The following is a 113391-nucleotide window of genomic DNA, read 5'->3' on the forward strand; positions in this document are numbered from 1 at the left end:
TTGGGACTTCCCTGACGTTGCGGTCCGGCTACGCGCCGAGCTCCTCCCGGACGACCGCGACGAACCGGTCCACATCGGACTCGGTCGTGTCCCACGCCGTCATCCACCGCACCTCCCCGCGCGCCCGGTCCCAGTCGTAGAACCGCACCCGCTTGCGGATCCGGTCGGCGACCTCGACCGGCAACGTCACGAACAGCGCGTTCGCCGCCGTCTCCTGCGTGAACACGAGCCCGGGAACCTCCTCCAGCGCCGCCCGCAGCCGTGCCGCCATCGCGTTCGCGTGCGCCGCCGACCGCACCCCGAGGTCGCCGTCGAACAGCGCGAGCAGCTGCGCGGACGCGAACCGCATCTTGCTCGGCAGCTGCATCATCAGCTTGCGCAGGTACCGCAGCCCGGTCGCCCGGCCGGGGTCGAGCACGACCACCGCCTCCGCGCCCAGCAACCCCGCCTTCGTGCCACCGAGGCTGATGACGTCCACGCCCGCGTCGGTGGTGAACTCGCGGAACGGCACCCCGAGCGCGGCGGCCGCGTTCCACAGCCGCGCGCCGTCCACGTGCACGGCCATGTCCCGCTCGTGCGCGTAGTCGCAGATCGCCCGCAGCTCATCGGGTGTGTAGAGGGTGCCCATCTCGGTGGTCTGCGAGACGCTCACGGCCAGCGGCTGCGCCCGGTGCTCGTTGCCCCAGCCCCACGCCTCCGCGGCGATCAGCTCCGGCGTGAGCTTGCCGTCCGGCGTGGGCACGGTCAGCACCTTGAGCCCGGTCATCCGCTCCGGCGCACCGCCCTCGTCGACGTTGATGTGCGCGGTGGCCGCCGAGATGACCGCGCCCCACCGGGGCAGGACGCTGGTGAGCGCCATGACGTTCGCACCGGTGCCGTTGAAGACCGGGAACGCCTCCGCGCGCTCCCCGAACCGCTCCCGCACGACCTCCTGCAACCGCGCCGTGTAGACGTCCTCGCCGTACGACACCTGGTGCCCGCCGTTCGCCGCGGCGATGGCGGCGAGCGCCTCCGGCAGCACCCCGGCGTAGTTGTCGCTGGCGAAGGCACGCCAGCCGGTGTCGTGCAACGGCTCGATCGTCATGCCCGCACGGTAGCTGCTCCGATTTCTGTCGCCGGCTCGGTCCAGGTCCTGGATGGACACACCGGGCAGGGGAGCCCGCGTGACCGGTTCGCGGCGCTGTACGCCTTCGAGAGCGGCTTCGACTGCTCGTTCACCCGCTTCCGCGCGGTCCGCGCACCTCATCGGGCTGACCGAGCTCACCGCCCTGCTGATGTTCGCCGCGGCCGGCGAGTTCCTGTCCGGTCTCGCTGAGGCCACGGTGCTGTTCCGGGCGGAGACGGGCGCGAACCTGTGGCCGGCCGACGCGGACGGCTGGCTGTCTGTGCTGTCCGTCGGCGGCGACGGCGCGCGCTTCGTCGCTGCACGCGACCTGACCGCGGTGGTGGAGGGCCTGCGCCCGGCCGAGAGCTGGTCGAACGGCTGGGGGAGGAGGCGGAGGAGTGGGACTGGGACTCCGGTGCGGACTTCGTGACGGAGGTGCCGCGGAACCCGGCGTTCACGGATCTCGCGGTGCTGGCGGCTGCCTTGGACTGAGCTCCTCAGAGCTCGTCGTCGGTCAGCAGCCGCGACCGGACCAGGAACCGCACCCCGAGCGGTGCCTCCAGCGAGAACCCGCTCCCGCGCCCCTTCACCACGTCGATCGTCAGGTGCGTGTGGCTCCAGTACTCGAACTGCGCCGCCGACATCCACACGGGAACGGAGAACGAGTCGGCGTCCGAGTCCACGGCCAGGTCCCCGAGGTGCACGTCCGACGACCCGGTCCGGAACTCCCCTGCCGGGTAGCACATCGGCGCCGACCCGTCGCAGCAGCCGCCGGACTGGTGGAACATCAGCTCGCCGTGCGACGCCCGGAGGCGGCGGAGCAGGTCCGCCGCCTCCGAGGTCAGGTCGACCCGTGCCATCAGAAGAAGCCCTGGGCGTTCTGCGAGTAGCTGACCAGCAGGTTCTTCGTCTGCTGGTAGTGGTCGAGCATCACGCGGTGGTTCTCGCGGCCGATGCCGGACTGCTTGTAACCGCCGAACGCGGCGTGTGCGGGGTAGGAGTGGTAGTTGTTCACCCACACGCGGCCGGCCTGGATGTCGCGGCCCGCGCGGTAGGCGATGGAGCCGTCGCGGGACCAGACGCCGGCGCCGAGGCCGTAGAGGGTGTCGTTGGCGGTCTTCATGGCGTCGTCGTAGTCGGAGAACGACGTCACGGCGACGACCGGGCCGAAGATCTCCTCCTGGAAGACGCGCATCTTGTTGTCGCCCTCGAACACCGTCGGGGTGACGTAGTAGCCGCCGGAGAAGCTCGCCGCCGAGGTCGGCCCGCTCACCGCCGGTCAGGACGCGGGCGCCCTCCTGCTTGCCGATGTCGATGTAGGACAGGATCTTCTCCAGCTGGTCGTTGGAGGCCTGGGCGCCGATCATCGTGTCGGTGTCGAGGGGGTTGCCCTGCTTGATCGCCTTCGTCCGTTCGACGGCGTCGCCGAGGAAGTCCGAGTAGATCGAGTCCTGGATCAGCGCGCGGGACGGGCAGGTGCAGACCTCGCCCTGGTTCAGCGCGAACATCGTGAAGCCCTCGAGGGCCTTGTCGTAGAAGGCGTCGCGGGAGGCCGCCACGTCGGAGAAGAACACGTTGGGCGACTTGCCGCCGAGCTCCAGCGTCACCGGGATGATGTTCTCGCTGGCGTACTGCATGATCAGCCGGCCGGTGGTGGTCTCGCCGGTGAACGCGACCTTCGCGATGCGGCGGGAGGACGCGAGCGGTTTACCGGCCTCGACGCCGAAGCCGTTCACGATGTTGAGGACACCGGGTGGCAGCAGGTCGGCGATGAGCTCCATCAGCACGTGGATGGACGCCGGGGTCTGCTCGGCCGGCTTGAGCACCACCGCGTTGCCGGCCGCGAGGGCCGGTGCGAGCTTCCAGGTGGCCATGAGCAGCGGGAAGTTCCACGGGATGATCTGCGCGACCACGCCCAGCGGCTCCTGGAAGTGGTAGGCGACCAGGTCCTCGTCGATCTGCGAGATGCCGCCCTCCTGGGCGCGGATCACGCCCGCGAAGTAGCGGAAGTGGTCCACGGCCAGCGGCAGGTCGGCGGCCAGCGTCTCGCGGACGGGCTTGCCGTTCTCCCACGACTCGGCCACGGCGAGCGCCTCGAGGTTGTCCTCCATGCGGTCCGCGATCTGGTTGAGCACCTGGGCGCGGGCGGAGGGGGAGGTCTTGCCCCACGCGCGGGCGGCGCCGTGGGCGGCGTCCAGCGCGCGTTCGACGTCCTCCGCGGTGCCGCGGGCGATCTCGGTGAAGTCCTCACCGGTCACCGGGGTCGGGTTGGCGAAGTACTCGCCCTTGGCGGGAGGGACGTACTCCCCGCCGATGAAGTGGTCGTACCGGTCGCGGTACGTCACCACGCTGCCGGGCTGGCCCGGGGCCGCGTACTTCGTCATCGTCTCGCCTCCCGCATCGTTGCGAACCGGTGACGACGCTAGGGAGGGCAACGTTTCATCGACGTTGCATCCGAAAGGAGTAGTCCGGACCGCGCGTGCGGCAGTCATCCTGGTGTGATGCAGCCTCGCGAAGTGGCGCGGCCGGTGATCGCCGAGTCGTGGCAGCGGTCCCTCGCGGCCAGCGTCGACCCCGACCGGCACGAGGCGCCGGTGGTGCTCGCACCGGACGAGGTCGCGCACCTGCGCGGGGACCACCCGCTGGCGGCTGCCCTGCCGGTGCTGCGGCACACCCTCGCGATGGACGAGACGATCATGATCGTCACCGACACCACGGGCACGATCCTGTGGTGCGAAGGCGACAACAAGACCCGGCACACCGCGGAGCGCGTCCACCTGACCGAGGGCTCGCGGTGGAGCGAGGACGCCATCGGCACGAACGCGATGGGCACGGCGCTCGCGACCGGCCGCCCGGTGACCGTGCACTCGAACGAGCACCTGGTGCGCCGGTGCCACACGTGGACGTGCGCGGCGAGCCCCATCCGCGACCCGCGCACCGGCACGTTGCTGGGCGTGGTCGACGTGAGCGGCCCGTTGAAGACGATGCACCCGGCCGTCGCGCCGCTGGTCTCCGCCGCCGCCCAGCTCGCGGAACACCACCTGCGGAGCCACCTGCGGCCGCGCAGGCCGGTGCTGGCGCTCACCTTCCTCGGCGGACTGGCCGCGACCCTCGACGGACGCCCGCTGTCGCTCACGCTGCGCAACGCCGAGGTGCTCACGGCACTGGCGCTGCACCCGCGCGGCCTCACCGCGGAACAACTGGCGTTGCAGCTCTACGGCGAGCGCGGCAACCCGACAACGGTCCGCGCCGAGCTGCACCGGTTGCGCGCCCAGCTCGGCACCGCGCTCCTGACCAGGCCCTACCGCCTCAACGTGGAGCTGAGTGGCGATTTCCTGGACGTGCGCGCCGCGTTGCGCGAGGGCCGCTCCGTCGCCGCCTACCCCGGTGAGCTGCTGGCCCGGTCGGACGCGCCGGTCGTGCGGGAGGAACGCGACGACCTGACCGCGGCGTTGCGCCGGCAGGTGATCGACGCCGGTGACGTCGACGCGCTGGTGTCGTTCGCGGACAACGTGGAGGACGCCGAGGTGCTGGAGCGGCTGCACGGGCGGCTGCCGGCCGCCGACCCGCGCCACGCACTGGTCTCCTCACGGCTGCGCCGAGCGTTGGAATAGGCCTTCCCGCCGGGGGAGGACGACAACGTGAAGCAGTGCACCAACTGCATGACCAGGTTGCCGCGCAAGGAAATTGCTGACGTCGCCTGGTGCCTGCTGTGCACGGCCTGCCGTGGACCGGTTTCCGCTGGCTGACCAAGTCGCACGGCACGTGGGGCCGCAACGACGAGACCGGCGAGGTCGCGTTGCTGCGCAAGCGTTCGCGGCCCGACGAGGCGGGGCTGCTGTACCTGGTGCGCTACGGCAGGGTTCTCAAGTTCGGCCGCGGCCAGGCCGACCGGGTGCACGGGCACGTCAAGCACGGCGCCGTGCCCGTGCTGGTGCTGTCCGGCGGCGAGGACGTCACGGACCGCTTCGCTCCCGGCTGAGCGCCGTCAGTCGGTGCCGAAGTCCCGCCCGCGAACCGGGTGCGGCGACGTGTGCACGTACCGGCCGGAGGGCGTGAGCGAGCGCGCCGCCGGGTGCGTCAGGCCGAGCACGGACGCGAACACCTCCCGCGCACCCAGCACGATCCGCTTGAGAGCGGCGGACTTGCGGGCGTGCAACGAGAACGCCTCGATGCGGTCGACCACCCGGACCTGCGGGAGCATGACCACGACGGCGTAGGACGCCGGGTCCGGCAACTGCGGGCAGAGCCGCGCCGGGGTTCCGTTGTCGGACACGAAGTGCGGCAGCGCGGGCTGGGAGCGCTTCGGCTGCGCGGGCAGCGTGAGGGTGGTGTGCGCGGCTCGGCGTTCGGCCAGGGCGGCGCGGTGGGCGCGGACCTGTTCCTTGAACGCGGCGCGCTCGTGGTCGAGGGTGAAGGCACGGCGGTGCCGCTTCAGGGTCCGCAGCTCGGCGAGGTGTCGCGTCACGAGGCCAGTATGCGAAGGCGCGCAACCGTTATTCGCCGGGTGAATCCGGAGGTCCCGTGCCGCAGGCTGGGTACCCCGGCGCCGTGGACAACATCGTCGTGGTGGGGCAGATAGCGCGTGACCTGGTGCTCGTCGTCGACGAGGTGCCCGGTTCCGGTGGCACGAGCCAGGTGCGGCAGCGCCGGGAGATGCTCGGCGGCAAGGGCGCGAACATCGCCGTCGGCCTGGCCCAGCTCGGTGCGGCGGTCGAGCTGGTCGGCGTGGTCGGGGAGGACGGCGTCGGTGAGCGGCTGGTCGCGCGGGCGGCCGCGGACGGCATCGGCACGGCGGGTGTGGTGCGACGGGGCGTGTCGGCGTTGATCGTCGACCTCGTGGCGGACGGGTGGCGGTACCTGGAGGACCTGCGGGAGCCGGTGCGCGAGGACGACCTCCCGCTCGACGTGATCGCCGCGGCGAAAGCCGTCGTCGTCCAGCTCCAGCTACCGCCCGAGGTGGCGCTCAAGGCGGCCCGGTCGGCACGCGGTGTCGTGGTGCTCGACGGTGCGCCGGAGGAGTTCCGCGACGAGCTGCTGGCCTGCGCTGACGTGCTGCGGGCCGATCACCGGGAGGCCGAGCTGCTGACCGGCCGCAAGATCACCTCCACCGACGACGCCCTGGCCGCGGCCCGTTCGGTCGAAGGGCCGGGGCTCGTGGCGTTCGCGGTCAACGGTGAGGGCAACGTGTTCGTCTGGGACGGAGGCGAGCTGGTGCTGCCGTTGGGTGACGCGGAGGTGGTGGACACGACCGGAGGAGGAGACGCGTTCATCGCGGCGTTGACCTATGCGCTCACGAACGGTTCCACGCCGGAAGAGGCCGCACGGCTCGCCGTGAAGGCATCGGGCGACACGGTGACGCGTCCCGGCGGGCGACCGGATCTGGCCGGGTTGTGACCGGTGGGAACGACGCGAGAATTGTCGGTGCGGCACGCTACCGTTGGCGTGGTCCGGTGAGGGGAGGTCTGCCGTGCGGTTCATCGCCGTTGTGCTGTTGTTGCTGCTGAGCGCCGCGCCGGCGCAGGCTGCCAGTGGCACGTACATCCGCATCGGGCACTTCTCGGTGGACCAGGCGCGGGTGGAGGTGAGCCTGGACGGCACGGCACTCGGCGGCTTCGACTACGCCGCGCTCGACGACTACCGGCGGGTCGCCCCCGGCGAGCACCTCGTCGAGTTCCGCACCGCGGACCCGAACGCGCCGGTGCTGCGCTCGGTGCTCGTGCAGGCCGCCGAGGGCAAGGCGTACACGGTGGTCGACCTGGCGAGCACGATGAAGGTCCTGGAGGACGACATCAGCCTGCCGGTCAACGGTCAGGCGCGGCTGCGCGTGATCAACGCCGGTGACGCCGAGATGGACGTCGTGCGGTCGGGCTCCTTCATCCACCGGGGCGTGCAGGCGAACAGCACGACCGGGTACGTCGTGCTCCTGCCCGACGACGACCCCTTGCAGGTGCTGCCGCGCGGCAAGGACTCGACCCAGCTCGACGTGACGACCGAACCCGGCGCGGTCTACTCGCTGCTGGTCAGCGCACGCCGCATCGAGCTGCGGACCGACGCGAGGAGCGCCGAGGTCGTGCCGAGCGGCGGCCAGGAGACCGGCTTCGGCGGCATGGCGGGCGGCTGGGACTGGCTGACCGCGCTCGTCATCGCGCTCGTCGTCGGCCTCGCCATGTACTCGGTGCGCGACCGCCTGTTCCGGTTCGGCTGATGGGCAAGGGCAAGCTGGTGATGGCCGCGGCGATCGTGGTCACGCTCATCTACATCGTCAAGGGCCCCGGCGCGGACCAGGCACCGGAGCCGGTGACGGTGCGCATCCCGGCGATCGGGGTGGAGACGAAGCTGCAGGCCCTCGCGGTCGACGGCGCGGGCGCACTCGAACCGCCGACCCGCGCCGACCAGGCCGGTTGGTACGCGGAGGGCGTCAAACCGGGCGACGCGGGCCCGGCGGTGATCGCGGGCCACGTCGACTCGAAGACCGGCCCTGGCGTGTTCTACCGATTACCGGAGCTGCAACCGGGCGCCGAGGTGCTGGTCGAACGCGAGGACGGCAGCGCGCTGACGTTCGTGGTGAACCGGTCGTACTCCACGCAGAAGGTGGAGTTCCCGACCGCGGGCGTGTACGGCCCGACACCGTTGTCGGAGCTGCGGCTGGTGACGTGCGGCGGCGAGTTCGACCGTGCGGCGGGCAGCTACCGCGACAACGTCATCGTGGAGGCAGTGCTGAAGGCCTGACCAGACCGTTGTGTGCGTGAGAGGTCACGCGCATGTTCGTGTCCGTCTCGGTCTGGTGGGTGTGGTTCATGCCGACCAACGCCGCGTGCGACGTGCCGCCAAGCGTCGGACAGCTACCGCGACGACGTCACCGTGGAGGCGGTGGTGAACGTCTGATCGGCCCACCGGGCGAGCAGCCGGGAGTCGTGGGAGATCGCGAGCACGCCCGCGTCCGTCTCGGCCTGGTAGGCGTGGATCACGCCGACCAGCGCTGCGGTCGTCGAGGCGTCGAGCATCGTGGTCATCTCGTCGCAGATCAGGTACCGGGGCCGCAGGGCGAGCGCGCGGGCGAGGCAGGCGCGTTGCAGCTGGCCGTCGCTCACCTCGTGCGGGCGGCGGTCGAGCAGGTCCTCGGTGAGCATGACGAGGTCGGCGAGCTCGGCGACGCGGCCGGGGTTGTCGCCGAGCGGTTCGGCGATGGCCCTGCGCAGGGTGAAGCGCGGGTCGACGGACAGGCGCGGCTGCTGGAACAGCACACCGATCTTGGTGCGCTGCGGTGCCCGGAACCGGTAGCCCGTGACCGTGTCGCCGTCGATCTCCACGGTGCCCGCGAACGGCTTGTGCAGCAACGCGAGCACCCGCGCCACAGTGGACTTGCCGGACCCGCTCGGGCCGGCGAGCCCGATCGTCCGTCCGGAGGGGATGGTGAGGCTGAAGTCGGTGATCACCGGGTGCCGGTAGCCCGCGGTGATGCCGTGCGCGCTCAGCACGGGCGGTGGCACGCGACGGCGTGCGGGTCGTCGGTCAGCACGGGCCGCTCCTCGCAGATCGCGACGGCCTGCTCGCACCGAGGGGCGAACGCGCAACCGACCGGCAGGTCGGTCAGCAGCGGCGGCAGGCCGGGGATGGGTGTGAAAGCGCGGTCGGGCAGGGCGTTCGCCAGGCCACGGCTGTAGGGGTGACGCGCGTTGTCGAGCACGTCGTGGGCGGGTCCGAGCTCGACGATCCGCCCCGCGTACATCACCGCGATCCGGTCGGCGATCTTGTGCGCCGCCTCCAGGTCGTGGGTGATGAGCAGGACGGCGTGCCCGTCGTCGACCATGCGCCGGAACTCGTCGAGCAACCCGTCGACCAGGTCGCGGTCCAGGCCGGTGGTCGGTTCGTCGGCGATGAGCAGCCACGGGTCGCCGACCAGCGCCAACGCGTTCGCGACGCGCTGCGCCATGCCGCCGGACAGCTCGTGCGGGTAGCGGTCGAGGTGTTCGGGCAGCAGCCCGGCGCGTTCGGCGGCACTGGCAGCGTCACCGCCGAGCGTGCGCGCGGCTTCTTCGAGCTGCGACCGCGCGGTGCGCACCGGTGTGAGGTGGCTGGCCGGGCTTTGCGGGATGAGCCCGATCTGCCGGCCGCGGACCTTCGTGGCCAGCTCGTGGTCCGTGACCTGGAGCAGGTCGAGCTCGCCGAGCCGTGCCGACCCGCGGGTCTGGGCGTTGCCCGGCAGGAACCCGAGCAGCGCGCTGGCCAGCACCGTCTTGCCACACCCGCTCTCCCCGACGAGCGCGACGCACTCGCCGGGCCGGATGGTCAGCGACACGTCGCTGACCGCGTCGACCGTCGCCCCCGGCAACGCGAACCGCACCGACAGCCGTTCGACCTCGAGGTTCACCACGTCAGCTCCGTGCGCCGCTTGGGGTTCAACCGGTCCCGCCACACCCCGCTGACGCCCGACACGGCGAGCGTCGTGACGACGAGCAGCAACCCCGGCGCCAACGACATCCACCACCCGCCGACCAGCAGCGACCGCTGGGCGTCGTTGATCATGTTGCCGATGCTCGCCGCGTGCGGCGGCAGCCCGAGCCCGAGGAACGACAACGCCGTCTCGTGCCACACCGCGTGCGGCACCATGAGCGTGGTCGCGAGCAAGACCTGCGGCGCCACGTTCGGCAACAGGTGCCGCGTCAGCACCTTCGTCCTGCCGGCACCGCCGACGACGGCCGCGTCGATGAACGGCCGCGACTTCAACGACAGCACCTCCGACCGCACGATCCGCGCGGACGTGAGCCAGTGGGTGAGCGCGATCGAGATGATCACCGCGGTCAGGCTCGGCCGCAGGACCGCGACGATCACGATGCCCAGCAACAGGTGCGGCACCGACGCCATCGCGTCGACCAGCCGCATCAACACCCGGTCGACCCACCCGCCGACCGCCCCGGCCAGCGCACCCACCGCAGTGCCGACAACCGCCGAGATGGTCGCCGCGACAATGCCCACCGTCAGCGACATACGCAGCGCATAGATGCACCGCAGTAGCACGTCACGCCCAAGCTCGTCGGTGCCGAACAGGTGCGCCGCCGACGGCGCCTGGTTGGCCACGGCGAGGTCGACGTACTGCTCGTTGAGGTCGACGACCAGCGGAACGACCATGGTCGCCAGCGCGACGACCACCAGCACGGTCGCCGCCGGAACCAGCCGCAGCCGAGGCGACCGCGGCGGTCCGGCAGCGGTGAGCCGCGACCGCGGCGCACTGCGCCAGGCCAGGTCAGCCATGGTCCGCTCCCGTCTCCGCCCGCCGTACGTCACCCGAACGGGTGGTCGTTGTCCTGATCCGCGCCTGGCCGCGTCTGGTTGATGTCCGGAAGTACCCAACTCGTTCGCCCGCGAAGTGAGGAAGCGCGGATGGGGGCGGACCGCTGCCCAGCCACCCCGGCACTGCCAGCCGGGTCGGGACCGGCAGCTGGATCGGGACCGGCAGCCGGATCGGGGCCGCCAGCCGGGTCGAGGGGCAGCCGGCCGCAGTCAGGAGTCCGTCAGCCATCGACCGCCACCCTCGGGTCGGCGAGCGCGTAGAGGACGTCGGCGAGGAGGTTCCCCACCAGCACCACGGCGGTGGCCATCACGGTCAGGGCACCGAGCAACGCGAAGTCCACGTTCAGCGCCGCCTCCACGGTGGCGCGCGCGATGCCCGGCCACGAGAACACCGTCTCCACCAGCAACGCCCCCGTGATCAGCTCGGGCAGCCGCGCCCCGAGCAGCGTCAGGAACGGCAGGAGCGAGGTGCGCAGCGCGTGCCCCGTGACCACCAGCCGGTCGGGCAGCCCGCGGGCCCGCGCGCCGATCACGTGGTCCTGGGTGAAGGACTCGAGGAGGTTCTGCCGCACGAACAGCACGAACCACGGCGCCTGCGAGATCGCCAGCACCGCCACCGGCAGCACCATGTGCACCGCGACCCCGCCGACGGTGACCGGCTCCGCCCCGCTCGTCACGCCGCCGCCGGGCAGCCAGCGCAGCTGCAGCGCGAACACGTACAGCACCGCCAACCCCACCCAGAACACGGGCGCGGCCTCCAGCGCGTAGCAGCCGCCGGTGACCACGCGGTCCAGCCACGTGCCCTGCCGCCACGCCGCGGCCGTGCCCAGCAGCAGTCCGAGCAGCAGCGCCAGGGTGAAGCCGACCGACACGAGCAGCACCGTCCACCCGAGACGGTCGCCGATGACGGCGGACACGGGTTGCTGCAGGGAGAGCGAGTCGCCGAGGTCGCCGGCCACCGCGTGCCGCAGCCAGGCCCAGTACTGGGCCATCACGGGCTGGTCGACGCCCCAGTTCTCGCGCAGTTGAGCGACGCGTTCCGGGGAGGCGCCGATGATGCGGACGCCGAAGTAGCGCTCGACCGGGTCGAACGGCGAGGCCTTGGCGAGCACGAACAGCGCGAAGCTCACCACGAGCAGGACCGGGGCCGCGAAGGCCAGACGGCGCAACGCCATCATGCCGAGGGCGCGCGACCTGGTCCGGGGACGACCCGAGAAGCGAGGACCGGCCGAGGAACGCGGATCGGCCGAAGAACGGGACCGGGCCGAGGACCCAGGGCGTGCGGAAGAGCCGAGCTGGGCGGAGAGCTCAGGGCGGGCCGAGGAATGCCTGGCGGCGGCCGCTTGCGGATGCACTACTGCCGCGGGCGAGTCGGACCCGCCGCCATCCTTCGCAGCGAGCGCGACAGAGTCGTCGGCGGCTTCCCCGACGGCGGCAGAAATCCCGGCCACCTGACCGCCGACGGCAGAAACCCCGGCCGCCTGACCGCCAACAATCCCCTCAGCGCCCTCCGGCCCACCACCCGAAGCCCGAGTCACGACTTCGGCGTCCAGCGTTCAAGGTTCCACCACACCGCGTGCACGAGCCCGTGGTCGTGCGGCTCGACCTGCGTTTCCTGCCCGTTCCACTTGTCCCGCACCACGTACGTGTGCTCCAGGAACACGAGGAACGCCCACCCAGGGTCGGCGACGTAGGCCTGCTGGAAGTCGGAGTAGGCCTGCTTGCGCACGGCCGGGCCGAGCGACCGGCGGGCCGTGTCGAGTGCGGTGTCCACTGTGGAGTTGCGGTAGTGGCTCATGTTCACGTAGCCGGGCTGGCCGGCGTAGCGGGAGTGCAGCAGGGTGTAGGCGGCGGTGTCGGGGTCGTAGGGGTCGCCGCCGCCCCAGATCGAGGCGGCTTCGCGTTGGCGTTGCAGCATGACGTCGAACGTGGTGGCTTCGGCGGGGGCGTCGATGCCGAGTTTGGCGATGTCGGAGGCGGCTGCCAGGGCGAGCTCTTTGCGCAGCACGTCGGGTGCGGGGTACAGGACGGGTAGGCGGGCTGGCTGGCCGTCCTTGGTGCGCTTGCCGTCGGGGCCTTGGCGCCAGCCTGCCTCGTCGAGCAGGCGGGCGGCTTCCGCTGTGTCGAACGGGAAGGTCGCCGACGGGTCGTGCCACGCGGAGAGGTGCGGGGAGACCGGGGTTGCGGCCGGGGTGCCGGAGCCGGCGAGAACGGTGTCGATCATGGCCTGGCGGTTGATGGCCAGGTTCAGGGCGCGGCGGACGCGGGGGTCGGAGGTGAAGGGGAGCTCCGAGGGCAGGCCGATGCCGCGGTAGTCGGCGGACGGGTTGCGCACCACGCGGTAGCCGGAGCGGTCGGTGTAGGAGCGGGCGAGTTTCGGGGGCAGGACGGTGCCGTCGAACTCGCCGGCGGCCATGCGGGTGGCGCGGGCGTTGTCGTCGGGGACGAACACCACGGTCACGGTCTTGATCGCGGGGGCGCCGGCCCAGTGCTGCTCGTTGGCCTTGAGAACCAGGCGGTCGCCCTTGCGCCACTCCGCCACCGCGTACGGGCCGGTGCCGACGGGGGCTGTGTTGAACGGCGCGGTGTTCACGTCGGCGCCGGCGAACTTCGCCGCGGGCACGATGCCCAGGGTCAGCTGCTGGGCGAACGGGGCGTAGGGGTAGGAGAGCGTGAACCGCACGGTCGCCGGGTCGACGGCCACGACGTCGGCGACGGCGTCGAAGCGGGAGGCGATCGTGGAGTTCACCTTCTTGTCCAGCACGGACTTGTACGTGAACACGACGTCCGAGGCGGTCAGCGGGGTGCCGTCGGAGAACGTGACACCGGTGCGCAGCTCCGCCGTCCACGTGAGGCCGTCGGCCGACGCGGTGGGCAGCTCGGCGGCCAGTGCGGGGACCAGCTTCAGCGCGGCGTCGCGGGCGACCAGGCCGTCGAAGACCTTCGCGGCACCGTCGGGGGCGTAGCCGAGCACCGGGTTCAGGTTCTCCGGTTCGCTGCCGGCGCCGATCACGATGGACGTCGCCGAGCCGGTCACCGCGCCGTCCGGTGACGTGCACGCCGTCGCCGCCAGTGCGGCGGTCAGCAGTGCGAGGACCGTTCGGCGCATGCAGTTCCTCCCGGGGTGTCCGTGTTGCCGGGTGCAGCTAACAGCAATGAAGTTGCAACAGGCAATAGTTGGCAACACCACACCAAGATCGACGGGGAGGACGCTTGCACGCCGGAGAAGGGCGGACGCGCTAGGTTCGGAGCAGTTGGGGGGAGAGGTCGTGCTCAAGATCGCAGTCCGGGTGTTCGCCGTCGTCGCGGTGATCAGCGGTGTGCTGCTGGCCGTGACGGCACTGGTGCCGGGTGCGGGGACGGCGCTCGTCAACGCCGGCCTGCTGGGGGTGCTGGCCGGTCCGGTGGCGCTCGGGACCTACGCGGGCGGCCTGCTGCCCAGACCCGCCGGGGTGCGGGTCCTCACCGGGATCGGCGTGGCGTTCATCGCGTTCAGCATCACGAACAACTTCGCGCAGGTGGTGTCGCTGGCGACGGAGCCGGGGTCGTCGCGCGACCACCTCGAACACGGCGTCTTCGCCGTGCTGTGGCTGCTCCTCGGGCTGTTCCTGGTCTGGGACGCGAAGCGGCTCAGTGCGACTCCCTGCTGACCTCCGACCCGCTGGACCCCAGCAGGAAGTCCAGGTCGGCACCGGTGTCGGCGCCGAGCACGTGGTCGACGTAGAGCCGTTCCCAGCCACGCCGGGGAGCCGCGAACGCGGCGGTCATCCGCGGGCTCGGCGTGCGGTCGAGGAAGTCCGGTGCCTCCACGTCGATGCGCCGGTTCGCCACGTCGAGCACGATCACGTCACCGGTGCGCACCAGGCCGAGCGGCCCGCCTGCCGCGGCCTCGGGGGCCACGTGCAGGACGACCGTGCCGTAGGCGGTGCCGCTCATGCGGCCGTCGCAGATCCGCACCATGTCGCGGACGCCCTGCTCCAGCAGCTTTTTGGGCAACGGCATGTTCGACACCTCCGGCATGCCGGGGTAGCCGCGCGGGCCGCAGCCGCGCAGCACCAGCACGGAGCCGGCGTCCACGTCGAGGTCCGGGTCGTCGATGCGGGCGTGGAAGTCCTCGATGCTGTCGAACACCACGGCCCTTCCCCTGTGCCGCAACAGCTCCGGTGACGCGGCCGCCGGTTTCACCAGCGCGCCCTGCGGGGCGAGGTTGCCGCGCAGCACGGCGATGCCGCCCTCGGCGATGATCGGCTGCGCGCGGCTGCGGATCACCTCGGGGTCCCAGATCGGGGCGTCGTCGAGGTGGTCGACGAGCGGCCGGCCGGTCACCGTCAGACCGGCCGGGTCGAGCAGGTCGCGGACCTCGCGCAGCACCGCGAGCAGGCCGCCCGCGCGGTGGAAGTCCTCCATCAGGAACCGGCCGGCGGGCTGGAGGTCCACCAGCAGCGGCACGCCGGAGCCGATGCGGTCGAAGTCGTCGAGCACCAGGTCGACGCCGAGCCGGCCTGCGATGGCGAGCAGGTGGACCACGGCGTTGGTCGAGCCGCCGATCGCCGCGAGCGCCACGATCGCGTTGTGGAACGACGCCTTCGACAGGAACGTGCTGGGGCGCCGGTCCTCCGCCACGAGCTGAACGGCGAGGCGGCCGGTGCCGTGGGAGGCCTCCAGCAGCCTGCTGTCCGGTGCCGGGGTGCCCGCCACACCGGGGACGACGGTGCCGAGCGCCTCCGCCACCAGCGCCATGGTCGAGGCGGTGCCCATGGTGTTGCAGTGGCCGCGGCTGCGGATCATCGCCGACTCGGAGCGGAGGAACTGCTCCTGCGACAACGTGCCCGCGCGAACCTCCTCCGACAGCCGCCACACGTCCGTGCCGCACCCCAGCGGCACCCCGCGGAACGTGCCCGTCAGCATCGGGCCACCGGGCACCACCACGGCCGGGATGTCGACGGACGCGGCGGCCATCAGCAGCGCGGGGATCGTCTTGTCGCAGCCGCCGAGCAGCACCACGCCGTCGACCGGGTTGGCGCGCAGCATCTCCTCGGCCGCCATCGCGGCCATGTTGCGCCACAGCATCGCGGTGGGGCGGACGTTGGTCTCGCCGAGCGACACCACCGGCAGGTTCAACGGGATGCCACCGGCTTCATACACGCCGTTCGACACCGCGGCGGCGACCTCGCCGAGGTGCGCGTTGCACGGCGTGAGGTCGGAGGCGGTGTTGGCGATGGCGATCTGCGGACGTGAGAACGCGTCGTCGGGGGTGCCGCGGCGCATCCAGGCGCGGTGGATGTAGGCGTTGCGGTCCTGCCCTGCGTACCAGTGCGCGCTGCGGAGGGTCACCCTCCTGTCGTACGGGGCGCAGGCGGTGGCGCGCAAGCCCTGGCGTTCGCGCGGTTGCCTTGCCGCAGAACGGGGTACTCGGCCCCTGCGTCAAGCAGTCGGCGCTGTTGCCCCGTTGGTACGAGAGGCGGTGACGGCATGATGACGCCGGCGTTGGACTACGCGCTCCGCGTCACGCGGGAAGCTCGGCCTCAGCGGAGAGTCCTCCTGTGTGGACAGCGAGAAGCCGTTGAGGCTCTACATCGCGGTGGAGGGGCGGCTGCCCGGCCACCCCGACCACGAGGTGGCGCTGCTGTGGACCGAGTGCCACGGCTGGGCCATCGCGGTCGAGAGACCCGACACGGCCGAGGTGACCGTCGTCGAGCACCTCGGGGGAGCGGTGGAGCCGCCACCGCGCACGGTGGCCAGGTGGGTGCGGCGCATGCTCGCCCGCGCCGACCGGCAGACGGCGGCCACCGAGACGCACACCCACCCCGGACAGGTCGCCTGACCTGCACCGAGACTGGCCTGCAACGACGAACTCGCCCCAGGGCTCCGTCAAGAGCTCTGGGGCGAGTCGCGTGTCGGGGTCAGCTCACCGCGACGGGTTCCTGCGCCTTCTTCGCGGCCGGCAAGTCGTCGAGCGCGGTGCCCTCGACGTCGAGCTCCGGCAGCCAGCGCAGCCACTTCGGCAGCCACCAGGCCCGCTCGCCGAGCAGGGCCAGCGCGGCGGGCACCAGCACCATGCGGACCACGAACGCGTCCACGAAGATGCCGACCGCCAGCGCGAAGGCGATGGACTTCACGGTGGGCTCGCCGGCGGGCACGAAGCCCGCGAACACCGAGAACATGATCAGCGCGGCGGCCACGACGACCGGTGCGGCCTGGCGGAAGCCGGTGGTGATGGCCTCGATCGGCTTCGCACCGCGGTGGTGCGCCTCGTGCATCCGCGACACCAGGAAGATCTGGTAGTCCATGGCGAGCCCGAACAGGATGCCGATCACCAGGATCGGCGTGAGGCTGATCAACGGGCCGGTGCCGTCGAGGTTGACCGCGCCGGACAGCCAGCCCCACTGGAACACCGCCACCGTGGCGCCGAGGGAGGCGCCGATGGTCAGCAGGAAGCCGAGCACACCCACCAGCGGCACGAGCAGCGAGCGGAACACCAGCACGAGCAGCACCAGCGCGAGGCCCACGACGACGGCCAGGTAGATCGGCAGCGCGCGGTCCAGCGAGGTGGCCACGTCGACGCTCACGGCGGTGGCACCGGTGACGTAGGCCTTGCCGCCGTCCAGGTCGGACAGCTCGGTGCGCAGGTCGGCGACGAGCTGCTCGGTCTCCGCGGTGTCCGGGCCGGACTTCGGGATGACGGTGACCATGGCGGACCCGCCGTCGGCGCTGGGCTGGGCCGGCGTCACCAGTGCGACGTCGGACAGCTTCGAGAGCGGCTCGGCGGCCTTGGTCGCGGTCGCGGCGGCGTTGTCGCCCTCGACGAGCACGATGATCGGGCCGTTGAAGCCCTCGCCGAACCCGCGGGCCAGCAGCTGGTCAGCGCGTTCCTGGGTGGAACCGGCCGGCGGCCGCTGGATGAGCGTGGTGTCCATGGACGCGACCGGGATCGAGACGACGCCGAGCGCGACGACCGAGAGCAGCAGCGCGGTGACGCGGCGCTTGGTGACCAGGCCGCCCCAGCCGCGGATGACACCGCGGTCCTTCGGCTCGACCGGCTCGGCCTCGGACGCGGAGCGCTCCTTGCGGGTCAGCACGCGGCGGCCGAGCATGCTCAGCACCGCGGGCACCAGCGTGATGGCGATCAGCACGGCGACGACGATCGTGGCGGCGGCCGCGACACCCATCTGCGTGAGGAACGGGATGCCCGCGATCACCAGGCCGACCAGCGCGATCACCACGGTGAGACCGGCGGTGACGACGGCGGACCCGGCGGTGCCGACCGCGGTGGCGACGGCGTGGCCGACGTCGGCACCCCGGCGCAGCTCCTGCCGGTAGCGGTTGATGATGAACAACGCGTAGTCGATGCCGACCGCGAGACCCAGCATCGAGGCGAGGATCGGCGTGGTCGACTGCAGGTCCATGAACCCGGTGGCGATGGTGATGCCGAGCGTGCCGATGCCGACGCCGATGCCCGCGCTGAGCAGGTTCATGCCGGCGGTCACCAGCGAGCCGTAGGTCAGCGCCAGCACGACCAGGGCGAGCACGACACCGATGGCCTCGGTCGGGCCGCCGACGTGCGGCGTCTCCTGCATCGCGGTGCCGCCGACCTCGATCGTGAGGCCCTGCGCCCGCGCCTTGTCGACGGCGCCGAGCAACGCGGTCCGCTGGTCAGCGGTGACCTCGCCGGGCTTCACGTCGTAGGTGACGGTGCTGTAGCCGGTGTCGACGTCCTTGTTGACGCTCGGCCGGGCCGGGTCCAGCGGGTTCGTCGCGGACGTGACGCCGTCGAGCTTGCCCAGGTCTCCGACCAGCTCGGTCACGGCCTGGGCGTGCGCGGGCAGCTTGTCCTGCGCGTGCACGACGACGCGGGCCTGCGCGGTCTCGCCGGTGCCGAACTTCTGCTGGATGCGCTCCAGCGCCGTCGTCGACTCCTGGCCGGGGATGGACATCGCGTTGGACGTCTCACCGCCGAGCGTGAACGCGCCGACACCGGACCCGACCAGCACGAGCAGCCAGATGAGGACGACCGGGAGGCGGTGCCGGTGGGCACCGAGTCCGAGCCGGTAGAGCAGTTTCGCCATGGTGTTCAGGCCTCCCGGTGCCCGAGTGCGTCATAACAGGTAGCGAGGATCAAGGGGCGCCACGTCGTCTTGTCGCCCTCCTGGTTGGCCAGGAGGGTCAGCACGGCCATGGCGCTGAGCGCGCCGACGATCCGGATCGCGCGGGGCAGTTCCTGCTCGGGCTCGATGACGAACATCTCGTTGAGCAGCAGTTCGTCCTGCGCCTGCTGCGGGTCCTCGCCCGGTGCCGTCATCGACCGGAACAGCAGCGCGACCATGCCCGGCCGGTCGAGCGCGTAGTCGGTGAGCAGCTCCAGCGCGCGCCGTTCACGGCCCGGTCCGGCCGGCAGGTCGCTGACCAGGTCGAGCACGTGCCGGCAGATGACGCGGCTCTGCTCCCACGCGGCCTCGAAGAGGGCTTCCTTGCTGGGGAAGTGGTGCAGCAGCCCCGCCTTGGACAGGCCGGCGGCGTCCGCGAGGGCCTTGAGCGAGGTCTGCTCGAAGCCGTGGCGGGCGAACAACGCCGCAGCGGCGTCGAGGATCGACTCGTCGACTCCGGTCCTGGGCTGGCGTGGCATGAGCCTGACTTTACGGCGTTCACCGACCGATTCGGTAGGTAAACCGACCGATTCGGTCGGTGGCCTTCGTCACCACAACGGGGGAATCATCGAGCGGGTTGAGATGACTGGTGGTCACCTCGTACTGCCGGATGGATGAACCGGGACGGGCTTGATGCCGCTCTGGGGGCAACCACCGACTACGGGACAATGGACCGATGTTCGTCTTCGACGCGGAGCTCTGGCTGTGGGAGGCCCGCCGCCTGGACATCTGGACGTTCGTCACACTGCCCGAGGACGTCTCGGACGAGATCCGCGACCTGGCCACCCCCGGCGCGGGCTTCGGCTCGGTCAAGGTCCGGGCCGGCGTCGGCACCAGCAGCTGGTCGACCTCGGTGTTCCCGGACAAGGCGAGCGGCTGCTACGTCCTGCCGGTCAAGGCCGCCGTCCGGAAGAAGGAACAGGTTGGACCAGGTGACACCATCGAGGTGACGGTGGAGGTCGTGTGAGGGTCCCTACCCGCGCCGCGCGGCTGCCAAACGTTGTTCTTGATCAGTTTCGGGTGAGACACTGGGACACGTGGTCGCGGTCATGAACTGGTTGCGTTCGCCGTGCCCCGCACTCGTCGCCGATGCCGCCGGTGCCGTGCACGGCATGAACGAGGCAGCCAAGAGCATCTTCCCCTCCCAGGTCGCCGAGCTGCAGTGGCAGCACGGCGACTCCGTCAGCGTCTCCGAACGCACCTACGCCGCACACCGGGTGGACAACGAGGACGGCTCGGTCACCTGGTGGCTGCTCGACGAGACCGACCTCAAGCTGGAGCGCGAGCGGACGGCGCTGCTGACGCGGATGTCGAGCGCGTTGATGACCTCGCTCAACCCCGAGCGCTGCATGACCGTCGTCGCCGAGCTCGCCGCCACCCACCTCGCGGACGAGGCGCTGGTCATCGCGCCGCAGTCGGACCACGGGCACCCCGTCACGCGCTGCGTGCGCGGCGGGTCGCCCACGCACGAGCTGCAGCACCTCGACGTCGAGCAGGTCATCGGGCTCGGCGAGGCACTGCGCGGGTTCCCGCCGGTGCCGTCGCGCTGGATCGACCCGGCCGCGGCGCCGGACTGGCTGGCCAAGGACGTCGTGTCGATCGTCGTCACGCCGCTGCCCGGTCACGGGGTGCCGGCCGGTGCGCTGATCCTGGTGCGCCGCGACCAGCCGTTCAGCGAGGACGAGGAGGCGTTCGCGCGGCTCTTCGCCTCACGGGCGGGCGTCGCGATGTCGGCGGCCGGCCTGTTCACCCAGCAGGCGGTCATCACCGAACGGCTCACCAGGGACCTGCTGCCGCCGGTGCTGCGCCGCTACGACAGGGTCGAGCTGGCCGGGCGCTATCGGGCGGCCGCGGACACCGAGCGGGTCGGTGGCGACTTCTACGACGTGCACGAGCTGCCGGACGACGAGCTGTTCGTCGTGCTCGGCGACGTGTGCGGCAAGGGCCTCGACTCGGCCGTGCAGACCGGCAAGGTGCGCACGACGCTGCACGCGCTGCTGCAGGTCGTGGACGACCACGACCGGGTGCTGCGCGCGCTCAACCAGGCGCTGCTCACCACCGACCGGTCGCGGTTCATCACCGTGGTCGTCGGCACCGTCCGTCCGGTCGACGACGGCCTGCGCCTCACCCTCACCTCTGGCGGGCACCCGCCGCCGCTGATCGTGCGCGCGAACGGCCTGGTCGAGGCCGCGAAGACGCGCGGCACGCTGGTCGGCATCCTGCCCGAGATCACGACGACCACCGACGAGGTGCTGCTCGGCCCCGGTGACTCCTGCCTGCTCTACACCGACGGCATCATCGAGGCCGTGGGCGGACCGCTCGGCGACGAGGAGTTCGGCGAGGAACGGCTGCGGCGCGCGCTCGCGTCGTGCGGCGGCATGCCCGCCGAGGCGCTGGTCGAACACGTGCACATGCTCGCGGCGAACTGGGTCGGCGCGGGTGCCCACGACGACATCGCGGTGATGTCGGTCACCGCACCCCGGCGGAGGTCCGCGTGACGGCGCTCGACGCGCTCTGGGAGGCCGTCCTGGACGGTGACGAGCACCGGGCGACCGACCTCGTGCTCGAAGCCGCGGACCGGTACGGGCACGAGTTCGTGCTGCTCGACGTGATCGGCGCCGTGCAGCAGCGGGTCGGCCGCGAGTGGGCGGCGAACCGGATCAGCGTCGCGCAGGAGCACGCGATCACCGCCATCAACGAACGCGCGGTCACGGCGCTCACGATCACCCGGCCGCGGCAGCAGCCCACGCACGGGCGCGTGACCGTGGCCTGCGTGGACGGCGAGTGGCACGCGCTGCCCGCCCGGCTGCTGGCCGAGGTGCTGTCGCTGCGCGGGTTCGCCGTCGACTACCTCGGCGCGCAGGTCCCGACCCCGCACCTGATCACCCACCTGCACCGCACCGGCCCGGACGTGCTGGCGCTGTCCAGCTCCATCGCGACCAGGCTGCCCGTCGCGCACGCCACGATGACGGCGTGCCAGGCGGCGGGTGTGCCGGTGATCGTCGGTGGCGCGGCCTTCGGCCGGGACGGCGAGTACGCGCGCCGGTTCGGTGCCAACGCGTGGGCCGCCGACGCCCGGTCCGCCGCGGACATGCTGCTGTCGCAGAAGCTGCCGGTGCCGACCTCGCCGCACCAGCCGATCGACGACCTGCCGCACCTGGCCGACCAGGAGTACACGCTGGTCAAGCGGACCGCGAACGACCTCGTGCGCGCGGTGTTCCGCGGGTTGGAGGAGCGGGTGCCCGCGATGCGCGCCTACAGCTCCGAGCAGCGCCAGCACACCGCCGAGGACCTGGCGCACATCGTGGACTTCCTCGCGACCGCGTTGTACGTCGACGACGACTCGCTGTTCCACGGCTTCATGGCGTGGACCGGTGACGTGCTCAACGCGCGCGGGGTGCCCGTGCGGGTGCTGGAACCGGCCCTGGACCTGCTTTCCGTGCAGTTGCGGGACTTCTCACGAGCGCAGCGGATGCTGGCCGGGGTCGAGCTGGACCAGTCGATGCCGGCGTAGCTCGCCGGCCGCTCGCCGCGGTGGAGGTCCGGCGTCAGGTGCGGCTCAGCGCGCGACCGCTCTCGATCAGTTCGTCGGTGAACGAGTCGAGCGCCCGCGCGAAGTCCCGGTGGTCGGGTTCGTGCCAGTCCCGCAGCTGGTCGAGCAGCCACCGCCGCCACGCCCGCACGAGCTGCGTGAACACCTCGGCGCCCTGGTCGGTGAAGCGGTAGCCGTCGTCGTGGAACGCCAGGTGGCCCGACCGGACCAGTGCCTGCGCGGTCGGGGCGAAGATCCCGCCGGGCACCTGCGTCATCGCGGCGATCTCGTCCAGCGTCGCGACACCGTCGTCGGCGGAGGCCTTGTAGACCCGGCCGAGCAGCCACGCCTGCTCCAGCGGCAGGCCGACGCCCGAACGCCGCAGCACCGCCGCGCCGGGGTCCTCCCGCGACCTCGCCACCACCGCGGACACCAGCTTGCGCAGCTCGTCGTAGGAGTTCGACGGCGGCGCGGCGAAGCTCTCGCCGACACCGCTGTTGCCGGTCGCGGCGGCGCGGGAGGTGTCCCGCAGCGGCACCTCGGGCAGGAACACGGCGACCAGCAGTGCGACCAGGCCGATCGGGGCGGCGATGAGGAACATCGTCTGCACCGTCTCGGCGTACCCGGCGACGATCGGCGCACGGACGACGTCGGGCAGCGCGTGCACGGCCGCGGGGCTCGCGATGGCCCGCGGGTCCACGCCGTCGGGCACGACGACGTTCTCCGGCAGCCGGTTGGCGTAGATCGTGCCGAAGAGGGCGACGCCGAACGAGCTGCCCATCGTGCGCAGGAAGCTGATGCCCGAGGTGGCCACGCCGAGGTCGCTGTAGCCGGTGGTGCTCTGCACGACGATCACCGGCACCTGCATCACCAGGCCGATGCCCGCGCCCAGCACCACCATGAACGCGCCCATCAGCCAGTAGCTGGTGTCCGTGCCGAGGTTGGACATCAGGAACAGGCCGGCCGTCAGCACCGCGGACCCGATGAGCGGGAACAGCCGGTACTTGCCCGTGCGGCTGATGGTGGTGCCGGTGAGCAGCGCCGTGGCCATCAGCCCCGCGATCAGCGGCAGCATCCACAGCCCGGACGCCGTGGCCGACTCACCGCGCACGTACTGCAGGTAGATCGGCAGGTAGGTGATGCCGCCGAGCATCGCGAACCCGACGACGAAGCTCAGGATGCCCGACACCGTGAACACCCGGCTGCGGAACAACCGCATCGGCAGCATCGGTTCCGCGGCCCGCTGCTCCACGAGCACGAACGCCACGAGCAGCACGACCGAACCCGCCGCCATCCCCAGGATCGTCGGCGAGGTCCACGCGTACTCGGTGCCGCCCCAGCTCGTGACCAGCGTCAACCCGGTCGCGGCGAGCGCGATCAGCGCGATGCCCGCGTAGTCGATCTTCGGCCGCGCGTCCGTCCTGATGGCGGGCAGCGCCGCCACGGCGACCACGATGACCGCGACGCCGAGCGGGATGTTGACGTAGAACGCCCACCGCCAGCTCAGGTGGTCCACGAACAGCCCGCCCAGCAGCGGCCCCGCGACCGTGGCGATGCCGAACACCGCACCGGCGAACCCCTGGAACTTGCCGCGCTCCCGGAGCGGAACGACGTCCGCGATGATCGCCGTGGACGTGACCATCAGTCCGCCGGCGCCCAGCCCCTGCACCGCGCGGAACGCGATCAGCATCCCCATCGACTCCGACCAGCCGGCGAAGAACGAGCCGACCAGGAACAGCACGACGCTGATGAGGAACGTCCGCTTGCGCCCGTAGAGGTCGCCGAACTTGCCGATCAGGACCGTCATGATCGTCTCGGCCAGCAGGTAGGACGTCACCACCCACGACAGGTGCGCGCCACCGCCGAGGTCCGCGACCATCGTCGGCAGCGCGGTGGACACGATGGTCTGGTCGAGCGCCGCCAGCAGCATGGCGAGCAGGACGGCGGCGACGACCAGGTTCCGCCTGCGGGTGTCGATCTCGGGCACGGCGCCGATGGTCGCGCAGGTCGGCGCACTCCGCAGCGCGTGCCGCGCACCGCGGCCGGGTTCCACCGGCCGGGCTGTGGGCCGACCCGGCACCCCCTAGGCTCGGTGGTGATCACCGCAGAAGGAGGCCTCCTTGATCTTCATCACCGCCAAGTTCCCGGTCCTGCCCGAGCACGCCGACGCGTGGCCGGAGCTGTCCCGCTCCTTCACCGAGGCGACCAGGGCCGAGCCGGGCTGCCTGTGGTTCGACTGGTCGCGCAGCCTCGACGACCCCACCGAGTACGTGCTCGTGGAGGCGTTCCGCGACGGTGACGCGGGCGCGGCGCACGTGCAGTCCGACCACTTCAAGGCCGCGCAGGCCGAGCTGCCGCAGTACCTCGCGGAGACGCCGCGGATCGTGAGCCAGGTCGTCGAGCAGGACGACTGGTCGCGCCTCGGCGAGATGGAGGTCGCGCCACGCGGGTGAGGCCCGGGGTGCGCCACCGGGGTCCGGAGCGAGGATGGCGGGCGTGGACGCCTTCGTGGAGATGCCCGCCGGGTTCGCTGGCTCGCTCACCGCGAAGGTGCTGGGGGACAACGGCTTCTACTCGGCCGCGAAGTCCGCGTCGCGCGAGGAGCTCTCGCGCGACGCGGACCTCTGGTGCGGCGCTACTTGCCGGTCGAACCGCCGGCGGCCAGCCGCATCAGGTCGGAGTCGAGGTCGATCGACAGCTCGGTACCGCCCGCGCTGCCGAACTCGTGCTGGTAGCTGCCCCACGACTCCTCGCGCACCTGCTTCTCGAAACCGGAGGCCATGAGCGCCACCAGTTCCAGCGCCGCGCGGTCGATGCGCTTGTTCAGCGCGGGGTCCGTCCAGTCCTCGGTGGCCGCGAACAGCGACGTCGGCACGACCACCGTCCGCAGGTAGGCGAAGAGCCCGCGGATCTGGTCGTCGACCACGAGTGCGTGCCGGGCGGTGCCGGCGGTCGCGGCGAGCACGACCGGCTTCGCGATCAGCAGGTCGTTGTCGAGGACCTGGAAGAACGACGTGAACAGGCCGCTCGCGCCCGCCTTGTAGACCGGCGTCGAGGCGACGACCGCGTCGGCGTGCTGCAACGTGGTGATCGCCTGCTGCAGCCCGGGGCCGACGTGGTTCGACACCAGGGCGTTCGCGATCTCCGTGGCGAGCGTGCGCAGCTCGACCACCTGCGTCCGCACGGTCAGCGACCGCTGCCCGGCCAGTGCGGTGACGCGGCCGGCGACGCGGTCGGCGAGCAGCCGGGTGGACGACGGGTCGCTGGTGCCCGCCGACACGACGGCGAGCTGGAAGGTGGTGCCCATTACTCCTCGCTCTGGCTGAGCTTGCCGCAGATCGCGGCGAGTTGGTCGAGTTCTTGCGGCGTGAGGACGCTCAACGCGCGCGTGACGCTGCGCGCGTGCGGGCGGCCGATCGCCTGCTGGGTCTCCCGGCCGGCCGGAGTGAGCGACAGGCGAACACCCCGCCGGTCGCCGGGATCGGGGCAGCGGTCCACCAGCCCGCGGTCGACCAGCCGGTCGACCATGCGGGACAGGGCGGGCTGGCTGAGCAGCACGTGCCGGTTCAGCTCGCTCATCCGAAGTGGACCGTCGCACTTGGACAGGGTGTAGAGCACGTCGTACTCGCGCATGCTCAGCTCACCCCACACGTCCTCGGCGTTGAACCGCTTCACGAGCACGGCGTAGGAGGTCATCAGCGCCTCCCACGCCTCGTTCGCCCTGGTCACCGCGCTTACCTCACTCGGAGTCCTGGTAGGGCGAGCCACCGGTGACGTTGTCGCCGCGGTTGGCGTTCGGCCGCGGCTGGCGGACCGGTCCGTCGCCGTACTTGGCCTTCAGGCGCACCGCGTGCGTCGGCGGCTTGGCGGTCTCCGGGTCCTGCCGCGCCTCGATCTCCTTGCGCAGCACCGGAACCACCTCCTCGCCCAGCAGGTCGAGCTGGTTCAGCACGGTCTTGAGCGGCAGGCCAGCGTGGTCCATCAGGAACATCTGGCGCTGGTAGTCGCCGAAGTGCTCGCGGAAGGTCAGCGTCTTGTCGATGACCTCCTGCGGGCTGCCGACCGACAGCGGGGTCTGCGCCATGAAGTCCTCCATCCGCGGCCCGTGGCCGTAGACGGGGGCCTCGTTGAAGTACGGGCGGAACTCGTTCAGCGCGTCCTGCGACCGCTTGGCGATGTAGGCCTGCCCGCCGAGACCGACGATGGCCTGCTTCTCCGTTCCGTGGCCGTAGTGCGCGAACCGCTGGCGGTAGAACTTGATGAGCCGCATGTAGTGCTCTTTGGGCCAGAAGATGTTGTTGGCGAAGAAGCCGTCACCGTAGTAGGCGGCCTGCTCCGCGATCTCCGGCGTGCGGATCGACCCGTGCCACACGAACGGCGGCAGGTCGTCCAACGGCCGCGGCGTGGAGGTGAAGCCCTGCAACGGCGTGCGGAACTTGCCCTCCCAGTCCACGACGTCCTCGCGCCACAACCGGTGCAGGAGGTTGTAGTTCTCCAGCGCCAGCGGCAGGCTTTGCCGGATGTCCTGACCGAACCACGGGTAGACCGGCGCGGTGTTGCCGCGGCCCAGCATCAGGTCCATGCGACCCTTCGCCAGGTGCTGCAGCATCGCGTACTCCTCGGCGATGCGCACCGGGTCGTTGGTGGTGATCAGCGTCGTGGCGGTGCTGACGACCAGCTTCCGCGTGGTCGCCGCGATGGCGGCCAGCAGGGTGGTCGGCGCGGACGAGAAGAACGGCGGGTTGTGGTGCTCGCCGATCGCGAAGACGTCGAGCCCGACCTCCTCGGTCTTCTGCGCGATCTGGACGATCGCGTCGATGCGCTCGGCCTCGCTGGGGGTCTCGCCGCTCACCGGATCCCTGGTGATGTCGCTCACCGAGAACACTCCGAACTGCACGGTCCCCGCCTCCTTCTGTCTGAAGTTCTATGCGTTTGCATCTACCTTAACGCGTAGGGCTCCCAGCTATTCCCACTGGTCCTGGGCGCATGCTGGAGGTGTGGGGGATCGGCAAGGCCTGCGGCGGCTGTGACTGTCCGTGCTCGCGGCGGTGGTGGCGGTGTGGTGCCACTTCGGCGTCCTGGGGCCGGTGTCGATCGGGTTGCTGGTGCAGGTGAGCCGGGGGCCGTTGCTGCTGTACCTGCTGGGCGTGGTGCGGCTCCTGCTTCAGACGCTGCGCAGCACCGACACGACAACCCCGAGGATCGTCGCGTTGTCCCCGTCGATGACCTCGTGGGCGGGGTTGCGCGGCTCCAGGAACACGTGCCCGTTGCGGCGCTGGTAGACCTTGACGGTCGCCTCCTCGTCGATCATCGCGGCGACGATCTGTCCGCTGTGCGCCTCGTGCGTCTGCTGGATGACCACCATGTCGCCGTCGCAGATCGCCGCGCCGATCATCGAGTCACCGCGCACGCGCAGCGCGAACACGTTGCCGCCGCGGCCGACCAGTCCGCGCGGCAGGCTGAGCACGTCGTCCACGTGCTCGATCGCCGAGATCGGCGACCCGGCGGCGATGTCACCGACGACCGGCACCGGGACGGAGTCGGCCGAGGAGCGGGCGGTCGCCGGCTCGTGCAGGAAGACCCGCACGTCCATCGGCCGCGTCACCGAGGCGCCCCGCTTGAGGAAACCCTTGTCCTCCAACGCCGCCAGGTGCTTCGACACCGAGGAGGAGGACCGCAGGCCCACCGCCTCGCCGATCTCGCGGGTGCTGGGGGAGTAGCCGTGCTCGACCACCCAGTCGCGGATGGCGACCAGGATCTTCTGCTGGCGCTCCGGCAGCACCGACGTGTCGAGGTGCTCAAGATCGTCGTAGGTGGTCACCGCGGTGATCTTAGTCGTCACTCGTCCGGGTGGCGGTCGCCGCCCTCGCCGGGGGAAACGGGTGCTCGACCGCGTTCCGCAGCCATGCTTGGTGCAACCTGGCAGTTGCACATCGGTCGAATGATGTGCAACCCTGAGGTTGCAAATAAAGCCGGACTGAGGAGCCTGTCGTGAGCGTGGACCGGATCGAACGCGAGACCCTGATCGAGGCGTCGCTGGACCGGGTCTGGCAGCTGGTGACCGAGCCGGGGTTCTGGGTGGCGTCGCAGCCGTCCGGCACGGCGGTCGAGGGGGAGACGACGCTGTGCAGGAACGAGCAGCACGGCGACTACCCGGTGCGGGTGGAGACCGTGACGCCGCAGTCCTACGTCGCGTACCGGTGGGCCAGTGCGTTCGCCGGCGCGGAGCTGACCGCGGACAACACCACCCTGGTCGAGTTCACGCTCACGCCGGAGGGGGCCGGTGTGCGGCTGCGGGTGGTGGAGAGCGGGTTCGCGGCGCTCGCGGCGTCCGAGGAGGTGCGGGTGCGGGCGCACGAGGACAACACCGGTGGGTGGGCCGGGGTGCTCGAAGCGTTCACCAAGAAGGCGGAGAGCTGAGTCAGGTCGACGCCGCCGTCCACGTGTTGGCGATGCGGGCCGGCGAGGTGCGCGAGGGACAGGTCGCGACGCGCCCCGGTGCCGCGATGGACGGTGTCGGCGTGGACCTCGTGCGCGTCGAGGGGGAGCAGGTGGTCGAGGTGTGGCTGTTCACCGCAGACCTCGCCGAGGAGGACGCGTTCTGGGGGCGGGCCGCGAAGTCGTAACGGAGTCGCGCGTCCTGACACCCGTTCGGGCTAGATCACGAGAGACTGACCTCGTGGATCGCAATCGAAGCTGGACGGACAAGGGCGAGGCCATCGGGCACGGCGTGAGCTGGCTCGCGCGGTGGAGTCTGCGGGTGGCGTTGGCCGCGCTCGGCTTCTGGATGCTGACGTGGCTGATCGGCAAGCTGTGGGTGGTGGTGATGCCGGTGTTGCTGGCGTTGCTCATCACGACGGTGCTGTGGCCGCCGGCGCGGTGGCTGATGTCGAAGGGGTGGAACGCCGCGCTGGCCGCGACGACGGTGCTGCTCGGCGGGCTCGTGGTGCTGGGCGGGGTGGTGGCGGCGATCTCGTCGTCGATCGCGTCCGGGGTTCCGGAGATCGCGCGCAGCGCCCAGGACGCGGTGCAGCAGGCGCAGCGGTGGGTGGCCGGGCCGCCGTTCAACCTCAAGGGCACCGACCTCGACCGGTTGATCGACCAGGGCGTGCAGCAGGTCAAGTCGAGCATCGGCTCGATCGCGACCGGGCTGCTCACCGGCGCGGGCGCGGTCACGTCGGGGCTGGTCACGACGGTCGTGGCGTTGCTGCTGGCGTTCTTCTTCGTCAAGGACGGCATGCGGTTCACGCCGTGGCTGCGCGGCATCATCGGGCAGCGGGCCGGTGGGCACGTCACCACGGTGCTGGAGCGGGTGTGGGCCACGCTCGGCAGCTTCATCCGCAGCCAGGCGGCCGTGAGCCTCATCGACGCGGTGCTGATCGGGCTCGGGCTGCTGGTCCTCGGGGTGCCGCTCGCGGTGCCGCTGGCCGCGCTGACGTTCCTGGGCGGGTTCGTCCCGATCGTCGGCGCGTTCGTCGCCGGTGCGCTCGCGGTGCTGGTGGCGCTGGTCAGCAACGGGCCGACGACGGCGATCATCATGCTGGTCATCGTGGTGGTGGTGCAGCAGGTCGAGGGCAACGTGCTGCAACCGATCCTGCAGTCGCGCGGGCTGCGGCTGCACGCGGCGGTCGTCCTGCTCGTCGTCACTGCCGGCACGAGCCTCTACGGCATCGCGGGCGCGTTCTTCAGCGTCCCGGTCGCGGCGGCCGTGGCGGTGGTCGTGCGGTACCTCGGCGAGGTGATCGAGGCGCGCACGGTCGCGGAGGAGCCCGCAGTGGACACGTCACGACCCGTCGGCGACGAACCGGCCAAGCCCGAACGTTCTTCTGAGTGAACGCCGACGAGGGCCGTCCGGTGGACGGCCCTCGTCGATGCGTGCGGCGATCTCTACCGCTCGCCCAGCTGCCACTCCGGCCGGACGTAGTGGCAGGTGTAACCGTTCGGGTAGCGCTCCAGGTAGTCCTGGTGCTCCGGCTCGGCCTCCCAGAAGTCCGACGCCTGCGTGACCTCGGTGACGACCTTGCCCGGCCACTTGCCGGAGGCGTCGACCTCCGCGATGACCTCCTCGGCGACGCGCTTCTGCTCGTCGGTCTCGAAGAAGATCGCCGACCGGTAGCTGGCGCCGATGTCGTTGCCCTGCCGGTTGCGCGTCGACGGGTCGTGGATCTGGAAGAAGAACTCCAGGACCTGCCGGTAGCTCAGCTGCGCCGGGTCGAACACGATCTCGATGGCCTCGGCGTGGTTGCCGTGGCGGCGGTAGGTCGCGTTCGGCGTCTCGGGGTCACCGGTGTAGCCGACGCGCGTGGAGACGACGCCGGGGTGGCGGCGGAACAGGTCCTGCATGCCCCAGAAACAGCCGCCCGCGAGAACTGCCTTCTCCGTCACAGTGTCACTCCTCTGCCTTCGGTTCTCACCCAGGAGAACGTTCGGTGTCGGCCGGTTCATCCCCGCCATGATGTGACGTATCCATTACGGACGCGGCCGAACCGTCCAGCGCTGGTCAGAGGAAGGTGGTCTGTCCGATCGGCACGGCCAGACCGGACAGGCCGTTGAGGAGGCAGTCGAGGTTGGGGTTGGCCGCCCCCACCGTCTGCGAGGTGGTGCCGGTCAGCGGACCGCTGGTCTGCCAGGTCGTCAGCTGCACGGTGCCGTCGAGCACGTTGGTGCGCACGGTGAAGTCGAAAGTGGTCTGCTCGTCTCCCGGGGACCACAGGATGGTCGCCGAGCCGGTGAGGGTGAGCAGCAGGCTGCACGGCACGCCGCCGAGGCTGGTGGCCGTGCCGGTGGCGCTGGTGACCGCACCGCCGGCCAGTTCCGGGTGCGAACCGTTGGGGGACAGGCAGTTCACCAGGTTCGCCACCGCCGTCACCGACGCCGTGGTCTGCACGGCGGTCAGCGCGGGGCTGAAGCTGAGCTGCACGTTGACGTTGCAGGTGAGGTGGGGGACCACGGCGTGAGCCGGCGGCGCGAGTGCTCCGGCCGACCCGAGCACGAGGACCGACACGGCGGCCACGGCCCAGGTCCTGAACCGGCCCCTCGGAACTCTTCGGTGAATCGACACTGACGCCTCCTCCTGCGCGGATGTCCAGCCACGACCACCCGACCACGCGCGATGATCGACGACAATCAGCCGATGGAGTTGCGGCCGACCACCCGAATGGCACGCACACCGTCCGAGGCGGAAATTCCATTCCGGGCGGCAAAAGCGGCAATGCGTCCAACGGACTCACAACAGCAGAGGCGCCTGATAAATGTCTAAGAATTGAATAAGTGACCGGGGGCACCGTGAGCGGTGACACAAAGCGGCGAATTCGGTGACGTTTGCGCAGGTGGGAGCTGTAAAAAAGGAAAGTTTGAACTCTGTTCACTCGAATGGATTATATTCGCGCCCTGTCATGCCGGTCTTATTGTTCGTTGGTCAGAAACAAACAACGAACACGACCGATCAGGAGTGAACCGACATGCGCACCCACCTCCGGACCCGATGGACCGCCCCCGTGCTGGCCGTGACCGCGGTCCTGCTCGCCTCCGCCGCCGTGCCGGCGAGCGCGGCGACCACCACCGCGCTCGGCTCCCCGCAGGTCGTCCCGATCCCGGACAGCCAGGTGCGGTGGTACGCCAACGACTCGACCTTCCCCTACCTGCCCAACGCCACGGGCACGGCGAACCTCACGTTCTGGGTCGACGGCGTGAACTACCGCAGCACCGGGCAGACGCTCGACACGATGAGCCCGGTCAACCCGACGACCGCCGTGCCCAGCGCCGGCCCCAAGGGGAGCTTCGACGGCAACGGCGCGTGGCTGTTCCAGGCGGTGCGCGACCCCGAGGACCCGTCCGGAGCCATCTACGGGTTCTACCACGCCGAGGACCACGTCTTCGCCGACGGCGTGACCGGCTACGAGTACAACTCCACCGGTCTGGCGGTCTCGACCGACGACGGCGTCACGTGGACCAAGGAGGGGCAGATCATCGGCACGCCGCAGCCCCAGACGGCCCAGAACGGCGGCCCCGAGATCAACTCGGTGGTCTACGACCCGATCGACAAGCGGTGGCTGGGCATCGGGCACGGCATCGCCTACGCCTCGACCGACCCCGGTGCCGCGCCGGGTACCTGGAAGGGCTGGGACGGCAGTGCCTTCACCGTGTCCATGCCCTCCACCTCCACCGACGCCGGGAAGACCAAGCCCCTGTCCTCGCTGGGCTCCGACATCTCCGACTGCAACCTCACCTGGAACACGTACCTGGGCAAGTTCGTCCTGGTCTACAAGAACTGGGGCGACAACACCCACGTGTACATGAAGACGAGCGCCGACGGCATCACCTGGGGCGCGGCCACCACGCTGCTCACCGCCGCCGCGGGCAAGACCGTCGGCTACCCGCAGCTCATCGGCACCTCCAGCAGCGAGGCCGGCCAGCAGGCCACGCTGGTCTACGAGCAGTGGCCCTCCACCACCGGTCGCAACCGCGACATGGTGGAGCGCACCGTCCAGTTCACCACCGGCTGACACCGCACCACCACGACCGGCCACCAGCCCTGCCGATTGATCGGCAGGGCTGGTGGCACTGGCGCGGCGGGCGGCCGGGATCAGCGTCGCGCCTCCTTCGAAAGCTCGACGACCTCGTCGTCGCGTTGACGCCACCGCGGCGCGGTGACCTCAGGAGACGATGTGCAGGAAGACGTGGGTGGTCGTCCCTCGCGGGACGGTGTGGACGCGCACGAGGTCAGCGAGCTGGTTGACCAGCAGCAGACCGCGACCGCCCTCCTGGTCGAGAGCCGCGGGACGGCGGCCGGCGAGGGGATCGGCGAGGTGGCCGTCGTCCTGGACGGTGCAGACGAGGTGGTCGCCGGCCTGCCAGATGCTCAGCCGGCAGGCGCCGCCGGCGTGCCGGAGGCTGTTGGAGACGAGTTCCGTGGTCATCAGCGCGAGGTCGGCGGTGCGGGTCTCGGACAGGCCGAGCCGGCTGGCCTGCGCGGTGGCGAAGCGGCGGGCGTCGCGGATGCCGGCGGAGGACGTGACGTCGAGCGTGACAGCGTCCGGGGCGATGTCGAAGGGCTGGTTGTAGCGGTCGACGACGGCGTCGGGGGCGTAGCGGTCACTGCCGTGGCGACCGCCGGTCTCCCACACCAACGGGTGGGTGGCCAGTGCGTCGGCCACGACGTGTTCGTCGAGCGCGGCGGTGTCGTAGGGGCAGGCGATGGTCACGTCACGACCGGCGAAGGCGAGGTTGATCAGGGCTTCGTGCTGGGCGCAGGCCGGGTACTCGACGTCGGTGCGGGCGGCCCAGATGGGTTCACCGATGATGCGGACGTGCTTCCCGGGGTGGCGGTCGGCGAACCGGCGCAGCACCATGGGGATGATCCGGCCCGGGTTGCGGCCCTCCACCTCCATGTCGAGCAGCAGCACGTCGTCGGCGCTCGCACCGAGGCCCTCGCGCAGCAGCCGCAGTTGCCGGGCCGGCACGGAGGCGGCGACCGGGTGGCCCAGCTCCAAGCCCTCCGCGATGAAGGGCACCAACAGGTGCAGGTACTCCTCGTCGGAGGAGTAGAACACGGCGGGGTGGACGAACTCGCCGGGCAGCGGGAGGTCGGTGATCGTCATGCGGCGCTCTCCACTCGGACGTTCGTGAGGTCGAGGAGGTCCACCAGGACGGCCACCCCCGGCCAGGAGGTGCGCAGCACGACGGAGGCGTCCCGATCAGCGGCGTGGTGGGACAGGCGCAGCAGGGCGCGGTGGTCGAGGAAGGTGAGGCCGGTCGCGTCGAACACCAGCCGCCCGTCGCGGGGACGGAGCTCGGCGCGGTGCAGGGCCAGGGCGAACTGGTCCTCGCTCAGCTGGTCCACCTCACCGGCGAAGGCCGTCCTCAGGTCATCGGCGGCGTGCAGCCTGAAACCGGGGGAGGAGGTGTTGGCGTTGGGGTGCATGCAGGCCAGCTGCGCGAACGCGTGGTCGTCCACCTCGTCGGCGGCGTAGGCGCACATCGCCGAGAACGGCCTCTCGACCATGTACCGGTCGATCCGGTGCTCGTAGCGGGCGAACACGTCCAGCTGCGCCGGGGTGCGCACCAGCGAGGTGCAGTCGGCCGCGACGCGGAACCCGGTGAACCCGGCGGCCAGCGCCGCTTCCGTCGCCGCGGCGTAGGTGCGCACCTGCGCCGCGGGCTCGACCACCGCACCCACCGGGTAGGTGCTGTCCAGCGAGGCGACCTGCGCGGTCCCGATCTTCAGCGCCTCGTCGATCCCGTCGATCCCGTCGAGGTCCTCGACCAGGGAGCCGGGGGCACCGGTGCCGATGTAGCAGACCCGGTGACCGAGGGCCAGGCCTTCGGACAGGAACTCGCGGACCCGGTGCCGGAAATCGTGCCTGTCGCGGTATCGCCAGCACACGTGGTCGTGGGGTCCGAACCCCCGTCCGTGCCCGGCGAACCCCGACCTGCGCTTGCGCGTCACCTCAGCCGCCTCTCACCTGCGCCGCGGCGATCGTCGCGACCACCGGCCAGGATCGAGCCGAGGCCGCACGTCGTCGACGCGCCCACCGGTAGAAGGTACTCCCGGCCGCGGGCAGTTCGGAGGGTGCGACCGGCGGTGACCCGGAACGTGGTCACGACCTTCCTCGTGGGGCGCGGGGCTGCGCCGCGGCGATCTCGGCCCAGACGACCTTGCCCTCCTCGGTCGCGCGGGTGCCCCACCGCGTGGCGAAGGCGTCGACCAGCAGCAGCCCGCGGTGCCGGTCGTCCTGCGGACCGGCGTTGAACAGGCGGGGCCCGGAGGTGCCGTGGTCGGCGACGTCGATGAACAGCCGGGAGTTCTCGAGGTGCAGGCGCAGCACGACCGGGCGGTCGGCGTGCTGGACGGCGTTGGCGACCAGTTCGCTGGTCACGGTGAGCGCCGCGTCCCGCACCTCGGCCAGGTCCCACCGGGTCAGCTGCTCGCTGACGAACGCGCGGGCGCGTGCCGCGACGCCCGGCCCGGTGTCCAGCGGCATGGAGGCCACCTGCCGGTCCGCCGCCAGGCGCTGCACGTGCAGCAGGGCGACGTCGTCGTCGTGGCGCCCGGCGGTGAGGCGGTCGATGAGCTTGTCGCAGGCGACCTGGAGGTCCACGTCGGGCGGCAGGGAGCCGATCTCGGCCAGCAGCGCGTTGATGCCGGTGGTGAGGTCGCGGACCCGGCTCTCGACCAGACCGTCGGTGTAGAGGGTCAGCCGTGCGCCCACCGGGAACGACGTCTGCCGCTGCAGGAACGTCTCGCCGACGCCCAACGGCATGCCCAGCCCCTCGCCGATCAGGTCCGTCGTGCCGTCGGGGTGGGTCAGGACCGCCGGGAGGTGACCGGCGTTGGCGAAGGTCAGCGTGTCGTCCGCGGGGTCGTGCACGGCGTAGAAGCAGGTGATGAACGTGGCTTTGGGGGTGACGCCGGCCAGTGCCGTCGCGTGCCGCAGCACGTCGGAGGGCGGGAGGTCCAGCAGCGCGTAGGAACGCACGGCCGTACGCATCTGCCCCATCACGGCCGCCGCCGTCACACCCCGGCCCACGACGTCGCCGACCACGAAAGCGGTGCGTCCGGCGGGCAGTTCGAGCACGTCGAACCAGTCGCCGCCGACCTCGGAGCCGGTGGCCGCGGGCAGGTAGCGGGACGCGATGGCCAGACCGCTCACGTGCGGCACCGCGGGCAGCATGCTGTGGGTGAGCTCCGACGCCGTCGAGCGCTGGCGGTCGAACAGGCGCGCGTTGTCGAGGGCGATCGCCGCGTAGCCCGCGATGCCCTCGGCGAGCTGCTGGTGCCGCTCGGTGAACCGCCCGGCCTCGTGGTGACCGAAGAAGAACCCGCCCAGCACCTCCCGCGACGACGGTGAGACCACCGGGACGGCCAGGTAGCTGCACACCGGCAGGTGCCCCGGTGGCATCCCGTGATGGGGGTCGTTGCGGCCGTACCGCGGGTCCCGGGTGATGTCGTCGGAGCGGACCGTGCCCTCGCCGTTGAAGGTGACGGAGAAGACGTCGGTGTTGCGGGGCATGGGAAAGCGCTCGAACGCCGACTTCGGCACGCCGGACAGCGTGTAGAGGGTGTAGGACTCGCCGTACTGGTCGACGAGGTTGTAGAAGAACGCGCCGAACTCCGCCCCGGTGGCCTTGGTCGCGGCGTCCGTGGCGTCCTGGACCAGCGTGGTGAGGTCGAGCTGCGAGGTCAGCCGGCGACCGACGACCTGGAGGGTGTCGACCAGCTCGGCCTCGGCGCGCAGCCGGTCGACCGTGCTTTCGAGGTCGGTCGCCTGCTCACGGGAGGTGTCCTCCAGCACGCGGAGGTGGTCGAGCAGGGCGTCGCGCTGGGCAGCCACGTCGACCTCGCCGCGACCGGCCAGGGGGTGGGCCAGCAACCCGGTGCGGACGCTGACGGCCACCGCCCGGAACATCTCCGCGGTCTGCGGCGAGATCGGCACACCCACCGACAGCACCACGCAGAACAGGCCACCGTCCGGCAGCGCGCCACCGAACGCCAGCACCGAGCGCACCCCGTGGTCCCGGACGAAGCCCTGGTCCGGAACGTGTTCGCTGCCGTCGGCATCGGCCACGAGGAAGACACCGCACCGCTCGCCCGCGTCCAGCGCCAGCCCGCCCGCGTCCCGCACGCCGAGCGCGGCGGCCAGCGCGAAGGCCATCGGCGCCGCAGCGGCGGCCTCGGCCGAGGTCGGTGCCAGCGCACCGGGTGTGCGGCGCACGACCGGTGCGTTCTGGCCGGGTTCCGCACCGGAGCCGGCCTCCAGCACCAGGCACCACGTGTCCGGACCGGCCTCATCGGGCTCGGATCGGCGCGCGACCTCCCGGAGCGCTTCGGGCAGCTCGGCGAAACGGCGGGTGGAGAACAACCGCGCCGACAGCACGACCGAGCTTCCCGTGCTCGTCCGTGAAGTGGCCGCGCAGCCGTTCCACGACCTCAGCGGCGGCGGAGCCGAAGTCGTCGGCGTCCTCGGCCGCGGCGCGGAGTCCCGCGGTCAGCCGCACCACGTCCGACAGGCCGAACGAGGCGAAGTCGCCACCGTCCCGGGCAGGCCGGGGGGAGAAGTCGTTCACCGGGCTGATCCACCAGGTGCGTCGGGCACGTGCGCGTGGATCGTCAGCAGCTGGTGCAGCGAGGTGAGCCTGATCGCCGACTCGACCTGGGGCCGCAATGCGGCCAGGTGCAGCGCGCCACCCGCTGCCAGGGCGACCTTGTGCAACCTGACCAGCGCGCTGAGCGCACTGGAGTCGCAGAAGTCGAGCCCGGACAGGTCCAGCACCAGCGTCCCGCCCTGGGCGGCGAGCGGTTCGACCACCTCCAGCATCCGAGGGGTCGTGCCGAAGTCGAGCTCCCCGACGACCGCCGCGACCGTGTCGGCACCGCGGTCGTGCACCCCGATCTCCAACGGCAGCGCCTGGCTCATCCTCACCTCTCCTCGTTCGCGGACCCGCCCAACGTACCCGCACGGCCACAACGGGCCGCACGCCCGGCACGATCTCCGGCAGCACCACCTCCGCGCCGTAGCCGCCGAGCCACCCGCGGCAGGCGCCTCGACGACCGACGCCCAGGCCGAAACCGGCCAGGGCCAACGGGACAGCGCGGGTGTGAGTCCGGTTCGGCCGGTCAGGAGGCTCCTCGGCGGGCCGATGGCACCTACCGTGGACCGCATGGACGACCGAAGCGACCACCGGACGGAGATCCGGGACTTCCTCGCCACCCGGCACCACCAGCGCACACACCTCGGCAACCGGCCATGACACAACGGCTGCACCTGCCACTGCCCGAGGCCGGAACGGCAACCGGGCAAGCGGTGGAGATCGTCGCGCTGCACGCCTCCGCCGTGCACGCCTACGAGGGCCGTCCGTCGGACGGGCCGCGTCCCGATCCGGGGCCCGTCTCGCACGACCACGTCGAGGTGCGCGCGAAGCTCGGGATCGTGGGGGACCGGTACTTCAACCACCCGGCGCACCGCAACGCGGCGGTCACGTTCCTCGCCGCCGAGTCGCTCGCGCCGTGGCCGGTGGACCCGCTGGTCGCGCGGCGCAACGTCGTGGTGCGCGGGTTCGACGTGGACGCGTTGGTGCGGGGCACCGCGTTCAGCCTCGACAGCGGTGACGGGCCGGTCCGGTTCGAGGTGCACCGGCCGGCGAACCCGTGCGCGTGGATGGACCGGGTGATCGCGCCCGGAGCGTTCAAGGCGTTGCGCGGCAAAGGCGGCGTGCGGTGCGTGCCGCTCGATAACGGGGTGCTGCGCGTCGGGACGGCGGTTCTCGGGATAGCGGGCGGATGAAGTGGTTGTCCCGCAAGCCGACGATCATCACCGCCGTCAGTCTCGTCGTCGTGCTTGCCGCCGCGGTGGTGCTGTGGAACGTCAGCAGGTCGCGCACGTTCCAGTTCTTCGGTGACCTCGTGCACCGGGTCGAGACCACCGAGAACGTCGTCGCGCTGACCTTCGACGACGGTCCCGACCCGGCCGGCACGCAGCAGGTGCTCGACGTGCTCGCCGCCGAGGACGTGACGGCCACGTTCTTCCTCGTGGGCCGCGACCTGGAGGAGCACCCGGAGCTGGGGCGCAGGATCGCGCGGGCCGGGCACGAGATCGGCAACCACACCTTCTCGCACGAGCGGATGTTCGGTGTGACACCGGGTTTCGTGGCGAAGGAGGTCGAGGACACCGACGCGGCGATCCGCAGGACCGGCTACAGCGGTGCCATCCACTTCCGGCCGCCCAACGGCAAGAAGCTCTTCGCGTTGCCGTACTACCTGGAGCAGCACGACCGGACCACGGTCATGTGGGACGTGGAACCGGACTCCGCGGGCACACCGCCGAAGGACCGGGTCGTCAGCGAGACGCTCGCGCAGACCAAGCCGGGGTCGATCGTCCTGCTGCACCCCATGTACGCCGGGCGGGACCAGACCCGGCAGGCGCTGCGGCCGATCATCGCCGGTCTGAAGGAGCGCGGGTTCCGGTTCGTCACGGTGTCCGCGCTCCTCGCCGCCCGCCGCTGACCCCTTGCTTCACCGGCATCTGCAAGTATCAGACGCCAGCAGAGCAAGGTGGGCCGGGAGAGGAACTCCTGGGCGAGTGGGACGACCGCGTGGCCGAGTAGCCTCCGCGGGTGTGGATCTTCTGCCGTACGCGGAGTACGCGGCGTCGCTGAGCAGGAAGCGCGCCGCGGCCGGGGTGCTGTTCCGCGACGACCGCGCGCGGGTCCTGCTGGTGGAGACCACCTACAAGCGGTGGTGGGAGATCCCGGGCGGTGCGGTCGACGCCGGTGAGGCGCCGTGGCGCACGGCGGTGCGCGAGGTGCGCGAGGAGCTGGGGGTGCAGCGGCCGCTCGGGCGGCTGCTGGTGGTCGACCACGTCCCCGCGGACGGGCCGATGCCGGAGGGGCTCGCGTTCGTGTTCGACGGCGGCCTGGTCACCGCGGCCGAGGTGGCCGCACTGGAGCTGACCGACCCGGAGATCCGCTCGGCCGGGCTGTTCCCCCTCGACGAGGCACGCGGCCTGCTGAAACCGGTGCTGGCGCGCCGGGTCGAGGCCGCGCTGCACGCCGTCGGCTCCGGCGGGGTCGTCCTGTGCGAGCACGGGCGGCCGGTGCGCTGAGCCCGGAGACCGGGCCCAGCGCGGCACGGCTCAGGCGTACGGGTCGAACGCGATGCCGGCGGGCTTGGCGCTCGCGAGGTTGCCGTTGAACGCGCTGTCCTTGATCGCCAGCGAGGCGCTGCCGAAGTCCGCGTTCACGAGGACGTCGCGCACACCGCCGGGGAACCGGTCCCAGCTCACGAGGTCCGGGTACTGGTAGACGCCGTAGTGGTTCTCCGCCTGCTCGTTGTAGCCGGCGAGCCGGAAGCAGTGCGTGCTGGCGCCGTCCTTGTGGTAGATCACCTTCGCGTGGGTGCCCTCCCACTGGACCTTGTCGCGCGAGAAGGTGTTGTACTTGCCGTGCGCCGAGACCGAGACGTACTGGGCGACGTCGTTCTGCACCCAGACGACCACGTGCTCGATGTCGTGCCGGTGGCCGCAGCAGTCCCACAGCGGCACGGCCTGGTCCTTCTCGAAGTACAGGTCGTACAGGTAGGCGCACCAGCCGTTGTTGCACTTGGACCGGCTGTAGGAGTTGGTGTTGTCCAGGTCCGACTGGTCGTGGCAGTCGCCGTTGAGGGCGCCCGAGTTCTTCAGGCCCGGTGCCACCTGGCCGGTCGGCGAGATCGCCGGGGTCGGGTAGCAGCCGTCGCCGTCGTAGTCGAACGCCGGCTGCCACTTGCCGTCCTCCGCCGTGAAGTTCGCGGGGATGGCACGGGGCGGGTCGGCGAGCGCGACGCCGGGGAACAGCGCGGTGACCAGCAGTGCGCCGAGCAGGGCCGGCAGGAGCTTCTTCCTCACAGGGCCTCGATTCCGGGAGCAGGGGAGCGGAGAGGCGTGCAGGCAAAAGGTTGTACATGAACAGCGTTCACGTCTAGGTGGTTCACTGAATGTTTGCCGTACCGGGAAATTCACAACGCCGGGATCAGCTCGCGGCCGGTGACCGCGAACGACTCGACGGCCGGGACGGTCACGACGAACTGCTCGAAGACCTGGGCTTGCCTAGGTGCTTTCCCCGCGGGCGGTGTCGATCACGTCGTCGAGCACCGCGCGGGTCGTGCGCAGATCGGCGATCATCCGGTCGATCCGCGCGCGTTCGTCCTCCAGTTCGGCGACCAGCCGCGGTGTCGCGACCTCGGACGGGCCGCCGTCGGCGTCGCGCAGGCACGGCAGCAGCGAGAACACCTTCCTGCTCGACAGGCCCGCCGCGAACAGCTCCTGGATCCGGACCACCCGGTCGACGGCACCGTCCGGGTATTCGCGGTGCCCGCCCGCCGTCCGCGTCGGCGCCAGCAGGCCCTGCTGCTCGTAGTAGCGCAGCGACCGTTCGCTCACACCCGTGCGCCGCGCCAGCTCGCCGATGCGCATCCCCGCCTCCGGAACGGACTTGAACCTGACATTGATGTCAACTCCTACCGTCGGGACATGACGGAGAACAAGCTCTACGACTACTCGCCGATCATCGACCGCCCGCCGCTGGCCTGGCCGAACGGCGCCAGGGTCGCCGTGTACGTCGGCCTGAACGTGGAGCACTTCCTGCTCGGCACGCCGTCCACGAGCATCTGGCCGGGCACCGCCGAGCTCACGCCCGACCCGCTCAACCACGGCTGGCGCGACTACGGCCCCCGCGTCGGCATCTGGCGCACCATCGACGCGCTCGACCGCCACGGCCTGCGCGCCAGCGTCCTGCTCAACTCCCTGGCGGCGAGGCGGTACCCGCGGATCGTCGAGGCCGGCGTCGAGCGCGACTGGGCGTGGCTCGCGCACGGCGAGACGAACTCCAAGCTGCACACCGGTCTGACGGAGGAACGCGAACGCGAGGTGCTCGCCGGGGTCGTGAACACGATCGAAGATGCGACCGGCATCCGGCCGCGCGGCTGGATGGGGCCGGGGCTCACCGAGACCTCCCGCACGCCGCAGCTGCTCGCCGAGCTCGGGCTGAGCTACGTGCTCGACTGGACCGCCGACGACCAGCCGTTCCGGCTCACCGTCCCGGGCATGATCAGCGTGCCGTACTCGGTGGAGCTCAACGACCTGATGCTGCTCGACCGCTCCGGGCCGGACTTCCTGCGGATGGTCGAGGACCAGTACGAGGTGCTGCACGCCGAGGGCGGCCGGGTGCTCGCGCTGGCGCTGCACCCGTTCGTCACCGGTCAGGCGTTCCGGCACAAGTACCTCGACCGGGCGCTCGCCCACCTGGCTGCCGCACCCGATGTGTGGCTCACGACCAGCGACGACATCGCCGAGCACTACCTGAGGCACAACTAACAGCCACCCCGGCGTGCATGTTCATACACAGTCGTGCATAATCATTGTCGTGTCCAAGGTGCTCACTTCACTTCCCGCCGGCGAACGCGTCGGCATCGCCTTCTCCGGTGGTCTCGACACTTCCGTCGCGGTCGCGTGGATGCGTGAGAAGGGCGCGGTGCCGTGCACGTACACCGCGGACATCGGTCAGTACGACGAACCGGAGATCGACAAGGTCCCCGGCCGCGCGGGCACGTACGGCGCGGAGATCGCGCGTCTCGTGGACTGCCGCTCGGCGCTCGTCGAGGAGGGGCTCGCGGCACTGGCGTGCGGCGCGTTCCACATCCGCTCCGGTGGCCGCGCGTACTTCAACACGACCCCGCTCGGCCGCGCCGTCACGGGCACCATGCTCGTGCGCGCCATGCTCGACGACGACGTCCAGATCTGGGGCGACGGCTCGACCTACAAGGGCAACGACATCGAGCGGTTCTACCGCTACGGCCTGCTCGCGAACCCGTCGCTGCGGATCTACAAGCCGTGGCTGGACGCGGAGTTCGTGACCGAGCTCGGCGGCCGCAAGGAGATGTCCGAGTGGCTGCTGGAGCGCGACCTGCCCTACCGGTCGAGCGTCGAGAAGGCGTACTCCACCGACGCGAACATCTGGGGCGCGACGCACGAGGCCAAGTCGCTCGAGCTGCTCAACGAGGGCATCGAGATCGTCGAGCCGATCATGGGCGTCAAGTTCTGGGACCCGTCGGTCGAGATCGCCGCCGAGGACGTGACCATCGGGTTCGAGCAGGGCCGCCCGGTCACCATCAACGGCAAGGAGTTCGGCAGCTCCGTCGACCTCGTGCTGGAGGCCAACGCGATCGGCGGCCGCCACGGTCTGGGCATGTCCGACCAGATCGAGAACCGCATCATCGAGGCCAAGAGCCGCGGCATCTACGAGGCGCCCGGCATGGCGCTGCTGTACATCGCCTACGACCGCCTCGTGAACGCGATCCACAACGAGGACACCGTCGCGAGCTACCACACCGAGGGCCGCAAGCTCGGCCGGCTGCTGTACGAGGGCCGCTGGCTCGACCCGCAGTCGCTGATGATCCGCGAGGCGCTGCAGCGCTGGGTCGGTTCCGCGGTCACCGGCGAGGTCACGCTGCGGCTGCGCAGGGGCGACGACTACTCGATCCTCGACACGTCCGGCCCGGCGTTCAGCTACCACCCGGACAAGCTGTCGATGGAGCGCACCGAGGACTCGGCGTTCGGCCCGGTCGACCGCATCGGCCAGCTGACCATGCGCAACCTCGACATCGCGGACTCGCGCGCCAAGCTGGAGCTCTTCGCGGGCCTCGGCATGGTCGGCACCCGCCAGTCCGAGCTCATCTCGGCCCAGGTCGAGCCGACGAAGCTGATCGGCGACGTGCCCGACGGCGGCGCCGAGGTGATCGCCTCGCGCGGTGAGGTCTCCGAGGCCGACGCGCTGCTCGACGCGGCCGCGATCGAGTCCGGCACCGACTGACGTCCCGCACCGGCGGGGGTGGGCGATCTCCTCGCCCACCCCCGCCGGGTCACGTCTGCGGCCACATCGAGTAGATGACGTTGTCCTCGTCGGCGCACACGACCTGCGGCATGATCCCCTCGGGGGCCTGGTTGCACGACATCGGGCCGATCTCGACCGGCGGCATGCCGGACATCGGCTCCCGGCGCTCGGTGTAGTAGTCGACCAGCACGGCCGCTGCCTGGTCGCAGTTCAGCCTCCCCGCGGGGGTCTCCACCACGACGGCCAGCATCGGCTTGCCGCGGGCGCCGGCGAAGGGGCGGTCGCAGAACTGCGAGGGCAGGCTCTCGTACTGCTCGGGAGGCACGCCGTCCAGTGCGGTCGCCTTGCCCGCCGTGGTGGTCGGCGTCTCCACCTGCCTGGTCGTCGGGTCGGCCGCAGTGGTGGTGGTGGTCGTGGTGGTGGTGGTGGTGTCCGCGCCGGTACCGGACCCGGTGACCTCCGAGGTGCAGCCCGTCGCGAGGACGGCCAGGAGCACCGGTGTGATCAAGAACCTCATGCCCGCTGAGGTCGGTGCCGACCGCGCCATCGTTACCCCGCCGCCCGGCCGCTAGCCTTCCGGCTCGTGCCGACCACCGACGAACAGGCGCGTCCCGCGGTGTTGCTGAACCCGCTGGAAGGCGATCCGACCGACGCCGACAGCCACATCGGCGGCCCGGTGCTGTGGCCGATCGACGAGCCGTGGCCGTGGTGCGACGGTGCCGCGCACGACCCCGCGAGCGGGGGCGAGCCGTTCGTCGGCGCCGTGCAGCTCTACCGGCGCGACTTCCCGGAGCTGCCCTTCCCGGACGGCACCGACGTGCTGCAGGTGTTCCTCTGCACCCTGCACCACGACCTCCCGCACGCCTACGGGCCGGACGTGCGGCTGGTGTGGCGCGACTCCGCCGCGGTGGTCGAGCTGGTCGAGGAGGAGCCGGAGCCGTCTGCGCAGGAGGAGCTCTACGTCCCCACGGTCAACGTGCTCGAACCCATCCGGTACACCGAGAGCGCCGAGAAGGTCTCGGGTGGCACGAAGATCGGCGGCTGGACCGCCTGGTGGCAGAGCGGCCCCGTCGAGTTCCACTGCCCCGAGTGCGGTGCGCTCCAGCGCCAGACGCTGTCGCTCGCGACGCACGAGCCGTCCGGTGACGACGTCGAGTGGGTGTTCGGCCGCGAGGGGAACCTGAACGTCTTCACCTGCACGGCGGACGTGCGGCACCCGGTCACGACGCACGTCGACTGAGCACCGCCACCCCGGCCAGCAGCACGAGCAGGAGCCCGGCGAACCACGTCATGGCGGTGGTCGGCGCGAGCCAGCGGGTGGCCAGGCCGATCGCCAGCGACGGCACGCTCATGCCCAGGTAGGCGAGGAAGAACAGGCCGGCCAGCGCCTCACCGCGGCGTGCGGGGGCCGCCATCGCCGCGACCGCGCCCACCGAGGACTTGAACTGCACGCCCGCGCCCACCCCGGCGACCGCGCCGCCGAGCAGGAACAGCGGGAGGCTCGTCGCGGTCATGCCGGCCACGACCAGCACGACGCCGAGCGCCTGCCCGCCGAGCCCCGCACCGCGACGGGCGGCGGGGGAGAGGCCGCCGGTCGCGGTCTGGGCGAGCGCGGCACCGCCGAAGACGATGAACACGACGAGTCCGGCCAGCGTGCGGGACGGGTGGTGCAGCTCGCCCGCCACGAAACCCGTGGAGACCGAGGAGAAGACGCCGAACACCGCGAACGAGGACACGGCGCCGGCCGCCGCGGCGAAGTAGGCCCTGCGGTCGCCGTGGTCCGCGCTGATCCGCTGCGGGCGGTAGGGGACCCGGCGGCGTTGCACGGTCTCCGGCGTCAGTGCGACGGCGGCGAGGGCCACGACGAGCAGCCCGGCCAGCACGACGTACGGGGTGCTCAGCGGGGTGGCCGAGTGCTGCGCGAGCACACCCGCGAGCAGGGCGCCGGTGCCGAGGCCGCCGATGTTCGCCGCGGTGGAGACGATCTCGAACCGGCGCGGGGACGCGCCGGGGCGGTGCCGGGTGTGCAGGTCGTGCAGGTAGGCGGTGGCGGTCGCGGCGATCATGCCGACGCCCAGCCCGTTGGCCACGCGAGCGACGACCAGGACGGGCAGTGCCGTGCTGGTCAGGAACAGCACGGCGGAGACGACCTCCAGGCCGAGCGCGGGGAGCAGGACCTTCTTGCGGCCCACCCAGTCCGAGACGTGACCCGCGAGCACGAGGCTGATCACGACGCCGGCCGCGAACGCGGCGAACACGACGGTGACGGCGAAGGTCGAGAACCCCTCGCGGGCCACGTAGAGCGGGAAGAGGGGTGCGGGCACGGTCGAGTAGGCCATCGCGACGGCGAAGGCGAAGGCGACGGCCCAGAAACCGCGGCCGTGGGGCTTGCTGGTGGCGGTCGGGGCGACCGGTGTTTCGAGGAGCACGGACATGCCCCCACCCTGCGCCCGGCGGATCATCACGTCCAACGAAAGTTGCAGCTCGCGATCATCACCTTCTGAGATACTCGCCGGTGTGGACCTCCGTCAGCTGGAGTACTTCGTCGCGGTCGCCGAGGAGGGCAACTTCACCCGCGCCGCCGCCCGCGTGCACGTGGTGCAGTCAGCGGTCTCGGCCGCTATCAAGACCCTCGAACGCGACCTCGGCGCGCCGCTGCTCGACCGCAACTCCAAGCGGGTGCTGCTGACCGACGCGGGGGCGGCGCTGCTGCCCAGGGCGCAGGCCGTGCTGGACGCCGCCACCGAGGCCAGGAACGCCGTCGCGCAGGTGAAGGACGGGCTCACCGGCACGGTGCGGATCGGCACGCTCACCGCGATGACCCTGGTCGACCTGCCCGGGCTGCTCGGCGAGTTCCACCGCCGCCACCCCGGCGTGCAGGTGCGCACGCGTGCGGCCACAGGGGGTTCGGTGGGACTGGTCGAGCAGCTGCTGGACCGCAGGCTCGACCTCTCCTTCGTGTCGCTGCCGGGGGAGGTGCCCGCCGGGATCGTCCTCGACGAGCTGGCGCACTCGGTCATGGACCTGGTGGTGCCCGACGACCACCCGCTGGCGCACCGGCAAGAGGTGCCCATCACCGACCTCGCGGGCATGGACTTCATCGACTCGCCGCTGGGCTACGGCAACCGGGCCGTCGCGGACCGCGCGTTCACCGCGGCCGCCGTGCCGCGCCGGGTGACGCTGGAGATCTCGGACATCGTCACCGGCGTCGACTTCGTCCGCAACGGGCTGGGCATCGCGTTGCTGCCCGGCTACGTCCTCGGTGGCGCGCGGGGCGTGGCGACGCTGCGGGTGACCGGTGCGGACCTGCGCTGGCCGATCGGGCTGGCCCGGCCCGCCGACCGCGCCCCGACCGCGGCGACCAGGGCGTTGATCGCGGTGGTGCACGAGGTGATGGCGCGACGGGCAGGTCCGCACCGGACGGGAACGGGAGCGCTTCCTCACCCCCGGTAGGCCTCGCAGGCCAGCGCGACCAGGTCCGTGAGGTGCCGCGGCGGCTGGTCCTTCCACCACGCGAGCCACACCGCGATCGGCGGCGCGTCCCGCACGACCCGGTAGGCGACGCCGGGACGCGGGTTGAGGTTGGCGGTGGCCTCCGACGTCATGCCGACGGCCTGGCCCGCCGCGATCAGCGTCAGCCACTCGTCGACGCTGCTCGTGGTGCGCACGACCGCGGGTGCCCCGCCGGGCTGCCACAGGTCCAGCGTGGTGGTGCCGGTGCGGTCGTCGATCGCCATCGCGTACTTCGCCAGGTCGGCGAGCTTGAGGGAACGCTTGCGCGCCAACGGGTTGTCCGTCGCGACCACGCCGTAGCGGCGTTCGGTGCCGAGCAGGGCCGTCTCGAACCTCGGGTCGTCGAGCGCCCGGCGGACCACCGCGACCTCGGCCGCGCCCTCCGCGAGGCCCGCTGACGCCGAGTTCGAGTGCACGAACACCAGCGGCAAGCCGGGATGGGCCGCAGCCCAGGCCTTCTGCACGCGCCGGGTGTGCCGGCCGAGCGCGGCCCAGGCGTAGCCGACGCGCAGCTCGGTGCGGGACTGCTCGACGACCAGGTGCAGGTGCGCGACCTCGTCCAGCACGCGGCGGGCACCGGCCAGCACCTGCGTGCCGGTCGGGGTCAGCGCCACGTGCCGGGTGGTGCGTTGCAGCAACCGGGCACCGAGTGCCGCCTCCAGCGCGGCGACCGACCGGGAGACCGACGCCTGCGTCAGGCCGAGCGTGGCGGCGGCGTCGGTGAACGTGCCCGCGTCGACCACCGCCACGAACGCGCGCAGGTGCCGGAAATCCATGCGTTCAGCGTATAGGTCGTGCGGCTCATGCATTTCCCGCATCGATGCGGCCGACGCAGGCTGGTGCGCATGAAGAGCACGGGAGCGTTCGCGACGATGACCGCCAGCGCGGCCAGCAACCAGCTCGGCGCCGCGGTGGGCGCCCACGCGTTCGCCGCCATCGGACCGGCCGGGGTGGTGGCGGTGCGCCAGTTCGTGGCCGCCGCCGTGCTGCTGCCGATGGCCAGGCCCAACCTGCGCCGGTTCACGTGGGCGCAGTGGTGGCCGACGATCGCGCTCGGCCTGGTGTTCGCGACGATGAACCTCAGCCTGTACATGGCGATCGACCGGATCGGTCTCGGCCTCGCCGTGACGCTGGAGGTGCTCGGGCCGCTCGGCGTCGCGCTGGCCGGGTCGCGCACGCGCCGCGACGTGCTGTTCGTGCTGGTCGCGGCGGTCGGGGTGTACGTGCTCGTGCTGCCCGGCCCGAGCAGCGACTACCTCGGTGTCGGCCTCGGCCTGCTGGCCGCGGGCTGCTGGGCCGCCTACATCCTGCTCAACCGGCTGGTCGGCGCGCGGCTGCCGGGGTTGCAGGCGCCCGCCGTCGCGACGGCGATGTCGGCGACGCTCTACGTCCCGGTCGCGGTGCTGCTGGTGGTGCACGGGAAGCTGACCGGGATGTCGGTCCTGTACGCGATCGGCGCCGGTGTCTTCTGCAGCGTGGTGCCCTACGCGGTCGATGTGATCGCTCTCAGGAAGGTTCCCGCGCGCCTGTTCGGACTGGCGATGAGCGTTCACCCGGTGCTCGCCGCACTGGCCGGGCTGGTGGTGCTCGGGGAGGAGCTGGCGCCGCACCACTGGGCCGGGATCTTGCTCGTCGTGACCGCCAACGCACTCGCCGTCACTTGCTCGAAGTGGTCTGGATCACCTACCGTGGCTCCTGAAATGTGAATCCCATTCACTTCAGCGGGGTGTCCATGCGGACAGCAGTCATGACGGTCGTTGCGGCACTGGCGGGAGCGGCACTGGTCAGCGGACCGTCCGCGTGGGCGGAACCCGAGCCCTACCTCGTCGGCCGCGGCATCTCCGACGTCACCGGCCCGGCCGCCGAGAACGGCATGATGGGCTACTCGAAGTTCGACCAGAAGACGACCGGCATCCACCAGCGGCTGCGGTCGCGGGCCTACATCGTGGTCGACCGCGCCACGAACAAGCGCGTCGCGTACGTCAACGCCGACCTCGCGATGATCTTCCGCGCGGTCCAGGAGGGTGTGCTCGCGAAGCTCCAGCCGCGCTACGGCACCACCTACACCCGCGAGAACCTGCTGCTGTCGGCCACCCACACGCACTCCGGCCCCGGCGGCTACTCGCACAACCTCGCCTACAACCTGTCGATCCTCGGCATGCAGCCGCAGGCGCTCGCCGCCGTGGTCGACGGCATCACCGAGTCGATCGTCGAGGCGCACGAGGACCTCAGGCCCGGTTCGGTGTCGCTGGGCTTCGGCGAGCTGACCAACGCCTCGGTCAACCGGTCGCGGGTGGCGTTCGACCGCAACCCGGACAAGGGGTTCTTCCCGCAGGGCATCGACCCGCAGATGACCGTGCTGCGGTTCAGGCAGTCCGGTGCCGACGTCGGCGCGATCAGCTGGTTCGCCACGCACAACACCTCGGTCACCAACGCCAACACGCTGATCTCCCCGGACAACAAGGGCTACGCGGCCTACCAGTGGGAGCACGACGACGAGGGCGTGCGGTACCTGGACAACGCACCGGGCTTCGTCGCCGCCTTCCCGAACACCAACGCCGGCGACATGTCGCCGAACCTCAACCTCAAGCCCGGCTCCGGTCCCACCGAGAACGAGTGGGAGAACGCCCGCATCATCGGCGAGCGCCAGAACCGCAAGGCTCAGGAGATCTACAACGGGCCGCGCGCGGAGCTGTCCGGCGGTGTCGACTCGCGGATGCGGTTCGTGGACATGTCGACCGTGCAGGTCGAGGGCCGCTACACGACCACCGGCCAGCCGGGCACGACCTGCTCGGGCGTCGTCGGCGCCTCCACCATCGCGGGCAGCGTCGAGGACGGCCCCGCGATCCCCGGCTTCTCCGAGGGCATGCAGTCGCCGCTGAAGAAGCTGTTCGAGCCGCTGAACGTCGAGGTGCCGCAGTGGCTGCGGGACTGCCAGTTCCCCAAGGCGTCCCTGGTGCCCACCGGTCTGGTCGCGGCGACGCCGAACGTGCTGCCGCTGCAGCTCGTCCGCATCGGCCAGCTGCACCTCGTGGCGGTGCCCGGTGAGGTCACGATCACCGCAGGCCTGCGCATCCGCCAGTCGGTGGCCGCCGAGCTGGGCGTGCCGGTGCGCACCGTCCTGATCCAGGGCTACGCCAACGACTACAGCCAGTACGTCACCACGCCGGAGGAGTACGACTCGCAGCAGTACGAGGGCGGCTCCACCCTGTTCGGCCGCAACACCACGCCCGCCTACCAGCAGGAGTTCGGCAAGCTGGCGGCGTCGATGAAGAACGGCACCACGCTGCCCGCCGGTCCGGTGCCGGGCAGGCCGCCGTTCACCGACATCAACCTGCAGACCGGTGTGGTGCTGGACGACAAGCCCGCCGACAAGAGCTACGGCTCGGTGCTGAACGCGCTCAAGCCGTCCTACGCGCGCGGTGAGACCGTCACGGCCGTCTTCGTCACCGGGCACCCGAAGAACAACCTGCGCCGCAACGGGACGTTCCTGGAGGTGCAGCGGCAGGTGAACGGCACCTGGGTGCGCGTGGCCGACGACGGCGACTGGGCGACGCGCTACCGGTGGGAACGCGTCGGGATCGCGTTCTCGAACGCCACGATCACCTGGCAGGTCCCGGCGGACACGCCCGCGGGCACCTACCGGATCGTGCACCACGGCGACGAGAAGTCCGGCTGGACCGGGAGGGTCACCGGCTTCACCGGGGCGACCTCCGCGTTCACGGTCGGCTAGACCGCCTGTGCGGGGAGGTGGCGGGGCACGTCCGACGACGTGCCCCGCCGCAGTTATTCCGGGCTGCGATGAGGCAGTGATTACGTTGTGTACGATTTAATCGCGCACTAGTTTTATGGCACCACCCCGGAACGCCAGGAGGAAGTCATGAAGCGCCCCGTCCTCGAACCCGCCGCCGCCGAGTTCGCCGCCGCCACCGCGAAGCCGCCGTTCCTGTCCGACCTGGGACCGGAGGAGGGCCGCAGGACGGTCGACGAGGTGCAGTCCGGTGAGATCGCCAAGCCCGAGGTCGACGAGGAGTGGGTCGAGCTCGACGGCTTCCGGGTCCGCGTCGTCAAGCCGGTCGGTGCCACCGGCCCGCTGCCCGTGGTCCTCTACATCCACGGCGCCGGCTGGGTGTTCGGCAACGCCCACACCCACGACCGCCTGGTCCGCGAGCTCGCCGCGGGCACCGGCGCGGCCGTCGTGTTCCCCGACTACTCGCTCTCGCCGGAGGCCCGCTACCCGGTCGCGATCGACCAGAACTACGCCGCCGCGCGCTGGGTCGTCGCCGAGGGCGCCGCGCACGGCCTCGACGCCACCCGCATCGCCGTCGCCGGTGACTCGGTCGGCGGCAACATGAGCGCCGCGCTGACGCTGCAGGCCAAGGAACGCGGCGACGTGCCGCTCAAGGCCCAGGTGCTGTTCTACCCGGTGACCGACGCGTCCTTCGACACCGACTCCTACCTGCAGTTCGCCGAGGGCTACTTCCTGCGCCGCGACGCCATGCAGTGGTTCTGGGACCAGTACACGACGAACCCGGTGGAGCGCGCGGAGATCACCGCGTCCCCGCTGCGCGCCACGACCGAGCAGCTCGCCGGGCTGCCGCAGGCACTGGTGATCACGGCGGAGGCCGACGTGCTGCGCGACGAGGGCGAGGCCTACGCGGACAAGCTGCGCGAGGCAGGCGTCCCCGTCACCGCCGTCCGCTACGCCGGTGTGATCCACGACTTCATGATGCTGAACGCGCTGCGCGGCACGCACGCCGCCGAGGCCGCGATCAAGCAGGCGGTCGCGTTCCTGCGCGAGGCGCTCGCGAAGTAGTCACGGCCCACGACCTCCGGTCCTGCCACCGCGCGTGGCAGGACCGGTCGCCGTCCGGGCCGGTCAGCCGCCGGCCCGCTGCGTGCGCGTGACCTGGAACGGCGTGCCCTGCTGGCAGGTCGTCATCGCGCCGGGCTCCGCACGCCCGCTCACCTCCACCACGGCACCGGCCACCGCGATGGCGGGGTCGGCGCCGAGCAGGAGGTACTGGGCGGTGCCCGTGTCGAGCAGCAGGCACCCGGACTCCACGCCACCGGAGACCGTGCCGCGCACCGTCATCCCCGGCTCCAGGGCACGCGACGGCGTCGTCCTGGGCGGCAACGGGGTCGAGGAGGGCGGGAGCGGCGCGGGGAGGCTCGATGACGCCGCCGGTGCGGACGTCGAGGGTGTCGGGGTCGTGACGCTCGACCCGGGGACCCCCGGTGGTTCCGCGCCGGCGCATCCGGTCAGGGCCAAGCACGTCACCAGCACGGCCACCCCGCGCATCTCACGTCACCTCCGGTGGACCACCGCGACCGGACACGGCGCGTGGTGCAGCACAGCGTGGCTCACCGAGCCCAGAATTGCACGTGCCACGGCACCGCGGCCGTGACTTCCCACCGCGAGCAGGGCGGCACCGTCGGCCGCCTGGAGCAGTGCGCGGGCCGGTGCCTCGAACGCGACCTCCGCGGCCACCTGGACGGTGGGGTGGCGTTCCCGGTGCGGGGCCAGCTGCTCGTCGAGGACCTTCGCGAGGTCCGCGCGCACGTGGTCCCAGTCCTGCTCGGGCAGCTCCGCCCAGCCGACGTCGGTCCACGCGTAGACCGCGAGCAGGTCGCGGCCGTGGCGTTCGGCGAAGGAGAACGCGAACTCGATGGCCTCCGCGGACGTCTCGGAGCCGTCGATGCCGACGACCACCCGGCCGTCGAGCGGGCCGCTGCGGGTCACCACGACCGGCCGGCCGCCGATCGAGACCAGCTCGGCGGCGGTGGAGCCGAGGAACATCTCGGCGAGGCCGGTGCGGCCGGAGGAACCGAGCACCAGCAGCTCACCGGGCTCGTCGGCCAGCACGTCGACCGGGCGGCCGATCTTCACGTCCGTCGAGAGCTGCAGCGAGGGCCAGGTCTGCCGGACCTCCTGCGCCAGCTCGGCGAGGTGGTCCTCGGCTGCGCGGGCCATCGTCTCCTCGGTCACGAACTCGGGGACCGGGGCGGACACCGGCGTGAACACCGGTTCCGGCAGCGGGGCCCGCACACCGTGCACCACCCGCAACGCCGCCCCGCACCGGGAAGCCTCCTCCGCGCCCCACAGCACCGCGCGCTTCGCCTGGTCAGAGCCGTCGAACCCGACAACGACCGTCGACATGGAAAACCACCTCCAAACGGGGTAATACCCGCTTGGAGGTGGTTCTAAAGAGGATCTACCGGTTGATGACGAACTGCGAGCCCGGCTCGATCGTGACGTCACCGTCGCGCGAGTTGGTGATCGTCACGTTCGTCAGCTTCGCCGAACCGCGGGCCTGGGCCATCGCGAGGATGCCGGAGCCGTTGTTCGACCTGTCGATGCGGACGTTGGTGATCTGCACGTCCGGCATGCCGGAGCCGCCGCCCTTGAACTGGATCCCGTCGTAGGTCGAGTCGAGGATCTCGGTGTCGCGGATGACGACGCCGGGGATCGGCAGGTTCTGCGAGAACAGCGTGATGGCGCCGAACTCCTGCGCCTCACCCCAGAACGCGCCGCCGGTGCGGTACAGGGCGTTGTTGGCGAGCGTCGTCGTCCCGCCGAAGGGCAGCGGGTCGTGGTCGGTCGCCAGCATGATGCCGGGGTAGTTCGCCGTGTCGGAGATGATGTTGTTCTCCGCGCGGTTGTTCGACCCGCCGTAGATCGCGATCCCGTTGGCACGCCACGGAAGCGCGATCGTGTTGTTCAGGAACGCGTTGCCGCTGCCGGCATCGGTGTTCTGGTCCTTCACGTACTTCGACGCCCACACGGCCAGCGCGTCGTCGCCCGTGGTGCGGAACGACGAGTTGAAGACCGTGGAGTTGCGGGTGCCGTTGGTGAAGTTGATGCCGTCGGCGTAGGTGTCGCGGATGCGCATGCCGCTGAACTGCAGGCCGTCGCCGGGGTTCCAGCGGTCGGGCAGGTTGGTGTAGTCGCGGCCGACCCAGACGCCGACGTTGGCGTGCTCGATCCACACGTTGGTGACCCTGGTGTTCTTGCCGAACCGGCCGTTGAGCCCGACACCGCCCTCGGCACCGCCGTCACCGCCGCGGATCCGGCCGGAGCCGAAGATCGCGATGTCGGAGATCTGCGTGTTGTCGTCGACGTCGAACCCGAAGTTGCCCTCGTGCGGGTGGTTGATCGTGCCCGCGTCCTGCGGCTGGATCAGCGAGAACAGCTGCGAGTGCCACATGCCGGCGCCGCGGATCGTCACGTTGCGGATGCCGACCTGGTTGTCCCCGCCGCTGTTGAACACGGTGAGAATCTTCTTCTCCTGGCGGAACCGGCCGGCCGGGATCCAGACGCAGGGGATCTCCCCGTTCTGGTCGGCGGTCACGGCGCGCTGCAAGGCGTCGGTGTCGTCGGTCTGGTCGTCGGCCGTGGCACCGTACTGCGTGATCGACACGCACTCGGCCGGCTTCTGCGCCGCCGGTGCGACCTGCTCCAGGTCGATCAGGTCGATCACGTAGAACTGCGCGGTGTCACCGGAGTCGCGCTGCAGCTTGAACTTCGTGCCCGCGGGGTAGGAGCTCGCGAGCAGCGCCTGGGACTCGTCGAACAACCGGCGGGCGTCGCCACCGGGGCGGTTCGTGAGGCCCTCGGGGTCGTCGGTCGTGCCGTAGAGCCAGCTGTGGCGCGAGGAGAACGTCAGCTTCCGCACGAACTGGTCGTTGGCGTACAGGCTGATCGTCGCCTCCTGGCCGCCGCCACCGGCCGCGTCCGGGATGGAGTTGCGCACGACGATCGAGTTCGTGCTGACCGTCGAGGTGATCTCCACGAACTGGCCCTGCGCGTCGAGGCGCACCGACTTGCGGCCAGAGGACTCGGAACCGAAGTTGGTGTGCCCGAACGTGCGCTTCGCGTCGGCCTCCAGCAGCGTGCCGTTGTGGCGGCCCGCTTCGGCCTCGTAGCTCGTGAACGGCACCGACGCGCCGCGTCCGACCACGATGGACCGGGTGGCGGTGTTGTTGTTCTCGTTGGTCTCCGCCACCACGTTGGTGGCGTCGGCGGTCGCGGTGGCCGTGGCGCCGCCGTTGGTGGCGGTCCAGGTGCCGACGGTGACCGTGACGGTCTGACCGGCGTTGATGGCGGAGGTGGCGGCGTTCAGGGTGCTGCCGCCGACGACCACGCGGGTCACCGAGGCGCCTGCCGCCGACGTGCCGCGGTTGGTGACCTGCACCGCGAACGTCACCTGCTGGCCCGCCGCCGGGGACGACGGGTTCGGCGTGACGCCGGTGACCTGCAGGTCCGGACCCGGTGCCTGGCCGACGACCAGGGGCGAGCCGGAGGTGAAGGTGTTGTTGCCCTCGTTGGTCTCCGCGACCTGGTTGGCCGGGTCGACGGTGGCCGAGACCGCGTACGACCCGGCGCCCCGCCGGCCGGCGCTGACGGTGACGGTGGTCGTGGCGCCCGCCGCGAGCGCGCCGACCTGCGCGGTGCCCGCGGTCGTGCCGCCGAGCGCGACGTTCAGGGTCGTCGCGCCGGAGGCGACCGTGCCGCCGTTGCGCACGGTGGCGGAGAGATTGATCGAGTCGGCCTCACTGGGGCTGGCCGGCGACCACGTCAGGTTCGTGACCGTCAGGTCGGGCGCCGGTGCGGAGGAGCCGAACACCTGGAACTCGGCGACCTGGCCGCCGGGCGCGCCCGTGTTGGAGTAGAAGTGCAGCCGCACGTCCGACGCCCTGCCGCTCACCGCGATGGTGACCGTGTTGCCGGTGGCCGGGTCGAACCGGTGGTCCGCCCGCGCCTTCAGCGTCGCGAACGCGGTCGCGCTCGCCTCACGGCCCAGCACCTCGAAGTTCTGCGTCCGCGCACCCCACGCCGAGTCGGGGTTGAGCTTCACGACGACGGAGGTGATGTCCGCGTTCGAGCCCAGCTTCGCGGTCAGGTGACCGGGCAGGCCGTTGGACTCCCAGTACGAGCCGGTGCTGCCGTCGACCGCGTTGGCGGCGACGAAGTCGTGCACGTGCCCGGACTCCTCGACCGGCTTGCCCGCCGCGAGGTTGGCGCCGGTGGGCGGCGGGTCGACCGAGCCGGACTCGCCGTGCACCTCGAACTCGCTGAGCTGCGCGGCCTGCCAGCCGGTGTTCGCGGTGACCGTGACGCGCACGTACCGGACGCTGGTCGCGCCGAAGTCGAGCGTCACCGTGTTGTTCGAGCCGGGCGAGAACACCCTGCCACTCGACCCGGTGAGGTCGCTGAACTGCGAGCCGTTGGAACTCCCTTGCACGGCCAGCGTCTGCGTGCGCTGCTCCCAGTTCGAGGGCAGCCGCAGCACGACCTTGCTGACGCTCTTCGCGGCACCGAGGTCGGCCTGCAGCCACTGCGGGAATGCGCCGTTGGCGCTCTCCCAGTAGCTGCCCTGGTTGCCGTCACCGGCGTTCCCGGCCCCGTACGGGCCGTTGCTGCTGGACGCGGTCAGGTTCGCGGACAGGCGGACGACCGCTGCTCCCGCCGTGGGTGTCAATCCGAACAGTGCGAGTGCGCTGACGACCGCAGCGCTCACCGCACGCTTCATGAGCGTGGATTTCATGGACTTGTCCTTCGCGGCAGGGGTATCAGTTGATGGTGATCTTGAAGGTGGACGTCGTGTTCCTGATGTCCTGGAAGTTGTTGCTGAAGCGCAGGCCGTTGAACGTGACCTCGCCGACGGCGGGACCCTGGTTGGGTTCCGGCATCTCGTTGGCCCACAGGCCGAAACCGGACTTGGCGTCGAACGCGTCGCCGGACTTGCGCGCTCCGGAGATGCTCACGTTGGACAGCACCGTGTCCTGGAAGACGTTCTCGGCGGCGCCGTTGTACTTGGTCTGGAACATGATCCCGCTGTAGGTCGGGTCGATGATCTCGACGTCGCTCACCCGGATGCCGGTGTACTTCTTGGAGGCGGAGAACATCCAGATCGCGCCGAACGTCTGCGCACCCCAGAAGTGACCGCCGGAGCGGACCAGGGTGAGGCCGCTGAACGTCGTCGGCTCCGGCCCGAAGCCCTCCATCGGGTAGCCGAAGTCGAGCGAGCTGATCGTCACCGCCGAGTAGGTCAGGGTGTCGGCGACGTAGATGTTGCGGAACGTGTTGAGCTTGCCGCCGTAGACCGCGAGACCGGCCGCGCGCCACGGCGTGAGCACCGACAGGTTCTCGAAGACGTTGTTCTGCTGGCCGCTGCCGCCGTTGTCGGTGGCGGCGAACAACGCGAACGCGTCGTCACCGGTCGAGCGGGCCTCGATGTTGGCGACGCGGTTGCCCGACGAGCCGTTCGTCATGTTCAGGCCGTCCGCGTACATGTCGCGGATGCGGTTGTCGCGGATGACGTTGTTGTCGACGTTGTTGCCCCAGAACAGGCACATCATGTGCTCGACCCAGATGTTCTCGATGGTCATGTTCTGGACGCCCGCGAGGTCGAACACCTTTCCCGGTCCGTTGATGCGGGCGGTGTAGTTGCCGAACACGGCGAACCCGCTGAACGTCGAGCCGTTGGCGGACGACTGCGCGGAGAAGCCGATGTCGGTGTTCTCCTGCGACAGCGGTGCCTGGAAGCGGGTGAACCAGGGGCCGGCGCCGACCACCCTGACCGCCTTGCCGTAGACCTGGAACTTCTGCGCCGTCTGGTAGGTGCCCGCGGGCAGGTAGACGCCGACGAGGGTGCCGGTCGTGTCCATCCGGACGCGGTCCAGGGCGTTCTGCACGTCCTGGTGGGTGAACCCGGCGGGCACGGCGTAGCGTGCGGCGTCGGGGTTCGCGGCGGCCGTCACCTGTTCGAAGTTCACGAAGTCGATCGCGTAGTTCGTGGTGTTGGCCGCGTCCTTCTGCAGCTTGATCTTCGTGCCCGCCGGGAACGTGGAACCGAGCACCACGTTGGCCTCGTCGTAGACGTGGCGCGGCCCGCCCGCTCCCGGCGAGTTGCCCGGCTCGGCCTCGTTGCCGTACTGCCACATGTACTTCGACGTCAGGTCGATCGCCTTGTGGAACTGGCCGTTGACGTAGACGTTGAGGGTGCTCGTGATGCCGCCGCCACCGGAGCTGTCCGGGATGGAGAACCGGGTGACGAGCGTGTTCGTCGGAACGGACGTCGTGAACTCGACCGACTGACCGGTGCCGGTCAGCGTGACGGCACGGCGGCCGGACGCCTCACCGGCGAGGTCGCCGATCGTGCGGTTCGGGCTGAGGACCTGCGCGCCACCGCCGGCGGTCGCGTCCTCGGCTTCCACGTGCTGCCACGGGACGCTCGCGCCGCGGCCGATGAACAGCGACTGCTCGCTGGTGTTGTTGCCCTGCTTGGCGGGGATCTCGTTGCCGTCGTTCGCGATGACCGTGCGGACGGTGTAGCGGCCGTTGGCGGCGGTCCAGGTGCCGAGGGTGACCGGGGCGGTCGTCGCACCGGCGCCGATCGTGCCGGTGTGGCTGTCGGTGAGCGTGCGGACGGTCTGGCCGCTGCTGTTCAGGACCGTGACCGTGATGCCGTGTGCTCCGGTCGCGCTCGCGATGCTGCCCTGGTTCTTCAGCGCGACGCTGAACGTGGTGGTCTGGCCGTTGCCCGGGTTGCTCGGGGACCAGGACGGCACGGCGACCAGGTCGGAGCTCGGGACCGGTGTCACGACGAGCCGGTCGGGGTGGACGCGGGCGTTGTTGGTCTCGTTCTGCTCCGCCACCTTCCCGGTCTCGTCGACCTTGGCGGTGTACTCGTACGAACCCTCCGGACGAGCGGAGACCGCGGTGCTCACGTTCGCCTGCGCACCGGCCGCGAGGGCGGCGACCTGAGCCGTGCCGACCGCGGTGGTGCCGAGGAAGAACGTCACGTCGGTGGCTCCCGACGCGGCACTGCCGGCGTTGCGGACGGTGGCGTTGAGCGTGATCCGGTCGGTCTCGACGGGGGCCGTGGGCGTGAACGACGTCGCGGTGACGGTGAGGTCGGGGTTCGGGGCAGGGGTGCCGAACACCTGGACCTCCGCCACCTGGGCGCCGGGCGCGCCGGTGTTGGACGTGAACCGCAGCTGCACGTCGGCGACCCTGGCGGCCGCGCTGATCGTGACGCTGTTGCCGCTCGCCGGGTCGAAGCGGTGGTCGCGGCCGGCCACCAGGCTGGTGAACGCGGTGGCGTCCTGCGCACGGCCGAGGACCTCGACGTTCTGCGTGCGGGCGCCCCAGGCCTGGTCGGGGTTGAGCTTGACCACGACCGACGAGACGTCGGCGTTCGAGCCGAGCCCGACGGTCAGCGTGCCGGGGAAGCCGTTGGACTCCCAGTAGGTCTGCACGTTGCCGTCGTTGGCGTTGGCGGCGACGAAGGTGTGCACGTTGTGGTTCGCGGTGACCGGCTTGCCCTGCGCCAGGTTCTGGCCCGTCGCACCCTCGCGCGTGACGGAGCCGCTGGCGGCTGACTGGTTCCCCGCCGCGTCCTTCGCGACGACGTGGTAGGTCACCCGCAGGCCGTCGGGCTGGGTGTCGGTGTAGGTGGTGCCGGTGACCGTGGTGCGCAGGCTGCCGTTGGCGAAGACGTCGTACCCGGTGACGCCCACGTTGTCGGTGCTCGCCGACCAGGTGAGCCGGACCTGACCGGACTGCGGCTGGGTGAACGCGAGGTTCGCCGGCGCGGACGGCGCCTGCGTGTCACCGGTCGCCGGTCCGTGCACCTCGAACTCGCTCAGCTGCCCCGCGGGCCAGCCGGTGTTCGCGGTGATGCGGAGCCGGACGTACCGCGTGGTCGCGGCGGTGAAGTCGATGGTGGCGGTGTTGGCCGCGGCCGGGTTGAACTCGTAGCCCCGCGCCGCCACCAGGTCCGTGAAGGAGCTGCCGTCCGTGCTGCCCTGGACGGCGATCGTCTGGGTGCGCGTGCCCCAGTTCGCGGCCGGCAGCTTCAGCACGACCCGGTCGGCCTTGGTCGCGGAGCCCAGGTCGGCCTGGATCCACTGCGGGAACGCGTTGTTCGCGCTCTCCCAGTACGTCGACTGGTCGCCGTCGCCCGCGTTGCCCGGCCCGTAGCCCTGGTTCGTGCTGCTGGCGGTGAGGGTGGCGGCCAGCTTGACGCTCGCCTGCGCCTCGTGGACCTGGAGCTTCGCCGTGGTCTTCGTGGCGCGGACGTGCTTGGCGAGGGTCGGGTCGACGCGGAAGGTGACCTTGCCGTCCCGGAAGGTGTGCGGCTGTTCCGCCACGAGCGTGGACCAGCCTCTGCCGTCCAGGCTCGTCTGCACGGCGAACGTCTCCGTGCCGGCACCGGCCTTGGTGAGGGTGACCTCGTCGATCCTGGTCTGCTGCGCGAGGTCCAGGCTCACCGGCGCGGCCTGTGCGGCAGGGGCGACGACCAGCGTCGCGGCGGTGAGGGTTGCTGCGGCTAACGGGGCTAGCAGGGAGCGAGCGCGTGTCGTCGGTGACATGGCGTGCTTGGCCCTTCTCGGTGGGGACGCGAGGGGGTGTGGCGCGCCTCACCGTAGAAGTGACCAGCAGATTACCGCAATATCTCGACGTGATTGCGCAAATTTGCGACAGAGCGCTCTGAACAGGAAAGACGGGTGCTTCGAGGTGGGGTTGAGTGGCCTTTTGCGGTCAGGACGCTCGATCACCAGCCATGCTGTGAAGTCGGACGGCTTCGGTTCGCGTCCGAACGGTGCGGGGAAATTGCTTCGGCGTCGAGGCGTCCGCTTGCGGTGGTTTGCGGTCTGGTTGCGGGTGTTGCGTAAGGCTTGCGCAAGTCCCTGACGTTCGCGAAGAACGCTCTGGCTCGGTTCAGCAGATCGATCTTGTTGGCGCGCTGCGCGAAGGTGTGTCCCTCGCCGGGGTAGACGACGAGCTCGGAGTGCGGGACGGCCGCGTGCAGCAGCTCGGCCTGCTCCAGCGGCACATTCGTGTCGTCGGCGCCGTGGACGATCAGCAGCGGCGTGCGGATGCGGTCGGCGTAGGTGATCGGGCTGGTGTCGAGGCTGTCGCTCAGCGCGGCCTCGAACCGGCCCCACTCGCCGGTGGCGACCTGCCGAGGCCAGTGCGAGATGCCGGCACCGACGAACGCCGCCTTGAACCGGTCGGTCCGGGTCGTCGCCCACGCCGCCAGGTACCCGCCGTGGCTCCAACCCGCGATGCCGAGCCGGTCGGGGTCGGCGATGCCCCGCTCGACGAGCAGGTCGACGCCGGTCTCGACGTCCTGCCACTCCTCCAGGCCGACGCGGTGGCTGACGGCCGCGGCGAACGCGTGGCCGCGGCCGAGTCCGCCGCGCGGGTTGGGCAGGAAGGTGGCGAAGCCCTGCTGGGCGAACCACTGGGCGGACGGCACCCAGCCGAGCTGGAAGTCGTCGGCCCAGCGGTCGTAGGGGCCGCCGTGCACGAGGGTGATGAGGGGGAAGGGGCCGTCGGCCGCGCCGGTCGTGCCGGTGGGCAGGACGAGCAGGGCGTCGAGGCCGAGACCGTCGTGCGCCCGGTAGCGCAGGCGGTGCTGGGGGCCGAGCGGGATGTCCAGCGGTGCCCTGCGGCCGGGGCGGTGGGAGCCCTTGACGCGTGCGATGGGCGTTCCACCCGGCCTCGCGTCGGCCCAGGCGTCGTCGAGGCGGTGGAACTCGGTGTCCAGCCCGGTCGCGACCACCACGATCGGCGCGCCGTCCGTCTGCACGAGGTCGGTCGGGCACGCGGGCAGGTCCGCGGTGAGGTTGCGGTGGTCCTGGTCGAACACCGCCATCCCGCCCTGCAGGCCCGGCGGGGTCAGGGCCAGGTAGAAGATCCGGTCGCCCCACCACACCGGCGTGCGCGCGTCGGCCGGTGCGGGCCCGAGGTCGGTCACGGTGCCGTCCGGGGCGACGACGTGCAGAGCGGGGTTGAGCAGCCCGGGGTCGATCCGCGGAGCCGACCAGCTGAGCACCGCCCGCCGGCCGTCGGGGTGCACGGCGACGTCACCGGCGCGGGCGACGTGGCGGTGCGGGACCAGCTGGGGCGGTTCGGCGGCGGGCGCCGGGCGTGCAGCGGTCCAGTCGGCGACCATCTCGTCGGTCAGTTCGCGCACCGCGGTACCCCCTTGCCGTCGGGCTCTGCTCCTCAGCTGACCACGGCGCCCCCGGTCGTGGCCAGGTCGTCCGGTGCGGGAAGGGAGGCCCGCGTGCCCTGTCGCCTCGTGAGCTGCCAGGGCACGCGGACCGGCTCAGCGCGTCACCGCAGCAGGTAGGCGTTGATGATCGTCTGCTCCACCGTCTGCCCGCTGCCCACCGCGCGGGCGCGCAGCGACACCGACTTCGCGTCCCGCGGGTGCGCCAGCAGCAGGCGGTTGCCGTGCACCGGGGTGGACTTCCACGTCGTGCCGCCGTCGTAGGAGACCTCGACCGACGTCACCCGCACGTCGCCGGTCAGCGACTGGGTGGTGACCGGCACGCCCCACGCGCGGCCGGCGGGTGCGGTGCCGTTGTCGTCGAGCTCCGGGGTGAAGCGGACCACCGACAGCGGCAGGGCGGTCCGGCTGGAGGTCGTGCCCGAGCGGAACGTCCACCTGCCCGAGACCTTCGTGCTCAGCGCGCTGTCGCGGACCGCCTCGGTGACGACCTCGTACCCGGCCTCGCCCGGCGCGGTGTCGTACACCGCCCAGCCGGGTTCGCCGGTCTCGAACTCGCGGACGCCGTCGCGGAGGACCGTCGTGCGGGCCGAGGTGACCGGGCTGTACCCGGCGTTGCCCGCGGAGTCGCCGAACAGCGGGATCGTCACCCGGACCAGGTCGCCGGTGCGGAACGAGTGCGGCACGTCGCGGGTCGCGGGCAGGGCGGGGCCGAAGACGGCGCGGTGGAACGGTTCCCCGTAGTGCCTGCCGGGGCGGTAGTGGCGCAGCGGGCCGTCGAGGGTGCCCGCGTAGCCGGCCGGGGAGAACAGGGTCAGGCGGCGCGACCAGTCGGCCCCCTCACCGCCGTAGTACTCCGTGCGCGGGCCGGGGACCAAGGCGTCGAGCGAGCCGTAGGTCCACGCTGCGCGGCCGCGAGGGGCGACCGTGTGGCCGATGGTGGCGGTCTGGCCGTCCCGCAACGGGGGCAGGTCGACCTTCACCACGGCGAGGTCCTTGGCGGCCACGGTCTTCGACAGCCCGGTGAACGTGCCGCCGGCGCGGTACCAGGCCAGGCCGTAGAAGTCGGTGCCTGCGGTCCAGAACGTGGCGACCTGACCGGTGACCTCCTCCGAGTCCGGGCCGAGGTGCGCGAGGCCGAGGTGCGCGATCGAGCCGCCGACGGAGAAGTTGCCGACGGTGTAGGCGGTTCCGCCGTGCACCCGCTCGAAACCGGTCTGCAGCAGGCTGAGCCGCGCGTCGACCGGCGGCGTGACGTCGACCGGCCTGGCCGTGCGGGCGTCCAGGTCGATCGTCATCGGGCCGGTCACGCTCAGGTTCGGGTAGCTGAACGAGTCGTGCGTCCACTCCGCGGAGCCCAGGACGCTGCCGCTGAGGAGGTAGTCGCCCTTCTCGACGCGCACGACGCCGGTGGCGCTGCCGGGCCACGCGCGGGCGCCGGTGCCGACGTTCACGAGGAACGCGCTGAGGTGGCCCGGTTTGGCGCCGGTGCGGTCGACGGCGTTGATCGTGAGGTCGTAGCTCTCCTTCTCCAGGTCCACCACGACGGCCGTGCGGACGCCGGACGCGACGACCGCGCCGCCGACCACGCCACCGGCGGGCTGCCGCGCGACGTCCGCGGTCACGGTGGCGGTGGCGGTGCCGCCGGCGGGAACGGTCAGCTGTGCCGGCGAGACGGAGAAGACCGCGCCGTTCGTGTCGGTGCTGAGGTCGAGCGTGACCGGTGCCGTGCCCGCGTTGGTGTAGGTGATCTCCTTGGCCACCACGGGTTCGCCGGTGTGCGGCCAGAGGTGCCGGCCGAAGCTCAGGCTGCCGGGCGAGCTCGTCACGTTCCGCGCGATGGCCTTCGCGACGTCGACGCGGCCGGAGCCCTGCTCGAACGGCGTCGCGCCCGCGGCCGGCGTGGCGCTGCCGGTCAGCCGCGCCTTGAGCTGGGGACCGCTCAGGCCGGGGTGCCGCTGGCGCAGCAACGCCGCCGCGCCCGCCACGTGCGGGGTGGCCATCGAGGTGCCGTCGAGCGCGGTGTAGCCGGGTTCGACGGGGGCGCCGATGCGGCCGTCGGAGTGCAGGGCGGCGACGATGCCCACACCCGGCGCGGTCAGGTCCGGCTTCAGCGTGCCTGCCTGCGCCGGGCCGCGGCTCGAGAACTCGGCGACCCGGTCCCGGTCGTCGACCGCACCGACGGTCAGCGCGGCGTCGGCGGTGCCGGGGGAGCCGAGCGTGCCGCCCGCGGGACCGCTGTTGCCCGCCGCGACCACGAACAGCGTGCCCTTCTCGGCGGTGAGCCGGTTGACGGCCTCCTCCAGCGGCTCGACCTCGGGGGTGTCGAAGCCGCCGAGGCTCATGTTCACGACCTGGGCGCCCTGCTCGACGGCCCACTCCATGCCGGCGATGATCTGGCTGTCCTGCCCGGACCCGTTGTCGCCCAGCACCTTCACGTCGAGGATGCGGGCGTCCGGCGCGACACCGCGGTACTTGCCGCCGGACCGCGCGCCGGTGCCCGCGATGATGCTCGCCACGTGCGTGCCGTGGCCGTGGTGGTCACCGGCGTCCGGCGAGCCGGTGAAGTTCCGCTCGCCGATCTCGCGGTCGGCGAGGTCCGGGTGGGTCTGGTCGACGCCGGTGTCGAGCACCGCGACCGTCGTGCCCGCACCGGTGTACCCGGCGGCGTGCGCGGCGGGGGCGCCGATCTGCCGGACGCTCCGGTCGAGGGTGGCGTGGCGCTTCGCGTCCAGCCAGACCTTCTCCACACCGGACAGGGAGAACGTGCCCGCCGCGGTCAGTCCCGTGACCGGCGTCCTGGCCGCGTCGAACGCGACACCGTTGATGCTGGGCAGGTCCAGCCCGGACTGGGCCCGCGGCGCCCCCTCGGGGTAGGTGACGATCACCGGCAGCGCACCGCCGTGGCCCGCGAGCTCGGTGACGTCGAACAGCCGCTCGTCGAGGCGGCCGTCGGCGATGAACGGCATGGCGTCGTCCGGCACCACGAACTCCCGCCCGCCCGCCGTGTACGAGGTGAACAGCACGCGCTCCCGGCCCGGCGCCGGCTGCACCGCGCGCTGACCGGGCAACACCTGGTCGCCGGTGATCAGCGTGACCGGTGCGGCGCCGGCGGTGGTCCGCGGCGGCTGCGGGGGTGCGGCGGTGGCCTGGACCGCGGTGAGCAGGGCACCGGTCAGTACGACGACTCCGAGTACGCGCACCCGGTCCTCCGTGGGTCTGTGAGAGCGATCTCACGGACCGTAGTGAGGTGTTCACGCGGGTGACAAGGGATCGGAGCAGATCCGGTCCAGACCAATTTTGACACCTGCGCTCGATGGTTCGGTCAACCGTCTCAGCAGGTCCGCGCGCGTCGCCCGGTTACGGCGCCGACAGGCGCTAGGACCTAGGGTGTGCGGCATGACTGGCCTGCGGGAGCGCAAGAAGGCGGCGACACGGGAGGCGTTGGGGGACGCCGCGCGGAGCCTGTGCGTGCAGCACGGCCTCGACGGCGTGACCGTGGAGCAGATCGCGCACGCGGCCGGGGTGTCGCTGCGGACGTTCTTCAACTACTTCTCGTCCAAGGAGGAGGCCGTGGTCGCCGGTGACTCCACGGCGGCCGAGGCGTTCGTACACGCGTTCGCGTCCCGCCCGGCGGAGGAACCGCTGCTGGCCGCGCTGCGGGCGGCACTGCAGTCCACGTTCCCCGAGCACCTCGACCTCGACCGGTTGCGGCAGCTGCGGGAGTTGCGCCGCACGCCCGCGCTGCTGCCGCACGTCCTCGCGGCCTACTCGACGCGCGAGCAGGAGCTGACCGCGGTGATCGCCGAGCGGACCGGCCTGGACCCGGAGGTCGACCCCTACCCGGTGGTGGCGGCCTCGATGATCACGTCGTCGCTGCGCTCGGTCGTGCAGTGGTGGCTCGACTCGCCGGAGGCGACCAGGACGTGGTCCGGTGCCGAGCTGATCGACCGGTGGATCGACCAGCTCGGCACCGGCCTCACGCGTCCCAGCTGACCGGGAGCGCGTGCACGCCGTAGATCGCCATGTCGGTGCGCAGCGGCACCTCCGTCGCGGGCACGGCCAGCCTGAGGCCGGGAAGCCTGCGCAGCAGCTCGGTGAAGCCGACGACCATCTCGACGCGGGCGAGCTGCTGGCCCAGGCACTGGTGGATGCCGTGCCCGAACGCCAGGTGGTGCCCGCGCGGCCGGTCGACGCGCAGCTCGTGCGGGTCCTCGTACTGCTCGGGGCTGCGGTTCACCGCCGGCACGGCCACGAGGACCGTCTCACCCGCGGGGATCGTGACACCGCCGACCTCGCTCTCCTCCTTCGCGAACCGCGGCACGCCGAACGCGATGATCGACAGGTAGCGCAGCAGCTCCTCGACCGCGTTCTCGGTGAGCTCGGGCCGGGCCCGCAGCAGCTCCAGCTGCTCCGGGTGTTCGAGCAGCGCGAACGTGCCCAGCGCCAGCATGTTCGCCGTCGTCTCGTGGCCCGCGATCAGCAGCAGGTTCGCGATGCCGACCAGCTCGTCCTCGGTCAGGTCGGTCTCGGTGACCAGGCCGGACAGCAGGTCGTCGGTGGGCTTGGCCCTCTTGGCGCGCACCAGGCCCTGCATGAAGCGCCGCAGCTCGGTGCCGACCTTGATCTGCTCGTCGATCGTGGTCGTCAGGCTGAGCAGCTTCGAGGTGGTGCGCTGGAACTCGTCGCGGTCGCCGTAGTCGACGCCCAGCAGCTCGCAGATCACCAGCGACGGCACCGGCAGCGCGAAGTCGTGCACCAGGTCCGACGGCGGGCCCGCGGCGACCATCGCGTCCAGCTGCTGCGTCACGATCTCGTGCACGCGCGGCTCCAGCTGTCGCATGCGCCGCACGGTGAACTGCCCGGTCAGCATCCGCCGGTAGCGGGTGTGCTCGGGGGCGTCCATCGAGATGAACGACCCGGCGCGGCGCTCGGGCGGGAAGATCTCGTTGAACAGCTCCGGCGACATCCGCGCCCGCACCCGCGGGTTGCCGAACCGGTCGGCGCTCATCCGCGGGTCGGCCAGCACCGCCCGCGCCTCGTCGTGCCCGGTGACGACCCAGACCGCCTCGCCGCCGTGCTCGACCCGGTGCACCGGCCCCTGCCCGCTCAGCTCCAGCAGCCCCTTCGCCGGGTCGAACGGGCACCGGCCGCGCCGGGTCAGCTCAGCGGGCAGCTGGGGCCGGATCAGCTCCTGCGCGGTGCGTTGCCGCTCTGCCGTGGTCATGGAAGCGCTCCCGTCCCCGGCCCCGCGTGACGGGGCCGTCGCTCGGTGTCACCTCCACGCTACCGAAACTTGCGCATCGTGCAAGATTTTTGGCCGCCCTTTACGTCGCGAACACCTGCGCGTCGTCGGCGAACGCCTTGAACTCCAGCGCGTTGCCCGCCGGGTCCAGCAGGAACATCGTCCACTGCTCGCCGGGCAGCCCCGCGAAGCGCAGGTAGGGCTCGATGACGAACCGCGTGCCGGCCGCCGTGAGCCTCGCGGCGAGGACCTGGAACTCGTCGGGCGTGAGGAGCAACCCGAAGTGCGGCACCGGCACGTCGTGCCCGTCGACCGGGTTGTGCACCCGCTCAACCCGCGGGGCCAGGTGCGTGACGAACTGGTGGCCGTGCAGGTTCCAGTCGATCCAGGTGTCGGAGCTGCGGCCCTCGTCGAGACCGAGGACGCCGCCGTAGAACGCGCGGGCGGCGGCGAGGTCGTCGACGGGCATGGCGAGGTGGAAGCGGGGGATGCTCACGCTAGTGCCTTTCTGTTGTCTGAATGTTGACATTAGGACAACGACGCTGGTCAGCGGAATGTGCGCTTGTTAACATTGCGCCATGGCACGGTTGGAGCCCGCCCGCAGGCGCGGCCTGAGCAGCGAGGTCGCGGACGCGATCCGGACGGCGATCTTCGACGGCCGCTACCCGCCCGGCAGCCCGCTGCGCGAGGTGGAGCTGGCCGAGGCGCTGGAGGTCAGCCGCGGCCCGGTCCGCGAGGCGCTGCAGCAGCTGGAACGCGAGGGGCTCGTCCGCACCGGCTGGCACCGCGGCGCGACGGTCGCCGAGCTGTCGGCCCGCGACGTGGCCGAGCTCGACAGCCTGCGCGGCGCCCTGGAGGTGCTCGCGGTGCGCCGGGTCGTCGACACCGCCGCCGACCTCACCGCCGTCGAGAAGGCCGCGCAGGAGATGGAACGCGCCCGCACCCCGCACGAGATGGTGCAGCTGGACATCGAGTTCCACGACGCCGTCTACGCCGCCGCCGACCACTCACGGCTCGTGCACGCCTGGGAGGCCATCCGGTCGCAGGTGCACCTGTTCCTGCTCACGCGCGTTGCGGTGAGCACGGAGGGCTACCTGGAGCACGTGCGCGACGAACACCGTGCGCTGGTGGAAGCCTTGCGGGCCGAGGACGTCGAGGGTGCTCTGCAGCTCTTCGCGGTGCACCGCAAGCACGCGTTCGACGTGCTGACGTCGAACTAGAGCCAGCCGTGTTCCTGCGCCAGCTGGAACGCCTCACCCCGGCCGGCCACGCCCAGCTTGGCCACCGCGGCCGACAGGTGGTTGCGGACCGTGCCCGGTGACAGCGACGTGCGGGCCGCGATCTGCGCCACCGGGGTGCCGAACCCGCTGAGCCGCACCACCTCCAACTCGCGCTGCGTCAGCGGGCACGGGGGAGCGGCGAGCGCGTCGGCCGCGAGCGCCGGGTCGACCCAGCGGGACCCGGAGTGCACGCGGCGGATGACGTCGGCGAGCGTGCCGCCGGGGGAGCCCTTGGGCAGGAAGCCCTTCGCGCCCGCCCGCAGGGCCTGTTGCAGGTGCGGCGGGCGGCCGCGGCCGGTCAGGACCACGACGGCGCACGACGGCAGCACGCGGGCGAGCTCCGCGGTGACCTCCAAGCCGTCCAGGGCGGGCATCTGGAGGTCCACCACGGCGACGTCGGGGCGGTGGGCCAGCGCCGCGTCGACGGCGGCGCGGCCGTCACCGGCGCTGGCCACCACCGACAGGTCCGGTTCGAGGTCGAGCAGCGCGGCGAGGGCGTCGCGGATGAGCTCCTCGTCGTCGGCCAGCAGCACCCTGATCACGCGGGCACCACGACCCGCAGCGTGAAGGTGCCGGCCGAGCGCTCGCCGGAGATCCGGCCGCCGTGCGCGGCCAGCCGTTCGCCCAGGCCGCGCAGGCCGTTGCCCCCGCGTTCGGGCACGTCCGGGTCGACGCCGTCGTTCGTGACCGTCATCAGCACCTCCCCGTCCCGCTCGGCGAGGTCGATGATGCACCACGTCGCCCTGCTGTGGCGCAGCACGTTGGTGCAGGCCTCCCGCACCGCCAGCGCGAGCTGGGTGGCGCTGTCACCGGTGAGGCCGCCACTGTCGGGGACCGTGCACCGGATGCCGGCCTCCCGCAGCACGCCGCGCACCGCCGCCAGCTGCTCGGCCAGGTCGACCGCCCGGTAGCCGTCCACGGCGGCGCGCACCTCGCTCAGCGCCGAGGACGCCAGCCGCTGCGCCTCGAACGCCTCGGCCGCCGCCCGCTGCGGGTCCGTGCCGGCGAGCCGCCCGGCCAGCTCGGCCTTCAGCGCGATCACGGTCAGCCGGTGCCCGAGCAGGTCGTGCACGTCGCGGGCGAACCGCAGCCGTTCCTCGCTCACCGCCAGCGCCGCCCGCGCCTCCCGGCCCGCCCGCGCCTGCTCCAGCAGCCCGGCGTACCACGTCGGCAGCCCGGCCATTGCGATCACCGTGGCCGCGACCGAGGCGGCGATCAGCAGGTGGGTCGCGGGCATGCCACCGACGGCGAACCCCACCACCCCCGCCAGCGCCACCCCGGCGACTGCCGCCGCCCACCGCCACACGCCGGTGAGCAGCAGCGGCGCGAACCCCGCCGCGACCCCGCCGACCCACGCCCACGGGTGCAGACCGGCCGGTCCGACCGGCGCCACGAGCGGGATCGACACCAGCGCGGCCGCACCCAGGACCCAGAACGTCCTGGTGCGCACCGCCACCACGCACGCCGCCGCGAGCAGCACCAGGCCCAGCACGCCTAGCCAGCGCGTAGCCGTCGGCTCGCGCAGCACCGCGACGAGCGGCACGACCAGCGAGCCCGCCCACAGCGAGTGCAGCGTCCAGCGCAACGCGGCCCGTGCCGGATCGGTCCGGGGCAGCTCGGTCCGGGAAAGCTCGGTCACCGCCACCACCCTAGAGCCACGCGATCATGATGGTGACCGCCACGACCAGGTCGAACACCCCGCAGAACTCCGACCACCAGCGCGGCACGACGGCGTTGCGGACGTGGTGCACGAGGTCCCAGACGGCGTGCGCGCCCCACCCGGCGGCGATCAGCACCACGCCGAGGTCGGCCGACGAGGTGGTGACCACGGCCGCGAGCGCCGCGTAGGCCCCGAACACGGCCAGCTGCACGCGCGGTGCCCGCCGGCCCCACATCAGGTAGACGGCCTGGCACACCAGCAGCGTCCACACCGGGGGCACCAGCGCCGCCTGCCAGAAGTCGAACGTCAGCGCCAGCGCGACCATCGTCGGCCAACGGTCGCCCAGGAACCGGATGGCCGGGTTGGTGGACGCGACGCCGTGCTCGTGGCGGTAGCGGACCAGCACGAAGATCATCGCGGGCACCATGAGCAGGTGACCGCCCATGAGCACGGCATCGCGGTCCACCGCACCCGACCAGTAGGGCACCAACAGCACGAGGTACGGCACCGCCATCGCGGCGCACATCTCCACCACGCGCCCATGACCGCGATAGCGCATCCACAGCGCCATCGGCACGGACATCGACACAGCCATCCACAGGACGGTGAGCTCGATCGAGTCCGGCGTCCACAGGGGTCCCAGCAGGGACATTCCCAGGAGCATCGCCACGAGCATCTCGACGCCGTGGCGCACCAGCGGCCGGACCGCGGAAGTTGTCGTCGTTGTCATGCACTGAGCGTCGAACCGACGCCCGGCAACATCCATCCGCGCGATGTCATGTCTTCACCGTGCGAAACGCACAGCCGAACCGTGCGCCTGAGCTCAGACGCTGATCTCCGCCCAGACGGTCTTGCCGTCGGCGGCCTCACGCGTACCCCAGCAACGAGAGAGATGGGCGACCAACACCAAGCCACGCCCGCGGGAGTCGGCGATGCGCGACTCGCCCAGCTGCGGCAGTTCGGCGGGTGTCCCGTCCTCGACCTCGACGCGAATGACCTCATCGGTGCGTGACATGCGCACCACCCGTGGAGCGGCCGCGTGCTCATAAGCGTTGCTGGCCAGTTCGGTGCACACCAGTTGCACGTCCAGCAGCACGTCCTCGGACAGGTCGGCAAGCAACGTCGAAGCCCACGAGCGCAGGTCCGCCAGATCCGGGTCGGAGTCGGGCAGGGGATATCGCGCTGAGGTGCGGAGCACCTCGGGAGCGTCCATCTCGATCCACCCCGTTCACGTTCTGGCTGCCCTGGCTGCTCAAGACGGCCGTCAGGTCGCGAAATACCACCGCGGGTGCTAACCCAAACGCATGGACGGCTTCGGGTTCGACCTTGCGCTGGTCGGAGTGCTGGTGTTGTTGAACGCTGCGTTCGCGGGCAGCGAGATGGCGTTGGTGTCGCTGCGTGAGGGGCAGCTGCGCGCGCTGGAACGGGATGGGCACCGCACGCTCGTGCGACTGGCACGGGATCCGAACAGGTTCTTCGCAACCATCCAGATCGGCATCACGCTGTCCGGGTTCCTCGCCTCCGCGACCGCGGCGGTGTCGCTCGCGCAGCCGCTGGTGCCCGCACTGGAGTTCCTCGGCAGTGCGGCGAACGGCGTGGCGATCGCGCTGGTGACGATCCTGCTGACGTTCGTCACGCTGGTGTTCGGCGAGCTCGCGCCCAAGCGGCTCGCGATGCAGTACGCGGTGCGCTGGTCGAAGATCATCGCCCGGCCGCTGGACGTGCTGTCGACCGTCTCCCGCCCGGTCGTGTGGCTGCTCAGCAAGGCGACCGACCTCGTGGTGCGCGTGTTCGGCGGTGACCCGAACGCCGACGAGGAGCAGATGTCACCCGACGAGCTGCGCGAGCTGGTGGCCGTGCAGAAGCACCTGAACGCCGAGCAGCGGGAGATCATGACCGGTGCGCTGGAGATCCACGAACGGCGGCTGCGCGAGGTGCTGGTGCCCCGTCGGCAGGTGGTTGTGCTCGACGCGAGTTTGACCATCCCCGTGGCGAGGGAAACCCTGGCCCAGTCCGGGCACTCACGGGCGCCGGTGGTGCGGGACGGCCACCTGGACGACGTGATCGGCGTCGTGCACCTGCGCGACGTGCTGGACGACACGGCGGCGTTGAAGGACGTGGCCCGGCCCGCACTGATGCTGCCGGACTCGTTGCGCGTGACCGACGCGTTGCGCCGCATGAAGGCCGAGCGCGAACAGCTCGCGCTCGTGGTGGACGAGCACGGCGCGGTCGACGGCATCGTCGCGCTGGAGGACCTGCTCGAGGAGGTCGTCGGTGAGATCTACGACGAGACGGACCGCGATGTCGCGAACGTCCGCACCGAAGCGGACGGTTCGCTGATCCTGCCGGGAACTTTTCCGGTGCACGACCTCGTTGACATCGGGGTCGAGCTGCCGGAGGCACCGGAGGGGGACTACGCGACGATCGCGGGTCTGGTCCTGGTGGTCCTCGGGAGAATCCCGGAAGGGCCCGGAGACGTGGTGCACGTCTCCGGCTGGGAGATCACCGTGCAACGCGTGGAACACCACGCGATCACACGGGTGAGGCTGAGGTCACAACCGAAAACGCGGAATGACCAAGAGGTCTGAACCGTTACACCAGAGGCGGCCAGCTCGCCCGCACCACCTGCCAATCGGAAACGGGGGATCTGTCATGCCTGCAGAACTGAAGAACCGCGCGTCCGGACAGCAGGACGCGGACCTGGTCGGCCAGTACCTGCGCGACGTGGGCAGCACGCCGCTGCTCACCGCCGCGGAGGAGGTCGTGCTCGCAAAGGCGATCGAGGTCGGCCTGTACGCACAGCAGCTGCTCGACTCCGGCGACACCACGCGGGACCGGCGCACACTGCGCCGGCTGGTCGCCGAGGGCGAGCGCGCGAAGGACCACATGATCCGCGCGAACCTGCGCCTGGTCGTGTCGGTCGCGAAGAAGCACTCGTTCCGCGGCCTGCCGTTCCTGGACGTGGTGCAGGAGGGCAACCTGGGCCTGATCCGCGCGGTCGAGAAGTTCGACTACGCCAAGGGTTACAAGTTCTCCACCTACGCCATGTGGTGGATCCGCCAGGCCATCGAACGCGGTCTGGCCGACCAGACCCGCACCGTGCGCCTGCCGGTGCACGTCGTGGAAGAGGTCAACAAGCTCAACCGGATCGGGCAGAAGCTCTCCGCCGAGTTCGGTCGCGAGGCCACCGTGGAGGAGATCGCCGCGCACGCCAAGGTGTCCGCGCAGCGCGTGCATGACCTGCGCGACGCGGCCCGCACGTGCGTGTCGCTGGAAACGCCGGTCGGCGACGAGGGTGACTCGGTGCTGGGCGACCTGATCCAGGACGGTGACGGCGTGTCGGCGCCGGACCTGGTGGAGCAGCAGGAGTTCGTCGAGGGCGTGCGGTCGCTGCTGGAGGTCCTGCCCGAGCGCCAGGGGCGGATCATGCGGCTGCGCTTCGGCCTGGAGGACGGCCGGGAGCGGACGCTGCAGGAGGTCGCCGACGAGCTCGGCCTGACCCGTGAACGGATCCGCCAGCTGGAGAAGCAGTCGCTGGCCGTCCTGAAGTCCACCGGCCGCCCGGAGGAGCTCTTCGCTCTCGCCGGCTAAAACCGCCTGTGCTGTCTCACAACCGCGCACGAACGCCCCACAGGCCCATCGGCCCGCCCCCGCTGCCCAGGCATCTGCAAGTACTTGCAGATGCCTGGGCAGCGATGAGGCGGCGAGTGGTCAGCGGCGGTGTTTGTACAACGGCACGGACGCCGCCGAACCGGGCAGGTGCGGATTCGGGTTGGCCGCGCACACCGTGCCCGCCGCAGGCAGCTTCACGTCGAGCAGGTACGCGTTCATGTGGTCCGTGATGCACGCACTGACCCCATAAGCCGTGTGACCCCATCCCGCGTAGGTGAGCAACCGGCTGTTGGGCAGCTGACGGGCCACGGCCTGCGCACCGCGGTAGTCGGTCGCACCGTCGAAGTAGTTGCCCACCACCAGTACCGGTGCGGAGGTGCGGGCGTTCCACGGGCCCGTGTAGCGGTCGGGGTTCGTGGGCCAGTTCGCGCACGCGGCGTTGCCCCACCACCAGTACGGGCCGAACTCCGAACCCGCCTCGGCATAACGCCCGATGGCGCGGTAGGTCTCGAAGTTGCGCGGGTACTCGATGTCGGCGCACGCGTTGCCGTTGTAGGCGTCGAGGAAGTTGTCGTAGTCCGGTTCCGCGGCGGTCAGCACGGTGCCGGTGGAGGCGTCGGAGAGCCTGTCGAGCAGGGCGGCGATGGCGGGCCAGGCGTCAGGGGCGTAGCCGGTGCCGATGGCCGTGCCGATGATGGCGTCGTAGGTGTAGGTCTGGTCGCCCAGCTGGATCGGCTTGGCCTTCGCCGCGGCGAGCAAGGCCTTCCAGCGCTGGGCTGAGTTCGGGGCGAGGGGGCACGCCGCCTCGTCGCACAGGCGCAGGAACTCGTCGAACACCTCCTTGCCGGCGATGCGGTCCGACTCGATCTGGCGGCCGCCCGACCACAGCACGGGGTTGAGCACGCCGTCGATCGCGAGCGCGCGGACGTTGCGGGGGAACAGGTTCGCGTACGTCGTGCCGAGGTACGAGCCGTAGGAGAAGCCGAGGTAGGTGAGCTTGCGGTCACCGACGGCGCTGCGGAGCAGGTCCAGGTCGCGGGCCACGTCGGCGGTGCTCATGTGGCGGGCGATGGGCTCGCCGGAGCGGCACTTCGGGCCGAGGGTGCGGTAGCGGTCGAAGAACGGGCGCTCCTGCGCCGCCCGGTACGGGAAGCCGGGCAGGCCCTCGAAGAACTCGTCCAGGGCCTCCTCACTCGGGAAGCAGTGCAGCGGGTCGGAGCGGCCGACGCCGCGCGGGTCGAAGCCGACCACGTCGAAGCGGCCCCGCAGTGCGGCCGAGAGCTGGTCGCCGATCGAGTGGGCCAGGTCGACGCCGGACCCGCCGGGGCCACCGGGGTTGAGGAACAGCGACCCGATGCGGCGGGCCTTGTCGGTGGCGGGCTTGCGGGTCAGCGCCACGGTGGTCGTGGCGCCGCGCGGGTCGTCGTGGTCGAGCGGCACGCGGACCGTGCCGCACTCGAAGCCGGGGTGCTCCGGTCCGCAGGCCTGCCAGTCGATCCCGGGCGCACCCTGCCCGGCGTGCGCCACCGGGGTGAGCGTGACCATGAGCGCTGCGAGCGCGACGAGCGCGGTTGTTCGCATGGGCGAGTCCCCTCGTGTCGGCCAGGAGCGCTCTTCCTATCTCGCTGCGGCGGGGTGCGTGTAGCGACGAAAGTCGTCTTCGGCCAGTTGGGACGGCGCGGCGCTGAACGGGTTGGGGTTCGCCGGGCACACCGTGCCAGGCGCGGGCAGCCTCACGTCCAGCAGGTACGCGTAGATGTGGTCGGCCGCGCACTGGCTGCGCCGCCACGACACGTGCCCCCAGCCCGCGTACGACAGCAGCCGGCTGTTGGGCAGTTGCCGGGCCACGGCCTGTGCGCCGCGGTAGTCCGTTCCTCCGTCGAAGTAGCCACCCACCACCAGTACCGGTGCGGACGTGCGCGCGGTCCACGGGCCCGTGTAACGGTCTTCGTTCGCCGGCCAGTCGGCGCACGCCGAGTTCGTCCACCACCAGTACGGGCCGAACTCGGAACCCGCCTCCGCATAACGCCCGATGGCGCGGTAGGTCTCGAAGTTGCGCGGGAACTCGATGTCCGCGCACGTGTTGCCGAGGTTGGCGTCGAACATGTTGTCGTAAAGCGGAGTCACGAGTGTGGTGACACGAGGTTCAGCAGCGGCATCGGCGAGTTGGGCGAGCGTGGTCGCGATGACCGTCCACAGCTCCGATGCGTACCCGGTGAGTCGTGCGTGGCCCACGATCTGGTCGTAGGTCCACAGCTCGTCGCCGAGCTGGACCGGGTTGGCCCGCGCGGCGGCGAGCAGCGCGTCGTAACGCTGCCGCGAGGCGGGTGCGAGCGGGCAGGCGGCCTCGTCGCAGAGCCGGAAGAACTCGTCGAGCACTTCCTCGCCGGCGACGCGGTCCGACTCGATCTGACGGCCGCTCGAGTACCGCTCGGGGTCCAGCACGCCGTCGATTGCGAGCGCGCGGACGTTGCCGGGGAACAGGTTCGCGTACGTCGTGCCGAGGTACGAGCCGTAGGAGTGGCCGAAGTACGTGAGCTTGCGATCACCCAGCGCGCGGCGCAGCAGGTCCATGTCGCGTGCGACGTCGGCGGTGCTCATGTGCCGTGCGATCGGCTGGTCGCACTTGGCGGCGAGGGCGCGGTACCGGTCGAAGAACGGCCGTTGCATCGACGGCCGGTAGGGGAACAGCGGCAGGTCGGCCAGGTACTCGGCGCGCTCCTGCTCGGAGGCGAAGCAGCGCAACGGGTCCGACCGGCCGATGCCGCGCGGGTCGAAGCCGACCACGTCGAACCGGCCCTGCGTCCCCGCCGACATCCGGGCGCCCCACGCCCACGTGTAGTCGAGGCCGGAGGCACCGGGGCCGCCGGGGTTGAACAGCAGCGACCCGATCCGCCGCGCCGGGTCCGCGGCGGGCAGGCGGGTCAGCGCGAGCGTCGTCGTGGCGCCGCGCGGGTGGTCGTGGTCGAGCGGCACCACGAGCTGCGCGCACTCGAAGCCCGGGTGGTCGGGGCCGCACGCCTGCCAGGCGATCGGCGGCACCGCGGCCCACGCGGGTGGTGCGGGCGCGAGGGTGGACACCGCGACCGCGACCGCCGCGACCAACCTGGGCACGAACGCGCGCATGGCTCCCCTTCCAGCGGGCTGAGGAGCCATTCATAGCCGTGATCAGTCGGGCCGTCGATGCTTTTGACGAACTCCCAGCTGAGCGGCGATCTGATCGTGGATCGGCGTGCTCATGACGACCGGTCCCGCCGGTGCGGCGGGAGGTGTCGGACCAGCCTTGTCGGTTTCCTCCGGCATGCGAGGAGCGTAGGCATGGTCGTTGACCCCCCAACGACGCCGACCGGGATTTCACCTTCCTTGTACCCCAGTAGGTGATACCCGATCGAGCGATTTGCGCCCCGCGTCGAGGGCGGGCCGCGGAACAGCCGCCGATCGCGTCTTGTTGTGCCGGTACATGGACAACGAGCAGCGTGGCCGCGTGCGCGTGGAGCACTCGGCGAAGCGGGTCCGCACGTACTCCGGTGGCGAGCTGGTCGCGGACACGACCGCGCCGCGGCTGGTCTGGGAGATCCCGCACTACCCGGCGTACTACCTGCCGCTGGCGTCCGTGCGTGCCGAGCTGAGGCCGACGGGGGAGACGCGGCACTCGCCGAGCCGGGGCGAAGGCGTGCTGCACGACGTGGTCACCAGGGGCGGAGTGGCCGAGGGAGCCGCGCTCACCTACCCCGGCTCGCCGGTCGAGGAGCTGCGGGACCTCGTGCGGTTCGAGTTCGCGGCGATGGACGAGTGGCTGGAGGAGGACGAGCCGGTCTACGTCCACCCGCGCGACCCGTACACGCGCGTGGACGTGCTGAACAGCTCGCGGCACGTGCGGGTGGCGTTGAACGGCGTCACGCTGGCCGCCTCGGCCCAGCCGCGCGTCCTCTTCGAAACCGGCTTGCCACCGAGGTACTACCTGCCGTTGAGTGATGTCCGGTTCGACCTGCTCCGCCCCTCCGCCACGCAGACGCGGTGCCCGTACAAGGGCACGGCGACGTACTGGTCGGTCGAGGTCGGAGGGGTCCTGCACGAGGACCTCGCGTGGATCTACCGCACCCCGCTGCCGGAGAGCCAGAAGGTCGCCGGGCTGGCGTGCTTCTACAGCGAGAAGGTCGACCTGCACCTGGACGGTGAGCTGCAGGAACGGCCGAAGTCGCCCTGGTCGTGACCGGCACGCGCCGACGAGACCCTTCACACACTGCAAACTTGCAGTGACTGCAAAAATATCCTGTACTGTCGACCCGTGAACCAGTCGGGGGAGAGCCTGCGCGACCGCAAGAAGCGCCGCACGCGTGCCGCGCTGGAGCGGGCGACGCTGCGCCTCTCCGCTGAGAGGGGCTTCGACCACGTCACCGTGGAGGAGATCGCCGCCGAGGCCGACGTCTCGGTGCGCACCTTCTTCAACTACTTCGCGAGCAAGGACGACGCGCTGATCGGCGCGGACCCGGAGACGGGCCCGCGCATGGCCGAGCGCGTCCTCGCGGCGGACGGGGTCACGCCCTTCGAGGCGTTCCGCGCCGCCGTGCTGGCGGAGATCGACGACGAGCTGAACAACGCGCGTGACCTGTGGCTGCTGCGCAAGGACGTGCTGATGCAACGCCCCGACCTGCTGGTCCGCGCGTTCGCGTCGAGCGCGGAGGCCGAGCAGCTGATCGGCGCGGCGGTGGCGCAGCGCAGCGGGCTGCCCGCCGACCACCTGTACCCGCGGCTGCTGGTGGCCGCGGGCACCGTCGCGTTCCGCTGCGCGGTCACCCGCTGGGCGCTCGACGACGAGGTCGCGCTGGGCGACCTGATCTCCGAGGCGCTCGACCTGCTCGGTGCCGGACTGGCTCACGCACCGCACCACCACGAAGGGGGACCCTCATGAGCACCGGAACCGAAGCGCCAAGACCCGCCCACAGCAGACGCGACGTCCTGCAGGCCATGTCCGGCCTGATGATGGGCATGTTCGTGTCCATCCTGGCGAGCACCATCGTCTCGAACGCCCTGCCGCGCATCGTCGCCGACCTCAAGGGCTCGCAGTCGATCTTCGCCTGGATCGTCACCGTCGAGCTGCTCGCGATGACCGCGACCGTGCCGCTGTGGGGCAAGCTCGCCGACCTCTACAGCCGCAAGCTGCTGATCCAGGCCTCGCTGAGCCTGTTCGTCGTCGGCTCGCTGATCGCGGGCTTCTCGCAGAACATCGAGATGCTGATCGTCAGCCGCGTCGTGCAGGGCCTCGGCGCCGGTGGTGTCACCGCGCTCGCCACGATCGTGATGGCGGCGATGATCCCGCCGCGCGAGCTCGGCCGCTACTCCGGTCTGTTCGGCGCCGTGTTCGGCGTCGGCACCGTGGCCGGCCCGCTGATCGGCGGCCTGCTGGTCGACACCTCCTGGCTGGGCTGGCGCTGGTGCTTCTTCATCGGCGTCCCGTTCACGCTGGCCGCGATCTGGCTGCTGCAGCGCACCCTGCACCTCCCGGTCGTGCGCAACGAGAACACGAAGATCGACTTCCTGGGCGCGTTCCTCATCGTGTCCGGTGTGTCGACGCTGCTGGTGTGGTCCTCGCTGGCCGGCCAGAAGTTCGAGTGGGCCTCCGGCTGGACCGCGCTGCTCGTGTCGCTCGGCGTGGTGCTGCTCGTCGCCGCGGTGTGGGTCGAGTCCCGCGCCCACGACCCGATCATCCCGCTGTCGATCTTCCGCAACCGCACGGTCTCGCTGGCCACCCTCGCGAGCGCGCTCGTCGGCGTGGCGATGTTCGGCGGCACGGTCTTCCTGTCGCAGTACTTCCAGCTCTCGCTCGGCAAGACCCCGACCCAGGCCGGTCTGCTCGGCCTGCCGCTGATCTTCGGCCTGCTGGTGTCGTCCACCGTCGCGGGCCAGCTGATCACGAAGTACGGCCGGTGGAAGGCGTTCCTGGTCGCCGGTGGCGTCGTCATGGTCGCGGGCATGCTGCTGCTGTCCACGATCACCGCGCAGACCACGGTGTTCATGGTGGGCGTCGACATGTTCGTGCTCGGCGTGGGCGTCGGCATGCTGATGCAGAACCTCGTGCTGGCGGCGCAGAACGACGTGCCCGCCCGCGACCTCGGCGCCACGACCTCGACGCTGACGTTCTTCCGCTCGCTGGGCGGCGCGATCGGCGTCTCGGCGCTGGGCGCGGTGCTGGCCAACAAGGTCTCGTCGCTGACCGAGGAGAAGTTCGGCCCGATCGCGACCGCCGGCGGCGAGAACGCGGTACCGGACATCACGAAGCTGCCGCCGGAGGTCAAGGCCGTCATCGCCGACATCTACGCCACGGCGACGGCGGAGATCTTCCTGGTGGGGGCGCCGTTCGCGGTGCTCGCGTTCCTCGCGGTGGTGTTCATCAAGGAGAAGCCGCTCAAGGAGCAGAGCGGGGACGAGCGACTGGCGGCGGAGATGGCCGCGGGGCACTGATCCTCGTAGTTCGGCACCGGCGCGGACCCCTGACTTTCGTCGGGGGTCCGCCCCGTCTTCCGGGTCGGGTGCCGCGGGCCCGCGCTTCGTACGGTCACGACCATGAACAGCATCTGGGCGATCGGCCTGGTCGCCGCACTGGTCTCCCCACCCGATCTGTCCGCAGTGGACGGTCACGTGGCCGCGTACCTCGCAGAGGCCTCCTACCCCGGAGTCGCGGTCGCGATCACGAAGGGGGACAGGGTGATCGCGACCAAGGGCTACGGCCGCGACTCGACCGGCGCGCCGCTCACCGAGCACTCGAAGATGGCGATCGCCTCGGTCAGCAAGTCGTTCACCGCCTTGGCCGTCCGCCAGCTCGCCGACGCGGGCAAGCTCGACCTGGACCGGCCGGTGCGCACCTACCTGCCCGAGTTCGAGGTCGCCGACCCGCGGGGCGGGCGGATCACCGTGCGACACCTGCTGGAGCACACCTCGGGCATCACCGACCGGACGTTGCCGGAGAAGAGCCTGCCGCAGCCGGACACCCTCGACGGGGCGGTCCGGCGGGCGCAGCAGGCGACGCTCGCCGCCGATCCCGGTGCCGAACACCGGTACACCAACACGAACTACCACGTCGCCGCGCGGGTGGTGGAGGTCGTGTCGGGTGAGAACTTCGACGACCACCTCAGGAAGCACGTCTTCGAGCCGTTGGACATGCGCGAAACGGTCGCGATCGACGTGACGCCGCGCGACCTGCCGGCCGGCTACCGCACGGGACACGGGTACGCGTACGGGTTCTCGGTCGCGGTGACCGAGCCGCACCGGTTCGTCGCCGGGTCCGACGGGGTGGTCACCACCGCCGCGGACATGGGCAGGTGGCTGGCGGCCCAGGGGCGGCTGCGGCCGCAGGAGGGGCTGGGCTGGGTGCGCGACAGGCGCGGCCTGCGGCACAACGGCATCTGGTTCACGGCGACGGCCGGGCAGTTGCTGACGTCGTCCGGGTACGGCGTCGCGGTCATGGCCAACAGCGGTGTGGGACTGGGCAACGAGGGCACCTCGCAGCTGGAGGACGGGATCGCGGACCTGCTCGACGGGAAGGTGCCCGCGCAGCCGTCGTCGTTCCGGTTGCTCACGGACCTCGTGCTGGCGGCGCTGACCCTGCTGTCGGTGGCGCTCGGCGTGCGGGCGCTGCGGCGGCCGCGGCGGTGGCCCAGGCCGTGGCAGGTGCTGCGGTTCGTGCCGGTGGGGCTGCTGGTGGCGGCGCCGTGGTTGCTGGGGCTCCTGTACGGCGGCGGGCGCGACATCACGTTCTTCCAACTGGCGCACTATTCGCTGCCGCTCGTGGTGTGGTTGGGCGTGTCCAGCGTGATGAACATCAGCGTCGCGGTCGTGCGGTGGCGGCGGTGAAGGCGGCGGCGCTCGCGGCGTGCGTCGCGGTGGCGGCGGCCGTGTCGTTCGCGATCGACGACTCCGTGCCGCCGTGGACGGCTGCGGTGTGCGTGCCGTTGTTCGCGGTGTCCTTCCTGCTCGGGCGGCGCACGGCGGTGCTGTGGCCGGCCGTGCTGTTCCCGCTGGGGGCGCTCGCGGGAGGCGTGGCGGCCGGGATCGTGGCGGTCGCGGTGGCGCTGCCGTGGTTCCTCGGCCGGGTGGTCCACCAGCAGGCCGCACTGGCCGCCGCTGCCGTCGAGGCCGCGCACCTGCGGGAACGCACCCGGATCGCGCACGAGGTGCACGACAGCCTCGGCCACGAGCTGAGCCTGCTGGCGCTGCAGGCCGGGGCGCTGGAGATGACGCTGCCGCCGGAGCACCGCGAGTCCGCCGCACAGCTGCGGCGCACGGCGGCCGGTGCCACGGAACGGCTGGCGGACCTGGTGTTCCTGCTGCGCGATGGTGAGCCGGTTGCGGTCGAGGGCGTGCGGGACCTCGTGGACCGGGCCGTGCGGGCGGGCCTGGACGTCCGGTTCACCGCGGATGGACCTGTTCCGTCCACAGTGGAGCCGACCGTGCGCAGGGTCGTGCAGGAGGCGTTGACGAACGCCGCGAAGCACGCGCCGCACTCGGTGTTGCACCTGACCGTCACGACCGCCGACGCCACGACCGTCGTGGAGGCGAGCAACGCGCTGGGCGGACGGCGGGCCGCCGGGTCGCGGCTCGGCCTGGTGGCGTTGCGCGAACGGGTGCGGCTGGCCGGCGGTACGCTGCGGACCACTCGTGGCGACGGCAGGTTCGAGCTGGTCGCGACGCTGCCACAGCCGGGGGACCAGTGATCCGCGTACTGCTCGCCGACGACGAGGCCATGGTGCGGGCCGGCGTGCGCGCCATCCTGAGCGCCGACCCGGCTGTCGAGGTCGTCGCCGAGGCCGCCGACGGTCACGAGGCCGTCGACCTCGCGTTGAGGCACCGCCCCGACGTCGTGCTGCTGGACGTCCGCATGCCCCGCCTCGACGGCCTGCGGGCGGCGGAGGAGCTGGCGCGCCACGGGTTCGGCGTCGCGATGCTGACGACGTTCAACGACGACGGCTACCTCGAACAGGCCCTCGACGGCGGCGCACGCGGGTTCCTGCTCAAGTCGGGCGACCCGCGCGAGTTGATCGCGGGCGTCCACGCGCTGGCCGCCGGCGGCGCCTACCTCGCCCCGAAGGTCGCCGCCCGGATGATCACCCGGTTCCGCGGCACCCGGACCGGCGCCGCCCGCGCGCGGGTCGAGGAGCTGACCGCCCGCGAACGCGACGTGCTCGCGTTGCTCGGCGAGGGCCTGTCGAACGCGCAGATCGCCCGGCGGCTGGACCTGGTCGAAGGCACGGTGAAGGGGCACGTGAGCGCCATCCTGACCCGGCTCGGGGCGCAGAACCGGGTGCAGGCGGCCATCGTGGCCCACGAGGCCGGTCTGCCCCCTCGCACCTAGCCACCCTGCCTCTGCCGGCGTCTGCAAGTACCACCAACTCAACATCAACAAGCACTTTTCCACTACCAACAGCGCCTGCGGCTGACCTGCGCACGCAGCCTGGTTCGGCGAGTGGCGACCATGTTGGTGGTGGTCAGCGGCGTCAGTACGGGAAGTGGCCGTGGGAACCGGCGACGGTGACCCAGCGGGTCGCGGAGAACGCCTCCACGCCCCACCGGCCGCCGAACCGGCCGTAGCCGCTCGACTTCACCCCGCCGAACGGTGCCTGCGGCTCGTCGGCCACGGTCTGGTTGCCGACGTGCACGATGCCGGTGCGGATGCGGCGGGCCAGTGCGAGGCCGCGGCGGGTGTCCTCGGTGAGGATGCCCGCGGTGAGGCCGTGCTCGGTGTCGTTGGCGATGGCGACGGCCTCGTCGTCGTCGGCGACCGGCACGATGACGACGGCCGGGCCGAAGATCTCCTGGCGGAAGATCCGCATGTCCGGGGTGACCCGGTCGAGCACGGTCGGTCCGGTGCCCTCGGTGCGCCGCCGGGCGCCCGCGGAGACCGCCTCCTCGACCAGCGCGGACACCCGGTCCGCGGAACGCCGGTTGATCACCGGGCCGAAGACGGTGCCGGGGTCGCTCGGGTCGCCGTGGGGGAGCGCGGCGAGCTTGGCGACGAAGCGGGTGGTGAACTCCTCGGCGATCGAGCGGTGCACGAGGACGCGGTCGGTCGACATGCAGATCTGGCCGGAGTTGTGGAACGAGCCGAACACGGCCGCGTTCACGGCGTGGTCGAGGTCGGCGTCCTCCAGCACCAGCAGGGCGTTCTTGCCGCCGAGCTCCAGCACCGCCGGCTTGAGGTGCTGGGCGGCCAGGGTGCCGACGGTGCGGCCGACCTCGGTGGAGCCGGTGAAGTTCACGGCGCGCACCCGCGGGTCGGTGATCAGCGCGGCGGCCACGTCGGCGGCGTCGGCGGGGTCGTTGGTGACGACGTTGAGCGCACCGGCGGGCAGCCCCGCCTCGTGCAGCACCTCGGCGATGAGCAGACCGGCGGTGATCGGGGCGTCCTCGCTGGGCTTGAGCACCACGGTGTTGCCGGCGGCGAGCGGGGCGGCGACGGCGCGGGTGCTGAGGATGACCGGCGCGTTCCACGGTGCGAAGGCGGCGACGACGCCGAGCGGTTCGCGCACCGCGAGCGACAGCTGGCCCGCGGTCTCGGTCGTGAGGACCTCGCCGACGGGCTGGGTGACGGCGGCCGCGGACTCGCGCAGCACGTTCGTCGCGAGCGCCACGTTGAAGCCGGCCCACCCGGCGACACCGCCGACCTCGGCGGCCATGACCCGCACGACGTCCGGTGCCCTGGCCCCCAGCAGGTCGGCCGCGCGCAGCAGGATCGCGCGCCGCGTGGCCGGGGAGGTCGCCGACCACTGCTCGAACGCCGCCTGGGCCGCGTCCACGGCACGGGTCACGTCGGCGGTGCCGGCCGCGGCCACCACGGCGAAGACGTCGCCGGTGTAGGGGTTGAGGTCCTCGGTCGTGCGGCCGTCCAGTGCCGGAACGTTCTCGCCGCCGATGAAGAGTTCACGCTTTTCGCTCGCCACAGCGCAGAGTAGAGCCGCAGGCGAGCTGATCATCCAACCCCGCTTTCCGGTGGGTGGAAACCGGACTCCATCGTCCGGGCGATGCCGCGGGCCGCGACCTGCAACGCCGCCACCAGCCGCCCCCGCACGCTGCGCAGGTCCGGCACCACGATCCCGAGCGCGGCCACGACCCCGCCGCGCACCTCGACCGGCACCCCCACCGAGCACGCGCCGAGCGTCATCTCCTCGAACGTCTGCGCGTACCCGTCCCGCCGGATGCGGTGCAGCTGCGCGCGCAACCGGGCCGGATCGACGATCGTGAACGCCGTGCACCGCGTCAGCCGATGCGCCAGCACCTCCTCCTGCACCTCCGCTGGCGCGTGCGCGAGCAACACCTTCCCGACGCCCGTGGCGTGCAACGGCAACCTGCTGCCCGTGGTGCTCACGATCGGCACCGACGCGTGCCCGGACACCCGGTCCAGGTACAGCACCTCCGCACCCTCGCGCACCGCCAGGTGCACCACGGCCCGCGTGGCCGCGTGGATGTCGTGCAGGAATGGCTCCGCGACCCGGCTCAGGTCCACCTCGCCCGCCGCCAGCAGGCCGAGCCGCCAGATCCGGCGCCCGATGACGTACTCCCCGGACGCGAGCCGCCGGACCGCGCCCCAGCCCTCCAGCTCGGCGAGCAGGCGGTGGGTGGTGCTGACCGGCAGGCCGCTGCGGCGTGCGATGCCGCTGAGGGTCTGGGCGCGGTGGCGGGTGTCGAAGGTGCCGAGCAGCGAGAGCAGCTTGGCGGAGACGGTGGCGCTCACGCCGGAATTCTGCCCCCTCCCCGCGACGGGCGCTCCGGGCTCAGGCGCCCACGCTCACCCGCACCGTGAACCCGTCGTCACCGCGTCCCATCGACACGTAGTTGCACGTCCGATGCAGGATCCACAGCCCCAGGCCCGCCGTCTGCGTGGCCTCCGTCGGCATCAGCCCCACGAGCGGGTCGGACGGCCCCGTACCGTGGTCGGTCGTCGCGACCACCACCCGTGCCGCGTCCGCCCACAGCCGGAACCGGACCGGGCCGACGCCGTGGGTCAGTCCGTTCGTGATGATCTCGCTGGCCGCGTAGACCGCGTCGTGCGCGCTGTCCTCGTCGAGCCGGACGCCGGCGATGGCCGCGAGGACGGCACCGCGCACGGCGGACGGGGTCGGGTCGACGAGCTCGACCAGCGGCGGCGCCTGTTCGAGGACGTCGGGGCGTGGTGCGCTCAGCGGAGCGCCGTAGTGCGGGTTCGGCGTGCCCTGGCCTGCGACGTTGGGGTGGGTGCTGGCGACGTCGGCCAGCACGTAGTCCGGGGTGGTCCTGGTGTCGTAGGGGCACAGGCCGTGGAGCGGGAACTCGGCGTAGGCCCGGTTGACGGCGGCCTCGTAGCGGGCCCACCAGTCCCAGGGGGCGCCGACGCCGGGGTGGGGGACGTCGCCGACCACGTGGATGCCGGTGGCACCGGCGGACACGAGCTTCGCGCAGATCTCGCGGTAGCTCGCTATCGCGTCCGCGGGACGGGCGTACTGGTCGGCGGCGGGGAGGTAGGTCACGGCGTCGTCGCGGCCCAGTGCTCCGCGCAGCAGGGCCGTGTTGTCCTCCGCGCAGGCGACGAAGGTCGGGTGGCCCGCCCGCAGCCCGTCCTCCACGAACGGCACGGCGAGCGCCAGGAAGGTGTCTTCCGAGTCGTAGAGCGCGCACTCGTGGAAGAACCCCGCCGTCATCGGACGCACTCCACGTCTTCCAGCCCGAGGATGGACACCAGGCGTGCGAGGGCGGACTTCTCCGAGCGCAGCACGAGCGTCGCGGCGTGGGAGCGCGCGCAGTCGTGCAGGGCCAGCAGGCCGTGGTGGTCGATGAAGCGCAGGCCGGTCGCGTCGACGCGGAGCTCGCTGCGGTCCACCGGCGGTTCCGCGCGCAGCAGGGCCAGCGGCAGCAGCTCGCGGCTCGCGCGGTCGATCTCGCCGACGAGGGCCAGGCCGTCGGCGGTGGCGTGCAGGCGGAACGGGGCGCCGCGGGCGTTGCTGACCGGGTGCATCGACGCGAGCTGCTCGACGGTGCCGTCGGCGAGCTCCGGGCGGTGGTAGGCGCACATCGCGGAGAACGGCGAGCCGGTCATGTACCGGTCGATGAGGTGCTCGTAGCGGCAGAACGCGTCGAGCGAGGCCGGTGAGCTCACCAGCGCGGTGGCGTCCGCGGCCACCCGCAGGCCGGTGAAGCCGTCGGCCAGTGCGGCGCTGGTGGCCTCCGCATAGGCGGCGACCTGGTCGTTCGGTGACACCGTGGCACCGGAGCGGTACCGCGACTCGAGCGGGATCACCTCGGCGGAACCGTCGCGCAGCGCGGCGGCCAGGACGGGGGACGACGCGAGGTGCCCGGCCAGCTCGCGGGCGTCGCCGCGGGCCACGTAGCAGGCGCGCTGGCCCCTGACGAGGCCGTCCACGAGGAACTCGGCCGCCCGTGCGCGGAAGTCGGTGAAGTCGTCGAACGACCAGCAGAGGTGGTCGCTCGTGCTCATCCCGACGACGACGTCGGTAACACCGGACGTGCGCATGGCGCCTGATCCTACGCGCAGCACGATCCTCCACCCTGGCGATCCTCCGGCCGGTCCGTGCGTGACGGCGCGCGCGGACCGGTCCTGCGCTACCGTCGTGAACCGGGTCCAGCAGACAGGCCGCGCTGCCCATCTGGAGGTTGCCACGTGCACACCGACGACCAAGCCCCCTGCAGCATCACGAGCGAGAGCGTGGGAGCCGCGGTCGTCGTGCACGTCGCGGGCGAGGTCGACCAGGTCACCGCCGACGACCTCTCCGACCGGCTGGGCGAGGTGGTGCGGCCGTCCGCGCCGGTGGTGCTCGACCTGACGGGGCTGCACTTCCTCGGGGCGTGCGGGATCAGGGTGCTGCTGGAACAGCACGAGCGGTGCGTGCGCGACGGCGGCTCGTTCGCCGTGGTCGCGACCAGTGCCGTGGTGCTGCGGCCGTTGCGGGTGCTGGAGCTGGAGGACGTGCTGAACGTGCGGCCCTCCGTGCCGGAGGCGTTGCGCCGCCAGGAAGTCCCGCTGGCCTGACAACGTCCACCGAGGAGGGTGCGGTGCCAGGCCCGGCGTGCGCGATGCCGCGGCGATGAGTCCTACAACATGGGCGGCATCAGCCGGTAGGACTCGGAGTAGTACTCGCCGCTGCGCCTGCGGTGGTCCTCGGGGTCGGCGTCCGCGTCGTACTCCGGCGCGTCCTTGATCTGCTGCCTGGTGCGGTCGACCCACACCTTGCGCTCGTCGTGGTCGACGCGCCGGACCGTGCCGACGGGCAGCACGACCTTGTGCCCGAAGATCCACGGCCCGGTGTCGACGAGCAGGCAGTCGCCGGGCACCTCCGCGTTGTCGTCGTGGACCTTGCCGATGCTGCCGTCGGTCGCCTCGACCTCGTAGCCGATCAGGCCGGTGTCCGGGCGGTGGGCCAGGTCGGTCGCGTCGTCGTCCTGCCCGAACCAGGACTGGTCGCGCCACACGAACGGGACGAACGGAATCGGTTGCATGTGGACCCTCCATCTCGTTGACGGGCTTCGGGTACCCGTTCGTGCTTAGGTGGTGAACATGACCGATGAGAACGTGCTGGGCCGCATCGACGAGCTGGTCGAGGAAGAGCACCGGCTGCGGGAGGCGCTGGCGGCCGGCGAGATCTCCTCCGAGGAGGAGCACGCCCGGCTGCGCGCGCTGGAGGAGTCGCTCGACCAGTGCTGGGACCTGCTGCGCCGGCGCCGGACCGCGCGGTCGGCCGGTGGTGACCCCGACGACGTGCGGGCGCGGTCGGTGGGCGAGGTCGAGGGCTACCTGCAGTAGTCCCCGCGCTCACGGTGCGCGGTCGAGGACCGCCGCACCATCGCGACCTGCTCGACGCGGGACCCGGGGTGCGGCGCGCCCCACGCGGCGCGCGGGGAGATCACTAGGCTCGGGAGCGTGCCGGACCGCCCCAGACCAGAGCAGGTGCAGACGCTCGACGAGCTGATCGCCGCGTTGCGCCTGTTGAAGGTGTGGGCGGGCAACCCGTCGCTGCGGCAGGTCGAGAAGCTGTCCGGGCTGGCGCGCAGCACACTCGCGGACGCGTTGAGCCCCAAACGGAGGACAGCGCCCGCCGTCGACGTCTTCCGCGGCCTGCTCAGGGCGTTCGGCGTCACGGACACCGAGGGCTGGCTGGCCGCGTGGCGCCGGGTGCAGACCGGACCGGCACCGCAACCGGTGGCCCGGGCCGTGGTGCCGCGGCAGCTGCCCGCGGTGGTGCCGGGGTTCACCGGGCGCGCCAAGGCGTTGAAGGAGCTGTCGGCGCTGCTGGAGGACGGCAGCCGGCTCGCGGTCGTGTGCGGCATCCCCGGCGTGGGCAAGACGGCGCTGGCCGTGCAGTGGGCGCACCAGGTGGCGAACCGCTTCCCGGACGGCCAGGTGCACCTGGACCTGCGCGGGTACTCGTCCGGGCCGCCGGTGACGCCGGACCAGGCGCTGGCGCTCGCGATCCGCGCGTTCGGCGTGCCCGGTGAGGACATCCCGTTGCAGCAGGACGCGATGGTCGGCATGTACCGGTCCATCACGTCCGACAAGCGCGCTCTGCTCGTCGTGGACAACGCGCCGAGCGCCGCGCACGTGCGTCCGCTGGTGCCGGGCGGGTCCGGGTGCATGACGCTCGTGACGAGCAGGGACCGGATGGCCGGGCTCGTGGCGCGGGAGGGCGCGCACCGGCTGGAGCTGGGCGTGCTCACACCCGAGGAGGCGCCGGCGGTCGTGATCGGCGTGCTGGGCCCGGAACGGGTGCTGCGCGAGGAGGACGCGGTCGAGGAGCTGGTCCGGTTGTGCGGGCACCTGCCGCTCGCGTTGCGGATCGCGGCGGCGAACCTGGCCGACCGTCCACACCAGACGATCGCGGACCACGTCGCCGAGCTGCTGGCCGGTGACCGGCTCGGCGCGTTCGAGATCGAGGGCGACACGGACGCGGCGGTGCGCACGGCGTTCGGGCACTCGTACGCGGCGCTGGACCCGCTCGCCAGGACGTTGTTCCGCCGCGCGGGCTTCGTGCCCGGTCCTGAGCTGTCCACGCGGGCGTGCTCGGTGCTGCTCGACCGGTCGGAGGCGGAGACGGCGCCCGTGCTGCGTGCGCTCGTCGGCGCGCACCTGGTGGAGGCCAGGACGGCGGACCGGTACGGGTTGCACGACCTGCTGCGGTTGTACGGCCGTGACCGGTGCGCCGCCGAGGAGACCGCGGCCGCCACCGCGGCGGCGGTCGAGCGGTTCTACGCGCACCTGCTGGACGCGTCGGTCGCGGCCGCCCGCGCGGTGCGGCCGGACTTCCTGGTGCTGTCCGACGTGGAGCCGCGGCAGGCGTTCGCGACGGCGGCCGACGCGCTGCGCTGGTTCGACGCCGAACGCGCCACGCTCGTGACCGCCGTCGAGAAGGCCGTCGAGCTCGGGCAGGCGCCGATGGCGTGGCTGCTCACCGACGCGCTGCGCGGCTGCTACTGGTTGCGCCGGCACACCGCGGAGTGGTTGGCCGTGGCACGGGCCGGGTTCGCCGCCGCCGACCGGCTCGGCGACGCGCGGGCGACCGCGGCGATGCAGCTGTCGCTCGGCACCGCCCAGTGGAGCGCGGGCGAGCTGCGCGTGGCCGCGGAGCACTTCGAGCGGGCCGTCGCGGCGAGCCGGGTGGCGGGCGACCGGTACCGCGAGCTCAGCACGCTCGGCAACCTCGGCGGCGTGCACTCCGAGCTGGGCGCGCTCACCGAGGCGGCCGACTGCTACACCCGCGAGCTGGCCTTCTACACCGAGATCGGCGACTCGGCCCGGCGGGCCCGCGCGCTGGGCAACCTGGGCCTCGCCCAGCTGCGCCTGGGCGCGCTCGCCGACGCGGCCGCCCACCTGCGCGCGGCCGTGGAGCTGCGCGAGTCGATCGGCGAGACCCGGTCGGCGGCGAACTCGCTGGGAGCGCTCGGCATCGTGCACCGGTACCTCGGCGAGACCGGCCAGGCCGTGGTCCACCTGTGCCGTGCCCGGCAGCTCAACCACGACCACCAGGACCGCGTCGGCGAGGCGGCGGCCCTGGACGACCTGGCTCGCGTGCACCGCGACGCCGGCCGTCCCGAGGAGGCCCTGCGGTGCGCGGAACAGGCGCTCTCGCTGGCGTCGGGCCGGGTGGAGATCGACGCGCGGATCACCGTCGCCGCCGTCCGCGGCCGCCGCGACGACCTGCTGCGCGCGTCCCGGCAGGCGGCGGCCGCCGGGTACGGCCACGGCATGGCGGACGCACTCGTCGAGCTGGCCTGGCTGGAGCTCGCGGCCGGTGACCGCCCGGCCGCCGCGACCGCCGCCGCGCAGGCCCGCGACCACGCCGCCGCGACCGGCCAGCGGATCCTGGAGGGGCTGGCGCTGACCGCGGTGTGCGCGGCGGAGGGGTCGGTCGAGGCGGGCGGGGCCGCCGTGGCGGTGTTGGAGGGCACCGGGTACCGGCTGGGCCTGGCGCGAGCACTGCTGCACCTGGGACTCGCATCGGCCGACGGCGTGGCCGCGTGGCAGCGCGCGTTGGACATCTTCGAGTCCGTCGGCAGCGACGAAGCCGCACGCGTGCGATCACTGCTCGGTGTCCGGGATCGTCCGAACGGCTTGTGAGCGCGGCACGGCGCTTGGTAGATCAACACGCACAAGGGGGAACCATGAAGAAGCTGAGTGTGTCCGTGGCCGCCGCGGTGGTGGCCGGACTGTGCTCCACAGCGCCCGCGCAGGCCGGTTGCGATCCCGTGCACGACCCGGGAACCGGCTGTTCGGCCACGTTCCAGATCGACCTGTACCACGTCCTGCCCGGCGCCAGCGCCGTGGCGAAGGGCACGTTCATCGACAAGACGCCGCACGTCAAGGCGCCGTCGTACATCGAGGACACTGCGGACGACGGCATGGCCGCCCACCTGTGGGTCCGGTACTTCAAGATCGTTCCGGGTGGCACGCAGGAGGTGGTGAAGTCGATCGCGAGCGCGTCGGGGATGGGCACCTCCACCACCGTCGAGTGGCTCTCGGCCGACCAGATGCACCGGTTCTGGTTGCGGGTCTGCGTCGGCGAGGGCGAGACCGGCTGCACGCCCTGGTACCTGTGACGGTTGTCCGGATCCGTCCGGTGTCGTCCGCGGCCCTTCCGGGGTGAGGGCGCGCCGGGCGAGGATCGGGGAGCACGACCTGGTGCCGGTCGCCGCTGGGGGTGGCGACCGGCGCCTCGACGGGCGACCGGCGCTTCGACCGGTGCGGTTCGCCGCCCGTGGCATCGCGCCCAAGCCTCTGCCGGCATCTGCGAGTACCACCAACTCAAGGTCAACAGGCACTTTTCCACTACCAACAGCGCCCCCGGTCACCTGCGGGCCCGCAGTCTGGTTCGCGGGACGGCGAACAGGTTGGTGGTGGTCAGCGGCGATTTGATCAAGGGTTGGTGGTACTTGCAGATGCCATGGCAGCAAGGGGGAGAGGTTAGCGGGGGCGGAAGATGAGCCACCGCATGGCGCTGTACATGAACGCTGCTTCGCAGATCCCGGCGACGATTCGGGAGAGGTGGTACTGGACGCCGAGAGCGGTCAGCGCGGTGCCGGCGCCGAGGATGAACGCCAGGTAGTTGACGAGGACCGCCACCGCGTAGAGACCGGCCTGCGGGCCGACCGGGGCGTGCGAGCGGAAGTTCAGCGCTCGGTTGAGCACGAAGCTCAGGCCGAACGCGATGACGTAGGCGACGGTGAACGCCACCGGTACCGGCCAGCCCAGGCCGGAGCGGAACAGGGTGAGCAGCAGCAGGTCGACGCCGAACGTGCAGCCGTTGATGAGCGCGAACCCGAGGAGGCTGGGCGGGACGAGCCGGGACAGGCCGAACGGCAGGTGGCGGACCACCGCGGCCGTCCAGGCGTGGAACCGCTGTCCCGGGTCGGTGCGCTGGTCGTTCAGGGTGTGCCCGCCGGTCATGGCACGACGGTGCCACGACCGGGAGCGCGGAGACCGGCGAAACGCCGGTGTGTTCAGCCGGTGTTCGGGCGATCTTCACGTGACCGATCGCGTGAGAGCGATCCCAGGTCCATTGTCGATGATGAGAACGCGGCTGTGTCGGCCCAACCGCGGTCGAGTTCGACGGCACACCGCAGGCGAACATCGCGCGCTGTCAAGGACCTCGGTCCGTCCGCGCCCGTTCTTCCTTGCGCTCCAACGATCCTGACCAGCACCGACAGTAGTCCGACCGAACAGCGGCCGGGGTCCGCGGCGCCCCACCCGCTATCCGCAGTGGACCCGGATGTGCATGATGGGAACCATGGTTGAGCTGCTCGAAGGAGGTACGCCTGTCCTGACGACAGGACAACGGCTGCGCGACGTGCAGCGCGCGATGTTCGACTGCCTGGCGGAGCGGGGCATCGACGGTCTGCTGGCCCTCTTCACCGGGGCGACCGGCGAACCCTGTGCCCTCATCAGGCTTCCCGACCAGGTGATCGCGGCTTCGCCACCGGGGTTCCGGTGGCCACCCGACGACGCGGACGGCGCACAACTGCTGCCCATCAACGCCGACGTGCCGCACGCGTTGTTCGCCACCGGCCGCACGTCGTTCGCCGACGACCTCGCGGGCCACGTCGCCGGACTGGTCCGGCTCGAGCTTCGCCCGCGTGCAGGCGCTGCGGGCCGGCCGGCGCGAGCTGACCGGGCAGGTGATCGAGGACCTGGTGCGGTCCGCCATCTCCTCCAGCGAGGCGGCGCGCAGGCTCACCGCGGCGGGTGTCGACCCGGCCGCGACGCACAGCGTGCTGCTGGTGACCGACGCACCGGTCGAGCTCGACGACCTCACCGACGTCGTGGTCGCCCGCGTCGGACCGTACGAAGCCGTTGTGCTGGAAGGGAACCGGTCACCGCACGAGCTCACCCGGCTGCTGGCCAAGAGCGCCACGTCGGTCGGTGTCGGCGGGCCCTACCGCGGTGTGCACGGGCTGCGCTGGGCGTTCCTGGAGGCGCAGGAGGCCGTCAGCAGGGGACCGGGCGTGCACGAGGGTCGGGTGATCGACATGCCGCGCCTGCTCATGTCGAACCCCGACCTCCCCGTGCGCGAGGTGGCCCGCAAGGTGCTCCAGCCGCTGCTCGCGTTCGACGCCGACCACGGCGGGCAGCTGATGCGGACCCTGGAGGTGTTCCTCACCACCGGCGGCTCACCGCAGCTGGCCGCCAAGGAGTTGTTCGTGCACCGCAACACCGTGCGCTACCGGCTGGAGCAGATCGAGCGCGTCACGGGCCTCTCCCTCAGCTCGGTCGAGGCCCGTGTCAACCTCTGGCTCGCGATGCGCGCTGTCACCTGACGGGCGTCACCGGCGGCTCAGCGGCCGCATGTCGGTCCACAGCTCGTCGATGCGCGCGAGGCACTCGGCCCGCGTGCCCGGCTCACCGACCACGCGCCACCCGGCGGGCGGCTGGGCGGTGGCAGGCCACACCGAGTACTGCTCCTCGGCGTTCACCACAACGGTCGTGTCCATTGCGCAATCCCTTCTCAGACCAAGACACCCAGCTCGTCCGACACCGCCGTCAGCACGTCGCGCCACCCGTCGTCGGAGAACAGGTGCGCGCCCTGGACCTGCCGCAGCAGGAACGGACCCGTCGTGCCGACGGCCCACTGCGCCATGTCCTCGGCGCTGACCATCGGGTCCCGCCGGCCGTGGAACGCCGTCAGCGGGCACGTGAGCGGCTCGCCGTCGCGGTCCAGGTAGCCGTCCGCGATGCGCAGGTCGGCGCGGACCAACGGGAGCAGCATCTCCATCAGGTCCTCGTCGGCCATGACCTCCTCCGCGAGCCCGAGGTCGGCGAGCGTCGCCCGCAGCGCCGGCTCGTCCAGCGTGCCCAGCACCGGCATCGGCACGTCCGGCAGCGGCGGGTTGCAGCTCGCCGCGAACACGTGCACCGGCTCCGTCCCGAGCTTCGCGCCGCATCCGCCGCGCCAGCTCGAACGCGAGCACCGCGCCCATGCTGTGCCCGAAGAACGCGAACGGCCGGTCCGCGACCGCCTTCACCGGTTCGGTCAGCGCGTCCACGAGCAGGTCGAGTGACGTGAAGGGCTCCTCACGCCACCGTTCCGCGCGGCCGGGGAGCCGGGCCGCCAGCACCTCGACCCCCGGCGGCACCGACCGTTCCCAGCCGCGGAACACCGACGCCGACCCGCCCGCGTACGGGAAGCAGATCAGCCGGACCGCGCCGTCTCCTGGTTCCGGGAACCAGGTCACGACGCCCAGACCTCGAGCGGGAGGTGCCGGATGCCGAGGGCGAAGTTGGAGTGCAGCTTCTCGACCTCGCCGGCGAGCCGGAACCGCAGGCCCCGCTTGACCATCTCGCCCAGCAGCAGCTCCATCTCCAGCCTGGCCACCACGGCGCCGATGCAGTGGTGCCGGCCGAGACCGAACGTGAGGTGCTTGTTGGGGTTGCGGGTGATGTCGAAGACGTCGCCGTCGGGGAAGACGTCCTCGTCGCGGTTGGCCGAGGAGTTCCACAGCGTGACCGCGTCGCCCTCCTTGACCTCCTGGCCGCGGATCACGATGTCCCGTGTGATGTGCCGCTGCACGTACGTGTTCGTCGCGGTCCAGCGGAACAGCTCCTCCATCGCCGTCGGCAGCAGCTCCGGGTGCGCGAGCAGCTGCTCGTAGGCGTCGGGGTGCTCCAGGAACGTCATGACGCTGTACGACGAGGTGTGCGCGGTGGTCTCGTTGCCGCCGACCGCGACGTTCATGCAGTTGTAGAGGATCTCCGACTCGCTCATCGGCTCGCCGTTGACCTCCGCCTGCGTGAGCAGGCTGATGAGGTCCTCGCCCGGGTTCTCCCTGCGTTCCTCGATCAGGTCGTAGAAGAACTCGAAGATGTCGACCTGCGCGCGGATCAGCGTCTGCGCGGCGGTCGCGTCACCGCGGTACTCGCTGTCGCGGAACCCGATCATCGTGCGGGTCAGGCGCTGCAGCATGGACGCCTTGTCCAGCGGCAGCTCCATCGTGCCCAGCAGCACGCCGGTGGGCAGCGCCAGCGAGATCTCGGTGGCCCAGTCGCCACCGCCGTCCGCGACCATCTTGTCCAGCGCGGCGTTGACCGTCGCCGTGACGCCCTCGCGGGCCTTGTCCATCTTCAACGGGTTGAAGCCCGCGTTGTGCACGGACCGGCGCAGGTGCTGGTGGCGCGGCGGGTCGGTGGCGATCAGCATCTGCCCGCTTGCCGTGTCGGTCTGGCTGCGGTACGAGCCGCCGAGCATGGTGCCCTTGGACGAGCTGTAGACCTCGGTGTTCAGGTAGGCCTCTGCCACGTCGTCGTACTTCGTCAGCGCCCAGAAACCGCCGTCGGCCGTCGGGTTCCAGTAGACGGGTGCGTTGTGCCGCAACCACTTGTACGCCTCGATCGGGTCACCGTCGGCGAACAGCTCGGTGCCGCCGAGGTCGATCTGGGTCGTCGTCACTTGGCCTCCTCGATCACGCGGGCCAGGCCGCGCAGGGTGCTGTGCTCGAACAGGACGCCGGCGTCGACCTTGATGCCGTACTCGCGCGAGATGGCGCTGCGTGCGCGGAACGCGAGCAGCGAGTGGCCGCCCAGGTCGAAGAAGTCGTCCTCCGCACCCACGTCCTCGATGTTGAGCAGGCGTTCCCACAACGCGACCAGCCACCGCTCGGTGTCGGTCTCCGGCTCGACGCGGCGTGCGAGGCGTTGCACGGCCTTGCCGCGCAGCTCGGCCAGTGCGTCCCGGTCGCGCTTGCCGTTCGACGTCAGCGGCATCTGCTGGATCACCGTGAACGACGCCGGGACCATGTGCGGCGGGAGCTTGGCGGTGACGAACTCCTTGAGCTCCACCGTGGACAGGTCGTCGCTGGCCGGGACCACGAACGCGGCCAGCCTGCGGTCGCCGTCGAACTCCTCGACCAGCACGGCGGCCTGCCGCACCTGCGGGTGCGCGAAGATCCCCTGCTCCACCTCGGCCGGCTCGACCCGGTGGCCGCGGATCTTGTGCTGCCCGTCGAGGCGGCCCAGGAACTCCAGCTGCCCCTGCTCGTTCTCCCTGACCCGGTCGCCGGTCGTGTAGACGCGGGTGCCGGCGGCGCCGAACGGGTTGGGCACGAACCGCTCCGCGGTCAGCCGCGGCGGCCCGAAGTAGCCCCTGGCCACGCCGACGCCGCCGACGAGCAGCTCGCCCGCCTCACCGCGCTGGACCGGCTGCCTGTTCTCGTCGACCACGTAGGTCTCGTAGCCGTCGATCGCGGTGCCGATCGGGATGGAACCGGTGTCGTCGGGGACCTCGGTGATCCGGAACGCCGTCGCCGCCGTCGTGATCTCGCTGGGCCCGTAGAGGTTGTAGAAGTCGCCCTTGAACTTGCCGCCCAGGATCGCCCGGCAGGTCGCGGGCAGGATCACGTCGCCGCCGCTGCACAGGTGCTTGAGCGAGGCGAACGTGTTGCGGTCGACCCGGCAGACCTCGTTCAGCACGGTCGCCGGCACCAGCATCATGGACACCTTGCGGCGCTTGAGCTCCCGCTGCAGGTCCGTGGGCAGCAGCGAGCCCATCCGCGGCAGCACGACGACCTCGGCGCCGACCGCGAGCGCGGACCACACCTCCAGCGTGATGCCGTCGAAGGACACGCTGGAGATCTGCCCGACCTTGTCGTCCTGGGTGAGCTTGGGCAGGCTGGGGTTGACCGCGAGCGCCGCGATGTTGCGGTGCTCGAACACGATCCCCTTCGGCTCGCCCGTCGACCCGGACGTGTACAGCACGCACGCCGCGTCCTCGGGGATGAGCCGGGTGCCGGTCGGTTCCGCGTCGCCGGTCCGGTCGATGCTCCACTCGACGGCCTCGACGCCGTCGGGGAGCCGGGTGCCGGACTGGGTGATGACGAGCTTCACGCCGCCGTCGCGCAGCATGACGTCCCGCCGCTGCGCCGGGTAGTTGGAGTCGATCGACAGGTACGCGCCGCCCGCCTTCGCGACCGCCAGCATGGCGACCACGACCAGCGCGCCCCTGTCGAGCAGGATGCCGACGTTGTCGCCGACCTGGACCCCTTTGCCGGCCAACACGTCCGCCAGCAGGTCCGAGCGCGCGTCCAGTTCGGCGTAGGTGAGGGTGGTGTCGTCGTCGCTCACCGCGGGCCGGTCGCCGTGGCGGGCGCGGCTGGCCGCGAAGAGCTCGGGGAGAGTGAGGGTGGAGTCCATCGCATCCTTCCAAGCCTGTTCGTCCAAACAGGACAGCTGGTGGTGCTGGTCCTACCCTCTCGACGCTATTGGGGCCCGTGGCGGCGGGCCATGGGCGTTCGCACAACGATCGACCCTGGTTTCTGTGCGTTCACCCGGTTTCCCGCACGGTCAGACGAGCGCCCTCGTCACCGCCGTCGCCGCGACCGCGACCAGCACGACGACCAGCAGCGGTGCCTTGAGCAGCAGGGCGACCAGCGCGGCACCCAGTCCCGCGGCCCGTTCGTCGAGCTGGAAGTGCTGCCCGCTCGTGAACACCTGCACGGCGATCAGCGCCGACAGCACGACCGGTGACACGAGTGCCAGCACCCGTTTCGCCTTGTCCGAGGGCGTCCAGTTGCCCAGTGCGACCGGCCCGGCCGCCTTGATCACGACGGTGATCACACCCAGGACGACCACGACCCACCACACCGCGCTCATTTGACGAGTCCCATCAGGCAGACGAGGCTGGCGACCGCGATCGGCACGCCGGCCGGGGTGAACGGAACGAGCACCAGGGCCACCGCGACCGCCGTGAGCGCGGCGACGCGCGTGCGCGGTGAGTCGAGCTGGTTCCACAGCAGTGCGAAGAAGATCGCGGGACTGACCATGTCGAGCCCCCAGGCCTCGACGCTGACGTCCTTGAACGCGACGACCCCGATCGCCGTGCCCGCGAGCCACACGACGAAGACCGTCGCACCGGCCTGCAGCAGCAACCGCGCGTCGTGCCCGCCGTCGGGCGTCCGGCTCAGCGCCCACGTCTCGTCGCCGAGGAGCTGCGCCTGCGCGGCCCGCGAGTACCAGGGGCCCCGGTAGGCCGTGGACGCCGTGACGCCCATCGGCAGGTACCGCAGGTTGAGCAGGACACCCGCGAGGATGGCGCTGAGCGCCCCACCTCCCGCCGCGAGCACCGCCGCGCTCCCGACCTGCGCCGCACCGCCGAACGTCGTCGCCGACATGACCAGCGCGGACTCGATGCCGAACCCGGCCGTCGTCGCCACGGCGCCGAAGGAGATCCCGAACAGGAACGCGGCCGTGGCCACCGGCGCGATGGCCTGCAGTCTGATCGTCCGCGCGCTCGTGTAATTAGCATCAGCCATAATGACTACTTACGCTAGGATGGCCGGGGAAAGGGGTCAAGATGCGCTTCGGTGATTACGCGGATCCGGTGGTGACGCTGGCCGAGGACGTCGTGAACTCCTACCGCCACAGCGTCGGTGTGGACGACCTCTCACCTGCTGTTTTGACTTCTCTCGCGCGTGCTCGCGGGTGGACCGGCGCTGACGCTTCTCCTGCGGACGTTGTGGCTGTCCGGTCGCTGCGGTCGCCGCTGCGGGCGGTGTTCGAGGCGCACTCGGTGGCCGCGGCGAACGAGCTGGTGGCGTCGTCGGGGCTGGTGCCGGAGCTGGTGGAGCACGACGGGCTGTCGTGGCACCTGCACCTGACGGGGGCCGTGGCGTTGCCGGCCTGGGTTGCCGGGCAGGCGGCGTTCGCGTTGCTGGCCGTGGTCGAGCAGGGCGGGGTGTCGCGGTTGCACCGGTGTGCGGGGCCGGACTGCCACGCGGTGTTCGTGGACCTGTCGCGGAACCAGTCGCGGGTGTTCTGCAGTCCGGCGGTGTGCGGGAACCGGGTGCACGTGAAGGCGCACCGGGCCCGGAAGGCCGTCAGCCCGCGTAGTCGGGGTTCGGCCTGAGCTCGAGCTGCACGAACACCAGGTCGCAGCCTTCCTCGGCGGCCGTCGACCGGTAGCGCTCCTCGTCGGAAGGGGCGGCGAGCTGGACGATCGCGACGAGGGGGCGGTCGAGCACCTGGTCGCGGTACCGGGTGGCCTTCGAGAGCAGGTCGTCGAACTGCGGTTCGGCACCCCAGCTGAACGCCCGCTTGCTCACGCCGTTGGTCACGATGCCGTAGCCGTGCCCGGGCTTCACCGTGCCGGACCTGAACCGCCAGTCCGGTCCGCAGGCGGCAGCCAAGACCTCCTCGGCGGTCTGGTAGCGCAGGGGGACGAGGTCCGCGTACTGGCCGAGCCCGTGCAGGGCTTGCAGCCGCTTGCGAAACATGACGTCCCGGAGCCAGATCTCCGCCGCCTGCGGGGTCAGGTGGGAGTCGAGCAGGCCGCCGATCTCCGGGTCCCGCAGCCACCCGTGCATCAACGGGAACTCAGGGGCCACGAACGGATGGGCGTCGTTCTCCCGCGCCACCTCGCGGTAGACGCGTGCCACGACCTCCCGTTCCGCGTGGGGCGGCAGAGAGCTGGCCGGGGCGTTCTCGACCCGTTCGATGTCGTCGGCCGACCGCGGGTTCACCTGCACGTCGGTCAGCGCCGCCGCTCTGCGGATCAGCTCGGACGGCGTGATCATGAACAGCCTGCGGTCCGCCACCGCGCGCAGCTCGGCCATGAGCTCCAGCCGCGGACCGCGCAGCTGGCCCTTGGCGCGCCGCCACCAGTCCTCCTTGACGTCGCTCGTCACGAGCAGCACGTCGCAGGACCGCCCCTCCGCCTCGATCAGCACCTGCTTCCAGACGAGGTAGTCGCCGGCCCGCTCGTCCTCGTCCGCCTTGTCCTTGTCGAGGTAGCCCGGCGGTTCCTGGGCGGCGATGCGGCGGTTGGCCTCGACCACCGCCGCGGCGTGCTCCTCCGGTGGCAGCGCGGGACCGATCCGGCCAGCGAGGATCGAGCCCAGCGCCTCGACGACCACGTCGCTGTTGGTGTCGTGCGAATGCGCGTCGGCGGCGCTCTGCCGGCTGATCGTCGAGTGCACGGTCGCGAACGCGCCGGCCAGTTCCTTCAGCAGGCCGGCCCGGTCGCCCTCGGGCAGCGAGACCCGGTTGCTCCACAGCCGCACGGCCTCCTCGGCGTCCTTGTGCGCCTTCTCCAGCTTCGTCAGCGACTCCCGCGGCACCTGGCCGAGCTGGTCGATCACCGACTCGCGGTTGCGCCAGAACTCCCGCTGCACCTGGTGCGGTACCCACAGGCTGTCGCCCAGCGACTGCATCACCTTGATCAGGTCGCTGCGCGTCGTGCTGTTGAACCGGTAGAGGTTGAGCAGGACGTTGGCGTCGAACACCACCAGGCCGCCGGTCAGCGTCCGCCGGTAGTCGTCGGACGTCGGCGTCCGGTAGTCCTCGAAACCGTTGAAGATCCCACCCGTCACGGCCGGGAAGCGTACCGAGACGGAGCTTCCCGCATAGTGGATCAACGAGCGGGCTCACCCGATTGGCCTCTACGCTCCGTGCATGCGACACGTGCTCAAGGGCGCGGTGCTGTTCCTCCTGCTGGTGGCGACCGGGGCCGCGCCGGCGAGCGCGAGCCAGGAGCAGACCGTGGTCCGCGTCGGTACCGAGGGGACGTATCCGCCGTTCTCCTTCCACGACCCGGGCTCGCAGGAGCTCACCGGCTACGACATCGAGGTCGTCGAGGCGGTCGCGGCGAAGGCCGGGTGGCGGGTCGAGTTCGTGGAGACGCAGTGGGACGCGATCTTCCCCGCGCTCGACGCCGGCCGCATCGACGTCATCGCCAACCAGGTGTCGCGCAACGCCGAGCGGGACGCCAGGTACGGGTTGTCCGACACCTACACGTACTCGCGCGGGGTGGTCGTGCGCCGCAAGGGCGACGACCGGATCAAGTCGCTCGCGGACGTCAAGGGCAGGACGACCGCGCAGTCGAGCACCAGCAACTGGGCGAAGGTCGCCAAGGACGCCGGGGCGAACGTCGAGGCCGTCGAGGGGTTCGCGCAGGCCGCCGCGCTGCTCGTGCAGGGGCGGGTCGACGCGATCGTCAACGACAACATCGCGGTGCTCGACTACCTGGCGTCGACCGGGTCCAGTGACATCGAGATCGCCGGCGACGCCGGGGACGCGGGCAGCGAGCAGGTGCTCGCCTTCCGCAAGGCCGACGAGCAGCTCAGGGCGCAGGCGAACCAGGCGGTCCAGGCGTTGAAGGCCGACGGCACGCTCGGCACGATCTCGCAGAAGTACTTCAGGGCCAACGTGTCCGTGCCCGACGGCGGCGAGGCCGACCTCAGCCAGAACCGCGGGCCGCGCAGCACCTGGGAGGTCGTCCGGAGCACGGCGTGGCCGATGTTCGTGGGGCTGGTGAAGGTCACGGTGCCGTTGACGGCGCTGAGCTTCGCGATCGGCCTCGCGCTCGCCCTGCTCGTCGCGCTCGCCCGGATCTCCGGCTACCGGGTGCTGAGCGGGCTGGCGCGGGCGTTCATCTCGGTCATCCGCGGGACGCCGTTGCTGCTGCAGCTGTTCATCGTGTTCTACGGGCTGCCGCAGGTGGGGCTGAAGTTCCCGCCGTTCACCGCGGCGGTGATCGCGTTCAGCCTGAACGTCGCCGGCTACGCGGCCGAGGTGATCAGGTCGGCGATCCTGGCGGTGCCCAAGGGGCAGTTCGAGGCGGCGCAGACGATCGGGCTGGACTACCCGCAGACGTTGCGGCGCATCGTCCTGCCGCAGGCGGCGCGGACCGCGGTGCCGCCGCTGTCGAACACGTTGCTGTCGCTGCTGAAGGACACGTCGCTGGGGTCCGTGGTGCTGTTGACGGAGCTGTTCCGCGAGTCGCAGCTGGCCGCGGCGGAGAGCAACGAGTTCCTGGTGCTGTACTCGTTCGCCGGCCTCTACTACTGGGTGGTGTGCGTGGCCCTGTCCGGTGCCCAGAAACGTCTCGAAACCCGACTGAGCAGGTACGTGATCGCATGACCGAGCCCCGCATCCGAGTGCACGGCCTGGAGAAGTCCTTCGGCGACAACCAGGTGCTGCGCGGCGTCGACCTCACCGCGGAGCAGGGCACCGCGACCGTGCTCATCGGACCGTCCGGCTCCGGCAAGACGACGGTCCTGCGTTCGCTCAACGCGCTGGAGACCCCGGAACGCGGCGTCGTCGGCATCGACGACGTGGAGGTCGACTTCGCCGCCCTGCCCGCGGGTAAGGCCGGCCGTGCGCAGAAGGAGCGGCTGCGCGCGCAGAGCGGCATGGTGTTCCAGTCGCACAACCTGTTCCCGCACCGCACGGTCCTCGAGAACATCATCGAGGGGCCCGTCGTCGCGCAGCGCCGCCCGCGCGAGGAGGCCGTGGCCGACGCTCGCCGGCTCCTGGACCAGGTCGGCCTCGCTGACCGCGCGGACGCCTACCCGTCCCAGCTCTCCGGTGGTCAGCAGCAACGCGTCGGCATCGCGCGGGCCCTGGCGCTCAAGCCGCGGGTCGTGCTGTTCGACGAACCGACCTCGGCACTGGACCCCGAGCTGGTGGGGGAGGTGCTCGCGGTCATCAAGGACCTGGCCGCGCAGGGCTGGACGCTGGTGGTCGTCACGCACGAGATCCGGTTCGCCGAGCACGTCGCGGACCAGGTGCTGTTCCTCGACGGCGGGCTGATCGTGGAGCACGGGCCCAGCGCGCAGGTCATCGGCGACCCGCGGGAGGAGCGGACGCGGCGGTTCCTCAAACGGGTCCTCGACCCGGGCTGACGTCCAACCGGCACGGCGGCGCCGGCGGACCTCAGCGCCTGATCCCGGACAGCACGCTCGCCACCATCGCCATCACCACCGCGCTGATGATCGCCGCCACCCCGCCGACCACCGGTTTCGGCATCGGCTGCACGTCCGCGACCGGCTCCGGCGCGGCCGGGACCGGCTCGGCGGGCGCCGGCTGGGCCACCGGCGGCTGGGGCGCGGGTGGCTGGACCGCAGGCGGCTGGACCACCGGCGCCGGCACGGGCTCGGACAGGGAGGCGACCCGCACGTCCGCCGAGGCGCTGATCGCCGTCCCGGTGGCGGCGCTGGACACGAGCAGCCGGGTGTTCAGCGGTGCGGCGGCGACGCAGGTGTAGGTGAGGCGTTCGCCGGGGGCGAGGACGGGGATGTTCCGGCGACAGGACACCGGTTCGCCGGTGACGCGCACGTCGGTGATGGGCATCGCCGACGGGTTGCCGACGGTCACGGTGATCGTCACCAGTTCGCCCTCGCGTGCGCTGTCGGTGGACCAGACGGCGGTGATGGTCAGCCTCGGGTAGACCACGGTGTACTTCGCCGACGCCTCGGTGCGGACCGTGCCGCCCAGCTGGTCCGCGGCCGTCACGGTCACCACCGCGCTGCCGCTCTCCTCGCCCGCGACGACCGTGCACTCCACGGTGGACGAAGCGCCGGGGTCGAGCCGCGGGACCGTGCCGCAGTCCGCGGAGGCCCGTGCCGAGACGCTGGACAGCACCGCGTCACCGGTGTTGGTGACGACGGTCGTGAGCGTCAGCTGCCCACCGGGCAACACCGTCGAGGGTGATGCCGTGGCCGACGCCTTCAGCGCCGGGTGCAGCACGTCCACCGGTGTCGTGGCGCGGGCGGTCAGCGGGTCGCCGGCGAGCGACCGGCCGGACACGTCGGTGACCGCGGTGAAGTCGTCCTGCCCGGCCTGCGACACGCAGGTCCGCGACACCGAGGCGTGCGGTGCCAGCTCTCCCGCGTCCTGACCGCACACCACGACCGCCGCGGCGGGCGCGTCACCGGCGTTGGTCACCACGGCGGTCCGGCTGACCTCGCCGCCGGGGTACGCGGCCAGCGCGCCGGGGGTGACGGTCACGGTCAGGACCGGCAGCGGGAACGACCACGCCAGGCTCTGCACCAGGAACGCGTCCTCGTCGCGGGCGAGGGTCAGCTCGGCGGTGCGCGCACCCGGTGGGAGCTGCTCGCTCGACACGGACAGGGTGCGCGCGTCGACGCTCATGTTGTTCAGCGCGGCCGGTGCCACCGCGCCGTCCGCCGCCGAGACGAAGAAGTTGTCGCGGTCGCCCAGCGCGGAGCCGTTGATCAGCAGGCGGTCGCCGCCGGTGCCCCAGTCGCCCTCGTAGCCGACGACGCCGAACCGGGTCACGCCGCCGGCCGCGCGGGTGGGGGAGACCTGGGTGCGGATGGTGTTCACGGCGGTGGTGAGGCGGACGTGACCGCCGTGCACCACGACCCGGCGCTGCGCCGGAGCCGCGGGGACAGCGGTGGCGAAGCGCCACACGACCGTCACCGACCAGCCGCCGAAGCAGTCGGGGCCCTGCGGTGTCCAGATGTTGCCGGCGGTGATCTCGGCGCTGCCGTGGACGGCGGCGAAGCGGGCCGTCACGTCGGCCTCCGCGCTGTAGAACCGGTTGTCGGTGTGCCCGATCGAGCCGGGGTCGTCGACCACCGCGGTGAACCGGTCGACCACGCCCGAGGTCCCGTTCACCACCAGGGTGACCGGCTGGGTGCGCGGGTCACCGGGCGGCGCCTCGCCGTTCAGGCAGCGGGCGTTGCCCGCCCAGCCGAGCTTGGCGTAGGCGACCTCGGCGCCGTCCGGGATCGTCACGCGGGCACGCGAGGAGTTGAACGTGGCCGGGTCGGCGTCGACGTCGGCCCACACCATCCGGTGGTTGTTGTTGAGGGCGCCGCGGCCCTGGCCGACCCGGCGCTGCGCGTCCACGCAGGCCTGCGGCGGGTACCTGGGGTGCGGCCCCGCCTGCTCGGGCGTCGGGCACGTCACCACCGCGTTGCCGACGACCGCCATGTCGCCGTAGACCGCCGCGTCGAACTGCGTGTGCCAGGTCTCCGCCGCTCTGGAGGGCGGCGCCGGCGTGAACAGGGCGAGGAACACCCCGATTGCGGACAGGACGACGACAACGCGCACGCGACCACTCCTCACCGGACGGGCGCGGGCCAGGATGGCACATCCGCCGGGAACGCGAGCACCGCGAACCTCACCGTCCGTAGAGGACTGAACGGCCTCGGTTCCCTGGTTCGGGTGGACAACCGCGTGCCGTCACCCGGACGGTTGACCCCGGAAGGCACCCAAACCGGCTCCCACCACTCGACCGGGTCGCAACCACCACCGCAAAGCGTGATTCGCGGGCCCCGTCCTGGCGGGCCGCCACCGGACTGTGCCCATGATGGACACCGCACTCCCGACAGCGAAGGACCCGGCCGCATGCTGATGATCCTCGCCATCACCGGCGTGGCGGTGGTGGTCACCGTGGTCGTGACCGTCCTGGTCGGACGGTCGAGGGACCACGAGCAGGCCGACGACCGCGACGCCGACTCGCGCGGCTTCCTCGGCGCGGTGCTGAGCGGGCTCTTCATCGTCGCGCTCGCCTTCTACACGGTGATCGTGTGGGAGGACGCCTCGTCGGTCGAGGACACCTCGTCCGCGGAGGCCGCCGCCATCGCCGACTCCTACTGGCAGACTGCGGTTCTCCCGCAGCCGCAGCGCGACCGCGTCCGCACGCTGCTGCGCGACTACGCCAAGTCCGTTGTGGACAACGAGTGGCCGCGGCTGGCCGAGGGAGCCACCGACGAGCGCACCGACCGCGTGCTCGACGCGCTGCACCTGGAGGTCGTCAGCCTCCCCGCGACGCCGGAGCAGGTGAAGAGCGCCAGGGACAGGATGGTCGAACGCGTCCGCGACATCCGCGACCAGCGCCGCGAACGGGTCGACGCCGCCCAGGGCCTGAGCACGACCGGACAGATCATGCTCGCCGCCACCCTGGTCGGTGCCGTCGCCATGATCGTGTTCCCGCTGCTCATGGGTTTCACGGCGCGGGCACGGCACGTCGTGCAGATCGCGATCACCGCGGGCGTCCTCGCCGCGGTGTGCGCGGTGTGCGTCGGCATGTCGCACCCGTACAAGGGGTGGCTGCAGGTCGGACCGGACGCGTTCGTGAGCGTCTTCGAAGAGCTGGACAAGATCCCGGCCGACAAGAACCCCTGAGCACCGGCGTAAATGCGTCGACAGCGCCCACGGTGCTCGGCAGAGTGGTTGCCCGTGACGAGCAGCGAACTGTGGAGCCGGGCCACCGCCGACCGCTACGACGCCGAGGAGACCGAAGCGTTCTCGGCTGCCGTCCTAGGGCCGGCGCTCGCCTTCCTCGCCGGCCTCGCCGGGGACGGCCGGGCACTGGAGTTCGCCATCGGCACCGGGCGGGTGGGCGTTCCGCTGCGGGAACGCGGCGTGCCGGTGGTGGGCATCGAACTGTCCGAGCACATGGCGGCGGTGCTGCGGCGCAAGGTCGACGAGGACGTGCTCCCGGTGGTCATCGGGGACATGGCCACCACCGTCGTCCCCGGTGAGTTCAGCCTGGTCTACCTGGTCTACAACACCATCACGAACCTGCTCACCCAGGACGAGCAGGTCGAGTGCTTCCGCAACGCCGCACGGCACCTGGGGCCCGGCGGCCGGTTCGTCATCGAGCTGGGGGTGCCGCCGCTGCGCTTCCTGCCGCCCGGTCAGGTCGCGGTGCCGTTCGACGTCTCCGAGCAGCACCTCGGCTTCGACACCTTCGACCTGGTCGAGCAGGTCCTCGTCTCGCACCACCTCACCCGCGACGGCGACGACGGCCGCTACCGCCGCGGCAGCTCCCGGCACCGGTACGCCTGGCCGGCGGAGCTCGACCTGATGGCCCGGATCGCCGGCCTCGAGCTGGAACGCCGAGTCGCGGACTGGGACGGGACCCCGTTCACCCAGGACTCCGCGAAGCACATCTCCGTGTGGCGCAAGCCGGTCTGAGACCGCGACAGCACCCTCCCGGAGGGCTCAGAACGTCAGGCGCGACACGATCCGGTACCGGTCGCCCCGGTAGATCGAGTGCACGTACTCGACGTTGCGGCTCTGGGCGTCCGTCGTCAGGCGTTCGAACAGCAGCGCGGGCGCCAGCACCGGCACGGCCAGCAGCGCGGCCTCGGTGTCGTTCGTGACGGTCGGCTCGATCGACTGCACGGCCTCGGTCACGTGCACGTCGTGCTCGCGCAGCCGTTCGTAGAAGTCACCGGACTCCATGTCGTGCAACGTCAGGCCCGGTGCGACCGCGACCGGCACGTGCAGGTGCTCGATCGCCATGGGCTCGCCGTCGACCAGCCGCAGCCGGGCGATGTAGTGGATCTCGGCGGCCGGGGAGACGTGCAGCCGGCGGCCGACGCGGGCGCCGGCGGGGATCTTGGCGTGCTCCAGCACGCGGCTCGACCACGTGCCGGAGGCGGCGGGCGCGGTCATGGCGTGCGAGTCGGACACCAGCTCCTGGGTGATCTTGGCGCGGGCCACGAACGTGCCGCGGCCGTGCTGGCGGACCAGCAGGCCGAGGTTGACGAGCTCCTCGACGGCGCTGCGGACCGTCGGCCGCGACACCGAGAGCTGCTGGCACAGCACGCGTTCGGCCGGGATCGGGGCGCCGGTCGGGTGCGTCTCGATCAGCTCCAGCAGGTGGTCGCGGACCCGCTCGCGCTTGAGGATCGGCTCTCCCATGGCACCTCCGCTGGCTGGGCGGCCAGTATTGCATACCACTGGTAAGTACCTGGTCCGTCGAAGATCGAGAGCGCTCTCACGCGTCTAACCAGGCTATTGACGTGCGAAGTGGTCTATGCCACTTTCTACCTCACCCATCGGACCTGACCAATTGGTCACATCACTCCGGAGAGGTGAGCCGTGCCGCGTCGCTCTGCCGCCCTGCTCGTGCTGGCTCTCGCGCTGTCCGCCTGCGGAACCTCCGGCGGGGGAGGTGGGGGCAGGGAGGAGATCACCGTCTGGCTGATGAAGGACACCGCGACCGACGAGTTCGTGCAGCGGTTCGAGACCGAGTTCGAACGCGAGCACACCGGGTTCGACGTCAAGGTCCAGATCCAGGAGTGGAACGGCATCACGCAGAAGGTGACCAGCGCGCTGGCCAGCACCGACCCGCCCGACGTGATCGAGGTCGGCAACACCCAGGTCGCGCAGTACGTGGCCAGCAAGGGCGTCACCGACCTGAGCGACAAGAAGGCCGAGCTGGGCGGTGACGACTGGGTCCCGGGTCTCGCCGAACCCGGCGCGGTGGACGGCAAGCAGTTCGGCGTCCCGTTCTACGCGGCCAACCGGGTGGTGATCTACCGCAAGGACCTCTTCGCCGCCGCGAACGTCACGCCGCCCACGACCCGCGCGGAGTGGCTGGAGACCACGCGCAAGCTCGACCAGGGCGACCAGCAGGGCATCTACCTGCCCGGCCAGAACTGGTACACCCTCGCCGGCTTCGTCTGGGACGAGGGCGGCGACCTCGCGCAGGAGTCGGGCGGCAGCTGGAAGGGTGCGCTCAACACCCCGCAGGCGTTGGCGGGCATGGACTTCTACAAGCAGCTCCAAGCACTCGGCGACGGTCCCAGGGACTCCGACGAAGCCAAGCCGCAGCAGACCGACGTCGTCGCCACCGGCAAGGTCGCCCAGTACATCGCGGCGCCCGGCTCGGCGAAGCTCGTCGCCAAGGCCAACCCGGCGCTCGCCGGCCAGCTCGGCTTCTTCCCGGTCCCCGGCAAGACCGCCGACCGGCCGGGCGCGGTGTTCACCGGCGGTTCCGACCTGATCATCCCGCTCGCGTCGAGCCGGCAGAGCGGTGCCTACGAGGTCGTCAAGGCGCTCGCGGGCGAGCAGTGGCAGGTCGAGCTCGCCAAGACGATGAACTACGTGCCGAACCGCAGGTCGCTCGCCACGAAGATCGGTGACGACCCCGGCACGACCGCCATGGCCAAGGGCGCGGCCAACGGGCACGCCACCCCGAACTCACCGAACTGGGCCGCCGTCGAGGCGCGCAACCCGATCAAGGAGTTCCAGACCGCCGTGCTGACCGGCACCGACCCGGCCACCGCCGCGGCGCGGGCCGACGCGGTGATCACCCAAGCCCTCAACTCGGGCAAGTAGTGGCGACGCTCGTGGCGGAACGGCCGGTGACAGCGGCCGCTCCACCCTCCCCGAAGCGCCGCAAGCGCGTGGTGCTGCCGTACCTGCTGATCGCGCCGACCGTGCTCACCACCGCGTACCTGCTGGTGTACCCGTTGGTGCGCAACGTGGTCATCTCGTTCCAGCGGTTCGGGCTGCCCGAGCTGGTGCGCGGTGACGCGCAGTTCGTCGGGTTCGCCAACTACGCCGAGGTGCTGGCCGACCCGGAGTTCTGGGCCGTGGTGCGCAGGACGCTGTGGTTCACCGCGGTCAACGTCGTGCTGATCATGGTGCTGTCCACGCTGGTCGCGTTGCTGCTGATGCGGCTGGGGAGGTGGTTGCGGCTGCTGGTGATGGGCGGGCTGGTGCTCACCTGGGCCACGCCGGTCATCGCGGCCACCACGGTGTTCCAGTGGCTCTTCCAGTCCCGGCTGGGCGTGGTCAACTGGCTGCTCGTCGCGCTCGGGTTCGAGCAGTACCGCGACTACACGTGGTTCGCCGACGGCGAGGCCACGTTCGGCATCCTCGTCGGCCTGGTCGTCTGGCAGTCCGTGCCGTTCGCCGCCTTGTCGTTGTACGCCGCGATGGTCACAGTGCCGACTGAACTGTACGAGTCGGCGCGGATCGACGGCGCCGGCGCGTGGCGGGTGTTCACCACGATCACCTTCCCGCTGCTGAGGGCGATGTTCGGCCTGGTCACGTGCCTGGAGGTGATCTGGGTGGCCAAGGCGTTCGTGCAGATCTGGGTGGTCAGCCAGGGCGGGCCCGGCCAGTCGACGACGACGCTGCCGGTGTACGCCTTCCAGGTCGCGCAGTCGTTGCAGCGCTACGACCTCGGCGCCGCGGTGTCGATGCTCATGGTGCTGCTGCTGGTGATCGCGCTGCTCGCGTACTTCCGCGTGCTCTACCGGCAGGAGCGGGAAGCATGACCGGGCGGGTGCTCAGGACGGTCGCGGCGCTCGTCGTGTTCGCCGTGGCGGTGTTCCCGGTGTACTGGATGGTGCTGACCGCGATCAAGCCGACGCGGGACATCCAGAGCGCGACACCGACGTTCCTGCCGGTGTCGGTCACGTTCGAGCACTTCGGCACCGCGGTCTCGGCGCAGGGCTTCTCCTCGTTCTGGCGCAACAGCCTGCTCGTGGCGGGCGGCGCGGTGCTGCTGGCGCTGCTGGTGGCCCTGCTCGCGGCCTACGCCGTGGCGCGGCTGCGGTGGCGGGGGCGGCGGGCGTTCGTTCTGATGGTGTTCATCGCGCAGATGACGCCGTGGGAGGCGTTGCTGATCCCGATCTACGTGATCGCCCGCGACACCGGCATGCTCGACACGCTCTGGATGCTCACGCTGGTCTACTTCATGATCACGCTGCCGTTCACGATCGTCACGCTGCGCGGGTTCCTCGCGGCCATCCCGCCGGACCTGGAGGAGGCGGCGCTGGTCGACGGCTGCTCGCGCGGGCAGGCGTTCCGGCGGGTGGTGTTCCCGCTGCTCGCACCGGGGTTGCTGGCGACCTCGCTGTTCGGGTTCATCACGGCGTGGAACGAGTTCGCGTTCGCCAACGTGCTGATCATCAAGGACCAGGACGACCGCACGCTGCCGGTGTGGCTGTCGTCGTTCCAGAACACCTTCGGCACCGACTGGGGCGCCACGATGGCCGCCTCGACGCTGTTCATGCTGCCGGTGCTGCTGATCTTCGTCGTGCTGCAGGGCCGGGTCACGACCGGCATCGTCGGGGGAGCGGTGAAGGGATGACACCAGTGCTCGTGCCACAGCCCATGCGCGTGGTCGCCAGGGGCAAGGGGTTCACGCTCACCGCGGAGACCGGGATCAGGCCCGCCCCCGGTGCGGAGGGCGCCGCGCGGCTGCTGCGCGCGGTGCTGCGACCGGCCACCGGGCTGCCGCTGCCCTCGACCGCCGACGGGCGGATCGTCGTGGCGCTGGACGAACGGCTCGTCGGGCTCGGTGCAGAAGGCTACGCGCTGACCGTCAACGAGCACGGCGTCCTGCTGCGCGCCGGCACGACCGCCGGCCTGGGGCACGGCGTCCAGACGATCCGGCAGCTGCTGCCACCGCAGGTCTACCGGTCCACGCGGGTGTCCGATGTGGACTGGGTGCTGCCGGGTGTGGACGTGCGGGACGTGCCGCGGCTGCCGTGGCGCGGGCTGATGCTCGACGTCGCACGGCACTTCCAGCCGGTGCACGTGCTGCGCCGGTTCGTCGACCTGATGGCCGTGCACAAGCTGAACGTCCTGCACCTGCACCTGACCGACGACCAGGGCTGGCGGCTGCCGGTGCCCGGCTACCCGCGGCTGACCGAGGTCGGCGGGTGGCGGCCGGAGACGAACGGCGACGGCGTCCCGCACGGCGGCAGCTACACGCGCGCCGAGCTGGAGGGGCTGGTGGCGCACGCGGCCGACCGCGGGGTGCGGATCGTGCCGGAGGTCGAGATGCCCGGTCACGCCCGTGCCGCCATCGCCGCCTACCCCGAGCTGGGTGACGGGCGGAACCTGCCGGTCTGGACCGGCTGGGGCATCAGCGACTCGGCGTTCAACCGGGACGCGGTGCGGTTCTGCCGGGACGTGCTCGCCGAGGTCGTTGACATCTTCCCCGGTCAGCACGTCCACATCGGCGGTGACGAGTGCCCGCTGCCGGAGGAGGAACGGGGCTGGTTCCTGCGCCAGGCTGTGGAGTTCCTGCTGGACAACGGCCGCACACCGGTCGCGTGGGAACCGACCGGCGACCCGCGGTCGGTCGTGATGCCGTGGCGCGACGCCGACCAGGCCGTGTCGGCGCTGCGGCGCGGCCAGGACGTCGTGATGGCGCCGCACACCTCGACCTACCTGGACTACCCGCAGTCCGACTCGCCCGGCGAACCACCGGGCCAGCCCGGTTTCGTGGTGACCGCGCAGGACGTCTACCACGTGCCGCTGCCCGAGGGCGTGCTCGGCGCCCAGTGCCAGCTCTGGACCGAGCACGTCCGCACCCGCCACCACCTGGAACACCAGGCCTTCCCCCGCCTGGCCGCCCTCGCCGACACGCTCTGGGCCGCCACACCGTCGTGGGAGGGCTTCGTGACCCGCATGCGGCCGCACAACGCCCGGCTCGCCGAGCTGGGCCTCCGTCCACTCCAGACCAGAGAGGAGCTCGTCTCCCGGTCCACCCCTGCCGTACCCAGGAGAGACTCGTGAAGAAACGCACCCTGACCGCACTCACCGCAGCCGCGCTGACGGTCGCGGGCCTCGCGACCGCGCCGTCGGCGTTCGCCGCCGACGCCCTCACCGCGCACCACCGCACCAGCGCCGCCGCCGCGTCCGTCGACCAGGTCGAACCGTGGCTGAAGGTCGTCAACACCGGCACCACCACCGTTCCGCTGTCCGAGGTGAAGGTCCGCTACTACTTCCAGTCCGACACCCCGGACGTCGGCTACCGGTTCGCCTGCTCGTGGGCCGTGCGCGGCTGCGGCAACGTCACCGGCCAGTTCGGCACCCTGTCCGGCGGCCCCGCCGACCGCTACCTGGAGGTCGGCTTCACCGCGGGCGCCGGCACGCTGAGCCCCGGCACCGACACCGGTGACCTGCAACTGCGGTTCTACCGCAGCAACTGGAGCCGGATCGTCCAGAGCGACGACTACTCCTACCGCGCCGACTCGACCTACTCGGCGTGGAACCGGGTGACCGTGCACCGCGGCGGCACCCTGCTGTGGGGCACCCCGCCCGGCGGCACCGGCCCGACGACGAGCACGACGACCACCACGCCGTCCAA

At 71.4% G+C, this 113391-nt stretch carries 106 protein-coding genes and 3 pseudogenes (1 of these 109 only partly in view); 51 read left to right on the forward strand and 58 right to left on the reverse strand.

Features of this window, described 5'->3' with window-relative positions:
* Positions 1-28 precede the first annotated feature (28 nt).
* Positions 29-1084 carry a threonine aldolase family protein gene (locus ACVDFE_RS21930; protein WP_458431656.1) on the reverse strand — a complete coding sequence of 352 codons (1056 nt, stop codon included), beginning with the start codon at positions 1082-1084 and terminating at the stop codon, positions 29-31.
* Positions 1085-1163: 79 nt separating this feature from the next.
* Here ACVDFE_RS21930 and ACVDFE_RS21935 point away from each other — a divergent pair, with 79 nt between their 5' ends.
* A complete protein-coding gene (locus ACVDFE_RS21935; protein ID WP_458431657.1) occupies positions 1164-1535 on the forward strand; it encodes a hypothetical protein in 372 nt (123 codons plus the stop codon).
* A gap of 67 nt (positions 1536-1602) precedes the next feature.
* On the opposite strand, the gene ACVDFE_RS21940 is transcribed toward ACVDFE_RS21935, so the two are convergent.
* Together ACVDFE_RS21940 and exaC are read right to left on the reverse strand one after the other, a co-directional pair.
* The gene (locus ACVDFE_RS21940; RefSeq protein WP_360401236.1) at positions 1603-1965 is read right to left on the reverse strand and encodes a DUF779 domain-containing protein; all 363 of its coding nucleotides are present in this window, start codon (positions 1963-1965) and stop codon (positions 1603-1605) included.
* A pseudogene (exaC, locus tag ACVDFE_RS21945) lies at positions 1965-3489 on the reverse strand (acetaldehyde dehydrogenase ExaC). The gene ACVDFE_RS21940 and the pseudogene exaC overlap by 1 nt, the downstream one beginning before the upstream one ends.
* Positions 3490-3606: 117 nt before the next feature.
* On the opposite strand from exaC, the gene ACVDFE_RS21950 reads away from it, so the two are divergent.
* Together ACVDFE_RS21950 and ACVDFE_RS21955 are read left to right on the forward strand one after the other, a co-directional pair.
* The gene (locus tag ACVDFE_RS21950; protein WP_458431658.1) at positions 3607-4719 is read left to right on the forward strand and encodes a GAF domain-containing protein; all 1113 of its coding nucleotides are present in this window, start codon (positions 3607-3609) and stop codon (positions 4717-4719) included.
* Positions 4720-4808: 89 nt separating this feature from the next.
* Complete coding sequence (locus ACVDFE_RS21955) at positions 4809-5087, forward strand: hypothetical protein (RefSeq protein ID WP_458431659.1); 279 nt, start codon at positions 4809-4811, stop codon at positions 5085-5087.
* A gap of 6 nt (positions 5088-5093) precedes the next feature.
* Here ACVDFE_RS21955 and ACVDFE_RS21960 read toward each other — a convergent pair whose 3' ends face one another.
* Positions 5094-5573, reverse strand: a complete 480-nt coding sequence (locus tag ACVDFE_RS21960; RefSeq protein ID WP_360401248.1) for a hypothetical protein — start codon at positions 5571-5573, stop codon at positions 5094-5096.
* Positions 5574-5629: 56 nt separating this feature from the next.
* Here ACVDFE_RS21960 and ACVDFE_RS21965 point away from each other — a divergent pair, with 56 nt between their 5' ends.
* The 3 genes from ACVDFE_RS21965 to ACVDFE_RS21975 all read left to right on the forward strand — a co-directional run bounded on the left by ACVDFE_RS21965 (position 5630) and on the right by ACVDFE_RS21975 (position 7837).
* Complete coding sequence (locus ACVDFE_RS21965) at positions 5630-6502, forward strand: PfkB family carbohydrate kinase (protein WP_458431660.1); 873 nt, start codon at positions 5630-5632, stop codon at positions 6500-6502.
* Between the two features lie 73 nt (positions 6503-6575).
* Positions 6576-7313, forward strand: a complete 738-nt coding sequence (locus ACVDFE_RS21970; protein ID WP_458431661.1) for a DUF4397 domain-containing protein — start codon at positions 6576-6578, stop codon at positions 7311-7313.
* A complete protein-coding gene (locus ACVDFE_RS21975; RefSeq protein WP_458431662.1) occupies positions 7313-7837 on the forward strand; it encodes a class F sortase in 525 nt (174 codons plus the stop codon). The genes ACVDFE_RS21970 and ACVDFE_RS21975 overlap by 1 nt, the downstream gene beginning before the upstream one ends.
* A 113-nt stretch (positions 7838-7950) precedes the next feature.
* Here ACVDFE_RS21975 and ACVDFE_RS21980 read toward each other — a convergent pair whose 3' ends face one another.
* The 5 genes from ACVDFE_RS21980 to ACVDFE_RS22000 form a co-directional block, all read right to left on the reverse strand.
* The gene (locus ACVDFE_RS21980; protein WP_458431663.1) at positions 7951-8598 is read right to left on the reverse strand and encodes an ABC transporter ATP-binding protein; all 648 of its coding nucleotides are present in this window, start codon (positions 8596-8598) and stop codon (positions 7951-7953) included.
* On the reverse strand, positions 8580-9482 hold the full coding sequence (locus tag ACVDFE_RS21985) for an ABC transporter ATP-binding protein (protein ID WP_458431664.1): 903 nt from the start codon (positions 9480-9482) through the stop codon (positions 8580-8582). The genes ACVDFE_RS21980 and ACVDFE_RS21985 overlap by 19 nt, the downstream gene beginning before the upstream one ends.
* Positions 9476-10360 carry an ABC transporter permease gene (locus tag ACVDFE_RS21990; protein WP_458431665.1) on the reverse strand — a complete coding sequence of 295 codons (885 nt, stop codon included), beginning with the start codon at positions 10358-10360 and terminating at the stop codon, positions 9476-9478. Before ACVDFE_RS21990 ends, ACVDFE_RS21985 begins: the two co-directional genes overlap by 7 nt.
* Positions 10361-10620: 260 nt before the next feature.
* Complete coding sequence (locus ACVDFE_RS21995) at positions 10621-11574, reverse strand: ABC transporter permease (protein ID WP_458431666.1); 954 nt, start codon at positions 11572-11574, stop codon at positions 10621-10623.
* Positions 11575-11933: 359 nt separating this feature from the next.
* Entirely contained in the window at positions 11934-13508 is a 1575-nt protein-coding gene (locus ACVDFE_RS22000; protein ID WP_458431667.1) for an ABC transporter substrate-binding protein, read from the reverse strand.
* Positions 13509-13668: 160 nt separating this feature from the next.
* Here ACVDFE_RS22000 and ACVDFE_RS22005 point away from each other — a divergent pair, with 160 nt between their 5' ends.
* Complete coding sequence (locus tag ACVDFE_RS22005) at positions 13669-14049, forward strand: hypothetical protein (protein WP_360401274.1); 381 nt, start codon at positions 13669-13671, stop codon at positions 14047-14049.
* On the opposite strand, the gene ACVDFE_RS22010 is transcribed toward ACVDFE_RS22005, so the two are convergent.
* Entirely contained in the window at positions 14030-15733 is a 1704-nt protein-coding gene (locus ACVDFE_RS22010) for an IlvD/Edd family dehydratase (RefSeq protein ID WP_458431668.1), read from the reverse strand. The genes ACVDFE_RS22005 and ACVDFE_RS22010 overlap by 20 nt on opposite strands.
* Before the next feature lie 193 nt (positions 15734-15926).
* Here ACVDFE_RS22010 and ACVDFE_RS22015 point away from each other — a divergent pair.
* A pseudogene (locus tag ACVDFE_RS22015) lies at positions 15927-16223 on the forward strand (DUF6292 family protein); the annotation flags it as partial.
* A 79-nt stretch (positions 16224-16302) separates the two neighbouring features.
* Here the strand turns inward: ACVDFE_RS22015 and ACVDFE_RS22020 are convergent.
* Both ACVDFE_RS22020 and ACVDFE_RS22025 read right to left on the reverse strand, forming a co-directional pair.
* Complete coding sequence (locus ACVDFE_RS22020; RefSeq protein WP_458431669.1) at positions 16303-18465, reverse strand: MMPL family transporter; 2163 nt, start codon at positions 18463-18465, stop codon at positions 16303-16305.
* Positions 18466-18470: 5 nt separating this feature from the next.
* The gene (locus ACVDFE_RS22025; RefSeq protein WP_458431670.1) at positions 18471-19022 is read right to left on the reverse strand and encodes a TetR/AcrR family transcriptional regulator; all 552 of its coding nucleotides are present in this window, start codon (positions 19020-19022) and stop codon (positions 18471-18473) included.
* Positions 19023-19219: 197 nt separating this feature from the next.
* Between ACVDFE_RS22025 and ACVDFE_RS22030 the strand changes: the two genes are divergently transcribed.
* From ACVDFE_RS22030 to ACVDFE_RS22040, 3 genes are all read left to right on the forward strand, one after another.
* Positions 19220-19510, forward strand: coding sequence for a DUF1905 domain-containing protein (locus ACVDFE_RS22030; protein WP_458431671.1), 291 nt, complete (start codon positions 19220-19222; stop codon positions 19508-19510).
* A gap of 82 nt (positions 19511-19592) precedes the next feature.
* Positions 19593-21041, forward strand: a complete 1449-nt coding sequence (locus tag ACVDFE_RS22035) for a PP2C family protein-serine/threonine phosphatase (RefSeq protein WP_360401292.1) — start codon at positions 19593-19595, stop codon at positions 21039-21041.
* Entirely contained in the window at positions 21038-22057 is a 1020-nt protein-coding gene (locus tag ACVDFE_RS22040; RefSeq protein ID WP_458431672.1) for a cobalamin B12-binding domain-containing protein, read from the forward strand. Before ACVDFE_RS22035 ends, ACVDFE_RS22040 begins: the two co-directional genes overlap by 4 nt.
* Positions 22058-22091: 34 nt before the next feature.
* On the opposite strand, the gene ACVDFE_RS22045 is transcribed toward ACVDFE_RS22040, so the two are convergent.
* Positions 22092-24062, reverse strand: a complete 1971-nt coding sequence (locus ACVDFE_RS22045; RefSeq protein ID WP_458434377.1) for an MDR family MFS transporter — start codon at positions 24060-24062, stop codon at positions 22092-22094.
* 133 nt (positions 24063-24195) lie between these two features.
* Here ACVDFE_RS22045 and ACVDFE_RS22050 point away from each other — a divergent pair, with 133 nt between their 5' ends.
* Positions 24196-24528 (forward strand): putative quinol monooxygenase, encoded by a 333-nt coding sequence (locus ACVDFE_RS22050; protein WP_360401301.1) that lies wholly within the window; start codon positions 24196-24198, stop codon positions 24526-24528.
* Positions 24529-24710: 182 nt separating this feature from the next.
* Here the strand turns inward: ACVDFE_RS22050 and ACVDFE_RS22055 are convergent, their stop codons facing one another.
* From ACVDFE_RS22055 to lexA, 4 genes are all read right to left on the reverse strand, one after another.
* Positions 24711-25382, reverse strand: a complete 672-nt coding sequence (locus ACVDFE_RS22055; RefSeq protein ID WP_458431673.1) for a CE1759 family FMN reductase — start codon at positions 25380-25382, stop codon at positions 24711-24713.
* On the reverse strand, positions 25382-25804 hold the full coding sequence (locus ACVDFE_RS22060) for a MarR family winged helix-turn-helix transcriptional regulator (RefSeq protein ID WP_360401307.1): 423 nt from the start codon (positions 25802-25804) through the stop codon (positions 25382-25384). The genes ACVDFE_RS22055 and ACVDFE_RS22060 overlap by 1 nt, the downstream gene beginning before the upstream one ends.
* A 10-nt stretch (positions 25805-25814) precedes the next feature.
* Positions 25815-26972, reverse strand: a complete 1158-nt coding sequence (locus ACVDFE_RS22065; protein ID WP_360401310.1) for an LLM class flavin-dependent oxidoreductase — start codon at positions 26970-26972, stop codon at positions 25815-25817.
* 267 nt (positions 26973-27239) lie between these two features.
* On the reverse strand, positions 27240-27896 hold the full coding sequence (gene lexA, locus ACVDFE_RS22070; RefSeq protein ID WP_458431674.1) for a transcriptional repressor LexA: 657 nt from the start codon (positions 27894-27896) through the stop codon (positions 27240-27242).
* A 170-nt stretch (positions 27897-28066) separates the two neighbouring features.
* On the opposite strand from lexA, the gene ACVDFE_RS22075 reads away from it, so the two are divergent.
* Genes ACVDFE_RS22075 through ACVDFE_RS22085 form a run of 3 tightly spaced genes read left to right on the forward strand, consistent with a single transcriptional unit; the run spans position 28067 to position 29909 of the window.
* Complete coding sequence (locus tag ACVDFE_RS22075) at positions 28067-28495, forward strand: SRPBCC domain-containing protein (RefSeq protein ID WP_458431675.1); 429 nt, start codon at positions 28067-28069, stop codon at positions 28493-28495.
* 32 nt (positions 28496-28527) lie between these two features.
* Complete coding sequence (locus tag ACVDFE_RS22080) at positions 28528-28701, forward strand: hypothetical protein (RefSeq protein ID WP_458431676.1); 174 nt, start codon at positions 28528-28530, stop codon at positions 28699-28701.
* A 53-nt stretch (positions 28702-28754) separates the two neighbouring features.
* Positions 28755-29909, forward strand: a complete 1155-nt coding sequence (locus ACVDFE_RS22085) for an AI-2E family transporter (RefSeq protein WP_360401319.1) — start codon at positions 28755-28757, stop codon at positions 29907-29909.
* Positions 29910-29962: 53 nt separating this feature from the next.
* Here ACVDFE_RS22085 and msrA read toward each other — a convergent pair whose 3' ends face one another.
* Together msrA and ACVDFE_RS22095 are read right to left on the reverse strand one after the other, a co-directional pair.
* Positions 29963-30460, reverse strand: coding sequence for a peptide-methionine (S)-S-oxide reductase MsrA (gene msrA / locus ACVDFE_RS22090; protein WP_458431677.1), 498 nt, complete (start codon positions 30458-30460; stop codon positions 29963-29965).
* A 115-nt stretch (positions 30461-30575) separates the two neighbouring features.
* A complete protein-coding gene (locus tag ACVDFE_RS22095; protein WP_458431678.1) occupies positions 30576-31088 on the reverse strand; it encodes a hypothetical protein in 513 nt (170 codons plus the stop codon).
* A 448-nt stretch (positions 31089-31536) separates the two neighbouring features.
* On the opposite strand from ACVDFE_RS22095, the gene ACVDFE_RS22100 reads away from it, so the two are divergent.
* Positions 31537-32580 (forward strand): hypothetical protein, encoded by a 1044-nt coding sequence (locus ACVDFE_RS22100; RefSeq protein WP_458431679.1) that lies wholly within the window; start codon positions 31537-31539, stop codon positions 32578-32580.
* 150 nt (positions 32581-32730) lie between these two features.
* Here the strand turns inward: ACVDFE_RS22100 and ACVDFE_RS22105 are convergent, their stop codons facing one another.
* From ACVDFE_RS22105 to ACVDFE_RS22120, 4 genes are all read right to left on the reverse strand, one after another.
* Positions 32731-33675 carry an anti-sigma factor RsbA family regulatory protein gene (locus ACVDFE_RS22105; RefSeq protein WP_458431680.1) on the reverse strand — a complete coding sequence of 315 codons (945 nt, stop codon included), beginning with the start codon at positions 33673-33675 and terminating at the stop codon, positions 32731-32733.
* The gene (locus ACVDFE_RS22110) at positions 33672-34523 is read right to left on the reverse strand and encodes an MEDS domain-containing protein (RefSeq protein WP_458431681.1); all 852 of its coding nucleotides are present in this window, start codon (positions 34521-34523) and stop codon (positions 33672-33674) included. Before ACVDFE_RS22110 ends, ACVDFE_RS22105 begins: the two co-directional genes overlap by 4 nt.
* A 151-nt stretch (positions 34524-34674) precedes the next feature.
* Positions 34675-36951: an ATP-binding SpoIIE family protein phosphatase gene (locus tag ACVDFE_RS22115; protein WP_458431682.1), complete on the reverse strand. Its 2277-nt coding sequence runs from the start codon at positions 36949-36951 to the stop codon at positions 34675-34677.
* A 186-nt stretch (positions 36952-37137) separates the two neighbouring features.
* Positions 37138-37491, reverse strand: coding sequence for an STAS domain-containing protein (locus ACVDFE_RS22120; protein WP_360401340.1), 354 nt, complete (start codon positions 37489-37491; stop codon positions 37138-37140).
* Between the two features lie 330 nt (positions 37492-37821).
* Here ACVDFE_RS22120 and ACVDFE_RS22125 point away from each other — a divergent pair, with 330 nt between their 5' ends.
* From ACVDFE_RS22125 to ACVDFE_RS22135, 3 genes are all read left to right on the forward strand, one after another.
* A complete protein-coding gene (locus ACVDFE_RS22125) occupies positions 37822-38358 on the forward strand; it encodes an MOSC domain-containing protein (protein ID WP_458431683.1) in 537 nt (178 codons plus the stop codon).
* Positions 38355-39077 carry a polysaccharide deacetylase family protein gene (locus ACVDFE_RS22130; protein WP_458431684.1) on the forward strand — a complete coding sequence of 241 codons (723 nt, stop codon included), beginning with the start codon at positions 38355-38357 and terminating at the stop codon, positions 39075-39077. The genes ACVDFE_RS22125 and ACVDFE_RS22130 overlap by 4 nt, the downstream gene beginning before the upstream one ends.
* 112 nt (positions 39078-39189) lie before the next feature.
* Positions 39190-39675 carry an NUDIX hydrolase gene (locus ACVDFE_RS22135; protein WP_360401349.1) on the forward strand — a complete coding sequence of 162 codons (486 nt, stop codon included), beginning with the start codon at positions 39190-39192 and terminating at the stop codon, positions 39673-39675.
* Positions 39676-39705: 30 nt separating this feature from the next.
* Here ACVDFE_RS22135 and ACVDFE_RS22140 read toward each other — a convergent pair whose 3' ends face one another.
* Entirely contained in the window at positions 39706-40455 is a 750-nt protein-coding gene (locus ACVDFE_RS22140; protein ID WP_458431685.1) for an NPP1 family protein, read from the reverse strand.
* A 201-nt stretch (positions 40456-40656) separates the two neighbouring features.
* Positions 40657-41022, reverse strand: a complete 366-nt coding sequence (locus ACVDFE_RS22145; RefSeq protein ID WP_458431686.1) for a MerR family transcriptional regulator — start codon at positions 41020-41022, stop codon at positions 40657-40659.
* 57 nt (positions 41023-41079) lie between these two features.
* On the opposite strand from ACVDFE_RS22145, the gene ACVDFE_RS22150 reads away from it, so the two are divergent.
* Together ACVDFE_RS22150 and argG are read left to right on the forward strand one after the other, a co-directional pair.
* A complete protein-coding gene (locus ACVDFE_RS22150; protein WP_458431687.1) occupies positions 41080-41922 on the forward strand; it encodes a polysaccharide deacetylase family protein in 843 nt (280 codons plus the stop codon).
* A gap of 49 nt (positions 41923-41971) precedes the next feature.
* On the forward strand, positions 41972-43417 hold the full coding sequence (argG, locus tag ACVDFE_RS22155) for an argininosuccinate synthase (protein ID WP_360401358.1): 1446 nt from the start codon (positions 41972-41974) through the stop codon (positions 43415-43417).
* A 49-nt stretch (positions 43418-43466) separates the two neighbouring features.
* On the opposite strand, the gene ACVDFE_RS22160 is transcribed toward argG, so the two are convergent.
* On the reverse strand, positions 43467-43955 hold the full coding sequence (locus ACVDFE_RS22160) for a hypothetical protein (RefSeq protein ID WP_458431688.1): 489 nt from the start codon (positions 43953-43955) through the stop codon (positions 43467-43469).
* A 66-nt stretch (positions 43956-44021) separates the two neighbouring features.
* Between ACVDFE_RS22160 and ACVDFE_RS22165 the strand changes: the two genes are divergently transcribed.
* Positions 44022-44678: a YwqG family protein gene (locus ACVDFE_RS22165; protein ID WP_360389834.1), complete on the forward strand. Its 657-nt coding sequence runs from the start codon at positions 44022-44024 to the stop codon at positions 44676-44678.
* Here ACVDFE_RS22165 and ACVDFE_RS22170 read toward each other — a convergent pair.
* Complete coding sequence (locus ACVDFE_RS22170) at positions 44659-45873, reverse strand: MFS transporter (RefSeq protein ID WP_458431689.1); 1215 nt, start codon at positions 45871-45873, stop codon at positions 44659-44661. The two genes, ACVDFE_RS22165 and ACVDFE_RS22170, sit on opposite strands and share 20 nt — an antisense overlap.
* A gap of 82 nt (positions 45874-45955) precedes the next feature.
* On the opposite strand from ACVDFE_RS22170, the gene ACVDFE_RS22175 reads away from it, so the two are divergent.
* On the forward strand, positions 45956-46891 hold the full coding sequence (locus ACVDFE_RS22175; protein WP_458431690.1) for a LysR family transcriptional regulator: 936 nt from the start codon (positions 45956-45958) through the stop codon (positions 46889-46891).
* On the opposite strand, the gene ACVDFE_RS22180 is transcribed toward ACVDFE_RS22175, so the two are convergent.
* Entirely contained in the window at positions 46879-47727 is an 849-nt protein-coding gene (locus ACVDFE_RS22180) for a LysR family transcriptional regulator (protein ID WP_360389826.1), read from the reverse strand. The genes ACVDFE_RS22175 and ACVDFE_RS22180 overlap by 13 nt on opposite strands.
* Positions 47728-47796: 69 nt before the next feature.
* Between ACVDFE_RS22180 and ACVDFE_RS22185 the strand changes: the two genes are divergently transcribed.
* The 3 genes from ACVDFE_RS22185 to ACVDFE_RS22195 all read left to right on the forward strand — a co-directional run bounded on the left by ACVDFE_RS22185 (position 47797) and on the right by ACVDFE_RS22195 (position 51767).
* Positions 47797-48657, forward strand: a complete 861-nt coding sequence (locus tag ACVDFE_RS22185) for an EamA family transporter (RefSeq protein ID WP_360389824.1) — start codon at positions 47797-47799, stop codon at positions 48655-48657.
* Between the two features lie 41 nt (positions 48658-48698).
* On the forward strand, positions 48699-50684 hold the full coding sequence (locus ACVDFE_RS22190) for a neutral/alkaline ceramidase (protein WP_360389821.1): 1986 nt from the start codon (positions 48699-48701) through the stop codon (positions 50682-50684).
* Between the two features lie 147 nt (positions 50685-50831).
* On the forward strand, positions 50832-51767 hold the full coding sequence (locus ACVDFE_RS22195; protein WP_458431691.1) for an alpha/beta hydrolase: 936 nt from the start codon (positions 50832-50834) through the stop codon (positions 51765-51767).
* A 63-nt stretch (positions 51768-51830) separates the two neighbouring features.
* Here the strand turns inward: ACVDFE_RS22195 and ACVDFE_RS22200 are convergent, their stop codons facing one another.
* The 6 genes from ACVDFE_RS22200 to ACVDFE_RS22225 form a co-directional block, all read right to left on the reverse strand.
* The gene (locus tag ACVDFE_RS22200; protein WP_458431692.1) at positions 51831-52253 is read right to left on the reverse strand and encodes a hypothetical protein; all 423 of its coding nucleotides are present in this window, start codon (positions 52251-52253) and stop codon (positions 51831-51833) included.
* Positions 52254-52259: 6 nt separating this feature from the next.
* A complete protein-coding gene (locus tag ACVDFE_RS22205) occupies positions 52260-53111 on the reverse strand; it encodes a universal stress protein (protein WP_360389812.1) in 852 nt (283 codons plus the stop codon).
* A 55-nt stretch (positions 53112-53166) separates the two neighbouring features.
* A complete protein-coding gene (locus ACVDFE_RS22210; protein WP_458431693.1) occupies positions 53167-56499 on the reverse strand; it encodes a CARDB domain-containing protein in 3333 nt (1110 codons plus the stop codon).
* A gap of 25 nt (positions 56500-56524) precedes the next feature.
* Positions 56525-60229: a discoidin domain-containing protein gene (locus tag ACVDFE_RS22215; protein WP_458431694.1), complete on the reverse strand. Its 3705-nt coding sequence runs from the start codon at positions 60227-60229 to the stop codon at positions 56525-56527.
* A gap of 284 nt (positions 60230-60513) precedes the next feature.
* On the reverse strand, positions 60514-61941 hold the full coding sequence (locus tag ACVDFE_RS22220) for an alpha/beta hydrolase family protein (protein WP_458431695.1): 1428 nt from the start codon (positions 61939-61941) through the stop codon (positions 60514-60516).
* Between the two features lie 143 nt (positions 61942-62084).
* Positions 62085-65183, reverse strand: a complete 3099-nt coding sequence (locus ACVDFE_RS22225) for a S8 family peptidase (protein WP_458431696.1) — start codon at positions 65181-65183, stop codon at positions 62085-62087.
* A gap of 196 nt (positions 65184-65379) precedes the next feature.
* Between ACVDFE_RS22225 and ACVDFE_RS22230 the strand changes: the two genes are divergently transcribed.
* Positions 65380-65976, forward strand: a complete 597-nt coding sequence (locus tag ACVDFE_RS22230) for a TetR/AcrR family transcriptional regulator (RefSeq protein WP_360389798.1) — start codon at positions 65380-65382, stop codon at positions 65974-65976.
* Here the strand turns inward: ACVDFE_RS22230 and ACVDFE_RS22235 are convergent.
* Together ACVDFE_RS22235 and ACVDFE_RS22240 are read right to left on the reverse strand one after the other, a co-directional pair.
* Positions 65960-67207 carry a cytochrome P450 gene (locus ACVDFE_RS22235; RefSeq protein ID WP_360389795.1) on the reverse strand — a complete coding sequence of 416 codons (1248 nt, stop codon included), beginning with the start codon at positions 67205-67207 and terminating at the stop codon, positions 65960-65962. The two genes, ACVDFE_RS22230 and ACVDFE_RS22235, sit on opposite strands and share 17 nt — an antisense overlap.
* A 100-nt stretch (positions 67208-67307) precedes the next feature.
* Entirely contained in the window at positions 67308-67694 is a 387-nt protein-coding gene (locus ACVDFE_RS22240; protein ID WP_458434378.1) for a VOC family protein, read from the reverse strand.
* 109 nt (positions 67695-67803) lie between these two features.
* Between ACVDFE_RS22240 and ACVDFE_RS22245 the strand changes: the two genes are divergently transcribed.
* Complete coding sequence (locus tag ACVDFE_RS22245; RefSeq protein ID WP_458431697.1) at positions 67804-68445, forward strand: GntR family transcriptional regulator; 642 nt, start codon at positions 67804-67806, stop codon at positions 68443-68445.
* Here ACVDFE_RS22245 and ACVDFE_RS22250 read toward each other — a convergent pair.
* The 4 genes from ACVDFE_RS22250 to ACVDFE_RS22265 form a co-directional block, all read right to left on the reverse strand.
* The gene (locus ACVDFE_RS22250) at positions 68442-69047 is read right to left on the reverse strand and encodes a response regulator transcription factor (RefSeq protein ID WP_360389786.1); all 606 of its coding nucleotides are present in this window, start codon (positions 69045-69047) and stop codon (positions 68442-68444) included. The genes ACVDFE_RS22245 and ACVDFE_RS22250 overlap by 4 nt on opposite strands.
* Entirely contained in the window at positions 69044-70144 is a 1101-nt protein-coding gene (locus tag ACVDFE_RS22255; RefSeq protein WP_458431698.1) for a sensor histidine kinase, read from the reverse strand. Before ACVDFE_RS22255 ends, ACVDFE_RS22250 begins: the two co-directional genes overlap by 4 nt.
* Positions 70145-70154: 10 nt before the next feature.
* Complete coding sequence (locus tag ACVDFE_RS22260; RefSeq protein WP_458431699.1) at positions 70155-70895, reverse strand: hypothetical protein; 741 nt, start codon at positions 70893-70895, stop codon at positions 70155-70157.
* Between the two features lie 93 nt (positions 70896-70988).
* A complete protein-coding gene (locus ACVDFE_RS22265; protein ID WP_458431700.1) occupies positions 70989-71378 on the reverse strand; it encodes an ATP-binding protein in 390 nt (129 codons plus the stop codon).
* 91 nt (positions 71379-71469) lie between these two features.
* Here ACVDFE_RS22265 and ACVDFE_RS22270 point away from each other — a divergent pair, with 91 nt between their 5' ends.
* A complete protein-coding gene (locus ACVDFE_RS22270) occupies positions 71470-72753 on the forward strand; it encodes a hemolysin family protein (protein ID WP_360389775.1) in 1284 nt (427 codons plus the stop codon).
* Between the two features lie 64 nt (positions 72754-72817).
* Positions 72818-73756 carry a sigma-70 family RNA polymerase sigma factor gene (locus tag ACVDFE_RS22275; RefSeq protein ID WP_360389772.1) on the forward strand — a complete coding sequence of 313 codons (939 nt, stop codon included), beginning with the start codon at positions 72818-72820 and terminating at the stop codon, positions 73754-73756.
* Positions 73757-73876: 120 nt separating this feature from the next.
* Here the strand turns inward: ACVDFE_RS22275 and ACVDFE_RS22280 are convergent, their stop codons facing one another.
* Together ACVDFE_RS22280 and ACVDFE_RS22285 are read right to left on the reverse strand one after the other, a co-directional pair.
* Positions 73877-75358 (reverse strand): alpha/beta hydrolase, encoded by a 1482-nt coding sequence (locus ACVDFE_RS22280; protein WP_458431701.1) that lies wholly within the window; start codon positions 75356-75358, stop codon positions 73877-73879.
* 36 nt (positions 75359-75394) lie between these two features.
* Positions 75395-76903 (reverse strand): alpha/beta hydrolase, encoded by a 1509-nt coding sequence (locus tag ACVDFE_RS22285; RefSeq protein ID WP_458431702.1) that lies wholly within the window; start codon positions 76901-76903, stop codon positions 75395-75397.
* A 334-nt stretch (positions 76904-77237) separates the two neighbouring features.
* Between ACVDFE_RS22285 and ACVDFE_RS22290 the strand changes: the two genes are divergently transcribed.
* The 6 genes from ACVDFE_RS22290 (at position 77238) to ACVDFE_RS22315 (ending at position 83126) form a co-directional block, all read left to right on the forward strand.
* On the forward strand, positions 77238-77990 hold the full coding sequence (locus ACVDFE_RS22290; protein WP_458431703.1) for a DUF427 domain-containing protein: 753 nt from the start codon (positions 77238-77240) through the stop codon (positions 77988-77990).
* Positions 77991-78065: 75 nt separating this feature from the next.
* Entirely contained in the window at positions 78066-78689 is a 624-nt protein-coding gene (locus ACVDFE_RS22295; RefSeq protein ID WP_360389760.1) for an acyl-CoA-like ligand-binding transcription factor, read from the forward strand.
* Positions 78686-80239, forward strand: coding sequence for an MDR family MFS transporter (locus ACVDFE_RS22300; RefSeq protein ID WP_458431704.1), 1554 nt, complete (start codon positions 78686-78688; stop codon positions 80237-80239). The genes ACVDFE_RS22295 and ACVDFE_RS22300 overlap by 4 nt, the downstream gene beginning before the upstream one ends.
* 102 nt (positions 80240-80341) lie before the next feature.
* On the forward strand, positions 80342-81628 hold the full coding sequence (locus tag ACVDFE_RS22305; protein WP_458431705.1) for a serine hydrolase domain-containing protein: 1287 nt from the start codon (positions 80342-80344) through the stop codon (positions 81626-81628).
* Positions 81616-82488, forward strand: coding sequence for a sensor histidine kinase (locus ACVDFE_RS22310; RefSeq protein ID WP_458431706.1), 873 nt, complete (start codon positions 81616-81618; stop codon positions 82486-82488). Before ACVDFE_RS22305 ends, ACVDFE_RS22310 begins: the two co-directional genes overlap by 13 nt.
* Positions 82485-83126, forward strand: coding sequence for a response regulator (locus ACVDFE_RS22315; RefSeq protein ID WP_458431707.1), 642 nt, complete (start codon positions 82485-82487; stop codon positions 83124-83126). The genes ACVDFE_RS22310 and ACVDFE_RS22315 overlap by 4 nt, the downstream gene beginning before the upstream one ends.
* Before the next feature lie 142 nt (positions 83127-83268).
* Here the strand turns inward: ACVDFE_RS22315 and ACVDFE_RS22320 are convergent, their stop codons facing one another.
* Genes ACVDFE_RS22320 through ACVDFE_RS22335 form a run of 4 tightly spaced genes read right to left on the reverse strand, consistent with a single transcriptional unit; the run spans position 83269 to position 87299 of the window.
* On the reverse strand, positions 83269-84711 hold the full coding sequence (locus ACVDFE_RS22320; protein WP_458431708.1) for an aldehyde dehydrogenase family protein: 1443 nt from the start codon (positions 84709-84711) through the stop codon (positions 83269-83271).
* Between the two features lie 29 nt (positions 84712-84740).
* Positions 84741-85502 carry an IclR family transcriptional regulator gene (locus ACVDFE_RS22325; RefSeq protein ID WP_360389743.1) on the reverse strand — a complete coding sequence of 254 codons (762 nt, stop codon included), beginning with the start codon at positions 85500-85502 and terminating at the stop codon, positions 84741-84743.
* Positions 85503-85542: 40 nt separating this feature from the next.
* Positions 85543-86445, reverse strand: a complete 903-nt coding sequence (locus ACVDFE_RS22330) for a sensor histidine kinase (RefSeq protein ID WP_360389740.1) — start codon at positions 86443-86445, stop codon at positions 85543-85545.
* A complete protein-coding gene (locus ACVDFE_RS22335; protein WP_360389737.1) occupies positions 86442-87299 on the reverse strand; it encodes an MEDS domain-containing protein in 858 nt (285 codons plus the stop codon). Before ACVDFE_RS22335 ends, ACVDFE_RS22330 begins: the two co-directional genes overlap by 4 nt.
* 123 nt (positions 87300-87422) lie before the next feature.
* On the opposite strand from ACVDFE_RS22335, the gene ACVDFE_RS22340 reads away from it, so the two are divergent.
* Complete coding sequence (locus tag ACVDFE_RS22340) at positions 87423-87791, forward strand: STAS domain-containing protein (protein ID WP_360389734.1); 369 nt, start codon at positions 87423-87425, stop codon at positions 87789-87791.
* 62 nt (positions 87792-87853) lie between these two features.
* On the opposite strand, the gene ACVDFE_RS22345 is transcribed toward ACVDFE_RS22340, so the two are convergent.
* The gene (locus ACVDFE_RS22345) at positions 87854-88258 is read right to left on the reverse strand and encodes a PRC-barrel domain containing protein (RefSeq protein ID WP_360389731.1); all 405 of its coding nucleotides are present in this window, start codon (positions 88256-88258) and stop codon (positions 87854-87856) included.
* Between the two features lie 58 nt (positions 88259-88316).
* Between ACVDFE_RS22345 and ACVDFE_RS22350 the strand changes: the two genes are divergently transcribed.
* The 3 genes from ACVDFE_RS22350 (at position 88317) to ACVDFE_RS22360 (ending at position 91849) form a co-directional block, all read left to right on the forward strand.
* A complete protein-coding gene (locus ACVDFE_RS22350; RefSeq protein ID WP_458431709.1) occupies positions 88317-88562 on the forward strand; it encodes a DUF2630 family protein in 246 nt (81 codons plus the stop codon).
* 117 nt (positions 88563-88679) lie between these two features.
* Positions 88680-91370, forward strand: coding sequence for an ATP-binding protein (locus ACVDFE_RS22355; RefSeq protein ID WP_458431710.1), 2691 nt, complete (start codon positions 88680-88682; stop codon positions 91368-91370).
* 44 nt (positions 91371-91414) lie between these two features.
* Positions 91415-91849, forward strand: a complete 435-nt coding sequence (locus tag ACVDFE_RS22360) for a hypothetical protein (RefSeq protein WP_458431711.1) — start codon at positions 91415-91417, stop codon at positions 91847-91849.
* Positions 91850-92213: 364 nt separating this feature from the next.
* Here the strand turns inward: ACVDFE_RS22360 and ACVDFE_RS22365 are convergent, their stop codons facing one another.
* The gene (locus ACVDFE_RS22365) at positions 92214-92696 is read right to left on the reverse strand and encodes a GtrA family protein (RefSeq protein WP_458431712.1); all 483 of its coding nucleotides are present in this window, start codon (positions 92694-92696) and stop codon (positions 92214-92216) included.
* A gap of 686 nt (positions 92697-93382) precedes the next feature.
* Here ACVDFE_RS22365 and ACVDFE_RS22370 point away from each other — a divergent pair.
* Positions 93383-94063, forward strand: a complete 681-nt coding sequence (locus tag ACVDFE_RS22370; RefSeq protein ID WP_458431713.1) for a PucR family transcriptional regulator — start codon at positions 93383-93385, stop codon at positions 94061-94063.
* Between the two features lie 6 nt (positions 94064-94069).
* On the opposite strand, the gene ACVDFE_RS22375 is transcribed toward ACVDFE_RS22370, so the two are convergent.
* From ACVDFE_RS22375 to ACVDFE_RS22405, 7 genes and pseudogenes are all read right to left on the reverse strand, one after another.
* Positions 94070-94237: an MbtH family protein gene (locus ACVDFE_RS22375; protein WP_063798670.1), complete on the reverse strand. Its 168-nt coding sequence runs from the start codon at positions 94235-94237 to the stop codon at positions 94070-94072.
* Between the two features lie 14 nt (positions 94238-94251).
* Entirely contained in the window at positions 94252-94659 is a 408-nt protein-coding gene (locus ACVDFE_RS22380; RefSeq protein WP_458431714.1) for a thioesterase II family protein, read from the reverse strand.
* A 22-nt stretch (positions 94660-94681) separates the two neighbouring features.
* A pseudogene (locus ACVDFE_RS22385) lies at positions 94682-94978 on the reverse strand (thioesterase II family protein); the annotation flags it as partial.
* Positions 94975-96189, reverse strand: coding sequence for a cytochrome P450 (locus tag ACVDFE_RS22390; RefSeq protein ID WP_360389711.1), 1215 nt, complete (start codon positions 96187-96189; stop codon positions 94975-94977). The gene ACVDFE_RS22390 and the pseudogene ACVDFE_RS22385, both read right to left, overlap by 4 nt.
* On the reverse strand, positions 96186-97928 hold the full coding sequence (locus ACVDFE_RS22395; RefSeq protein WP_360389708.1) for a non-ribosomal peptide synthetase: 1743 nt from the start codon (positions 97926-97928) through the stop codon (positions 96186-96188). Before ACVDFE_RS22395 ends, ACVDFE_RS22390 begins: the two co-directional genes overlap by 4 nt.
* Positions 97929-98078: 150 nt before the next feature.
* Entirely contained in the window at positions 98079-98387 is a 309-nt protein-coding gene (locus tag ACVDFE_RS22400; RefSeq protein WP_360389705.1) for an AzlD domain-containing protein, read from the reverse strand.
* Positions 98384-99046, reverse strand: coding sequence for an AzlC family ABC transporter permease (locus ACVDFE_RS22405; protein ID WP_360389702.1), 663 nt, complete (start codon positions 99044-99046; stop codon positions 98384-98386). The genes ACVDFE_RS22400 and ACVDFE_RS22405 overlap by 4 nt, the downstream gene beginning before the upstream one ends.
* Positions 99047-99087: 41 nt before the next feature.
* Here ACVDFE_RS22405 and ACVDFE_RS22410 point away from each other — a divergent pair, with 41 nt between their 5' ends.
* The gene (locus tag ACVDFE_RS22410) at positions 99088-99639 is read left to right on the forward strand and encodes a CGNR zinc finger domain-containing protein (protein ID WP_458431715.1); all 552 of its coding nucleotides are present in this window, start codon (positions 99088-99090) and stop codon (positions 99637-99639) included.
* Here the strand turns inward: ACVDFE_RS22410 and ACVDFE_RS22415 are convergent.
* Positions 99611-101101, reverse strand: a complete 1491-nt coding sequence (locus tag ACVDFE_RS22415; protein WP_458431716.1) for a PIN-like domain-containing protein — start codon at positions 101099-101101, stop codon at positions 99611-99613. The two genes, ACVDFE_RS22410 and ACVDFE_RS22415, sit on opposite strands and share 29 nt — an antisense overlap.
* An 82-nt stretch (positions 101102-101183) precedes the next feature.
* On the opposite strand from ACVDFE_RS22415, the gene ACVDFE_RS22420 reads away from it, so the two are divergent.
* Positions 101184-102650: an ABC transporter substrate-binding protein/permease gene (locus tag ACVDFE_RS22420; protein ID WP_458431717.1), complete on the forward strand. Its 1467-nt coding sequence runs from the start codon at positions 101184-101186 to the stop codon at positions 102648-102650.
* The gene (locus ACVDFE_RS22425; protein ID WP_458431718.1) at positions 102647-103414 is read left to right on the forward strand and encodes an amino acid ABC transporter ATP-binding protein; all 768 of its coding nucleotides are present in this window, start codon (positions 102647-102649) and stop codon (positions 103412-103414) included. The genes ACVDFE_RS22420 and ACVDFE_RS22425 overlap by 4 nt, the downstream gene beginning before the upstream one ends.
* Positions 103415-103445: 31 nt before the next feature.
* Here ACVDFE_RS22425 and ACVDFE_RS22430 read toward each other — a convergent pair whose 3' ends face one another.
* Positions 103446-105590: a hypothetical protein gene (locus ACVDFE_RS22430; protein ID WP_458431719.1), complete on the reverse strand. Its 2145-nt coding sequence runs from the start codon at positions 105588-105590 to the stop codon at positions 103446-103448.
* Positions 105591-105887: 297 nt separating this feature from the next.
* Between ACVDFE_RS22430 and ACVDFE_RS22435 the strand changes: the two genes are divergently transcribed.
* Both ACVDFE_RS22435 and ACVDFE_RS22440 read left to right on the forward strand, forming a co-directional pair.
* Positions 105888-106667, forward strand: a complete 780-nt coding sequence (locus ACVDFE_RS22435; RefSeq protein WP_458431720.1) for a bestrophin-like domain — start codon at positions 105888-105890, stop codon at positions 106665-106667.
* A 54-nt stretch (positions 106668-106721) separates the two neighbouring features.
* On the forward strand, positions 106722-107462 hold the full coding sequence (locus tag ACVDFE_RS22440) for a class I SAM-dependent DNA methyltransferase (protein ID WP_458431721.1): 741 nt from the start codon (positions 106722-106724) through the stop codon (positions 107460-107462).
* A 27-nt stretch (positions 107463-107489) separates the two neighbouring features.
* Here the strand turns inward: ACVDFE_RS22440 and ACVDFE_RS22445 are convergent, their stop codons facing one another.
* Positions 107490-108194: a GntR family transcriptional regulator gene (locus tag ACVDFE_RS22445; RefSeq protein WP_360389679.1), complete on the reverse strand. Its 705-nt coding sequence runs from the start codon at positions 108192-108194 to the stop codon at positions 107490-107492.
* A 180-nt stretch (positions 108195-108374) separates the two neighbouring features.
* Here ACVDFE_RS22445 and ACVDFE_RS22450 point away from each other — a divergent pair, with 180 nt between their 5' ends.
* The 5 genes in view from ACVDFE_RS22450 to ACVDFE_RS22470 are tightly spaced (at most 26 nt apart) and all read left to right on the forward strand, a layout consistent with a single transcriptional unit that may run on beyond the window.
* Entirely contained in the window at positions 108375-109616 is a 1242-nt protein-coding gene (locus tag ACVDFE_RS22450) for an extracellular solute-binding protein (RefSeq protein ID WP_458431722.1), read from the forward strand.
* Positions 109617-109642: 26 nt separating this feature from the next.
* Positions 109643-110563 carry a carbohydrate ABC transporter permease gene (locus tag ACVDFE_RS22455; RefSeq protein ID WP_458431723.1) on the forward strand — a complete coding sequence of 307 codons (921 nt, stop codon included), beginning with the start codon at positions 109643-109645 and terminating at the stop codon, positions 110561-110563.
* Positions 110560-111381, forward strand: coding sequence for a carbohydrate ABC transporter permease (locus ACVDFE_RS22460; RefSeq protein WP_360389670.1), 822 nt, complete (start codon positions 110560-110562; stop codon positions 111379-111381). Before ACVDFE_RS22455 ends, ACVDFE_RS22460 begins: the two co-directional genes overlap by 4 nt.
* Positions 111378-112817 (forward strand): beta-N-acetylhexosaminidase, encoded by a 1440-nt coding sequence (locus tag ACVDFE_RS22465; RefSeq protein WP_458431724.1) that lies wholly within the window; start codon positions 111378-111380, stop codon positions 112815-112817. Before ACVDFE_RS22460 ends, ACVDFE_RS22465 begins: the two co-directional genes overlap by 4 nt.
* On the forward strand, positions 112814-113391 hold the beginning of the coding sequence (locus ACVDFE_RS22470) for a cellulose binding domain-containing protein (RefSeq protein WP_458431725.1). The gene runs 799 nt beyond the window's last position; the window shows 578 of its 1377 coding nt (coding positions 1-578); its start codon is at positions 112814-112816; its stop codon lies off the right edge, out of view. Before ACVDFE_RS22465 ends, ACVDFE_RS22470 begins: the two co-directional genes overlap by 4 nt.

Source organism: Lentzea chajnantorensis (assembly GCF_054300775.1).

Coding starts and splice junctions, on each gene's coding strand:
- ACVDFE_RS21930 (WP_458431656.1), bottom strand. CDS start 1,084: ATGACGATCGAGCCGTTGCACGACACCGGCTGGCGTGCCTTCGCCAGC.
- ACVDFE_RS21940 (WP_360401236.1), bottom strand. CDS start 1,965: ATGGCACGGGTCGACCTGACCTCGGAGGCGGCGGACCTGCTCCGCCGC.
- ACVDFE_RS21950 (WP_458431658.1), top strand. CDS start 3,607: ATGCAGCCTCGCGAAGTGGCGCGGCCGGTGATCGCCGAGTCGTGGCAG.
- ACVDFE_RS21975 (WP_458431662.1), top strand. CDS start 7,313: ATGGGCAAGGGCAAGCTGGTGATGGCCGCGGCGATCGTGGTCACGCTC.
- ACVDFE_RS21990 (WP_458431665.1), bottom strand. CDS start 10,360: ATGGCTGACCTGGCCTGGCGCAGTGCGCCGCGGTCGCGGCTCACCGCT.
- ACVDFE_RS21995 (WP_458431666.1), bottom strand. CDS start 11,574: ATGGCGTTGCGCCGTCTGGCCTTCGCGGCCCCGGTCCTGCTCGTGGTG.
- ACVDFE_RS22000 (WP_458431667.1), bottom strand. CDS start 13,508: ATGCGCCGAACGGTCCTCGCACTGCTGACCGCCGCACTGGCGGCGACG.
- ACVDFE_RS22020 (WP_458431669.1), bottom strand. CDS start 18,465: ATGGCGAAACTGCTCTACCGGCTCGGACTCGGTGCCCACCGGCACCGC.
- ACVDFE_RS22025 (WP_458431670.1), bottom strand. CDS start 19,022: ATGCCACGCCAGCCCAGGACCGGAGTCGACGAGTCGATCCTCGACGCC.
- ACVDFE_RS22030 (WP_458431671.1), top strand. CDS start 19,220: ATGTTCGTCTTCGACGCGGAGCTCTGGCTGTGGGAGGCCCGCCGCCTG.
- ACVDFE_RS22035 (WP_360401292.1), top strand. CDS start 19,593: ATGAACTGGTTGCGTTCGCCGTGCCCCGCACTCGTCGCCGATGCCGCC.
- ACVDFE_RS22055 (WP_458431673.1), bottom strand. CDS start 25,382: ATGGGCACCACCTTCCAGCTCGCCGTCGTGTCGGCGGGCACCAGCGAC.
- ACVDFE_RS22080 (WP_458431676.1), top strand. CDS start 28,528: ATGCGGGCCGGCGAGGTGCGCGAGGGACAGGTCGCGACGCGCCCCGGT.
- ACVDFE_RS22100 (WP_458431679.1), top strand. CDS start 31,537: ATGCGCACCCACCTCCGGACCCGATGGACCGCCCCCGTGCTGGCCGTG.
- ACVDFE_RS22105 (WP_458431680.1), bottom strand. CDS start 33,675: ATGACGATCACCGACCTCCCGCTGCCCGGCGAGTTCGTCCACCCCGCC.
- ACVDFE_RS22120 (WP_360401340.1), bottom strand. CDS start 37,491: ATGAGCCAGGCGCTGCCGTTGGAGATCGGGGTGCACGACCGCGGTGCC.
- ACVDFE_RS22125 (WP_458431683.1), top strand. CDS start 37,822: ATGACACAACGGCTGCACCTGCCACTGCCCGAGGCCGGAACGGCAACC.
- ACVDFE_RS22130 (WP_458431684.1), top strand. CDS start 38,355: ATGAAGTGGTTGTCCCGCAAGCCGACGATCATCACCGCCGTCAGTCTC.
- ACVDFE_RS22145 (WP_458431686.1), bottom strand. CDS start 41,022: ATGCGCATCGGCGAGCTGGCGCGGCGCACGGGTGTGAGCGAACGGTCG.
- ACVDFE_RS22150 (WP_458431687.1), top strand. CDS start 41,080: ATGACGGAGAACAAGCTCTACGACTACTCGCCGATCATCGACCGCCCG.
- ACVDFE_RS22160 (WP_458431688.1), bottom strand. CDS start 43,955: ATGAGGTTCTTGATCACACCGGTGCTCCTGGCCGTCCTCGCGACGGGC.
- ACVDFE_RS22170 (WP_458431689.1), bottom strand. CDS start 45,873: ATGTCCGTGCTCCTCGAAACACCGGTCGCCCCGACCGCCACCAGCAAG.
- ACVDFE_RS22180 (WP_360389826.1), bottom strand. CDS start 47,727: ATGGATTTCCGGCACCTGCGCGCGTTCGTGGCGGTGGTCGACGCGGGC.
- ACVDFE_RS22185 (WP_360389824.1), top strand. CDS start 47,797: ATGAAGAGCACGGGAGCGTTCGCGACGATGACCGCCAGCGCGGCCAGC.
- ACVDFE_RS22190 (WP_360389821.1), top strand. CDS start 48,699: ATGACGGTCGTTGCGGCACTGGCGGGAGCGGCACTGGTCAGCGGACCG.
- ACVDFE_RS22195 (WP_458431691.1), top strand. CDS start 50,832: ATGAAGCGCCCCGTCCTCGAACCCGCCGCCGCCGAGTTCGCCGCCGCC.
- ACVDFE_RS22200 (WP_458431692.1), bottom strand. CDS start 52,253: ATGCGCGGGGTGGCCGTGCTGGTGACGTGCTTGGCCCTGACCGGATGC.
- ACVDFE_RS22205 (WP_360389812.1), bottom strand. CDS start 53,111: ATGTCGACGGTCGTTGTCGGGTTCGACGGCTCTGACCAGGCGAAGCGC.
- ACVDFE_RS22210 (WP_458431693.1), bottom strand. CDS start 56,499: ATGAAATCCACGCTCATGAAGCGTGCGGTGAGCGCTGCGGTCGTCAGC.
- ACVDFE_RS22230 (WP_360389798.1), top strand. CDS start 65,380: ATGACTGGCCTGCGGGAGCGCAAGAAGGCGGCGACACGGGAGGCGTTG.
- ACVDFE_RS22235 (WP_360389795.1), bottom strand. CDS start 67,207: ATGACCACGGCAGAGCGGCAACGCACCGCGCAGGAGCTGATCCGGCCC.
- ACVDFE_RS22240 (WP_458434378.1), bottom strand. CDS start 67,694: ATGCCCGTCGACGACCTCGCCGCCGCCCGCGCGTTCTACGGCGGCGTC.
- ACVDFE_RS22245 (WP_458431697.1), top strand. CDS start 67,804: ATGGCACGGTTGGAGCCCGCCCGCAGGCGCGGCCTGAGCAGCGAGGTC.
- ACVDFE_RS22260 (WP_458431699.1), bottom strand. CDS start 70,895: ATGACAACGACGACAACTTCCGCGGTCCGGCCGCTGGTGCGCCACGGC.
- ACVDFE_RS22265 (WP_458431700.1), bottom strand. CDS start 71,378: ATGGACGCTCCCGAGGTGCTCCGCACCTCAGCGCGATATCCCCTGCCC.
- ACVDFE_RS22270 (WP_360389775.1), top strand. CDS start 71,470: ATGGACGGCTTCGGGTTCGACCTTGCGCTGGTCGGAGTGCTGGTGTTG.
- ACVDFE_RS22275 (WP_360389772.1), top strand. CDS start 72,818: ATGCCTGCAGAACTGAAGAACCGCGCGTCCGGACAGCAGGACGCGGAC.
- ACVDFE_RS22280 (WP_458431701.1), bottom strand. CDS start 75,358: ATGCGAACAACCGCGCTCGTCGCGCTCGCAGCGCTCATGGTCACGCTC.
- ACVDFE_RS22285 (WP_458431702.1), bottom strand. CDS start 76,903: ATGCGCGCGTTCGTGCCCAGGTTGGTCGCGGCGGTCGCGGTCGCGGTG.
- ACVDFE_RS22290 (WP_458431703.1), top strand. CDS start 77,238: ATGGACAACGAGCAGCGTGGCCGCGTGCGCGTGGAGCACTCGGCGAAG.
- ACVDFE_RS22300 (WP_458431704.1), top strand. CDS start 78,686: ATGAGCACCGGAACCGAAGCGCCAAGACCCGCCCACAGCAGACGCGAC.
- ACVDFE_RS22305 (WP_458431705.1), top strand. CDS start 80,342: ATGAACAGCATCTGGGCGATCGGCCTGGTCGCCGCACTGGTCTCCCCA.
- ACVDFE_RS22330 (WP_360389740.1), bottom strand. CDS start 86,445: ATGACGGCGGGGTTCTTCCACGAGTGCGCGCTCTACGACTCGGAAGAC.
- ACVDFE_RS22345 (WP_360389731.1), bottom strand. CDS start 88,258: ATGCAACCGATTCCGTTCGTCCCGTTCGTGTGGCGCGACCAGTCCTGG.
- ACVDFE_RS22350 (WP_458431709.1), top strand. CDS start 88,317: ATGACCGATGAGAACGTGCTGGGCCGCATCGACGAGCTGGTCGAGGAA.
- ACVDFE_RS22360 (WP_458431711.1), top strand. CDS start 91,415: ATGAAGAAGCTGAGTGTGTCCGTGGCCGCCGCGGTGGTGGCCGGACTG.
- ACVDFE_RS22365 (WP_458431712.1), bottom strand. CDS start 92,696: ATGACCGGCGGGCACACCCTGAACGACCAGCGCACCGACCCGGGACAG.
- ACVDFE_RS22375 (WP_063798670.1), bottom strand. CDS start 94,237: ATGGACACGACCGTTGTGGTGAACGCCGAGGAGCAGTACTCGGTGTGG.
- ACVDFE_RS22395 (WP_360389708.1), bottom strand. CDS start 97,928: ATGGACTCCACCCTCACTCTCCCCGAGCTCTTCGCGGCCAGCCGCGCC.
- ACVDFE_RS22400 (WP_360389705.1), bottom strand. CDS start 98,387: ATGAGCGCGGTGTGGTGGGTCGTGGTCGTCCTGGGTGTGATCACCGTC.
- ACVDFE_RS22405 (WP_360389702.1), bottom strand. CDS start 99,046: ATGGCTGATGCTAATTACACGAGCGCGCGGACGATCAGACTGCAGGCC.
- ACVDFE_RS22410 (WP_458431715.1), top strand. CDS start 99,088: ATGCGCTTCGGTGATTACGCGGATCCGGTGGTGACGCTGGCCGAGGAC.
- ACVDFE_RS22420 (WP_458431717.1), top strand. CDS start 101,184: ATGCGACACGTGCTCAAGGGCGCGGTGCTGTTCCTCCTGCTGGTGGCG.
- ACVDFE_RS22425 (WP_458431718.1), top strand. CDS start 102,647: ATGACCGAGCCCCGCATCCGAGTGCACGGCCTGGAGAAGTCCTTCGGC.
- ACVDFE_RS22435 (WP_458431720.1), top strand. CDS start 105,888: ATGCTGATGATCCTCGCCATCACCGGCGTGGCGGTGGTGGTCACCGTG.
- ACVDFE_RS22445 (WP_360389679.1), bottom strand. CDS start 108,194: ATGGGAGAGCCGATCCTCAAGCGCGAGCGGGTCCGCGACCACCTGCTG.
- ACVDFE_RS22460 (WP_360389670.1), top strand. CDS start 110,560: ATGACCGGGCGGGTGCTCAGGACGGTCGCGGCGCTCGTCGTGTTCGCC.
- ACVDFE_RS22465 (WP_458431724.1), top strand. CDS start 111,378: ATGACACCAGTGCTCGTGCCACAGCCCATGCGCGTGGTCGCCAGGGGC.